The 109,400-nt window shown below is 67.9% G+C and carries 107 protein-coding genes (2 of these 107 cut by a window edge); 57 read left to right on the top strand and 50 right to left on the bottom strand.

All coding sequences use genetic code 11. From position 1 onward, the window contains the following. Window positions 1–573 carry the 3' portion of a Crp/Fnr family transcriptional regulator gene (locus tag NGK62_RS24775; RefSeq protein ID WP_251880768.1) on the top strand. Its footprint begins 138 nt before the window's first position, so the window shows 573 of its 711 coding nt (coding positions 139–711); the start codon falls outside the window, past its left edge; its stop codon occupies window positions 571–573. Window positions 574–583: 10 nt separating this feature from the next. On the opposite strand, the gene NGK62_RS24770 is transcribed toward NGK62_RS24775, so the two are convergent. Together NGK62_RS24770 and NGK62_RS24765 are read right to left on the bottom strand one after the other, a co-directional pair. Further along, entirely contained in the window at window positions 584–1,288 is a 705-nt protein-coding gene (locus tag NGK62_RS24770) for an aspartate/glutamate racemase family protein (RefSeq protein WP_251880767.1), read from the bottom strand. After that, the gene (locus NGK62_RS24765) at window positions 1,285–1,743 is read right to left on the bottom strand and encodes a MarR family winged helix-turn-helix transcriptional regulator (RefSeq protein WP_059380276.1); all 459 of its coding nucleotides are present in this window, start codon (window positions 1,741–1,743) and stop codon (window positions 1,285–1,287) included. The genes NGK62_RS24770 and NGK62_RS24765 overlap by 4 nt, the downstream gene beginning before the upstream one ends. A 239-nt stretch (window positions 1,744–1,982) precedes the next feature. On the opposite strand from NGK62_RS24765, the gene NGK62_RS24760 reads away from it, so the two are divergent. Beyond that, window positions 1,983–4,268, top strand: coding sequence for a nitric-oxide reductase large subunit (locus NGK62_RS24760; protein WP_059380275.1), 2,286 nt, complete (start codon window positions 1,983–1,985; stop codon window positions 4,266–4,268). A gap of 105 nt (window positions 4,269–4,373) precedes the next feature. Next, on the top strand, window positions 4,374–5,249 hold the full coding sequence (locus tag NGK62_RS24755) for a formylglycine-generating enzyme family protein (RefSeq protein WP_251880765.1): 876 nt from the start codon (window positions 4,374–4,376) through the stop codon (window positions 5,247–5,249). 17 nt (window positions 5,250–5,266) lie between these two features. Here the strand turns inward: NGK62_RS24755 and NGK62_RS24750 are convergent, their stop codons facing one another. Then, window positions 5,267–6,091, bottom strand: a complete 825-nt coding sequence (locus NGK62_RS24750; RefSeq protein ID WP_251880763.1) for a Crp/Fnr family transcriptional regulator — start codon at window positions 6,089–6,091, stop codon at window positions 5,267–5,269. Window positions 6,092–6,247: 156 nt separating this feature from the next. Between NGK62_RS24750 and nirK the strand changes: the two genes are divergently transcribed. The 3 genes from nirK (at window position 6,248) to aceE (ending at window position 10,562) form a co-directional block, all read left to right on the top strand. Then, window positions 6,248–7,330, top strand: coding sequence for a copper-containing nitrite reductase (nirK, locus tag NGK62_RS24745; RefSeq protein WP_251880761.1), 1,083 nt, complete (start codon window positions 6,248–6,250; stop codon window positions 7,328–7,330). Window positions 7,331–7,412: 82 nt separating this feature from the next. Beyond that, complete coding sequence (locus NGK62_RS24740; RefSeq protein ID WP_059380264.1) at window positions 7,413–7,739, top strand: c-type cytochrome; 327 nt, start codon at window positions 7,413–7,415, stop codon at window positions 7,737–7,739. 159 nt (window positions 7,740–7,898) lie between these two features. Beyond that, window positions 7,899–10,562 (top strand): pyruvate dehydrogenase (acetyl-transferring), homodimeric type, encoded by a 2,664-nt coding sequence (gene aceE / locus NGK62_RS24735; protein ID WP_251880760.1) that lies wholly within the window; start codon window positions 7,899–7,901, stop codon window positions 10,560–10,562. 7 nt (window positions 10,563–10,569) lie between these two features. Here the strand turns inward: aceE and NGK62_RS24730 are convergent, their stop codons facing one another. Beyond that, a complete protein-coding gene (locus NGK62_RS24730; RefSeq protein ID WP_251880758.1) occupies window positions 10,570–11,193 on the bottom strand; it encodes a LysE family translocator in 624 nt (207 codons plus the stop codon). A 171-nt stretch (window positions 11,194–11,364) separates the two neighbouring features. Between NGK62_RS24730 and gorA the strand changes: the two genes are divergently transcribed. Then, on the top strand, window positions 11,365–12,723 hold the full coding sequence (gene gorA / locus NGK62_RS24725) for a glutathione-disulfide reductase (protein WP_118933756.1): 1,359 nt from the start codon (window positions 11,365–11,367) through the stop codon (window positions 12,721–12,723). 6 nt (window positions 12,724–12,729) lie between these two features. Here gorA and NGK62_RS24720 read toward each other — a convergent pair whose 3' ends face one another. Then, a complete protein-coding gene (locus NGK62_RS24720) occupies window positions 12,730–13,545 on the bottom strand; it encodes a DUF72 domain-containing protein (protein ID WP_059380260.1) in 816 nt (271 codons plus the stop codon). A gap of 151 nt (window positions 13,546–13,696) precedes the next feature. Between NGK62_RS24720 and NGK62_RS24715 the strand changes: the two genes are divergently transcribed. After that, on the top strand, window positions 13,697–14,329 hold the full coding sequence (locus NGK62_RS24715; protein ID WP_059380273.1) for a LysE family translocator: 633 nt from the start codon (window positions 13,697–13,699) through the stop codon (window positions 14,327–14,329). Continuing rightward, a complete protein-coding gene (locus NGK62_RS24710) occupies window positions 14,329–14,625 on the top strand; it encodes a hypothetical protein (RefSeq protein ID WP_059380259.1) in 297 nt (98 codons plus the stop codon). Before NGK62_RS24715 ends, NGK62_RS24710 begins: the two co-directional genes overlap by 1 nt. Here NGK62_RS24710 and NGK62_RS24705 read toward each other — a convergent pair. Further along, window positions 14,596–15,558: a LysR family transcriptional regulator gene (locus NGK62_RS24705; RefSeq protein WP_223124322.1), complete on the bottom strand. Its 963-nt coding sequence runs from the start codon at window positions 15,556–15,558 to the stop codon at window positions 14,596–14,598. The two genes, NGK62_RS24710 and NGK62_RS24705, sit on opposite strands and share 30 nt — an antisense overlap. Before the next feature lie 97 nt (window positions 15,559–15,655). On the opposite strand from NGK62_RS24705, the gene NGK62_RS24700 reads away from it, so the two are divergent. The 5 genes from NGK62_RS24700 to NGK62_RS24680 are packed head-to-tail and all read left to right on the top strand — an operon-like array spanning window position 15,656 to window position 20,492. After that, window positions 15,656–16,633: a Bug family tripartite tricarboxylate transporter substrate binding protein gene (locus NGK62_RS24700; protein ID WP_251880756.1), complete on the top strand. Its 978-nt coding sequence runs from the start codon at window positions 15,656–15,658 to the stop codon at window positions 16,631–16,633. 14 nt (window positions 16,634–16,647) lie between these two features. After that, entirely contained in the window at window positions 16,648–17,904 is a 1,257-nt protein-coding gene (locus NGK62_RS24695; RefSeq protein ID WP_251880755.1) for a CaiB/BaiF CoA transferase family protein, read from the top strand. Between the two features lie 23 nt (window positions 17,905–17,927). After that, window positions 17,928–18,830, top strand: coding sequence for an SDR family NAD(P)-dependent oxidoreductase (locus NGK62_RS24690; protein ID WP_251880753.1), 903 nt, complete (start codon window positions 17,928–17,930; stop codon window positions 18,828–18,830). After that, entirely contained in the window at window positions 18,809–19,993 is a 1,185-nt protein-coding gene (locus NGK62_RS24685; RefSeq protein ID WP_118933761.1) for an acetyl-CoA C-acyltransferase family protein, read from the top strand. Before NGK62_RS24690 ends, NGK62_RS24685 begins: the two co-directional genes overlap by 22 nt. 7 nt (window positions 19,994–20,000) lie before the next feature. Then, the gene (locus NGK62_RS24680) at window positions 20,001–20,492 is read left to right on the top strand and encodes a MaoC family dehydratase (protein ID WP_251880751.1); all 492 of its coding nucleotides are present in this window, start codon (window positions 20,001–20,003) and stop codon (window positions 20,490–20,492) included. Here the strand turns inward: NGK62_RS24680 and pdxR are convergent. Next, the gene (gene pdxR, locus NGK62_RS24675; RefSeq protein ID WP_251880749.1) at window positions 20,467–21,945 is read right to left on the bottom strand and encodes a MocR-like pyridoxine biosynthesis transcription factor PdxR; all 1,479 of its coding nucleotides are present in this window, start codon (window positions 21,943–21,945) and stop codon (window positions 20,467–20,469) included. The two genes, NGK62_RS24680 and pdxR, sit on opposite strands and share 26 nt — an antisense overlap. A 123-nt stretch (window positions 21,946–22,068) precedes the next feature. Here pdxR and NGK62_RS24670 point away from each other — a divergent pair, with 123 nt between their 5' ends. Together NGK62_RS24670 and NGK62_RS24665 are read left to right on the top strand one after the other, a co-directional pair. Beyond that, window positions 22,069–22,797 (top strand): GNAT family N-acetyltransferase, encoded by a 729-nt coding sequence (locus NGK62_RS24670; RefSeq protein ID WP_059380252.1) that lies wholly within the window; start codon window positions 22,069–22,071, stop codon window positions 22,795–22,797. After that, complete coding sequence (locus NGK62_RS24665; RefSeq protein ID WP_059380251.1) at window positions 22,788–23,687, top strand: DMT family transporter; 900 nt, start codon at window positions 22,788–22,790, stop codon at window positions 23,685–23,687. The genes NGK62_RS24670 and NGK62_RS24665 overlap by 10 nt, the downstream gene beginning before the upstream one ends. A gap of 11 nt (window positions 23,688–23,698) precedes the next feature. On the opposite strand, the gene NGK62_RS24660 is transcribed toward NGK62_RS24665, so the two are convergent. From NGK62_RS24660 to NGK62_RS24645, 4 genes are all read right to left on the bottom strand, one after another. Continuing rightward, the gene (locus NGK62_RS24660) at window positions 23,699–24,637 is read right to left on the bottom strand and encodes a DMT family transporter (protein ID WP_118933765.1); all 939 of its coding nucleotides are present in this window, start codon (window positions 24,635–24,637) and stop codon (window positions 23,699–23,701) included. Beyond that, complete coding sequence (locus NGK62_RS24655) at window positions 24,634–24,969, bottom strand: thioredoxin family protein (RefSeq protein ID WP_042793046.1); 336 nt, start codon at window positions 24,967–24,969, stop codon at window positions 24,634–24,636. The genes NGK62_RS24660 and NGK62_RS24655 overlap by 4 nt, the downstream gene beginning before the upstream one ends. A 111-nt stretch (window positions 24,970–25,080) precedes the next feature. Beyond that, window positions 25,081–26,346, bottom strand: coding sequence for an N-carbamyl-l-glutamate amidohydrolase ErtE (gene ertE / locus NGK62_RS24650; protein ID WP_251880747.1), 1,266 nt, complete (start codon window positions 26,344–26,346; stop codon window positions 25,081–25,083). A 26-nt stretch (window positions 26,347–26,372) separates the two neighbouring features. Further along, on the bottom strand, window positions 26,373–27,872 hold the full coding sequence (locus tag NGK62_RS24645; protein WP_251880745.1) for an MFS transporter: 1,500 nt from the start codon (window positions 27,870–27,872) through the stop codon (window positions 26,373–26,375). A gap of 119 nt (window positions 27,873–27,991) precedes the next feature. Here NGK62_RS24645 and NGK62_RS24640 point away from each other — a divergent pair, with 119 nt between their 5' ends. Beyond that, entirely contained in the window at window positions 27,992–28,870 is an 879-nt protein-coding gene (locus tag NGK62_RS24640) for a LysR family transcriptional regulator (protein WP_251880744.1), read from the top strand. On the opposite strand, the gene NGK62_RS24635 is transcribed toward NGK62_RS24640, so the two are convergent. Continuing rightward, window positions 28,867–29,661, bottom strand: coding sequence for an enoyl-CoA hydratase/isomerase family protein (locus NGK62_RS24635; RefSeq protein ID WP_251880743.1), 795 nt, complete (start codon window positions 29,659–29,661; stop codon window positions 28,867–28,869). The two genes, NGK62_RS24640 and NGK62_RS24635, sit on opposite strands and share 4 nt — an antisense overlap. A gap of 137 nt (window positions 29,662–29,798) precedes the next feature. Here NGK62_RS24635 and NGK62_RS24630 point away from each other — a divergent pair, with 137 nt between their 5' ends. Continuing rightward, complete coding sequence (locus NGK62_RS24630; protein WP_251880741.1) at window positions 29,799–30,710, top strand: SDR family oxidoreductase; 912 nt, start codon at window positions 29,799–29,801, stop codon at window positions 30,708–30,710. On the opposite strand, the gene NGK62_RS24625 is transcribed toward NGK62_RS24630, so the two are convergent. Beyond that, on the bottom strand, window positions 30,659–31,399 hold the full coding sequence (locus tag NGK62_RS24625; RefSeq protein ID WP_251880740.1) for a TetR/AcrR family transcriptional regulator: 741 nt from the start codon (window positions 31,397–31,399) through the stop codon (window positions 30,659–30,661). The two genes, NGK62_RS24630 and NGK62_RS24625, sit on opposite strands and share 52 nt — an antisense overlap. Before the next feature lie 124 nt (window positions 31,400–31,523). Between NGK62_RS24625 and NGK62_RS24620 the strand changes: the two genes are divergently transcribed. The 3 genes from NGK62_RS24620 to NGK62_RS24610 all read left to right on the top strand — a co-directional run bounded on the left by NGK62_RS24620 (window position 31,524) and on the right by NGK62_RS24610 (window position 35,944). Continuing rightward, entirely contained in the window at window positions 31,524–33,146 is a 1,623-nt protein-coding gene (locus NGK62_RS24620) for an acyl-CoA synthetase (protein WP_118934954.1), read from the top strand. A 145-nt stretch (window positions 33,147–33,291) separates the two neighbouring features. Then, window positions 33,292–35,148, top strand: coding sequence for a phosphoenolpyruvate carboxykinase (GTP) (locus tag NGK62_RS24615; protein WP_059379349.1), 1,857 nt, complete (start codon window positions 33,292–33,294; stop codon window positions 35,146–35,148). A 166-nt stretch (window positions 35,149–35,314) separates the two neighbouring features. Continuing rightward, window positions 35,315–35,944 carry a class I SAM-dependent DNA methyltransferase gene (locus tag NGK62_RS24610; protein ID WP_059379350.1) on the top strand — a complete coding sequence of 210 codons (630 nt, stop codon included), beginning with the start codon at window positions 35,315–35,317 and terminating at the stop codon, window positions 35,942–35,944. Window position 35,945: 1 nt separating this feature from the next. On the opposite strand, the gene NGK62_RS24605 is transcribed toward NGK62_RS24610, so the two are convergent. From NGK62_RS24605 to NGK62_RS24575, 7 genes are all read right to left on the bottom strand, one after another. After that, on the bottom strand, window positions 35,946–36,443 hold the full coding sequence (locus tag NGK62_RS24605; RefSeq protein WP_059379351.1) for an ureidoglycolate lyase: 498 nt from the start codon (window positions 36,441–36,443) through the stop codon (window positions 35,946–35,948). Then, window positions 36,443–37,177 carry an ABC transporter ATP-binding protein gene (locus tag NGK62_RS24600; RefSeq protein ID WP_059379352.1) on the bottom strand — a complete coding sequence of 245 codons (735 nt, stop codon included), beginning with the start codon at window positions 37,175–37,177 and terminating at the stop codon, window positions 36,443–36,445. The genes NGK62_RS24605 and NGK62_RS24600 overlap by 1 nt, the downstream gene beginning before the upstream one ends. After that, window positions 37,170–37,907, bottom strand: a complete 738-nt coding sequence (locus tag NGK62_RS24595) for an ABC transporter ATP-binding protein (RefSeq protein ID WP_251880738.1) — start codon at window positions 37,905–37,907, stop codon at window positions 37,170–37,172. Before NGK62_RS24595 ends, NGK62_RS24600 begins: the two co-directional genes overlap by 8 nt. Continuing rightward, the gene (locus NGK62_RS24590; RefSeq protein WP_251880737.1) at window positions 37,907–38,887 is read right to left on the bottom strand and encodes a branched-chain amino acid ABC transporter permease; all 981 of its coding nucleotides are present in this window, start codon (window positions 38,885–38,887) and stop codon (window positions 37,907–37,909) included. Before NGK62_RS24590 ends, NGK62_RS24595 begins: the two co-directional genes overlap by 1 nt. 2 nt (window positions 38,888–38,889) lie before the next feature. Next, window positions 38,890–39,780 carry a branched-chain amino acid ABC transporter permease gene (locus NGK62_RS24585; protein WP_059379354.1) on the bottom strand — a complete coding sequence of 297 codons (891 nt, stop codon included), beginning with the start codon at window positions 39,778–39,780 and terminating at the stop codon, window positions 38,890–38,892. Between the two features lie 116 nt (window positions 39,781–39,896). After that, window positions 39,897–41,102, bottom strand: coding sequence for an ABC transporter substrate-binding protein (locus NGK62_RS24580; RefSeq protein WP_059379355.1), 1,206 nt, complete (start codon window positions 41,100–41,102; stop codon window positions 39,897–39,899). A gap of 168 nt (window positions 41,103–41,270) precedes the next feature. After that, complete coding sequence (locus tag NGK62_RS24575; protein WP_251880735.1) at window positions 41,271–42,842, bottom strand: amidase; 1,572 nt, start codon at window positions 42,840–42,842, stop codon at window positions 41,271–41,273. 174 nt (window positions 42,843–43,016) lie between these two features. On the opposite strand from NGK62_RS24575, the gene NGK62_RS24570 reads away from it, so the two are divergent. Beyond that, a complete protein-coding gene (locus NGK62_RS24570; RefSeq protein WP_054459156.1) occupies window positions 43,017–43,706 on the top strand; it encodes a FadR/GntR family transcriptional regulator in 690 nt (229 codons plus the stop codon). Between the two features lie 6 nt (window positions 43,707–43,712). Here NGK62_RS24570 and NGK62_RS24565 read toward each other — a convergent pair whose 3' ends face one another. Genes NGK62_RS24565 through NGK62_RS24555 form a run of 3 tightly spaced genes read right to left on the bottom strand, consistent with a single transcriptional unit; the run spans window position 43,713 to window position 46,247 of the window. Beyond that, the gene (locus NGK62_RS24565) at window positions 43,713–44,294 is read right to left on the bottom strand and encodes an amino acid synthesis family protein (protein ID WP_251880734.1); all 582 of its coding nucleotides are present in this window, start codon (window positions 44,292–44,294) and stop codon (window positions 43,713–43,715) included. Between the two features lie 36 nt (window positions 44,295–44,330). Then, a complete protein-coding gene (locus NGK62_RS24560; RefSeq protein ID WP_251880732.1) occupies window positions 44,331–45,296 on the bottom strand; it encodes a Bug family tripartite tricarboxylate transporter substrate binding protein in 966 nt (321 codons plus the stop codon). A gap of 42 nt (window positions 45,297–45,338) precedes the next feature. Next, window positions 45,339–46,247 (bottom strand): NAD(P)-dependent oxidoreductase, encoded by a 909-nt coding sequence (locus NGK62_RS24555; protein ID WP_251880731.1) that lies wholly within the window; start codon window positions 46,245–46,247, stop codon window positions 45,339–45,341. A gap of 125 nt (window positions 46,248–46,372) precedes the next feature. On the opposite strand from NGK62_RS24555, the gene NGK62_RS24550 reads away from it, so the two are divergent. The 7 genes from NGK62_RS24550 (at window position 46,373) to NGK62_RS24520 (ending at window position 52,986) form a co-directional block, all read left to right on the top strand. Beyond that, window positions 46,373–47,293, top strand: a complete 921-nt coding sequence (locus tag NGK62_RS24550) for a LysR family transcriptional regulator (protein ID WP_251880730.1) — start codon at window positions 46,373–46,375, stop codon at window positions 47,291–47,293. 179 nt (window positions 47,294–47,472) lie between these two features. Next, window positions 47,473–48,261 (top strand): SDR family oxidoreductase, encoded by a 789-nt coding sequence (locus NGK62_RS24545; protein ID WP_251880728.1) that lies wholly within the window; start codon window positions 47,473–47,475, stop codon window positions 48,259–48,261. Window positions 48,262–48,281: 20 nt separating this feature from the next. Beyond that, entirely contained in the window at window positions 48,282–49,523 is a 1,242-nt protein-coding gene (locus tag NGK62_RS24540) for a styrene monooxygenase/indole monooxygenase family protein (protein ID WP_059379362.1), read from the top strand. Continuing rightward, complete coding sequence (locus tag NGK62_RS24535; protein WP_059379363.1) at window positions 49,520–50,047, top strand: flavin reductase family protein; 528 nt, start codon at window positions 49,520–49,522, stop codon at window positions 50,045–50,047. The genes NGK62_RS24540 and NGK62_RS24535 overlap by 4 nt, the downstream gene beginning before the upstream one ends. A gap of 25 nt (window positions 50,048–50,072) precedes the next feature. Continuing rightward, window positions 50,073–51,683, top strand: coding sequence for a phytoene desaturase family protein (locus NGK62_RS24530; RefSeq protein ID WP_251880727.1), 1,611 nt, complete (start codon window positions 50,073–50,075; stop codon window positions 51,681–51,683). Continuing rightward, a complete protein-coding gene (locus NGK62_RS24525) occupies window positions 51,680–52,576 on the top strand; it encodes a SphA family protein (RefSeq protein WP_251880725.1) in 897 nt (298 codons plus the stop codon). Before NGK62_RS24530 ends, NGK62_RS24525 begins: the two co-directional genes overlap by 4 nt. A 92-nt stretch (window positions 52,577–52,668) precedes the next feature. Then, entirely contained in the window at window positions 52,669–52,986 is a 318-nt protein-coding gene (locus NGK62_RS24520) for a hypothetical protein (RefSeq protein ID WP_251880724.1), read from the top strand. Between the two features lie 11 nt (window positions 52,987–52,997). On the opposite strand, the gene NGK62_RS24515 is transcribed toward NGK62_RS24520, so the two are convergent. Beyond that, window positions 52,998–53,624: a hypothetical protein gene (locus NGK62_RS24515; RefSeq protein ID WP_251880722.1), complete on the bottom strand. Its 627-nt coding sequence runs from the start codon at window positions 53,622–53,624 to the stop codon at window positions 52,998–53,000. 229 nt (window positions 53,625–53,853) lie between these two features. Between NGK62_RS24515 and NGK62_RS24510 the strand changes: the two genes are divergently transcribed. Further along, window positions 53,854–54,465, top strand: coding sequence for a hypothetical protein (locus NGK62_RS24510; RefSeq protein ID WP_251880720.1), 612 nt, complete (start codon window positions 53,854–53,856; stop codon window positions 54,463–54,465). Window positions 54,466–54,477: 12 nt separating this feature from the next. Here the strand turns inward: NGK62_RS24510 and NGK62_RS24505 are convergent, their stop codons facing one another. After that, the gene (locus NGK62_RS24505; RefSeq protein ID WP_251880719.1) at window positions 54,478–55,506 is read right to left on the bottom strand and encodes an AraC family transcriptional regulator; all 1,029 of its coding nucleotides are present in this window, start codon (window positions 55,504–55,506) and stop codon (window positions 54,478–54,480) included. Between the two features lie 217 nt (window positions 55,507–55,723). Here NGK62_RS24505 and NGK62_RS24500 point away from each other — a divergent pair, with 217 nt between their 5' ends. Both NGK62_RS24500 and NGK62_RS24495 read left to right on the top strand, forming a co-directional pair. Next, complete coding sequence (locus NGK62_RS24500; RefSeq protein WP_118933967.1) at window positions 55,724–56,191, top strand: MarR family winged helix-turn-helix transcriptional regulator; 468 nt, start codon at window positions 55,724–55,726, stop codon at window positions 56,189–56,191. Further along, on the top strand, window positions 56,181–56,639 hold the full coding sequence (locus NGK62_RS24495; protein WP_251880717.1) for a hypothetical protein: 459 nt from the start codon (window positions 56,181–56,183) through the stop codon (window positions 56,637–56,639). The genes NGK62_RS24500 and NGK62_RS24495 overlap by 11 nt, the downstream gene beginning before the upstream one ends. A 47-nt stretch (window positions 56,640–56,686) precedes the next feature. Here the strand turns inward: NGK62_RS24495 and NGK62_RS24490 are convergent, their stop codons facing one another. Then, window positions 56,687–57,550, bottom strand: coding sequence for a pirin family protein (locus NGK62_RS24490; protein WP_118933965.1), 864 nt, complete (start codon window positions 57,548–57,550; stop codon window positions 56,687–56,689). A 168-nt stretch (window positions 57,551–57,718) separates the two neighbouring features. Here NGK62_RS24490 and NGK62_RS24485 point away from each other — a divergent pair, with 168 nt between their 5' ends. The 4 genes from NGK62_RS24485 (at window position 57,719) to NGK62_RS24470 (ending at window position 63,463) form a co-directional block, all read left to right on the top strand. After that, entirely contained in the window at window positions 57,719–58,249 is a 531-nt protein-coding gene (locus NGK62_RS24485) for a DNA-deoxyinosine glycosylase (RefSeq protein WP_286012471.1), read from the top strand. 127 nt (window positions 58,250–58,376) lie between these two features. Then, window positions 58,377–59,147: a sulfate reduction electron transfer complex DsrMKJOP subunit DsrO gene (gene dsrO, locus NGK62_RS24480; RefSeq protein WP_059379375.1), complete on the top strand. Its 771-nt coding sequence runs from the start codon at window positions 58,377–58,379 to the stop codon at window positions 59,145–59,147. A gap of 19 nt (window positions 59,148–59,166) precedes the next feature. Further along, entirely contained in the window at window positions 59,167–60,201 is a 1,035-nt protein-coding gene (gene nrfD / locus NGK62_RS24475) for an NrfD/PsrC family molybdoenzyme membrane anchor subunit (protein WP_059379390.1), read from the top strand. A gap of 61 nt (window positions 60,202–60,262) precedes the next feature. After that, entirely contained in the window at window positions 60,263–63,463 is a 3,201-nt protein-coding gene (locus NGK62_RS24470) for a tetrathionate reductase subunit A (RefSeq protein ID WP_251880716.1), read from the top strand. 27 nt (window positions 63,464–63,490) lie between these two features. Here the strand turns inward: NGK62_RS24470 and ccmI are convergent, their stop codons facing one another. From ccmI to napE, 14 genes are read right to left on the bottom strand one after another with little or no spacing between them, the layout of a single operon-like run. Beyond that, window positions 63,491–64,783, bottom strand: coding sequence for a c-type cytochrome biogenesis protein CcmI (ccmI, locus tag NGK62_RS24465; protein WP_251880714.1), 1,293 nt, complete (start codon window positions 64,781–64,783; stop codon window positions 63,491–63,493). Beyond that, window positions 64,780–65,274 carry a cytochrome c-type biogenesis protein gene (locus NGK62_RS24460; RefSeq protein ID WP_118933963.1) on the bottom strand — a complete coding sequence of 165 codons (495 nt, stop codon included), beginning with the start codon at window positions 65,272–65,274 and terminating at the stop codon, window positions 64,780–64,782. Before NGK62_RS24460 ends, ccmI begins: the two co-directional genes overlap by 4 nt. Beyond that, window positions 65,271–65,792 carry a DsbE family thiol:disulfide interchange protein gene (locus NGK62_RS24455; protein ID WP_059379378.1) on the bottom strand — a complete coding sequence of 174 codons (522 nt, stop codon included), beginning with the start codon at window positions 65,790–65,792 and terminating at the stop codon, window positions 65,271–65,273. Before NGK62_RS24455 ends, NGK62_RS24460 begins: the two co-directional genes overlap by 4 nt. After that, window positions 65,792–67,798, bottom strand: a complete 2,007-nt coding sequence (locus NGK62_RS24450) for a heme lyase CcmF/NrfE family subunit (RefSeq protein ID WP_251880711.1) — start codon at window positions 67,796–67,798, stop codon at window positions 65,792–65,794. Before NGK62_RS24450 ends, NGK62_RS24455 begins: the two co-directional genes overlap by 1 nt. Beyond that, the gene (gene ccmE / locus NGK62_RS24445; RefSeq protein WP_251880710.1) at window positions 67,795–68,250 is read right to left on the bottom strand and encodes a cytochrome c maturation protein CcmE; all 456 of its coding nucleotides are present in this window, start codon (window positions 68,248–68,250) and stop codon (window positions 67,795–67,797) included. The genes NGK62_RS24450 and ccmE overlap by 4 nt, the downstream gene beginning before the upstream one ends. Then, window positions 68,247–68,414: a heme exporter protein CcmD gene (ccmD, locus tag NGK62_RS24440; protein ID WP_118933961.1), complete on the bottom strand. Its 168-nt coding sequence runs from the start codon at window positions 68,412–68,414 to the stop codon at window positions 68,247–68,249. Before ccmD ends, ccmE begins: the two co-directional genes overlap by 4 nt. Beyond that, window positions 68,411–69,199 (bottom strand): heme ABC transporter permease CcmC, encoded by a 789-nt coding sequence (gene ccmC, locus NGK62_RS24435; protein ID WP_251880708.1) that lies wholly within the window; start codon window positions 69,197–69,199, stop codon window positions 68,411–68,413. Before ccmC ends, ccmD begins: the two co-directional genes overlap by 4 nt. A 7-nt stretch (window positions 69,200–69,206) precedes the next feature. After that, window positions 69,207–69,872 (bottom strand): heme exporter protein CcmB, encoded by a 666-nt coding sequence (gene ccmB, locus NGK62_RS24430; RefSeq protein WP_013393089.1) that lies wholly within the window; start codon window positions 69,870–69,872, stop codon window positions 69,207–69,209. Beyond that, the gene (gene ccmA / locus NGK62_RS24425) at window positions 69,838–70,512 is read right to left on the bottom strand and encodes a heme ABC exporter ATP-binding protein CcmA (protein ID WP_118933959.1); all 675 of its coding nucleotides are present in this window, start codon (window positions 70,510–70,512) and stop codon (window positions 69,838–69,840) included. The genes ccmB and ccmA overlap by 35 nt, the downstream gene beginning before the upstream one ends. Further along, window positions 70,499–71,137, bottom strand: a complete 639-nt coding sequence (locus NGK62_RS24420) for a cytochrome c3 family protein (RefSeq protein WP_059379383.1) — start codon at window positions 71,135–71,137, stop codon at window positions 70,499–70,501. Before NGK62_RS24420 ends, ccmA begins: the two co-directional genes overlap by 14 nt. Before the next feature lie 15 nt (window positions 71,138–71,152). Then, complete coding sequence (locus NGK62_RS24415; RefSeq protein WP_059379384.1) at window positions 71,153–71,629, bottom strand: nitrate reductase cytochrome c-type subunit; 477 nt, start codon at window positions 71,627–71,629, stop codon at window positions 71,153–71,155. A 20-nt stretch (window positions 71,630–71,649) separates the two neighbouring features. Continuing rightward, on the bottom strand, window positions 71,650–74,145 hold the full coding sequence (napA, locus tag NGK62_RS24410) for a periplasmic nitrate reductase subunit alpha (protein ID WP_059379385.1): 2,496 nt from the start codon (window positions 74,143–74,145) through the stop codon (window positions 71,650–71,652). Further along, complete coding sequence (locus NGK62_RS24405; RefSeq protein ID WP_059379386.1) at window positions 74,129–74,446, bottom strand: chaperone NapD; 318 nt, start codon at window positions 74,444–74,446, stop codon at window positions 74,129–74,131. Before NGK62_RS24405 ends, napA begins: the two co-directional genes overlap by 17 nt. 23 nt (window positions 74,447–74,469) lie before the next feature. Next, on the bottom strand, window positions 74,470–74,628 hold the full coding sequence (napE, locus tag NGK62_RS24400; RefSeq protein ID WP_013393095.1) for a periplasmic nitrate reductase, NapE protein: 159 nt from the start codon (window positions 74,626–74,628) through the stop codon (window positions 74,470–74,472). A 70-nt stretch (window positions 74,629–74,698) separates the two neighbouring features. Between napE and NGK62_RS32360 the strand changes: the two genes are divergently transcribed. Beyond that, complete coding sequence (locus NGK62_RS32360) at window positions 74,699–74,824, top strand: hypothetical protein (RefSeq protein WP_280014944.1); 126 nt, start codon at window positions 74,699–74,701, stop codon at window positions 74,822–74,824. 38 nt (window positions 74,825–74,862) lie between these two features. On the opposite strand, the gene NGK62_RS24395 is transcribed toward NGK62_RS32360, so the two are convergent. Continuing rightward, window positions 74,863–75,771, bottom strand: coding sequence for a LysR family transcriptional regulator (locus NGK62_RS24395; RefSeq protein WP_251880707.1), 909 nt, complete (start codon window positions 75,769–75,771; stop codon window positions 74,863–74,865). 868 nt (window positions 75,772–76,639) lie between these two features. Here NGK62_RS24395 and NGK62_RS24390 point away from each other — a divergent pair. Together NGK62_RS24390 and NGK62_RS24385 are read left to right on the top strand one after the other, a co-directional pair. Next, window positions 76,640–82,309: a YadA-like family protein gene (locus NGK62_RS24390; RefSeq protein WP_251880705.1), complete on the top strand. Its 5,670-nt coding sequence runs from the start codon at window positions 76,640–76,642 to the stop codon at window positions 82,307–82,309. Window positions 82,310–82,380: 71 nt separating this feature from the next. Then, a complete protein-coding gene (locus tag NGK62_RS24385) occupies window positions 82,381–82,905 on the top strand; it encodes a SecDF P1 head subdomain-containing protein (protein ID WP_251880704.1) in 525 nt (174 codons plus the stop codon). 16 nt (window positions 82,906–82,921) lie between these two features. On the opposite strand, the gene NGK62_RS24380 is transcribed toward NGK62_RS24385, so the two are convergent. After that, complete coding sequence (locus tag NGK62_RS24380; protein ID WP_251880702.1) at window positions 82,922–83,776, bottom strand: beta-keto acid cleavage family enzyme; 855 nt, start codon at window positions 83,774–83,776, stop codon at window positions 82,922–82,924. Beyond that, window positions 83,773–84,735, bottom strand: a complete 963-nt coding sequence (locus NGK62_RS24375) for a 3-hydroxyacyl-CoA dehydrogenase family protein (RefSeq protein ID WP_118933978.1) — start codon at window positions 84,733–84,735, stop codon at window positions 83,773–83,775. The genes NGK62_RS24380 and NGK62_RS24375 overlap by 4 nt, the downstream gene beginning before the upstream one ends. Before the next feature lie 122 nt (window positions 84,736–84,857). Between NGK62_RS24375 and NGK62_RS24370 the strand changes: the two genes are divergently transcribed. Both NGK62_RS24370 and NGK62_RS24365 read left to right on the top strand, forming a co-directional pair. After that, window positions 84,858–85,766: a LysR family transcriptional regulator gene (locus NGK62_RS24370; protein WP_059378440.1), complete on the top strand. Its 909-nt coding sequence runs from the start codon at window positions 84,858–84,860 to the stop codon at window positions 85,764–85,766. 198 nt (window positions 85,767–85,964) lie between these two features. Continuing rightward, window positions 85,965–86,432, top strand: coding sequence for a MarR family winged helix-turn-helix transcriptional regulator (locus NGK62_RS24365; RefSeq protein ID WP_370127811.1), 468 nt, complete (start codon window positions 85,965–85,967; stop codon window positions 86,430–86,432). Window positions 86,433–86,450: 18 nt separating this feature from the next. On the opposite strand, the gene NGK62_RS24360 is transcribed toward NGK62_RS24365, so the two are convergent. Next, window positions 86,451–87,440 carry an XdhC family protein gene (locus NGK62_RS24360; RefSeq protein WP_251880701.1) on the bottom strand — a complete coding sequence of 330 codons (990 nt, stop codon included), beginning with the start codon at window positions 87,438–87,440 and terminating at the stop codon, window positions 86,451–86,453. Between the two features lie 61 nt (window positions 87,441–87,501). On the opposite strand from NGK62_RS24360, the gene NGK62_RS24355 reads away from it, so the two are divergent. The 5 genes from NGK62_RS24355 to NGK62_RS24335 all read left to right on the top strand — a co-directional run bounded on the left by NGK62_RS24355 (window position 87,502) and on the right by NGK62_RS24335 (window position 91,915). Continuing rightward, complete coding sequence (locus NGK62_RS24355) at window positions 87,502–88,128, top strand: nucleotidyltransferase family protein (RefSeq protein WP_187774054.1); 627 nt, start codon at window positions 87,502–87,504, stop codon at window positions 88,126–88,128. A 248-nt stretch (window positions 88,129–88,376) separates the two neighbouring features. After that, window positions 88,377–89,339, top strand: a complete 963-nt coding sequence (locus NGK62_RS24350; RefSeq protein ID WP_059378445.1) for an amidohydrolase family protein — start codon at window positions 88,377–88,379, stop codon at window positions 89,337–89,339. A gap of 20 nt (window positions 89,340–89,359) precedes the next feature. Next, window positions 89,360–90,184 carry an alpha/beta fold hydrolase gene (locus tag NGK62_RS24345; protein ID WP_118933897.1) on the top strand — a complete coding sequence of 275 codons (825 nt, stop codon included), beginning with the start codon at window positions 89,360–89,362 and terminating at the stop codon, window positions 90,182–90,184. A gap of 30 nt (window positions 90,185–90,214) precedes the next feature. Then, window positions 90,215–91,264 carry a 2,5-dihydroxypyridine 5,6-dioxygenase NicX family protein gene (locus NGK62_RS24340; RefSeq protein ID WP_059378448.1) on the top strand — a complete coding sequence of 350 codons (1,050 nt, stop codon included), beginning with the start codon at window positions 90,215–90,217 and terminating at the stop codon, window positions 91,262–91,264. Window positions 91,265–91,294: 30 nt separating this feature from the next. Next, window positions 91,295–91,915, top strand: a complete 621-nt coding sequence (locus tag NGK62_RS24335) for an N-carbamoylsarcosine amidohydrolase (protein WP_251880699.1) — start codon at window positions 91,295–91,297, stop codon at window positions 91,913–91,915. Between the two features lie 73 nt (window positions 91,916–91,988). Here NGK62_RS24335 and NGK62_RS24330 read toward each other — a convergent pair whose 3' ends face one another. The 4 genes from NGK62_RS24330 to NGK62_RS24315 are packed head-to-tail and all read right to left on the bottom strand — an operon-like array spanning window position 91,989 to window position 95,469. Next, on the bottom strand, window positions 91,989–92,507 hold the full coding sequence (locus NGK62_RS24330; RefSeq protein WP_059378451.1) for an aromatic-ring-hydroxylating dioxygenase subunit beta: 519 nt from the start codon (window positions 92,505–92,507) through the stop codon (window positions 91,989–91,991). A 17-nt stretch (window positions 92,508–92,524) separates the two neighbouring features. After that, entirely contained in the window at window positions 92,525–93,814 is a 1,290-nt protein-coding gene (locus NGK62_RS24325; RefSeq protein ID WP_059378452.1) for an aromatic ring-hydroxylating dioxygenase subunit alpha, read from the bottom strand. Window positions 93,815–93,853: 39 nt separating this feature from the next. Continuing rightward, the gene (locus NGK62_RS24320) at window positions 93,854–95,152 is read right to left on the bottom strand and encodes an NAD(P)/FAD-dependent oxidoreductase (RefSeq protein WP_251880698.1); all 1,299 of its coding nucleotides are present in this window, start codon (window positions 95,150–95,152) and stop codon (window positions 93,854–93,856) included. A 2-nt stretch (window positions 95,153–95,154) separates the two neighbouring features. After that, window positions 95,155–95,469 (bottom strand): non-heme iron oxygenase ferredoxin subunit, encoded by a 315-nt coding sequence (locus tag NGK62_RS24315; RefSeq protein ID WP_054459045.1) that lies wholly within the window; start codon window positions 95,467–95,469, stop codon window positions 95,155–95,157. Between the two features lie 403 nt (window positions 95,470–95,872). Between NGK62_RS24315 and NGK62_RS24310 the strand changes: the two genes are divergently transcribed. The 9 genes from NGK62_RS24310 (at window position 95,873) to NGK62_RS24270 (ending at window position 106,482) form a co-directional block, all read left to right on the top strand. After that, window positions 95,873–96,976, top strand: coding sequence for a TRAP transporter substrate-binding protein (locus NGK62_RS24310; protein ID WP_059378455.1), 1,104 nt, complete (start codon window positions 95,873–95,875; stop codon window positions 96,974–96,976). Window positions 96,977–96,999: 23 nt separating this feature from the next. After that, window positions 97,000–99,402 (top strand): xanthine dehydrogenase family protein molybdopterin-binding subunit, encoded by a 2,403-nt coding sequence (locus NGK62_RS24305; RefSeq protein WP_118933892.1) that lies wholly within the window; start codon window positions 97,000–97,002, stop codon window positions 99,400–99,402. Further along, window positions 99,399–100,226 carry an FAD binding domain-containing protein gene (locus NGK62_RS24300; protein ID WP_251880696.1) on the top strand — a complete coding sequence of 276 codons (828 nt, stop codon included), beginning with the start codon at window positions 99,399–99,401 and terminating at the stop codon, window positions 100,224–100,226. Before NGK62_RS24305 ends, NGK62_RS24300 begins: the two co-directional genes overlap by 4 nt. 5 nt (window positions 100,227–100,231) lie before the next feature. Continuing rightward, entirely contained in the window at window positions 100,232–101,452 is a 1,221-nt protein-coding gene (locus NGK62_RS24295; RefSeq protein WP_251880695.1) for a xanthine dehydrogenase family Fe-S subunit, read from the top strand. 63 nt (window positions 101,453–101,515) lie between these two features. Then, window positions 101,516–102,541, top strand: coding sequence for an ABC transporter substrate-binding protein (locus NGK62_RS24290; RefSeq protein ID WP_059378459.1), 1,026 nt, complete (start codon window positions 101,516–101,518; stop codon window positions 102,539–102,541). Then, entirely contained in the window at window positions 102,538–103,347 is an 810-nt protein-coding gene (locus NGK62_RS24285; protein ID WP_059378461.1) for an ABC transporter ATP-binding protein, read from the top strand. The genes NGK62_RS24290 and NGK62_RS24285 overlap by 4 nt, the downstream gene beginning before the upstream one ends. Continuing rightward, window positions 103,344–104,120: an ABC transporter permease gene (locus tag NGK62_RS24280; protein ID WP_118933889.1), complete on the top strand. Its 777-nt coding sequence runs from the start codon at window positions 103,344–103,346 to the stop codon at window positions 104,118–104,120. The genes NGK62_RS24285 and NGK62_RS24280 overlap by 4 nt, the downstream gene beginning before the upstream one ends. Before the next feature lie 74 nt (window positions 104,121–104,194). Continuing rightward, window positions 104,195–104,821 (top strand): TRAP transporter small permease subunit, encoded by a 627-nt coding sequence (locus tag NGK62_RS24275; protein WP_118933888.1) that lies wholly within the window; start codon window positions 104,195–104,197, stop codon window positions 104,819–104,821. A 2-nt stretch (window positions 104,822–104,823) separates the two neighbouring features. Beyond that, a complete protein-coding gene (locus NGK62_RS24270) occupies window positions 104,824–106,482 on the top strand; it encodes a TRAP transporter large permease (RefSeq protein ID WP_059378465.1) in 1,659 nt (552 codons plus the stop codon). A 35-nt stretch (window positions 106,483–106,517) separates the two neighbouring features. Here the strand turns inward: NGK62_RS24270 and NGK62_RS24265 are convergent, their stop codons facing one another. Continuing rightward, complete coding sequence (locus NGK62_RS24265) at window positions 106,518–107,318, bottom strand: class I SAM-dependent methyltransferase (protein WP_251880693.1); 801 nt, start codon at window positions 107,316–107,318, stop codon at window positions 106,518–106,520. Between the two features lie 308 nt (window positions 107,319–107,626). Continuing rightward, window positions 107,627–108,451, bottom strand: coding sequence for a class I SAM-dependent methyltransferase (locus NGK62_RS24260; protein ID WP_251880691.1), 825 nt, complete (start codon window positions 108,449–108,451; stop codon window positions 107,627–107,629). Between the two features lie 297 nt (window positions 108,452–108,748). Here NGK62_RS24260 and NGK62_RS24255 point away from each other — a divergent pair, with 297 nt between their 5' ends. Both NGK62_RS24255 and NGK62_RS24250 read left to right on the top strand, forming a co-directional pair. Next, entirely contained in the window at window positions 108,749–109,006 is a 258-nt protein-coding gene (locus NGK62_RS24255) for a helix-turn-helix domain-containing protein (protein WP_013393124.1), read from the top strand. A gap of 3 nt (window positions 109,007–109,009) precedes the next feature. Then, window positions 109,010–109,400: the 5' portion of a type II toxin-antitoxin system HipA family toxin gene (locus NGK62_RS24250; protein WP_251880689.1), read on the top strand. 956 nt of this gene lie beyond the right edge of the window; only the first 391 of its 1,347 coding nucleotides appear in the window; it begins with the start codon at window positions 109,010–109,012; its stop codon lies beyond the right edge, outside the window.

Raw genomic sequence — 109,400 nt, 5'->3', positions numbered from 1 at the left:
GCCTGGATCGCGCGGCGCAATGCGCCCTCGGACTTTTGGCTGGGCGTGCATACGGGTCTTTTGAAGCTGGCCATCTACAACGAGTCGGGCCGCAGCTGCACCCTGTCGGGCGTGCCGCCGGGCGGCTGGTTCGGCGAAGGCAGCGTCATCAAGCGCGAACTGCGCAAGTACGACGTGGTGGCGATCCAGCCGTCGCTGGTGTTGCTGGTGCCTACGGCCACCTTCCATGCGCTGCTATCGGCCAGCCTGCCTTTTTCGCATTTCGTCATCGGCCAGTTGAACAACCGCATGGGCGAGTTCATCGCTTCCATCCAGAACCACCGTTTGCTGGATGCGGACGCGCGCGTGGCGCAGTCGCTGGCGCAGCTGTTCAATCCGCACCTGTATCCGTCCACCGATCTGACGCTGGCGATCTCGCAAGAAGAACTAGGCTATCTGACGGGCCTGTCGCGCCAGCGCGTCAATCAGGCGCTGCAGGTGCTGGCGGACCAGGGCATGCTGGCGCTGGCCTACAACCAGATCAAGGTGCTGGATCTGGAGCGTCTGCGCCAATTCGGCCTGGACCAGATCTGAAGACGCCGGATTAGGCGCCGCGCAAGGCGCGGCTGAGCGCGGCGCGCGCCAGGATGCGGGTCGAATCCAGCGTGGGCAGGGCGGCATTGCCGTCGTTCAGCACCAGCGGCAACTCGGTGCAGCCCAGTACCACGGCGTCGCAGCCAGCCTCGCGCAGGCGCTCGATCACGGCTTGCAGCCGGGCCACGGATTCGGGCTTGAACACGCCGTACACCAGCTCGTCCATGATGACGCGGGCCAGCGTGTCGCGGTCTGGTTCCGCCGGCCGCAGCCATTGCAGGCCGCGCGCTTCCAGCTTGTCCGGATAGACGGTGCTGTCCACCAGCCAGCGCGTGCCCAGGATGCCGATGCGGCGCAAACCGCGCGCCTGGGCCTCGGCCGCGACTTCCTCGGCGATGTGCAGCCAGGGCAGGGGCGACTGCGGCAGCACATGGCCCAGCGCCTGGTGGATGGTGTTGTCCGGGCAGATCAGGAAATCCGCGCCCGCGCGCGCCAGCTTGCCCGCCGAGGACTGCATCAACGCGCCCACGCCGGCCAGGTCGGCGCGGTCCAGGCAGGCGACGTAATCCGCCAGCGAATGCGTGTGCAGCGAAATCTCCGGATGCGCGTGCGGGCCCAGGCGCTGGGCGCCTTCCGCGCACAGCGTGCGGTAGCAAAGCGCGGCGCCTTCCGCCGAGCAGGCGACGATGCCGATATGCAGGGGCGTGGCGTTCATTCAGCAGACTCCTTGCTGGAGGCGCGCACGTGGCGCGCAATGTCCAGGAAGCTTGCCGCCATGGCGTCCTGCTGCGCCTGCGGCAGCCGCGACAGGAACAGTTCGTCGACGGCGGGGCCGTAGACCTTCCACATCTCGCGGCGCAGCGCGCGCCCCTTGGGCGTGAGGCGGGCGTAGGTGGCGCGGCGGTCCTCGTCCGAACGGAAGCGTTCGACCAGGCCGTCGGCCTCTATGCGGTCCATCAGGCGCGTCAGGTTGTAGCGCGCGATCACCATGCGCTCGGCGATCTCGAACATCCTGGCCGTGCCGTCAGGCGCGCGCTCCAGCGCCCATAAGGCGTCATACCAGGCCAGCGGCGGCAGGCCGGCGGCTGACAGGCGCTTTTCGATTTCTTCCACCACCAGCGCATGCGCGGTCAGGAAGAGGCTCCACGCATCGGGCTTGCCCCTGGCCATGCGGTCGGTTCCTTTGAAAGAGGTGGGAATGCAGCGGGGATTGTAAGAGGCGGGCGCCTGGCGCGACGCCGGCATTTCGTGGTCCAAACAACCCTTTATCGGTGATTTATACCCTGGCCGGCAATGGTGAAAAAGACCGGGTGAATCGCAATGCCCTGATTTTCATGGGATTTTTCCTGGCACGAAATTCGCATATGGGTACGTACCCCAAAACCGCAACACTGGAGGGCGTTCCCATCATGGGTCCGTATCGGAAATTATGGTTCACCTTGATCGCCGTATTGGCGGTCACGTTCGCATTGCTGGGTTTCTACGGCGGCGAGGTCTATCGCCAGGCGCCGCCGATTCCTGGGCAGGTCGTGACGACCGACGGCAAACCGCTGTTCGGGCGCGACGACATCCTGGACGGCCAGACCGCCTGGCAATCGGTCGGCGGCATGCAGCTGGGATCGGTCTGGGGACACGGCGCCTACCAGGCGCCCGACTGGACGGCCGACTGGCTGCATCGCGAACTGACGGCCTGGCTGGACCTGGCCGCGCGCGAGCAGCACGGCCGGGACTATGCGCAGCTGGACGCGGGCGCCCAGGCCGCGCTGCGCGCGGAACTGAAGGCCGAGTACCGCGCCAACCGCAGCGACGCCGCCACCGACACGCTGGCGGTGAGCCCGCGGCGCGCGCGCGCCATGGCGCAGACGGCGGCCTACTACGACCAGCTGTTCTCCGACGCGCCCGCGTTGCATCGCAGCCGCGAGAATTTCGCGATGAAGGAAAACACGCTGCCCGACGCCGCGCGCCGCACCCAGCTCACGCATTTCTTCTTCTGGACAGCGTGGGCCGCGGCCACCGAGCGCGAAGGCAAGGCGGTCACCTATACCAACAACTGGCCGCATGAGCCGCTGATCGACAACGTGCCCAGCGCCGAGAACGTCATGTGGTCCATCCTCAGCGTGGTGGTGCTGCTGGCCGGCATCGGCTTCCTGGTCTGGGCCTGGGCCTTCCTGCGCGGCAAGGAAGACGACGAGCCGCTGGCGCCGGCCAAGGATCCGCTGACCACCTTCGCCCTGACGCCGTCGCAGCGCGCCCTGGGCAAGTACCTGTTCCTGGTGGTGGCGCTGTTCGGCTTCCAGGTGCTGCTGGGCGCCTTCACCGCGCACTACACCGTCGAAGGGCAGAAGTTCTACGGCATCGACCTGTCGCAATGGTTCCCGTATTCGCTGGTGCGCACCTGGCATATCCAGAGCGCGCTGTTCTGGATCGCCACGGGTTTCCTGGCCGCTGGTCTGTTTCTTGCGCCGTTGATCAATGGTGGGCGCGATCCCAAATTCCAGAAGCTCGGGGTCGACATCCTGTTCTGGGCGCTGGTGCTGGTGGTGGTCGGATCGTTCACCGGCAACTATCTCGCGATCGCGCAGATCATGCCGCCGGACCTGAACTTCTGGCTGGGTCACCAGGGCTATGAATACGTGGACCTGGGCCGCCTGTGGCAGATCGGCAAGTTCGCGGGCATCTGCTTCTGGCTGGTGCTGATGTTGCGCGGCATCGTGCCCGCGCTGCGCACGCCGGGCGGCGACAAGAACCTGCTGGCCTTGCTGACCGCCTCGGTGGGCGCCATCGGCCTGTTCTACGGCGCGGGCTTTTTCTACGGCGAGCGCACGCACCTGACGGTGATGGAGTACTGGCGCTGGTGGATCGTGCACCTGTGGGTGGAGGGCTTCTTCGAAGTCTTCGCAACCACGGCGCTGGCCTTCATCTTTTCGACCCTGGGCCTGGTGTCGCGCCGCATGGCCACCACCGCCAGCCTGGCCTCGGCCTCGCTTTTCATGCTGGGCGGCATACCCGGCACCTTCCATCACCTGTACTTCGCCGGCACCACCACGCCCGTGATGGCCATCGGCGCCAGCTTCTCGGCGCTGGAAGTGGTGCCGCTCATCGTGCTGGGGCATGAGGCCTGGGAAAACTGGCGCCTGAAGACCCGCGCGCCCTGGATGGAAAACCTGAAGTGGCCGCTGATGTGCTTCGTGGCCGTCGCCTTCTGGAACATGCTGGGCGCGGGCGTCTTCGGCTTCATGATCAACCCGCCCGTTTCGCTGTACTACATCCAGGGCCTGAACACGACGCCGGTGCACGCGCACGCGGCCCTGTTCGGCGTGTATGGCTTCCTGGCGCTGGGCTTCACCCTGCTGGTGCTGCGCTACATCCGTCCGCAGTATGCGCTGAGCCCCGGCTTGATGAAGCTGGCGTTCTGGGGCATGAACCTGGGCCTGGCGCTGATGATCTTCACCAGCCTGCTGCCGGTGGGGCTGATCCAGTTCCACGCGAGCGTCAGCGAGGGCATGTGGTACGCCCGCAGCGAAGGCTTCATGCAGCAGGAGCTGCTGCAGAACCTGCGTTGGGGCCGCACCTTCGGCGACGTGGTGTTCCTGCTGGGCGCGCTGGCCATCGTGATGCAGGTGATCCTGGGCCTCTTGAGCGGCAAGCCCGCGCTGGCCGAGCCGCGCCTGCAGGCCAAGGCGGCGCGCGGCTAGCGTCCCGTCCCGCGCAGGCGTGGCGCACGCTTGCGCGGCAGGACGCCAGGCAAGCGCCGGGCTCTTTGCTTCAGCGCAAAGAGCCCGGCCGCCGCAGCCGGTCCAATGGAATCCAGCCCGCGCCCGACCGGCGCGGGCATTCCGGAGCACCGCCGCATGCGCATCCTGCCGACCGTCATTGTTCTATTGCTGTTGACCGCTTGCGGGCCCCAGGACGGGGCCCGCTTGGCTTTGCCGGAAATCACGCGCCTGCCGCCGGGCGAGGTGAGCTACGTGCCGCCGGGCGAGGCGCTGCGCAACGGCTATCCCGCCACGCCCGCGCCCCGCAGCGCGCGCTACCCGGATGGCCTGGCCATCATGACGCGGCAGGTCAGCCAGGCCGACTACGCGGCCTGCGTGCGCGCCGGCGGCTGCAAGCCGCTGGACCCCGCACAGCGCCAGGCGGCTGCGCCCGAGCTGCCGGCGGTGGGCATCAGCTGGACCGACGCGTCCGCCTATGCCGCCTGGCTGTCCGAGCGCACCGGCAGGCGCCTGCGCCTGCCCAGCTATGCGGAATGGGTCTACGCGGCGGGCGAAGCCTATCGCGAGGAAGCCTTGCCGGCCTTGCCTGGCGGCAGCGACCCCGCGCAGCGCTGGCTGGCGGAATACGAGCAGCAGAGCCGCCGCGGCGCGCAGGGCGACGCCACGGTGCGGACCTTTGGGGCCTACGGCCGCAATCGCGCCGGCCTGATGGACATGGCGGGCAGCGTGTGGGACTGGACTGACGATTGCCATGCGCGGCGCGTGCTGGACGGGCTGCGCGATGGCGCAAGCGTCACCGCTGCGCAGGAGCAGGAAAGCCGCAACTGCGGCATACGCGTCGCGGCGGGCAGGCACATCGCCTATCTGCCCGACTTCATCCGCGATCCCAAGGGCGGGGCGTGTTCGGTAGGCGTGCCGCCGGCGAACCTGGGTCTGCGGCTGGTGCTGGAACCCGGCTAGGCCATGTTGCCTGCGCGCTACGCGCCGGCCAGCTCGGCGCTCGCGTCGCAGGCCTCGTCCGCGGCCGGCGATCCCTGGCGACAGGACAGGCAGGCCGAACAGTCCACGGCGGGCGCGGCGTGCTCGCCCAGGCGGGCCAGCGCGGCGGGCGAGCGCAGCACCACGCGCTTGCGTCCGGCCGAGACGATGCCGCGCTGCTTCCAGTCGCTGAGCAGCCGGCTGACCGTGTGCAGGGTGGTGCCGGTCATTTCGGCGATGTCCTGGCGGGTGATGGGAAAGCCGATGCCGATGCCGTCCTGCATGGGCTGGCCGGATTGCTGCACCAGCCTTAGGATGGCGCGCGCCACGCGCTGTTCGACTTCGTCGGTGGACAGTTCCTGGATGCGGACGTGGGCGTCCTGCAGGCGCTGCCCCATGGTCTGCAGCGCGGCCGCGCCCAGCTGGGGATGGCAGGCGATGAAGCGTTCCCAGGCCGCGGCCGGCCACGCCAGGCAGACGCTTTCCTGCACGGCCTGCACGGTGGCGGGATAGCAGGGCTGCCGCATGGCGCAGGCCAGCCCGAACAGGTCGCCGGGATGGACGTAGCGCACCACGACTTGTTCGCCCTCCGGCGTCAGCTGCGCCACCTTTAGACAGCCATGCAGCAGCACGAAAAAGTGCGCGGCCGCGGCGCCCTGGCGATAGGCCAATGCGCCGGCCTCCAGGCGGCAGGGCAGCGCGCCGCGCAGCGCGGCGTCCAGCTGCGCATCGGCCAAGGGCCTGAACAGATCCAGGTTGCGGAGCAGGGCATGGCACAGGGGCGACGAGGCCGCAGGCCGCCCGGAAGCGTGTGGAGGGTCCATGCCCCGATGGTGACATCGCATCCGCGCAGCGGCAATGCGCGCCGGGCCGCGGGTTGGTTCGAAGTTTGCGCTACAGCAAAGAACACGAGCGATGCCCGGCCTTCAATGGAACCGCCGACAGACTCGGCGTTGCAGAAACCCGAACAGGAGTTGCACATGAACGCTTTGCGCCCCACCTTGCTTGCCATGGCATTGATCGCAGCGATGGCGGGCGGCCCAGCCGCCGCCCAGAACGCCGATCAGCTGGAACGCGCCAAGGTTGCGCTGGTCGCCCCGCCCATGGTCCACCCGCATGAGCAGGTGGCCCGTTCGGGCCCCAAGGTGATCGAATTCACGATGACCATCGAAGAAAAGAAGATGGTCATCGATGACAAGGGCACGACCTTGCAGGCAATGACGTTCGACGGGTCCATGCCCGGTCCTACCCTGGTGGTGCACGAAGGCGATTATGTCGAGCTGACCCTGGTCAATCCGGCCACCAACGCCATGCCGCACAACGTGGATTTCCATGCCGCCACCGGCGCGCTGGGCGGGGCCAAGCTCACCAACGTGAACCCGGGCGAGCAGGCCACGCTGCGCTTCAAGGCGGACCGCAGCGGCACCTTCGTCTACCACTGTGCGCCCGAAGGCATGGTGCCCTGGCACGTGGTGGCGGGCATGAGCGGCACGCTGATGGTGCTGCCGCGCGACGGCCTGAAGGATCCGCAGGGCAAGCCGCTGCGCTACGACCGCGTCTACACGATAGGCGAGTTCGACCTGTACATCCCCAAGGACGCGAACGGCAAGTACAAGGACTACGCGACCTTGGCGGAAAGCTATGGCGACACGGTCGAAGTCATGCGCACGCTGACGCCATCGCATATCGTCTTCAATGGCAAGGTCGGGGCCTTGACGGGGGCGAACGCGCTCACGGCCAAGGTCGGCGAGACGGTGCTGCTGATCCATTCGCAGGCCAATCGCGACACGCGCCCGCATCTGATCGGCGGCCATGGCGACTGGGTCTGGGAAACCGGCAAGTTCGCCAATCCGCCGCAGAAGGACCTGGAGACCTGGTTCATTCGCGGCGGCTCGGCGGGCGCCGCGCTCTACACCTTCAAGCAGCCCGGCGTGTACGCCTACCTGAACCACAACCTGATCGAGGCCTTCGAACTGGGCGCGGCCGGGCATATCAAGGTCGAGGGTAAATGGAATGACGACCTGATGAAGCAGATCAAGGCGCCGGGTCCGATCCCGCGCTGAGCGCTGCGGCAGGGCGCGCTCAGCGCGCCTTGCCCGTATCGGTCCGCCACGCCGTCACGCATTTTCCTTCCGGAGCCATTCCATGTCCTCGCTTTATCGAATCGCGTTCGCCGCCGCGCTGGCCAGCCTGCCCGTCCCGCAAGCGGGCGCCGAGTCGCTGGCCGCCATCAACCCTGCCGGAGAAAAACTCTACAAGTCCGCCTGTGTCGTGTGCCACGCCAGCGGGGTCGCCAACGCGCCCAGGCTGGGTGACAAGCAGGCCTGGTCGCCATTCATCGCGCAGGGCGCGGACGCGCTGTTGGCGACCGTGCTCAAAGGCAAGGGCGCGATGCCGCCGCGCGGCGGCTCATCGGCGGACGAGCCCACGCTCAGGGCCGCGGTGGAATTCATGATGGCCGCGTCCCGCTAGCCGCCGCGCGCGGCGGGCGGGCGGATTAATAGTTGCACTTGCAATTATTAAGAATCCTCCATACGATTGCAATTGCACATGATGCAATTGCAATTCACGATGCGAAATGACGGCGGCCGTACACCGGGATGCCGCCTTCGCGCCCACCAGGAGGACGCCATGGACACCCCGATAGAACCGACCGACGCCGATCCGCAGGAAACCCAGGAATGGCTGGAGGCCATGCAGGCCGTGCTGGCCCACGAGGGCCGGCCACGCACCCACTACTTGCTGGACCAATTGATCGGCCAGGACCGCGCCGGCCACGGCGGCTACGCCGCGCCGAACGCCACGCCCTACGTGAACACCATCCGGCCGGCGGACCAGGGGCTGTTCCCGGGCGACATGGGCATCGAGCTGCGGCTGGACGCCTATCTGCGGTGGAACGCCATGGCCATGGTGCTGCGCGCGGGCAAGACCTCGGGCGTGGGCGGACACATCGCGACCTACGCCTCGGCCACGACCTTGTACGAAACCGGCTTTCGCCATTTCTTCCGCGCGGCCACGCCGGATTTTCTGGGTGACATGCTGTACATCCAGGGCCACTCCGCGCCCGGCATCTATGCGCGCGCCTATCTGGAAGGCCGCATTTCCGAGGAAGAACTCGACCGCTTCCGGCGCGAGACGGCCGGCGGCGGACTGGCGTCCTATCCGCATCCGCGCACCATGCCCGGGTTCTGGCAGTTCCCGACCGTGTCGATGGGCCTGGGGCCGCTGATGGCCGCCTACCAGGCGCGCTACATGCGCTACCTGGAAGACCGCGAGCTGATCCCCGCGCAGGGCCGCAAGGTATGGGGCTTTCTGGGCGACGGCGAACAGGACCAGCCGGAGACGCTGGCGGCGGTGGCGATGGCCGGGCGCGAAAAACTGGACAACCTGATCTTCGTGGTGAACTGCAACCTGCAGCGCCTGGACGGCCCGGTGCGCGGCAACGCCAAGATCATCCAGGAACTGGAAAGCGTGTACCGCGGCGCCGGCTGGAACGTCATCAAGGTGATCTGGGGAGCCGGCTGGGATGCGCTCTTGGCCCAGGACCACGACGGCCGCCTGCGCCGGCGCATGATGCAGTGCGTGGACGGCGAGTACCAGGTGTTCAAGGCGCGCGGCGGCGCCTACGTGCGCGAACATTTCTTCGGCGCGGACCCGGTGCTGCTGGAGCGCGTGGCGCACCTGAGCGATGAGGAGATCGGCGCGCTGAACCGTGGCGGCCACGATCCGGCCAAGATCTATGCCGCCTACGCCACGGCGCTGGCCCATCGCGGCCAGCCCACCGTCATCCTGGCCAAGACCGTCAAGGGCTATGGCATGGGCGCGGCGGGCGAGGCGGCCAACACCAACCACCAGCAGAAGAAGATGGCGGACCCGGCGGTGCGCGCCTTTCGCGACCGCTTCTCCATCCCGGTCCCCGACGATCTGCTGGAACAGATTCCCTACATCAAGCCCGCGCCCGGCAGCGCCGAACGTACCTATTTCGACGCCGCGATCGCGCGCGCGGGCGGCCATCTGCCGCGGCGGCCGGCCGGGCCCGGCCCGTTGGCCACGCCGCCGCTGGAGGCTTTCGCCGCGCACCTGAAGGGCAGCGACGGCCGCGAGTTCTCGACCACCATGGCCTTCGTGCGGGTGCTGGCGCAATTGCTCAAGGACCCGGCCATCGGCCAGCGCGTGGTGCCCATCGTGCCCGACGAGTCGCGCACCTTCGGCATGGACGGCATGTTCCGGCAGGTGGGCATTTATTCGCACGTGGGGCAGCTGTACACGCCGCAGGACGCCGACCAGCTGAGCGTCTACCGCGAAGACCGGCGCGGCCAGATCCTGCAGGAAGGCATCAACGAATCGGGCGCGATGGCCTCGTGGATCGCGGCCGCCACCGCACACAGCACGCACGGCGTGGCGACGATTCCGTTCTACATTTTCTATTCCATGTTCGGCTTCCAGCGCGTGGGCGACCTGGCCTGGGCGGCGGGCGACATCCGCGCGCGCGGCTTCCTGCTGGGCGCGACCTCCGGACGCACCACGCTGGAAGGCGAGGGCCTGCAGCATGACGACGGCCACAGCCACGTGCTGGCTTCGGTCATCCCCTCATGCGTGGCCTACGACCCGGCCTACGCCTACGAGATCGCGGTGATCGTGCAGGACGGCATGCGCCGCATGTACCAGGACGAAGAAGACGTCTTCTACTACTTGACGCTGATCAACGAGAAGACCGCGCATCCGCCCATGCCGCAAGGCGCCGAGGAAGGCATCCTGCGCGGCATGTACCGCCTGCGCGACGGTGGCGATGGCGCGTTGCGGGTGCAGTTGCTGGGCAGCGGCGCCATCCTGGGCGAAACGCTGGCGGCGGCCGATCTGCTGCGTCAGGACTTCGGCGTGGCGGCCGACGTCTGGAGCGTGACCAGCTATTCGGAACTGGGCCGCGACGGCCAGGAGGCAGAACGCTGGAGCCGCCTGCATCCGCTGGAGGGCAGGCGCCGCGGCTACGCGGAAACGGTCCTGGCGGACAGCGAGGGGCCGGTGGTGGCGGCCACCGACTACATGAAGACGGTGGCCGAACAGATACGCCCGTTCATGCAGGACCGCCGTTACGTCACGCTGGGCACCGACGGCTTTGGCCGGTCCGACACGCGGACGGCCTTGCGCGCCTACTTCGAGGTGGACCAGCATCACATCGCGTTGGCGGCCCTGAAGGCGCTGGCGGACGACGGGCTGATGCCGCGCGACTGCGCGGCGGACGCCATCGCCCGCTACGGCATCGACCCGGAGGCCGTGTCCGCGGCGCGGCCCTAGGGGCAGGCTAGACGCGCCGCGCCAGCAAGGCCCAGATCCCGGCGGCGGACAGCAGGGCGCCGCCGCCCAGGTTGAAGCCGCGCTGCGCGCGGGGCGAGGCCAGCAGGCGCCGGGCCGACCCGGCGAAGATGGCGTAGGCCGTGGCATTGATGCCGGCGCAGGCGACGAAGGTGGCCGACAGGATCCAGAGCTGGCGCGTCACGTCGCCCGCCGGATCGATGAACTGCGGCAGGAAGGCCACGAAGAAGATGATGCCCTTGGGGTTAAGCGCCGTCACCAGATAGGTGTTGGCGAACAGTTTCCAGCGCGAGCCCGCGGCGCTGGCGGCGGGCAGCGTCGCCGGCGAGACGCCGGCGCGCAGCAGCTTGAAGCCCAGGTACAGCAAGTACAGGCCGCCCACGACCTTGACCGCCGTGAACCAGAACGCCGACGCCGCCAGCAGGGCGCCCAGGCCCAGCAGCGACAGCAACAGGGCGGTGGAGTCGCCCAGCGCCACCGCCAGCACCAGCGGCAGGCGGGCGCGCCGGCCTTGCGCGATGGAGTAGCTGATGACGGTGAGTATCGTGGGGCCGGGCAGCATCAAGAGCAGGGCGGACGCGCCCAGGAAGGCCAGCCAGGTTTCAAGCGACATGGGATCTGCTCCAGGGGTGGGGCTGTGCGCGGCGGCCAGCCTGCGGGCCACTGTATAGCAATCGCGGCCGCCTGCAAACCGGGCGCGGCCGGGCGTCAGCGCCGGGTGGTGTTAAATACAGCTTTCCCGGACAGTGAACGCGGCGCCGCAAGGCGACGCGAAGGAAACACCATGGCATTCGATTTTGATCTGTTTGTGATCGGCGCGGGCTCCGGCGGCGTGCGCGCGGCGCGTTTCGCCGCGGGCTTCGGCGCGCGCGTGGCGGTGGCGGAAAGCCGCTACCTGGGCGGCACCTGCGTGAACGTGGGCTGCGTGCCCAAGAAACTGCTGGTCTATGGCGCGCATTACAGCGAGGACTTCGAGCAGGCCCGCGGTTTCGGCTGGAGCGCCGGCGAGCCCAGTTTCGACTGGCCCACGCTGATCGCGAACAAGAATCGGGAAATCGAGCGTCTTAACGGCATTTACCGCAATTTGCTGGTCAATAGCGGCGTGACCCTGCTGGAAGGCCACGCCCGCATCCTGGATCCGCACACGGTCGAGATCAACGGCAAATCCCATAGCGCCGCTCATATCCTGGTGGCGACCGGCGGCTGGCCCCAGGTGCCGGACATTCCGGGCAAGGAACACGCCACCACCTCGAACGAAGCCTTCTTCCTGAAGGAACTGCCGCGCCGCGTGCTGGTGGTGGGCGGCGGCTACATCGCCGTGGAATTCGCCTCCATTTTCAACGGCATGGGCGCGCAGACCACGCAGGTCTACCGCGGCCCGTTGTTCCTGCGCGGCTTCGACCAGGGCGTGCGCGAGCATCTGCGCGACGAGCTGGTGAAGAAAGGCATCGACCTGCGCTTCAACTCGGAAGTGACGCGCATCGACAAGCAGGCCGACGGCACGCTGGCCGCCACCCTGAAGGACGGTTCCGTGGTCGAGGCCGATTGCGTGTTCTACGCCACCGGCCGCCGGCCCATGCTGGACAACCTGGGCCTGGAGAACACGGCGGTCAAGCTGGGCAAGGGCGGCTTCATCGAGGTGGACGACGAATACCGCACGGCCGAGCCTTCCATCCTGGCCATCGGTGACGTGATCGGCCGGGTGCCGCTGACGCCCGTGGCGCTGGCCGAAGGCATGGCAGTGGCGCGGCGCCTGTTCCGTCCCGAGGAATACCGCAAGGTCGACTACCAGCTGATCCCGACCGCCGTGTTCAGCCTGCCCAACATCGGCACGGTGGGCATGACGACGGAAGAGGCGCGCGCCGCCGGGCACGAGGTCAAGCTGTTCGAAAGCCGCTTCCGGCCCATGAAGCTGACGCTGACCGAGTCGCAGGAAAAGACGCTGATGAAGCTGATCGTGGACGCCAAGACCGACCGCGTGCTGGGCGTGCACATGGTCGGTCCGGACGCCGGCGAGATCGTGCAGGGCATCGCCATCGCGCTGAAGGCCGGCGCGACCAAGCAGGTGTTCGACGAGACCATCGGCATCCATCCCACGGCGGCCGAAGAGTTCGTGACCCTGCGCACCCCGGTCGCCCAATAGGGCGCGCTACAGGCGTTCGATCATGGCGCGCGCCGCCAGCGGCGCGAGTTCCTTGGCGCCATTGATGAAGAACGCGAAGACATTTCCCGGCCGCGCCGTCTTTTCCGGGGCGCCGGCGAGCGGCAGGTCGGCCGGGTGGCTGCCGCGGGCCCAGCCGCGCAGGCGGTCCGCCCAGGCGTCCAGCGCCTTGGGCGCGTAGCCCGCTTTGTAGGCGGTACTGGCGCGCATCAGCCGCGCATAGACGAAATCGGCGGTACGGTCGGCGATGGATGGGTAGTCCTCGCTATCCGTATAGACGGTGGCTGCGCCGTGGCGCCGCGCCAGTTCCAGGTATTCCTCGCAGGCGAAGCTGGCATGGCGCACGTCCAGCACGTGGCGCAGCGGCAAGCCGTCCACCTTGTCTGGCAGCAGCGCGAGGAAGGCGGCGAAGTCGTCCGCATCGAACGCCTTGGTCGGCGCGAACTGCCAGACGATGGGCCCAAGCTTCGGACCCAGTTCGGCGATGCCGCTGTGCACGAAGCGGTGGATCGAGTCCTTGGCGCCCGCCAGTTCGCGGCGGTTGGTCGCGTAGCGCGAGGCCTTCAGCGAAAAGACGAAGCCTTCGGGCGTCTCATCGCGCCATTTGGCGAAGGTGGCCGGCTTCTGGGTGCTGTAGTAGGTGCCGTTGATCTCGATGGCGGTGAGCTGGCTGCTGGCGTATTCCAGTTCGCGCGCGTGCGGCAGGTTTTCGGGGTAGAAGACGCCGCGCCAGGGGGCGTAGGTCCAGCCGCCGATACCGATGCGGATGGCGCCGTCTTTCGGATGAGGATGCGCTTGCGGCATGTCCGGCCCTCCAGGCGTGGGAACCGGACAACTGTATCGCCGGCGCCACTGGTCCGCAAACCGCTGCCGGAAGTTCGCTGTTCCGATACAGTTTTGCGCTAAGGTGTGGATTCACGTTTCCACTTTCCGCGCGGCCTCGCGCCGGCCCATCATGCCCGACCTTACCCATCTGATGACGTTCGCCCTGGTTGCCCTGGGCATGGTGCTCACGCCCGGGCCCAACATGATCTACCTGGTCTCCCGTTCCATCTCGCAGGGCGCGCAGGCGGGTCTGATTTCGCTGGGGGGCGTGGCGGTCGGCTTTGTCTTCTACGTGCTCTGCGCGGCCTTCGGCATCACGGCGCTGCTGATGGCGGTGCCTTACGCCTATGACGCGCTGCGCATCGGCGGCGCGCTGTACCTGCTGTACATGGCCTGGCAGGCCCTGCGCCCGGGCGGGCGTTCGCCGTTCCAGGTACGCGAACTGCCCAAGAGCAGCCCGCGCACGCTGTTCACGATGGGGCTGGTGACCAATCTGCTCAACCCCAAGATCGCGATCATGTATGTGTCGTTGCTGCCGCAGTTCATCCAGCCCGAACGCGGCAGCGTGTTCACGCAGTCGCTGGCGCTGGGCATGACGCAGGTGGCCATCAGCCTGACGGTCAATGCGTTGATCGCCATCATGGCCGGTTCCATCGCCGGGTTCCTGGCGGGCCGCCCCTTGTGGATGGTGGTGCAGCGCTGGCTGATGGGCACGGTGCTGGCCGGGCTGGCGGTGCGCATGCTGATGGACAATCGCCGCTGATGCAGGCCGAAGACGGTTTCTTCGCTTCCCTGGGCGGCATGCTGGGCGAGGCGCTGCGCAGCGTCGTCGCCGGCTTGAAGTGGCTGCTGGGCGGCCTGGGCCATGCCTTCGGCGATTTCTACTCGGGGCTGGCCGGCGCAATGGGCATGAGCCCTTCGATCTTCAATTTCATCCTGCTGGTGCTGGGGCTGATGTGCCTGTGGGCCGCGGTCAAGGCGCTGCTGCGCCGTTCCATCATCGGCTTCCTGTTCTGGCTGGTCGTGGCGCTACTGCTGCTGGGCGGACTGGGCGCCTAGCGCCTCTCCCAGCGCTTCCCGCAAGAGGGCGATGCGGGGGTTGGCCGGTCCCTTCCGGGTTATCAAGGCCACCACGCTGGAAGGCGGTTCCGGAAGCACGCGTATCTGCCTGACCGCGCCTGCAAGCGCGACATCGTGGCGGATGAGGGCCATGTCCGGCACGATGCCGATGCCCAGGCCGCTGGCGACGAACTGCACGCCGGTGGTGGGGCTGGTTGATTCCACCACGGGTAGCGGCGCGGGCAGACCGGCATGGATGAAGCAGTCTTCTATCAGCTTGCGGCCCATGGATCCTTCGGCCGGCATGATCCAGCGTTCCCGCGCCAGGCGAGTCCAGTCCACGCGCCGTGCGCGGACCAGCGGATGGCTGGCCGCCGCGATCACCGCGAACTGCACTTCAAACAATTTGACGTACTGAAACGCGGCCGCCCCGGATTCCAGCATCTGCAGCGGGAAAGTGGAAATCAGCGCGTCGATTTCGCCCAGCTCCAGCGCGTGGAGCAGGGCGGGCACGCGCTCCTCCAGCAATTGCACGCGCATCGGCCTGGCATGGTTCACCAGCTTCTCGACCACGCCGCGCAGGTAGGTCTGCGCGAGGAAGGGAGGCGCGCCGATGCGGATCTTCGCTGCATAGCGATCGGCGGTCTGGGCGTCGGCGCGCAGATGTCCCAGCTCTTCAAGCAACAGCGCGGCGCCGCGCAGCACCACCTCTCCTTGCGCGGTCGGTTTCAGGCCGCGCGCGGTGCGCAGGAACAAGGCAAAGCCGAACGCGCTTTCGACTTCCGTCAGCGCCTTGCTGAGCGCGGGTTGCGTCAGATTGAGCGCCTGGCTCGCGGCCCGCAGGCTGCCCGTTCCCTGCACTACCTGCAGCATGCGCAGATGGCGGAAGCGCAGCTTGGATACCAGATGGTCGGGTTCGATGGCGCCGGTCATGGGTAGGTATAGAACTGAAAGTTATCGCTATATCAAAATATATCAATTTTTCGATTAACTGCGATCGCCTATCCTGCCCGCATAACAAGGAGACAACATGCAACGCCGTACTTTTTGCCTGGGCGCCCTCGGCGCCGGCATGATGTTCCGTGCCATGGCGAACGCCGCAGAGAGCTATCCGTCGCGGGCCGTGCGCGTCGTCGTTCCCTATGCCGCGGGCGGCGGGCCCGACATCATGGTGCGCCAATTCGGCCCGGTGCTCAGCGCCAGCATGGGTCAGCCCATCGTGGTGGAGAACAAGGTGGGCGCGGGCGGCGTGCTGGCCGCCCAATACGTGGCCCAGGCTGCGCCCGACGGCTATACCGTGCTGCTGGGTTCCAACTCGCATCTGATCCAGAAAGCCCTGCAGCCCAGCCTGATGTTCGATCCCGAGCAGGACTTTCTGCCGGTGACGGTAATCGGCGCCTCGCCCAGCGTGCTGGTCGTGTCTGCCAAGTCGCCCTACCGCACGGCGCAAGATCTGATCGCCACCCTGAAGGCGCAACCGGGCAAGATGAACTACGCCTCGGGCGGCATCGGCTCGGCCGCGCATCTGGGCGGCGCGACCTTCGTCACGCTGCTGGGCGCCGAAGCCACGCACGTTCCCTTCAAGGGGTCGGTGGAGATCCCGACCTCTCTGCTGCGCGGCGACACGGATTTCGCCTTCGCTATTGCCGGGACCGCCGTTCCGCAGGTGCAGGGCGGCCGGCTGCGCGCGCTGGCCGTGACCAGCCGCGAACCCATGGCGGAGCTTGCCGGCGTGCCCACGCTGCGGGAGATCCTGGGCAGCGATCTGGCGGTCCAGGAATTCTGGTTCGCCTTCTGGCTGCCGCGCAAATCGAGCGCCGAGGTGGTCGACAAGCTCTATGGCGCGACCACGGCTTCGCTCAAGGATCCGGGCGTGAAGAGCAATTTCGAGGCGGCCGGCGTCAGCGTGATGCATAGCGACAGCCCGCAAGCCGCCGCGTCGTTCGTGCGCGCCGAAGCCCGCAAATGGGCCGAAATCATCAAACTGACCGGCATCACCGCCGGCTGATCCGCAGGAAACTTATGGCCAAGCCTCTCGAAGGCGTACGCGTGCTCGACCTGTCGCACGTGATCGCCGGTCCTCTCGCTTCCTTCTATCTGGCGCAGCTGGGCGCCGAAGTCATCAAGGTCGAACCGCCGCTGGCGGGCGAAGTCCTGCGTTCGATGAAGAACGGCGTCGACACCGACACGCCCACCGGCTTCGCGGCCATCAACGCCGGCAAGCAATCGCTGGCGCTGGACATCCGGACCCGGCAGGGGGCGGACTTGCTGCGCTCGCTGGCCGCCTCGGCCGATGTGTTCATCGAAAACTTCAGGCCCGGCGTGGTGGCGCGTTACGGGCTGGATTACGCCTCGATCAAGGCGGTCAAGCCCGACATCGTGTACTGCTCCATCTCGGGCTTCGGCCAGCAAGGGGCCTGGTCGCAGCGCGGCGCTTACGACCATGTGGTCCAGGCGATGACCGGCATGATGATGATGTCGGGCGAGGGTGACGACGCGCCGCCGCTGAAAGTGGGTTTCCCGGTGATCGACGTGGCGGTGGGCATGCTGGGCGCGCTGTCCATCGTGTCGGCGCTGCACCGCAGGTTGCGCGAAGGCGCTGGCCAGTACATCGACGCGTCCATGGTCCAGGCCTCGCTGGCGCTGATGTACACCAATACCTGCGCCTACCTGAGCGACGGCACGCCGACGCGCAGGGTCGGCAATCGGGGCTACACCGGCAGTCCCGCCGCCGACACCTACCGCTGCGCCGACGGCTGGCTGGCGGTGGCCGCGAACACGCCGGAACAATTCCGCAAGCTCACCGCCGCCATTGGGGTGGAAGCACTATGCGGCGACGCCAGGGCGCTGGATCTGGAAGCCTTCAACCTGCCCAACGGATTCGTGGTGCCGAACGACCGCGAGTACGTGGTGCAACAGTTGAGAGCCGCGTTTTCGACCCGCAGCGCCGCGCAGCTCGAGGACCTGCTCAGCCAGGCCGGCGTGCCCGCGGCCAAGGTGAGAAAGCTCGAGGAGTTCCTCGACGAGGCGGACGTCACCGGCTGCGTGAGCCTGCCTGATCATCGTTTTCACCAGGGTGGACGCGAACTGCGCACGCATGGGCTAGGCTTTGCCTTCGAGCAGGACGGCGGTCCGACCAAGGCAGGTGCTCCCGCGCTGGGCGAGGGTACGCGCGAGGTGCTCAGGCGAGTGGGCCTGGACGACGCCGCGATTGCCGAGCTCGAGCGCGCCGGCGTCCTGCGGACCCAGGCCGACACCGCGCTTCCCCTGATCCCCTGAACAACCATTCATCCGGAGACTCTATGACTCAACTTTTGCAAGGCCGCGTCGCCATCGTGACCGGAGCCGGGCGTGGATTGGGCCGCTCGCATGCGCTGGAGCTTGCGCAGCACGGCGCCCAGGTGCTGGTCAACGACATGGGCGCGGACCAGCCGGACGCGCCGGCCCAGGCCGTGGTGGACGCGATCCGCGCGGCAGGCGGGGATGCCATGGCGCATGGCGCCGACGTGACCCAGCCGCAGCAGGTCGAGGCGATGGTGCAGGCGGCCATCGCAAGATGGGGGCGCGTCGACATCCTGGTCAACAATGCAGGCATCCTGCGCGACAAGACGTTCGCCAAGATGAGCCTGGAGGACTTCCGGCTCGTGATGGAGGTCCATCTGATGGGCGCGGTGCACTGCACCCAGGCGGTGTGGAACGCCATGCGTGAACAGAACTACGGCCGCATCGTCATGACCACGTCGTCCTCCGGGCTTTACGGCAACTTCGGCCAGGCCAATTACGGCGCGGCGAAGATGGCGCTGGTCGGCTTGATGCAGACCCTGGCCCTTGAAGGGGAACGCTACGGCGTGCGCGTGAATTGCCTGGCGCCGACGGCTGCCACGGCCATGACCGAAGGCCTGCTCGACGAGCAGGCGCTGGCCGTGTTGACGCCGGGCTCGGTCAGTCCCGCCCTGGTTGCCCTGGTGACGGAAAACGCGCCGACCCGGACCATCCTGATGGCGGGCGCGGGCAGTTTCGAGCAGGCCCACATCACCATGACCCGCGGTATCCACCTGAACGGCGCGGACTTGTCCGCCCAGGCACTGATCGACCGCCTGGACGAGGTTTCCGACCGCGCGCAAGAAACCGTTCCCGCCACTGGTTTCGACCAGTTGCGCCACGAGATCGCCAAGGCCCAGGCATGCGAAACCGAGAAGTTGTAGTCCTGTCGGGCGTGCGCACGGCCATCGGCAGTTTCGGCAAGAGCTTGAAGGACGTCCCGCCCACGGCGCTGGCCGCCGAGGTGCTGAAGGCCGCCGTGGCGCGCGCAGGCCTTGCGCCTGCGCAGGTCGAGCACGTCTGCTTCGGCCAGGTCATCACCACCGAAGCGCGTGACCTGTACCTGTCCCGGGTGGCGGCGATCGAGGCCGGTTGCGCCGACGGCACGCCGGCATTCAACGTCAACCGCTTGTGCGGTTCGGGATTGCAGGCGGTCGTTTCCGCGGCGCAATCCATCCTGCTTGGTGACTGCAAGGTCGCGGTGGCGGGCGGCGCCGAGAGCATGTCGCGCGCGCCGTACGCCACATCGGCGCTGCGTTTTGGCGCGCGCATGGGCGATGCGCCGATGACCGATATGCTGCTGGGCGCCTTGCATGATCCGTTCCACCGCATCCACATGGGCGTCACGGCGGAAAACGTCGCCAGGCGCTACGGCATTACGCGGGACGCGCAGGATGCGCTGGCGCTGGAGAGCCACCGCCGCGCCGCGCGCGCCACGGCCGAAGGCCGCTTCGACGCGCAGCTCGTGGCCATCACGACACCCGGCCGCAAGCCCGTCGTGTTCGCGCGGGACGAGCACGTCCGCGCCGATATCGCGCCGTCGGAGCTTGCCGCCCTCAGACCCGTATTTTCTTCCGACGATGGCACGGTCACGGCGGGCAACTCGTCCGGCATCAATGACGGCGCGGCCGCGCTGGTGCTGATGGAACGTTCTGAGGCGCTGGCCCGTGGCGCGCGTCCCATGGCCCGCCTGCTTGCCTATGCCCATGCCGGCGTGGACCCGCGCTACATGGGCATGGGCCCGGTTCCCGCCGTGCGCTGCGCCCTGGCCAAAGCGGGCTTGTCCGCCGCCGATATGGATGTGATCGAGTCCAACGAGGCCTTCGCGGCGCAGGCCTGCGCGGTGGCGCGCGAACTGGATCTGGATCCGGCCAAGGTCAATCCCAACGGGTCGGGCATCGCGTTGGGGCATCCGGTGGGCGCCACGGGCGCGATTATCGCGGTCAAGGCCTTGCACGAACTCGAGCGCATTGGCGGACGGTATGCGCTGGTCACCATGTGCATAGGCGGCGGGCAGGGCATCGCCGCAATTTTCGAACGCATCTGAAGTCGCCATGACACACAATCCTGTTGCCTCTCCGCTGCCGTTCGGCTCGGTCCAGTCTTTGCTGGACGCCGTGGGGCAGCCTCCCATTGTTTCCGATGCGCTGCTGATCGATCAGGGCATGATCGACCGGTTCGCGCAGGTCACGCTCGATACGCAGTGGATCCATGTGGACCGGTTGCGCGCGCAGGCGGAATCCCCTTACGGCGACACCATCGCGCATGGCTTTCTGGCGCTGTCGCTGCTGACGCACTGGCAGAACAGCTGCATCGCCTTTCCGGGCGCGGCGATGTTGCTGAACTACGGATTCGACAAGGTCCGCTTCACCGCGCCGGTGGTTTCCGGCACGCGCGTGGCCGCCAGCTTTTCCTTGGCCGAGGTCGTGGAGAACGGCACAGGCGTGGCTCGCTGCGCCTGGAAGGTCGCGATCCAGGCCGAGGGGACGCCCAGGCCGTCGGTGCACGCCGACTGGCTGATCATGGTCCGCTACGGGAGCCCTTGAGGCCCAGCGCCACGTCGCGGAGCCTGCGCACCAGGCCCGCGAACCGCTCGGCCCCGGTGTTGCCGTATCCGATCACCAGGCCGTTATCTTCCGCCCGCGGCGCCACCGCAAACGACGACAACGCGCCCGGATTCATGCCGATCTTGCGTGCCTGCTCCACGATCTCCCGGTCGGAATACGCGGCAGGCAGGCGCACCGTCAGATGCAGCCCGGAATGTCCGCCCAGGACCTCGTGTTCGATCCCCAGATGCGCCGCCAGCGCCTCGCGCAGCGCTCCCTGGCGTTCGCGGTACAGGCGCCGCATGCGGCCCAGGTGGCGCGAGAACTGGCCGTTTTCCATGAAGGCCGCCATGGTCAGCTGTTCCAGCCGGTGGCCGCCGCGCAGCATCTCGATGATGGACGGCATTGCCTGCGCGGCGATGGCTTCGGGCAGCACCAGGAAGCCCAGGCGCAGCGCCGGGAACATGGTCTTGCTGAAGGTGCCCACGTAGAGCACCGGCGCGTCTTCGACCAGGCCTTGCATCGCGGCGATGGGTTCGCCTTGATGGCGGAATTCGCTGTCGTAATCGTCTTCGATGATCCAGGCGCCGGCCTGGCGGGCGCGTTCGATCAGGCCCAGGCGGCGCGGCAAGGACAGCACCGCGCCCGTGGGGTACTGGTGCGACGGCGTGGTCTGGATGAGGCGGGGCGGACGTTCCTGCCAGGCGCTTTCGGGGATCACGATGCCATCCGCGTCGACGCGCATGGCCACCACGTCCAGGTCGCCGCCATGGAAGGCGGACTTGGCGCCGCGGTAGCCGGGGTCTTCCAGCCAGGCGGTGTCGCCGGGGTTGGTCAGCAGCTGCACGCACAGCGCCAGCGCGCCCTGGGCGCCTTCGGTGATGACGATGCGCGAGGCGTCGCAGCGCACGCCGCGCGACACGCGCAGGTATTGGGCGATGGCTTCGCGCAGGGCGGGTTCGCCTACCGGATGGCCGTAGCCCAGGGCGGTGGCGGGCGCCGCTTGCAGCGCGTGGTCCTGCGCGCGGCGCCAGGCGCTTATTGGGAATTGCGTCAGCGCCGGGGTGCCGGGCGTCATGGGCAGCGACCCGTCATGGGCGTAGCGCGTGGAGACGATGCGCGTCAGCCGCTTGGCCGTCAGCGAGGGCTGGTCCGTGGGCGGTGTCGCGCGCTTGGCGGCGATGGCCGCGGCGGCCGACAGGGGCGCGACCCGCGTGCCCTGGCGGTCGGCGATCACGTAGCCTTCGGCCGTCAGTTGCTCGTAGGCGATCAGCACCGTGTTGCGCGAGATGGCCAGTTCCTCGGACAGGGCGCGCGACGAAGGCAGCTTGCCGCCCGCCGGCAGTTGGCCGGCCAGGATGGCCTGCTTGAGGCGCTGGATCAGCTGGCGCTGGCGCGGCAGCGCGCCTGGGCCGCGCGTGAGCGGGCTGGACAGCAGGGCGGGGGTGTTCATCTTGGCCCTATTAAAATTCGGGATCGTGGTGCTTTTTATGATGCCACGATTCCGATATCGTGAGGGCATGCGTACTGCGTCCGTCCCTTTGGGCGGCGCGCCAACCTGAAGAGGCCCCGTAGCATGCAACCCCGCGTCAACGCCTACCAGCAACCCATCGGCCCGGACATGACGGGCTGGACCACGCGCCCGCGTCCGCCCCTGACGCCCATCGTCGGCCGCTATTGCCGGCTGGAGCCGCTGTCGGCCGAGCGCCACGCCGAGGATCTGTATCACGCGTTCAGCCAGGCGCCGGATGACAGCGACTGGACCTATATGTCGGTGGGGCCGTTCGCAGACCTGGCGGCCTACCGCCAATTTGCCGAGAAGGCGCAGGCCGGCAACGATCCCTTGCACCACGCCATCATCGACCTGGAAACGGGCCGCGCCATCGGCACGCTGGCGCTGATGCGCATCGACCCGGCCAACGGCGCGATCGAAGTCGGCTTCGTGTCGTTCTCGCGCCAGCTCAAGCGCACCCGCATCGCCACCGAGGCCCAGTTCCTGCTGATGCGCCGCGCCTTCGATGAGCTGGGCTATCGCCGCTACGAATGGAAGTGCGACAGCCTGAACGCGCCGTCGCGCGCGGCCGCCGCCCGCCTCGGATTCCAGTTCGAGGGCATCTTCCGCCAGGCCACGGTGTACAAGGGCCGCAGCCGCGACACGGCCTGGTTCGCGATGGTCGACGGCGACTGGCCCGCGCTGCGCGCCGCTTATGAACGCTGGCTGAGCCCGGACAACTTCGACGCGCAAGGGCGCCAGCGCCAGGGCCTGTCCGAGCTGACGGCCGAGGCGCGCGCCGCGTGCGCCTGATCCCGATTGCGCTGGCCCTGTTCTGGGGTCTGAACTGGCCGGCGGTGAAGATCATCCTGTCGATCTTCCCGCCGTTCACGCTGCGCCTGCTCGGCCTGGGCAGCGGCGCGGTATTGCTGTTGCTGCTGGCGCGCGCCAAGCGGGTCAGCTTGCTGCCGCCGCGCGAGTCGTGGCGCGGCATCATCGTGGGCGGCTTGCTTGCCGTCGCGGCCTTCAACCTGCTGGTGGCTTGGGCGCAGCTCAGCACCAGCACCTCGCGCGCGGCGGTGCTGACCTTCACCATGCCCATGATGTCGGCCCTGCTGGCCTGGGCGGTACTGGGCGAACGCCTGGATCGGCGCCGGGCGCTGGCGCTGCTGCTGGGCGCGGCGGGAGTGTCCATCCTGGCCTGGCCGGTGCTGCGCGCGGTCTTCGGCGAACACGACGCGGCCGCGGCCAAGGGTCTGGTATTTCCGCTGGTGGCGGCTTTCGGCTGGGCTGCCGGCACGGTCTACCTGAAGGGCTGGCCGGTGGCCGGCGACCGCATCGTCGTCACGGCCTGGCAGTTGGCGGTGGGTGCGGCCTGCGCGCTGGGCGGCATGCTGATCGCGGGCGAATCGTTTCCCACGCAGGGCTGGAACGGCCGCGTGGTGGCGGCGTTGTCGTTCCACATCATCCTGGGCACCGCCGTCGCGTACTGGCTCTGGTTCGTGCTGAGCGAGCGCGTCAGCGCCACGGTGGCCGCGCTGACCACATTGATGGTGCCGGTGGTGGGAGTGCTGGGCGCGATGGCGCTGGTGGGCGACCGGCCCGCGGCTTTGGACTGGTGGGGGTTCGCCCTGGTGCTGGGCGGCGCCGCGCTGATCGTGCTGAACCTGGGCGCGGCGCCCGCGCCGCGATCCAGGCCATAGGCGCGGGCGGTTCAGCGTGCGCGCCGCAGCTTCTCGCGCAGCAGTTCGGCGCCACTCACCAGGGTGATGCCGGCCAGCACCAGCAGGGCGCCCAGCACAAAGCCGGCGTCCAGCGGTTCGTCCAGGATGAGCACGCCGAAGCTCACGCCGAACAGCGGCGTCATGAACGACAGGACGGACAGGCGCGAAGCCAGGTAGCGGCGCAGCAGCCAGAACCAGGCCAGATAGCTGGACAGTGCCACCACCACGGACTGGAAGGCGACGCTGAGCACCGCCGCCTGCGTATAACGAAAACCGGCGTTGCCGGTGGCCGCGGCGTACGCCAGCAGGGTGATGGCCGCGACCGCCATCTGGTAGAACAGCGTCTTGGCGGGCGCGGCTTCGGACAGCGAGGTCTTGCGGATCGCCACGGTGGTGGCGCCCCAGAACAGGCCGGCCAGCAGTCCCATCGCATCGCCCAGCAGCATGTTGGGAGCGGCGTCGGAGCCCGCGGGCTGGCCCTTGCCCAGGAAGGCCACGGCGATGCCGCAGAAGGCGATGGCCACGCCGACCCATTGCAGCGGCTTCAGGCGTTCTTCGGGCAGCAGCCAGTGCAGCCCCAGCGCGGCGAAGATGGGCGCGGTGTAGAGGAACACAGACATGTGCGAGGCGGTGGTGTAGACCAGGCCCTGCGCCACGAACAGGAATTCCCCGGCGAACAGCAGGCCCACGATCAGGCCGGGCAGCGCCGTGCCGTCCATGACGGCGCGCAGGCCTTCGCGCCGCCACACTGCCACGGCCAGGACCAGCGCCGCGAACGTCGAGCGCAGTCCGATCTGCATGATGGGCGACACGTCCGCGGCCACCAGCTTGATGGCGATCTGCTGGAAGCCCCAGCAGACGCACAAGAGCAGCATGGCGCCGGTCGCCAGTCCGTCCAGCGGCTGGCGCAGGGGCTTGGCGGCGCTCACGGCAGTTCGGCGGGGTAGCTGTCCAGGGCCAGCCCGATCTGCTGGCGCAGGTCCCATTCCGCCAGCGTCGATTGCACCGGGCCGAAGAAGGCGCCGTCGCGGGTCACGAACATGGCGGGCAGGTGGAAGACTTCGTAGCGTTCGACCAGGCCGCGGTTGTCGCCGGCATCGACCCAGCACACGCGTTCCACGGGCAGCTCCAGCTGCGGCAGTTGTTCGCGGGCGATGCGGCAGGTGCCGCAGGTGCGGCTGTGGAAGACCAGCAGGGACAGCCCGGGCGCGTCCAGCAGGTAGCGGTCGGCGGTGCTGTCGTTGAGTTCTATCTGTTCCATGGGGCGGGCAAGGCGGGAGAGGGGCGCCGGTCGCGGCGCGAGGCGCCCATTATGGCAGCGCCCCGCCCGTGGGCGGGAGATACCCGCGGACCTGGCAGGGACGCCCCGGCCTCAGCCGGCGCGCAGCTTGCGGTCCAGTTCCAGCACCGACTGGTACAGCACGCGGGTGCCGTCCAGCAGCTGCGCGGGTTCGATCCACTCTTCCGGGCAATGGCTGCGGCCGTTCAGGCAAGGAATGAAGATCATGCCGATGGGGCCGGTGGGCGCCATGTAGACCGCGTCGTGGCCCGCGCCGCTGGGCAGGCGCATGGAGGCGTAGCCCAGCTGGTCGGCGGCGGCCTGCACCGCGTCCATCACCAGCGGCGTGCAGTCGGTGGGCCGCGCGCGGCTCAGCTGGGTGAAGCTTGCGGACAGGCGCAGCGCGGTCAGGTCCGTGGCCACGCCGGCCATCAGGGTCTCGGGGAAGGCGTCCAGCACGGCGTCGCTGTCGCTGCGCATTTCCAGCGTCAGTTCGACGCGGCCCGGCACCGCGTTGGCGGCGTTGGGCGTCATGGACAGGCGGCCCACGGTGGCGACCACGTAATGCGGATTGCCGCTGGCGGCGCTGGCCTGGCGGTGGGCGGCATCGATGATGCGGGCCGCGCCCACCAGGGCGTCGCGGCGGATGTCCATGGGCGTGGTGCCGGCATGGTCGGGCTGGCCTTCCACCGTGATCAGCACGCGGCGGATGCCGACGATGTTGGTGACCACGCCGATGGGCAGGCCGCGGCTTTCCAGCACCGGACCTTGTTCGATATGCAGTTCCACGAACGCCGCGGTGCCATCGGCAGCGCGCAGCGGCGCGCCCAGCGCCGACGGGTCGCCGCCGATGCGGGCGATGCCGGCCGCCAGCGTTTCGCCCTCGGGGTTGCGGGCGGTCAGCATGTCGGGCGTGAGCTGGCCGCAGAGGGCGCGACTGCCGACACAGGAAATGCCGTAGTCGCTGGGCTCCTCGGACAGGAAGTCGATGACCTCGAAGGGGTGTTCCAGCTGCACGCCCTGTTCGCGCAAGGTGTGGGCGACTTCGATGCCGGCCAGCACGCCGATGATGCCGTCGAAACGGCCCCCGGCCATGACCGTGTCGCAGTGCGAGCCGGTGGCGATGGGCTTGCGCGCCGGGTCGCGCCCGGCCAGCGTGCCTATCAGGTTGCCGCCGGCGTCCAGGCGGGTGGTGAGGCCCGCGGCCTCGAATTCGCTGCGCAGCCAGGCGCGGGCTTCGTCGAACAGCGGCGAGAACGCGCGGCGGGTCCAGGGGACCTCGGGCAGGGTGTAGCGGGAAAGGGTTTCGACGCGGGCCCAGAGGCGCTCGGCGTTCAGGGGAGGAAAAGCGTGTGGCATGAGACTTCCTGAAATTGCGCCAGGAATTATGGCATGCGTGCCTGCAGCGTCTGGCTGCGCGGCGCATCCAGGAACAGCGCCACCACGGCGGCGCAGGCCAGGGTGATCGCGATCAGCGCGTGCAGCAGTTGGCGGAAGGCCTCGTCATAAGCCTGGCGCAGCAGCGCCGGACCCGCGTCGGGCAGGTGGGCCAGGGCCTGCGCCATGTCGCCGGCCGCGAGGTATTGCGCGGCGGCGCCTGGATCCGCGCCGAGCCGGTGGGCGACCAACAAGGTCAGCAAGGCGTTGACGCTGGCCAGCGCGATGCCTTCTCCGGCCACGCGGGTGGTGCTGAAGATGCCGGCGGCCATGCCCGCGCGCTCGGGCGGCGCGACGCTCATCGAGAGGCCGTCCATCAGGCCCCAGGGCAGGCCGGTGCCCGCGCCGATCAGCAGCATCGGCCAGAGCGCGGCCTGGGCCGGCTGTGCGACGCCGATGCGGCTGAGCCAATACAGGCCCAGGGCGGCGGCAAGCAGGCCCAGCGCGCAGCTACGGCCCGCGCTCATCCAGCGCGTGGTCCAGACGGCGACCGCCGGCATGAAGAGCAGCGGCGCGGACAGGGCCGCCATCGCCAGTCCCGCGCCGGCTTCGCCGCGCCCCTCGATGCCGATGAAGCGGATCGGCAGCAGCACCAGCAGCACCACATAGCAATAGCAGGTGGCCACGGGCAGCATCTGCACGCCGACAAAGCGCGGATAGCGCAACAGCGCCAGGTCCAGCATCGGCCGGCGCACGCGCCGCTCGATTGCCACGAAGGCCAGCAGGCACAGCGCCGCCGCCGCCAGCAGCTTCCAGGCGAGCGCCGACGCGTCGCGCGCGGCGGGCGTTTCCAGGATGCCCCAGGTCAAGAGCGCCAACGCGCAGGTGAAGGTCAGGCTGCCGGCCCAGTCCAGCGGGCCCGCTTGCGGGTCCCGCGATTCCTGCATCCGGGGCAGGGCGACGGCCAGCGCCAGCGCGCCGACCGCGGCGCTCGACAGAAAGACCGAGCGCCACCCCAGGCTGTCGATCAGCAGGCCGGCCAGCATCGGCCCCAGCGCCAGGCCCGCGCCGAAACTGGCGCCGAGCAGGCCGAATGCACGGGTGCGCGCCGGGCCCGGGCAGGCGTGGGCCAGGGACGCCGAGCCGCCGGCCAGGGCCGCGGCGGCGCCCGCGCCTTGCAGCGCGCGCAGGCCGTCCAGCCAGGCCACCGTGGGAGCGAGCGCCAGCGCAACCGATACCAGCGCGAACAAGGCCACGCCGGACACGAACAGGCGCTTGCGGCCATAGGCATCGGCCAGCGTGCCCGCCGCCATCAGCAGGCTGCCGAAGCTCAGCATGAAGGCGTTGGTGATCCAGCCGAGCGCCTGGGCGCCGCCGCCCAGGTCGCGGCCGATGGCGGGCGTGGCGACGGCGCCGCCGGAAAAGCTCAAGGGCAGGATGAGGGCGGCCGTGCAGACGGCAAGCACGGTCCAGCCCGGGGAGACAGGAACTGAGGAAGAAGAAGGCATCGACGAATCAGGTTGGAATAGCCGGGATAGGCGTCGATGAAGGATAAAATTGCGTCAATGAAACAAAAACACCGCCGATATCCTGTCTGAGCGGATAAATAATCCTTAATGGGGCGGAAATGGACAGCCTGAACGGAATACACGCCTTCGTCCACGCCGCACAGCGCGGCAGCTATGTCGCGGCCGCGGAGCATCTGGGCCTGTCGGCCTCGGCCGTGGGCAAGAGCGTGGCACGGCTGGAGGACAGGCTGGGCGTGCGCCTGCTTAACCGCAGCACGCGGCGCATCAGCCTGACCGAAGAGGGCGCGCTCTACCTGGAGCGCTGCCTGCGCATCGTGAACGAACTGGAGGAAGCGGAAGCCGAGGTGACGCGGGGCCGCGAGGCGCCGCGCGGCCGGCTGCGGGTCAGCGTGCCGGCCATCGGCTACCGCCTGCTGCTGCCATTGCTGCCCGAGTTCACCCGCCGCTATCCCGAGATCGAGCTGGAACTGGATTTCAACGACCGCATCGTCGATGTCATCGGCGAGGGGCTGGACGCGGTGATACGCAGCGGCGACTTTGCGGATTCGCGCTTGAGGGCGCGGCCGCTGCGGCCTTACCGCTTCGTGGTGGCGGGCGCGCCCGCCTATCTGGCCGCCCGTGGCACGCCGCGAGCGCCGGGCGACTTGGACGGACATGCCAGGCTGGCCTATCGCTATCCGGGCACGGGCCAGGTGCAGCCATGGCAGTTCCGCGACGGCCCTGTCGCACCCGCGCCGGCGGCGCTGAGCTTCAACAGCGTGGAGGCGTTGATCGGCGCGGCCCAAGCTGGGCTGGGCCTGGCCTATCTGCCCGATTTTGCGCTGCGGGCGGCCTTGGACGAAGGCCGTCTTGCCACCGTGCTGGACGACTGTCTCGATGCCGGTGGCCGCTTTTCCGTGCTGTGGCCGGACAGCAGGCACCCGCTGCCCAAGCTGCGGGCCTTCGTGGATTTCCTGGCCGAGCGGCTGGGCGCCTAGCGCTTTGCGCGCCAGGCGGGCTCGCGCTTTTCCAGGAAGGCGCTGACCCCTTCGCGCGCTTCGTCCGTGCTGCGCACGGCGGCGATGCGCTCCACCGTGTCGGCGATGAGGGCGGCGTCGATCTCCTGGCCGGCGAAATCGCGCACCAGCCGCTTGCTGGCCTGCACCGCGCCGGGGCCGTTGTCGCACAGGGCGTGGCACAGCGCCTCGGCGCGCTGCGCCAGCTCGGCCAGGGGCGCGATATCGTGCACCAATCCCAGCCGGAACGCGGTCGCGGCGTCGAAGCGCTCGGCGGTCAGGAAGTACCGGTTGGCCGCGCGCTCGCCCATGGCGCGCAGCACGTAGGGGCTGATGGTGGCGGGCAGCAGCCCCAGCCGGGTTTCCGACAAGCAGAAATGCGCGCTGTCCGCGGCGATGGCGATGTCGCAGGCCGACACCAGGCCCATGCCGCCGGCATAGGCGTCGCCGTTGACGCAGGCCACCACGGGCTTGGGGCAGGACCAGATCGCGTGCAGCATGCGGGCCAGCTTGGCCGCATCGGCGCGGTTCTCGGCGTCGGTCAGCGTGGCCATTTTGCGCATCCAGTTCAGGTCGCCGCCGGCGCAGAAGGCCTTGCCGGCGCCGGTCAGCAGCAGCACGCGCACGGCGGGATCGTCCACCGCAGCCTGCACGGCGCCGGTCAGGGCGGCGATCAGCGTGTCGTCGAACGCGTTGCGCATGTCGGGGCGGTTCAACGTCAGGCGGGCGATGGGGCCGTCGTGGGCGACGTCCAGCGGGGCGGGCGTGGTCATTCCTGGTCTCCAGTTTTCTTGATTCAAGCTCAACAAAGCAACGGGACTAACGATCGATTCTAGGTTGAAATTTCTGTTCCGGCCATCGAATCGGAACAAATATTGAGTTATCCTCAAAAAAAATAATGGAGCGAGACATGAGCCAGAACGCAGGCGGCGCGGCCGCCGGCCAGCGCTACGCGTCGGTATTCCGGCCGGGCCTGTATCAAGGCAAGACCATCGTCGTGACCGGGGGCGGCAGCGGCCTGGGCCGCTGCACCGCGCACGAGCTGGCGTCGCTGGGCGCAGGCCTGGCGCTGGTGGGGCGCAAGCTGGACAAGCTGCAGGCGGCGCAGGACGAAATCTCCCGCATCTATCCGGAGGCCGCCAGCCGCATCAGCGTGCACGCCTGCGACATTCGCCACGAGGCCGGCGTGCGCGGCGCGGTTTCCGATGCGCTGGCGCGGCATGGCGCCATCGACGGCTTGTTCAATTGCGCGGGCGGCCAGTTCCCCGCGCCGCTGGACCGCATCAGCTACAACGGCTGGAACGCGGTGGTGCAGAACAATCTGCACGGCACCTTCCTGATGTCGCGCGAGGTCTATACCCAGCACATGCGCCAGCATGGCGGCGCCATCGTCAACATGCTGGCCGACATCTGGGGCGGCATGCCGGGCATGGGGCATTCGGGTGCGGCCCGCGCCGGCGTCTGGAACCTGACCGAAACCGCGGCCTGCGAATGGGGCCATGCGGGCGTGCGCGTCAACGCGGTGGCGCCGGGCTGGATCGCTTCCAGCGGCATGGACAGCTACGACGAGGACTACCGCGCCGTGCTGCGCGAATTGCGCACCAAGGTGCCGCTGCAGCGCTTCGGCACCGAGGCCGAGCTGGCGGCGGCGGTGGTGTTCCTGCTGTCGCCGGCCGCCGCCTTCATCAACGGCAGCGTCATCCGGGTGGATGGCGGCGTGCCCAACGCCCGCCATTCCTGGACCCTGGCGCCCGCCGAGCGGGGCGAGGCCTACAACGGCTTTCCTCTGTACGAGCCGCCGTCCTTGTTTTCCGACGATTGAAGCCGATGCAGGGCGTCCCGTACTTCGCCGCGGAATTGCGCGAGCGCCAGCGCGTCCTGCGCGGGCGGTTGCAGCGCCTGCCACAGAAAGCCGACCAGCTGGTCGGCGGTGGCGGCCACGTTCACCCGCGCGCCGCGCAGGATGGCGTCCCACAGCACGTGCTCCATCGGCCCGTAGACGGCCGAGCGCAAGAGCCGCAGCGGCATGTCGCGGCGGATATCGCCGTCGGCCTGGCCCTGGGCCAGGATGCCCATCAGCGGCGCGGTGTAGCGGCGTTGCAGTTCCGCGTAGACCTCGCCGAAATCGTCGTTGCGCGCGCGCCCTTCGGACAGGATGAAGGCGCACAGCCCGGTGCCTTCGGCCAACAGGTGGCGCAGGTGCGCATGCACCAGGTAATGCAGCCGGGCCCGCGCGCCGTGCACGTGGGGCAGGCTGTCCTCGACCTTGGCGATGATCTCGTCGTACCAGTCGCTGATCACCCGCACGCACAGTTCGCGCTTGCCGCCGAAGTAAGTGAACACGGTGGCTTCGGACACGCCCAGGCGCTGCGCGATTTCGGTGGTGGTGGCCGCCTGGAAGCCGGCTTCGGAAAAGACCTGGCGGGCGACGCGCAGGATGTCGCGGATGCGCTGTTCGGATTTGGCGCTGGCCGGCGGGCGGCGCATCGGGACGGTGGCGGCTTTTTCCATGCGGCGGGGAGTGGGCTGGGGAGGGGCGGGGGCTTATTATTGAGCCAGGGTCAAGTTTGAGGCAAGACGTTACATCGCTGGCGCCGGGCGCCGGCGCGTTCGACAACAACATCAGAGACAAACCATGCTGTCCAGAGCCGATTCCTACGCGCAGCTCGCGTCCCAGTTCCAATGGCAGGTGCCGGCGGCCTACAACATCGGCGTCGACGCCTGCGACAAGTGGGCCGACGGCAGCGGCCGGCTGGCGCTGATCTACGAGCAGAGCGACGGCGCGCAATCGCGCTACACCTTCGATCAGATCAGGGCCCAGTCCAACCGCCTGGCGCACAGCCTGGAGCGCCACGGCGTCAAGCGCGGCGACCGCGTCGCCGTCTACCTGCCGCAGGCGCCCGAAACGGCGGTGACCCATATCGCGGTCTACAAGATGGGCGCGGTGGCGGTGCCGTTGTTCACGCTGTTCGGCGTGGACGCGATCCAGTACCGCCTGGCCAACAGCGGCGCGGCCGCATTGGTGACCGACGCGGAAGGCTGCCGCAAGCTGCGCGAGATCCGCGCCGGGCTGCCCGACCTGAAGGTGGTCTATTGCATCGACCCGGACTGCCCGGACGACGCCGTGCCTTTCCACGCTGCGCTGGCCACCGAATCCGACGACTACACGCCGGTGGCGACGGCGGCCGACGACCCGGCCGTCATCATCTATACGTCGGGCACCACCGGCAAGCCCAAGGGCGCGCTGCACGCGCACCGGGTGCTGCTGGGCCATCTGCCGGGCGTGGAGATGTCGCACGAATTTTTCCCGGAGAATGCCGCGCTGATGTGGACGCCGGCCGACTGGGCCTGGATCGGCGGCCTGCTGGACGTGCTGTTGCCGTCCTGGCACCACGGCGTGCCGGTGCTGGCGCGCCGCTTCGAGAAGTTCGACGGCGCCAGCGCCTTCGAGCTGATGGCGCGCCATGGCGTGACTCACACCTTCCTGCCGCCCACCGCACTCAAGATGATGCGCGGCGCCGAGCTGCCGGCCGGCGCCGGCGCGCTGGCGCTGCGCTCGGTGGCCAGCGGCGGCGAGTCGCTGGGGGCCGAACTCATAGACTGGGGCCGGCGCGTGCTGGGCGTGACCATCAACGAGTTCTACGGCCAGACCGAATGCAACATGCTGGTGTCGTCCTGCTCGTCCCTGTTCGCCCCCTGCATTGGCGCCATCGGCCGCGCGGCGCCGGGCCACCGGGTTGCTATTGTGGATGACCGTGGTGTCGAAGTGGCGGATGGACAGGAGGGGAATATCGGCGTATTGCGGCCGGACCCCGTCATGTTCCTGGGCTATTGGAACAACCCCGAGGCCACCGCCGAAAAATTCGCGGGCGACTACCTGCTGACCGGCGACCAGGGCGTGCGCGATGCGCAGGGTTTCATCCGCTTCGTCGGCCGCAACGACGACGTCATTACCAGCGCCGGCTACCGCATCGGCCCGGGACCCATCGAGGACTGCCTGATCGGCCATCCCGCCGTGCGCATGGCCGCGGTGGTGGGTGTGCCGGACGCCCAGCGCACCGAGATCGTGATGGCCTATGTGGTGCTGAACGCCGGCTACGAAGGCAGCGACGCGCTGGTGCAGGAGCTGCAGGCCCACGTGCGCAAGCGCCTGGCGGCCCACGAGTATCCGCGCGCGATCCGCTTTGTAACCAGTTTGCCGACGACCGCCACCGGCAAGATCATCCGCCGCGAGCTGCGCGACGGCCGCTACGCCTGACCCGTCTCAACCGGTGACAATGTCGTCCAAGAGGATGGGTTGACGGGCAACCAGCCGCTGCAAGTATGATGGCGCAAATTGATACGGCCCCATGCCAATTGGGGCCGTATCACCATTAGCCTTACTAGTATGGAGATAAACCCCGATGAATAAGCCTTTGGATGGGGGATTGGCAGCCTTGAACGTGCCTGCCTATGTGAAGCACCGCGGCCTGATCGACTGGGTCGCCAGCTTTGTGGCGCTGGCCAAGCCGGACCAGGTCGTCTGGTGCGACGGTTCCCAGGAAGAATATGACCGGCTGTGCGAACAGATGGTCCAGGCGGGCACGATGCGCAGGCTGAACCCCGCCAAGCGGCCTAATTCCTTCCTGGCGTGCTCGGATCCTTCCGACGTCGCCCGCGTGGAGGACCGCACCTTCATTTGCTCCGATCGCGCCGAGGACGCCGGCCCGACCAACAACTGGGCCGAGCCCGCCGCCATGCGCGAGACGCTCAACGGCCTGTTCGACGGCGCCATGCGCGGCCGCACGCTGTATGTCGTGCCGTTCTCGATGGGTCCGCTGGGTTCGGACATCGCCCACATCGGCGTGGAATTGTCCGACAGCCCCTACGTGGCCGTGAACATGCGCATCATGACGCGCATGGGCAAGCAGGTCTATGACGTGCTGGGCGCCGACGGCGACTTCGTGCCCTGTGTCCATTCGGTGGGCAAACCGCTGGCCGCAGGCGAGGCCGACGTGGCCTGGCCGTGCAACCCGACCAAGTACATCGTCCATTTCCCCAAGACCCGCGAAATCTGGAGCTTCGGCTCGGGCTACGGCGGCAACGCGCTGCTGGGTAAGAAGTGCTTCGCGCTGCGCATCGCCTCCACCATGGGCCGCGACCAGGGCTGGCTGGCCGAACACATGCTGATCCTGGGCGTGACCTCGCCCAAGGGCCGCAAGTATCACGTGGCAGCCGCGTTCCCGTCGGCCTGCGGCAAGACCAACTTCGCCATGCTGATCCCGCCGCAAGGCATGGACGGCTGGAAGGTCACCACCATCGGCGACGACATCGCCTGGATCAAGCCCGGCAAGGACGGCCGCCTGCACGCCATCAACCCGGAAGCCGGCTACTTCGGCGTGGCCCCGGGCACCAGCGAGCAGACCAACTTCAACGCCATGGCCACGCTCAAGGCCAACGTCATCTTTACCAACGTGGCGCTCACCGATGACGGCGACGTCTGGTGGGAAGGCATGACGGACGAACCGCCGGCGCACCTGATCGACTGGCAGGGCCAGGACTGGACGCCCGCCATCGCGCGCGAAACCGGCCGCAAGGCCGCGCACCCGAACGCGCGCTTCACCGCGCCGGCCGCGCAATGCCCGTCCATCGACCCCGAATGGGAAAACCCCGAAGGCGTGGTCATCGACGCCTTCATCTTCGGCGGTCGCCGCTCCACCACCGTGCCGCTGGTCACCGAAGCCCGCAACTGGGTCGAAGGCGTCTACATGGCCGCCACCATGGGCTCGGAAACCACCGCCGCCGCTGCCGGCCAGCAGGGCGTGGTGCGTCGCGATCCCTTCGCCATGCTGCCGTTCTGCGGCTACAACATGAGCGACTACTTCAGCCACTGGCTGAAGCTGGGCAAGCAGCTGGAAGCCGCCGGCGCCACCTTGCCGCGCATCTACTGCGTCAACTGGTTCCGCAAGGGTCCGGACGGCAAGTTCGTCTGGCCGGGGTTCGGCGACAACATGCGCGTGCTGCGCTGGATGCTGGGCCGCATCGACGGCCAGTCCAAGGGCGTGGACCAGGTGTTCGGCATTTCGCCGAGCTACCAGGACATCGACTGGACCGGCCTGGAGTTCAGCCCGGACAAGTTCGAACAGGTCATGTCGGTCGACGCCGCCGCCTGGCGCGACGAACTGGCATTGCACCAGGAGCTCTTCGCCCAGCTCAAGCAGGGCCTGCCCGCAGACCTGCCGGCCACCAAGGCCAGCATCGAAGGCCGCCTGGCGGCCTGAGGCCGGCAGGGCGTCGAGAGGGTGTCCGACGCTGGCGCACTGCCGGCGTCTGACACTCCATGGGAAGCTTGCGCAGGTTGAGACGGATCCGCCCGGTTGCCAGACAGCCGGACGGAGCCGGCTTCCGGCGACGGCCGCATGCGGTTTTTTGCTGCACAATCACCCCATGAAACTCGACGCCGAAGACCTCGCCAAGATCAGCTCCCTGACCGTCGCGCACTACCAAGAGAACGCGGAATCGTTCGAGGCCGGCACGCGCGACCATGACGTCAGCCAGAACATTGCGGCGCTTCTGCGCCACATCGAAGGCGATCCTCCCTACGACATCCTGGATTTCGGCTGCGGGCCGGGCCGCGACCTGAAAACGTTCGCGGCCCTGGGCCACCGGCCGGTCGGCCTGGACGGGACGCCGCGCTTTGTCGAGATGGCGCGGCAGGCCACTGGCTGCGAGGTCTGGCAGCAGGACTTCCTGCGCCTGGCGTTGCCGCCAGAGCGCTTCGACGGCATCTTTGCCAACGCCGCCTTGTTCCACGTGCCTGGCCAGGAACTGCCGCAGGTGCTGCGCGCCTTGCATGGCGCGCTCAAGCCGCGCGGCGTGCTGTTCAGCTCCAACCCGCGCGGCGGCAACCAGGAAGGCTGGAACCGCGGGCGCTACGGCGCCTACCATGACCTGGAAGGCTGGAGCGCGCTGCTGACGGCGGCCGGCTTCGAGGCGCTGGAACACTACTACCGGCCGCAGGGCCTGCCGCGCGAGCAACAGCCCTGGCTGGCCAGCGTCTGGCGGCGTACGGTGTAGTTCAGGCGGCCTGGATGGTCCAGGGCGCATCCGGCAGATCGATCACTTCGCAATCCACCGTGGGGCCTGCGCGCTCCAGCACGGCGAATTCGCCGTCCGCCAGCGCCATCAGCGGGTGGTGCCAGACATCCCTGCGCAGCGTGATGCCCACGCCCGCGCCCGCCATGAAGGCGCGCAGCGTGGCCAGGTCCGGCGCCTCCGCGCCCAGTGCCACCAGCACCACATAAGGCGTGCCTGCCAGCGGCAGGAAGGTCTGGCTGCCCAGCCTGTGGCGTTCCAGCATGCGCGCGGCAAAGGGCAGGGCGATCGCCTGCGCGCGGAAAACCGATAGCGAAGGCCGGCCTTCCGCGTCCAGCAGATCGGGTTCGCCCATTTCCACCCGCAGCGAGGTGCCGGCGTTGATGGAACGGCCGGCGCGGCCGGCGCTGCTGACGACTTCGCCATAGGGAGCGAAGGTCTCGGGTGTCAGGGGCTGGGCGATCAGGGTGCGGGCGGCCATCAGAAATTGATCCCCAGCCATTCGCGCACCTGCTCGTGCAGGTCGCCGGCGAAGTCCTCCGGCGAACCCGAGGCGGTGATCTCGCCCAGGCTCAGCACGTAGATGTGGTTGGACATGGCCACCACCCGGCGCACGTTGTGGTCCACCAGCAGGATGCCCATGCCGGCGTCGGCGAAGGCGCGGATCCATTGGAAGACTTCGGCCGCGACGCGCGGCGCCAGGCCGATGCTGGGCTCGTCGATCAGGCAGACCTGCGGCTGCACCATGTAGGCCTTGGCGAATTCCAGCGATTTCTGCTGGCCGCCGGACAGGTTGCCGGCCTGGTCCTTGAGCTTTTCCTTCAGCACCGGAAAGCGCTCCAGCGTTTCCTTGAAGCGCGGCTCCAGCACGTCGCCGTAGCGCTTGCGCCGGCCTTCCAGCGGCAGGCGCAGGTTCTCTTCCACCGTCAGGTAGGGGAACAGGCTGGACTCCTGCGGGATGTACCAGAGGCCGTCGTCGATCATGCGGTGCGGCGGCTGGCCCGAGATGTCGCGCCCGGCGCGCGTGACGCGGCCGGACTTGGGCCGCAGGAAGCCGCAGATGGCTTTCATCAGCGTGGACTTGCCCGCGCCGTTCAGGCCGATCAGGCCGCTGATGCGGCCGGCCTGCACCGTGAGCGAGACGTTGCGCAGCACGTCGATGTCGCCCATGTAGCCCGCGGTCACGCCTTCCATGGCGAGCAGCGTGTCAGGCATGGTCCTGCTCCTCTTGTCCCGGTTCGCCCAGATAGGCTTCGATCACCGCGGGTTCGCGCAGCACCTGCTGCGTGGGGCCGTCGGCCAGCACGCGGCCGGCGTTCATGCACACCGAGCGCGGGCACAAGTCCACCACCACCGGCATGTCGTGGCTGACCAGGATGAAGGTCTGGCCGCTCTGGTTGCGGCGGCGGATGAATTCCGACATGGTTTCCTTCATGACCGGATGCACCGCGGCGAAGGGCTCGTCCAGCAGCGCGATGCGCGGCTGCGCCATGAAGCAGGCGCCGAACTCCAACAGCTTCTTCTGTCCGCCCGATAGCTGTCCGGCGTCCAGGTGCATGACGTGGGCCAGCTTGAGCTCGTCCAGCAGATCCAGCGCGCGGCGGCTGGCGGCCGTTTCGTCCAGGCCCATGGCCAGCCCGCATACGATCAGGTTGTCATAGGCGCTGACCCGGTTGAAGACGCGGGTCATCTGGAACATGCGCAGCACGCCCAGCCGCGTCAGCCGCGTGGGATTCAGGCCCATCACGCTGCGGCCGTCCAGCAGCACCTGTCCCGCGTCCGCCGCCAGGTGGCCGGACAGCACATTGAGCAGGGTGGTCTTGCCGGAGCCGTTGGGGCCGATCAGTCCCAGCAGCTCGCCGTCGGCGACGTTCATGCCCGCGCCGTTCACGGCCAGCAGGCCGCCGAAGCGTTTTTGTATTCCGGATATCTGCAGCAGTGGCATCAGGCCCCCCTGGCGCTGGCGCGGGCGTCGCTGGATCGGCGCAGGAAGGCGCGGCGCGCCAGGCCCCACAGCCCTTCGCGGAAGAAGCGCGCGAAGATGATGACCAGCAGCGCGAATACGATCATCTGGATGTTGCCCGCGTCGCGCAGCAGTTCCGACGCGACGTACACCAGCACCGCACCCAGGAGCGGCCCGACCAGCGTGCCCATGCCGCCGATCACCACCATGGCAATCACCATGCCGGTCTGCGTCACGATGCCGAGTTCCGGACTGACCAGCTGCGCGAAGGTGCCGTACAGGCCGCCGGCGAAGCCGCAGATGGCGCAGCTGACCAGGAAGGCCAGCGTCTTGTAGCGCACCACGTCGATGCCGCGGCTGGCCGCGCCGATCTCGTCGTCGCGGATGGCCTGCAGGAAGCGCCCCGGGCGCGCCCGCAGCAGCAGGAAGATCAGCAGCGTCACCGCCGCCAGCGCGGCCAGGAACAGGTAATAGTTGCCCACGCGGCTCTCCAGCAGCGCCGGCACGTGCAGACCCTGGTCGCCCCGCGTGAAGTCGATGGAGTTGTAGATCACCAGGCGCACGATCTCGGCGAAGGACAGCGTGGTCAGCGCCAGGTAGGGCCCGGACAGACGCAGCACGATGCGGCCCAGCACCAAGCCGACCAGTCCGGGCACCACCGCGGACAGCGGCAGGCCCAGCCACAGCGGCACCTGCCAGTGATAGGCCAGGAGACCAGTGGTGTAGCCGCCCAGCATGGCGAAGGCGGCCGGCGCCAGCGAGAACTGGCCGGCATAGCCCGCCAGCAGGTTCCAGCCGCAGGCCAGCATGGCGAAGTACATGCTGACGATCAGCACGCCCAGCCAGTACGGCGAGGACACGCCCAGCGGCAGCAGCGCCAGCACGGCCAGGAACGCCAGCGACAGCCGCATTTCCTGGGTCAGCTTGTTGCGCAGCAGATTGGGATGGGTCAGTGGATCCATGTTCAGACCTCCCGCGCGCGTTCGCCGAACAGGCCCTTGGGCCGGAACAGCAGGATCAGGATCAGCAAGGCCAGGCCGAAGGTGTCGCGGTAGTCATAGGACAGGTAGACCGCGCCGAAGCTCTCCAGCACCCCCAGCGCCAGCGCCGCGACGATGCTGCCGGGAATCGAGCCCATGCCGCCTATGACCACGATCACATAGGACTTGATCGCCGGAAACGCGCCCACGTCCGGCGCCGGGTTGATGACCGGCGCCAGCAGCGCGCCGGCCAGCGCCGCCAGCACGCCGGAGGCCATGAAGATGATGCTGCTGGCGCGCGCCGTGTCGATGCCGGCGATAGAGGCGCCCAGCCGGTTCTGCGCCACCGCCTGCACCTGCCGGCCCCACAGCGAGCGCTTGATGAAGAGCGCCAGTCCGATCAGCAGCACGATGGACAGGCCCGCGGTGATCAGCTTCTGGCCGCTCATCATGAAGGGGCCGATCGCCATGCGCGTCACGTCGGACAGCGCCGGGCCGCGCATGGGGTAGGGGCCCACGACCTTGTCCACCAGGTTGATCAGCAGCAGCGACAGGCCGAAGGTAACGACCACCGCGTACTCGTCCTTCATCAGCCCCCAGGAGCCGTAGCCCGCATACAGCGGACGCATCAGCCAGCGTTCCGTGGCCCAGCCCAGCAGCGCGCCAGCGGCGGCCGCCACCGGCAGCGCCAGCCAGGGTGGTACGCCCAGGGCCAGCGACACCAGGGTGTAGGTGTAGGCGCCTATCATGTAGAACTCGCCATGGGCGAAGTTCACGACCTTCAGGATGCCGAAGATCATGGTCAGGCCGACCGCCATCAGCGCGTAGTACAGGCCGATGATCAGGCCGTTGACGAACAGGTCCAATGCCAGCACTCGATTCTCCCTGGCGCCGGGGCGCGGCCCCGGCGCGTGTTGCGGTCACGGCGTGGAGGCGATCCAGCCTTCTTGCTGTCGGGGCAGCAAGCCGAAGACGCAGCGTGGGGGCGCCACTATTTCGGTTTGACCAGCTTGTCGACCTGCAGCGGCTGGCCGGTGGCCTGGATCAGCGTGGTCTTGCTCAGTGGCTGGTCCACCTCGGTCAGCTGATAGGTGACGTAGGGAATGTCGACCCACTGCTGGTAGGTGTAGCCGGGCTGCTGCGAGAACCCGAACTTGCCGCGCACGCCTTCGAACTGCATGCCTTGCAGCGCCTTGATGATGGCGGCGCTGTCGGTGGACTTGGCCTCTTCGATGGCGCGGGCGATCAGGAGCACCGAGTCCGCGGCCTGGAAGATCAGGCGGTTGGGTTCGGTCTTGGCCTGCTTCTGGTAAGTGGCGGCCACGTCCAGGCCCATCTGCGGCATGGGCATCTGCGGGTGGTAAAGGCCGAAGGCCAGCATGTACTTGCCGGCTTCCTTCACGTTCTTCCAGAAGTCCGGATAGTCGGCGATGCCGGCGCCGTCGTAGAACCAGGTCTTGGCGCTGGGCGCCACGCCTTGTTCGTAGAGCTGGTTCATCAGGATGTAGGCGGCCGGCGGCAGCATGATGTTGACCACCAGGTCCGGCGGGCTTGCGCGCAACGGCAGCACGGCCGGCGTGAAGTCCTTGCCGGCGCGGTCCAGCGCCACGTACTTGTACTGGGTCTGCGGCGCGGCCTTCTTGAGGAACTCGCCCAGCAGCTTGGCCTGGCCGATACCGTAGTCGGTGTTCTCGGCGAAGGCGATCACGTTCTTGACCTTCAGCGCCGCGATGGTGTCGGCCATGGCGCTGGAGACGCGGGTGTTGTAGTTGGCCGGATTGAAGACTTCCGGATAGCCCTTGGCGCGCACGTCGTCGGACCAGCAATTGGTGTTGACGTAGGGCACCTTGTAGCGGTGCGCGACTTCGATTTCGGCCAGGCAGACCGAGCTTTGGTGGCCGCCCGTCACGGCCACGACCTTGTCGCGCGAGATCAGTTTCTCGGCCGCCGCGCGGCCTTTTTCCGGAATGCCCTGGTTGTCTTCGTAGACGATCTTCAGCGGCCGGCCCAGCACGCCGCCCTTGTCGTTGATCATCTTGGCGATGATTTCCACGCCGTCCTTCACCTGGGTGCCTTGCACCACCGAGCCGGGCGGGGACTGCGCGATGCTCACGCCGATGACGACAGGATCGGCGCCGTGGGCGGCAGAGGCAAGTACGACCGCGGATACGGCTGCGGCTAAGCGGAGCAGTTTCATCGTGGTTTCCTTTTGGAAAGGATCAACGGCGATGCCGTCGCTCGCGCGGGCGAGGCGTCGGCGGGCGGGAACTCTGCTTGTTTGTAATCTTGTAGTACCGGTCTGACCAGTTAGGGCTTACCAGCATGGAGACTGGGGCCGGCGATGGCGCCGGCCCCGGCGGCGGCGTCAGGCCGCCAGCAGGCTTTCCACGCGGGCGGCGGTGTTCAGCACGCGCCAATCGGCGCCGCGCGCACCGGCGATCTGCAAGCCCAGCGGCAAGCCGTTGCGGCCGCTGCCGCAGGGCAGCGTCAACGCCGGCATGCCGGTCAGGTTGAAGGGCATGGTGAGGCCCGTGACGGCGGTGTGCAGCGGCACTTCGCGGCCCCCGATGGTGACCGCGCCGGCGCCGGAGCGCGGCGGCTCGATGCGCAGCGTGGGGGTGACCAGCACGTCCACCGACTGCATCGCCTGGTCGAACATGCGCGCCAGCGCGGCGCGGCCGCGCTGCGCCCGCGTGTACCAGGTGGCAGGGAAGAACTGGCCGATCTCCAGGCGCACGCGCACGTCGTCGCCCAGCGTCTCGGGCTGGTCGACCAGCCGGCGCCAGTGGATGTCGGTGGCTTCGCTGCACAGGGTGGCGAATTGCAGCGCCGCGCTGTGCTCGACGCCGGGCAGGTCCAGCGGCACCAGCGTGGCGCCATCGGCCTGCATCTGCGCCAGCGCATGGTCGACTGCCTGCGCCACGTCCTCGGCCAGCGGGTCGTAGAAGTAATTGCGCGGCACGCCCACGCGCAGGCCCGTCAGCGCGCCGGCGCTGACGGTGCGTTCGGCCTGGCCCGACATGATCGAATAGGCCAGGGCGGCATCCGCCACGCTGGCGGCTATGGGACCCAGGTGGTCCAGGCTGGCGCCCAGCGCCTGCGCGCCCTCGCGCGAAATGGCGTCGAAGGTGGGTTTGAAGCCGACCACGCCGCAGCAGGCGGCGGGGATGCGGATGGACCCTGCGGTGTCGGTGCCGATGGCCAGGCGGACGATGCCGGCGGCCACCGCCGCGGCCGAGCCGCCGCTGGAGCCGCCCGCGGTATAGCCCGCCCCGCGCGGATTGCCGACCCAGCCGTAATGCGGGTTTTCGCTGGTGATGCCGTAGGCCAGCTCGTGCAGGTTGGTCGTGCCCACCACCAGCGCGCCGGCTTCGCGCAGCCGCGCCACGGCCAGCGCATCGTGCAACGCGGGCGGCGGCTTCAGGCCGCCGCTGCCGTTGGTCTGGGGAAAGCCTGCGACCTGCATCAGGTCCTTGACGGCGATCGGCACGCCCATCAGCGGCATGGCCGCGCCTTCGCGCAGCCTGCGCGCGGCCGCGGCCGCGGCGCCGTCCAGCGCCGGGGTGTCGGACAGGCTGATGAAGGCATTCAGACCGGCCTGCTGCCGGGCTGCGGCCAGCGCGGCGCGGGCGGCGTCGGCGGCGCGCGCCGGGTCCTCGCGGCATTCGCGGGCAATCGCGGCGATGCCGCGCGCATGGCGCGACACCGCGACGCCGCGGCCGGCCTGCGCAGCGGGCAGCCGTTCAGCGGGCGCGGCGGGCGGCGGCGCCAGGTAGCCCAGCTCGGCTTCCGGCGCCAGCGAGTCCAGCACGGTGAGTTCGGGCAGATTGACGCGCAGCCGGTCCAGCCAGGCCTGGCGGCGTTCGGAATAGGGGTAGTCAGCCAGTCGGGCCATGGCGTCGACGGCGCGGGCAAATCGATCGTAGAGGTCGGTCATGAGCGGCGCTATGTACGAGAGAGTGCGTGGGGCCCGCGGCCGTGCCGGGGCGCTTTGCAGTACGGCTTTATCCTAACCGGTCAGACCAGTTGAATGTCATAATGCCCAGGCAGTATATGGCTGTCAACGCCAAACCGGGCGGTAGCCGCGCACCCCTGCCTTGAGAATTCCGCGATGAACACCGTCGAACACATAGCCCAGCAGTTGCAGGCCCGCATCCGCCAGCGCGATTGGGCCGAGGCCGGCAAGCTGCCGGGGCAGCGCCAGTTGGCCGAGGAACTGGGCGTGAGCCGCGCCTCGCTGCGCGAGGCAATCACCATGCTGGAAGGCTTGGGACTGCTGCGCAGCGAAGCTGGCCGCGGCGTGTTCATCGCCCGGCCCGGCGAAAAAGGCCTGGGCAGCGCCTACGGCCGCTGGCGCTTCCAGGGCCGCTATGCCTTGCGCGACGTCTATCTGGTGCGCAACCAGCTGGAGGAGCTGGCCGCCGGCCTGGCCGCGGGCGTCGTCACCCAGGCGGGGCTGGCCCGCCTGCGCGCCACCATCACGCACATGGAGCAGGCCGCCGACGCTGGCGACCTGGTGGCCATGTCGGAAGGCGACCGCGCCTTCCACGCCTGCCTGTACGAGATCGCCGGCAGCCCCATGCTGCTGGACCTGGCCGAGAACATCGCCGAAGTGGTGGACGGCAGCCGGCAGGTCGCGTTCGCCGATCCGGCGCGCGTGCGCGAGCCGATCTACGAGCACGCGGCCATCATCGACGCGTTGGCCACCGGTTCCGCCGACGCCGCGCGCCGCGCCATGCGCGCCCACATCTGCAACGTGGCCGACCGCGCGGGCCTGTCGCTGACGATCCCGGGCGCCTGAGTCTCCCTAGCGCTGTCCGTCGTGCACGGACACGGCTTGCTTGGTCAGTCCGCCCAGCCGCGAATGCACTCGGCCGCCCGTGCCCATGACCAGGGCGAACAGGATCTCGTTGGCACGCGGCGCATCCTGGATGCCGATCTCGATGCTGTTGAAGTGGCTGCGCACATACGAAGCGTGGATGTAGTGCACCGGCACCATCATGCGGTAGCCGGCCACGGCCACGGCCTTGACGGCGGGCACCATGGCTTTGGGTTCGCCCAGCACGCTGCGCATGGCCCAGCCGCCGGCCTCGTGCCAGACCGCGCCATGCTCCATTTCGCCATCCAGGCCGACGATGGCGGCCTTGCTGTAGACCTCGATCTGGTCCTTGCCGCCCAGCGTCTCGACCAACTCGGTCGCCAGCAGCGTACCCAGGCTGCGCAGTTCCGCCATGAAGGGCATCAGGTCCGGTTCGTAGCGGCCGGCGTAGGGATTGCGGATGACGGCGCAGGAAGCCGCCAGCTTGAGCGGGCGTTCGGGCGCCGGGCCGTTCTCGTGGTAAGTGGTCTCGACGATGAGGCAGCGTTTGCGGATATCGATCAGCGACATGCGGGGAATTCCTGGTAGCGGTTGAAAGAGGGTGTTCTATTGCGGCGGAATGCCGGTTTCCTTGACGATGGCGGCCCATTTGTCGATCTCGGCGCGCACGAAGCCGCCGAATTCGGCCGGCGTCTGCTGCTTGACGGTCAGGCCCTGGCGTTCATAGGTCTGCCTGAGTTCGCCGTTGGCCAGGGCCTTGCCCAGCGATTGCGACAGGCGTTCGACCACGGGCGCGGGCAGGCCGGCCGGACCCATCAGGCCGAACCACACGGTCAGGTCGAAGCCGGCGGCGCCGGTTTCGTTGAGCGTGGGAATGTCCGGGGCCAACGGAAAGCGTTCGGGGGTGCTGACGCCGTAGGTCTTGACCTTGCCGGCGCGCGCCTGCTGCAGGCCGTTGGCCATATCGGTGAAGGTAAGGTCGACGGTGCCGCCGATGACGTCGGTGAGCGCCTGCGGACCGCCGCGATAAGGCACTGGCGTGACGTTGATCTTGCCCATGGCCGCGAGCTTGGCGCCGAACACCTGCGCGCTGCCCGAGCCATAGGCATAGGTCAGCTTGCCCGGATGCTGGGCGCCGTAGGCAAACAGATCGGATACCTGGGTGCCCGGCATGCGTGGCGAACCCACCAGCAGATAGGGCGTTTCGGCGACGGCGCCGATGGGCGTGAGGTCGGTGGCGGGGTTGTAGGGCAGGTCCTTGAACAGGCTCACGCCGCTGGCCGCCGTGGACACGCCCACCACCACCAGGGTGTAGCCGTCGGGCTTGGTGCGGGCCACGTCGTGGGTGCCGATGATGCCGTTGGCGCCGGGCTTGTTCTCCACCACAACCGGCTGGCCCAAATCGTCGGCCATGGCCTTACCCAGGCTGCGGGCCACCACGTCGGTGATGCTGCCTGGCGGAAAGGGCACGACCATGCGGATGGGGTGGTCGGGATAGCCCGCGGCGCCGGCGGGCGCGAGCGGCGCGCCCAGAACCAGCGCCAGCGCAAGCGCGGCGGCGGATCGTTTCATGCTTGTCTCCTGTGGATCTCGTTATCGTTGGCGTCCGGCGCTTCAGGCCGGCGCCGGGGCTTCCAGGCCTTGCAGGTAGCGGTGGATTTCGGTGTTGTCGACGCCGGCGGGCATGTCGGCAAGCGCGCGCTGCCACAGCGCCGTGCACAGCGACAGCTGCGAGGCCGGAACGCCGGCCAGGGTCTGCAGCGCATCGGCGGTGCGCAGGTCCTTGGCCATCAGCGCCAGGGCAAAGCCGCCGTTGTAGCTGCCGGGCACGATGAACTGGCGCAGCTTGGTTTCGGTGGCGACGTTGCGGCCGCTGGAGGCGTTGAGCACGTCGGTGAACACTTCCAGGTCCAGGTCCATGCGCTGCGCGATCAGGAGCGCTTCGCTGGCCGCCAGCAGGCCGGCCGCGTAGACGTAGTTGTTCAGCGCCTTCATGGCATGGGCGGAACCTACGGCGCCGGTGTGGATGAGCGAAGCCCCCATGCGCGAGAGCAGCGGGCGCACGCGCGCCAGGCCCTCGGCATCGGCGCCCACCATGATGGCCAGGGTGCCGGCGGCCGCCTTGGCCACTGCGCCCGACACCGGGGCATCGATGAGCGTCACGCCCGCCGCGCGCAACAGCGGCGCCAGCCGCAGCGTTTCGGCCGGGTTGGACGAACCCATGTCCAGCAGCACGGAGCCGGGGCGCATCACGCCCGCCAGTCCGTGTTCGCCTTCGATCACCGCGTTGGTGATGGCGCTGTCGGGCAGCATGGTGATGACCACGTCGCAGGCGGCCAGCGCCTGCAGGCCGGCGGCCGGTTTGAGCGTCTGGTTCCAGGCGGGGTGGTCCGCCAGGCGCTCCAGGCGCGCGGGGTCGCGGTCATACGCCAGGATGTTGTAGCGCTCCTCGCCGCGGGCGAGGTTTTCCAGCATGGGCAGGCCCATCATGCCCAAGCCCACGAAACCTACTGTGAGTGTCATGCATTCCCTTTATCGAATCGTCCTGGAAAGCGCGCCAGGAGCCATCTGGGATGCTAATGAATGCGTGATTTCAGCGCTTATGCTAAGTTGGCCAGGGGTTATAACAAACGATTATCGGATCAGCCATGCGATTCAAGCTCAGGCAGATGGAAGCGTTCCGGGCGGTGATGCTGACCGGTTCCATGAACGGTGCGGCCAAGCTGCTGTTCGTGTCGCAGCCCGCGGTCAGCCGCCTCATCGCCCATACCGAGCAAAGCCTGGGCCTGCAACTGTTCGAACGCGACAAGGGCAAGCTCACGCCCACCCCTGAAGCGCAGCGCCTGTTCCAGGAGGTGGGGCCGTTGTTCGACGAAGCCCTGCGCATCGACGAACTGGCGCGCGACCTGGCCGAGCGGCCGGAGGGCGCGTTGACCCTGTGTTCCAGCCCCAGCCTGGCGCTGAACTTCGTGCCGCCCGTGATCGCGCAGTACATGGAGCTCTATCCCAACGTCAGGCTCAAGTTCCACACCACGCTGCTGTCCGACATGACGCATGAGCTATTGGGACGCAAGGCGGAACTGGCCGTGTCGGTGCTGCCGATAGACCATCCCAACCTGGTGGTCGAGCCGCTGGCCACCGGCGAGATGGTCTGCATCCTGCCGCAAGGCCATGCCCTGGCCGCAAAACGGGCGGTCAGCCTGGCCGAGCTGGCCGAGTGCCGGCTGATCCTCTACAACCGCAACATCCCGTTCGGACAGTTGGTGGCCGCGGCCTTCCAGCGTGCCGGGGTAAGCTGGAATCCGGCCGTGGAAATCGTGCGCGCCGAACTGGCCTGCGCCCTGGTGCGGGTGGGCGCGGGCGTGGCCATCGTCGACGAGTTCTCGGTCGGGCAGCAGGGCTGGCCCGGCGTGGTGACGCGGCCGCTGCGCGAGTCCATCCCGCTGTCGCTGAGCCTGGTGCGTTCGCGCTTCGAGCGCCCCGGCCGCCAGGTGCAGCGCTTCGTGCGCCTGATCAAAGAGCACGCGCGGACCTCGCGCAAGCCGGGCCGCGCCCGGCCGGCTGCGTAGCCGGCATCCGCAGGGAACGGACAGCCGGCGCATTTTTCGGACACGCCTGTTGGACCTGGCGCAAGCTTGCCTCGAATAAACGCAGTTTGCGGATAGCGTCGGCCGGATCCGGCTAACGCGGCCGCGGCGCGCGGCGCCAGTATTCGCCTCACTCAATCAGCCAACGGTGAGGTGATGCGATGAAGGGTCTGGACAATAAAGTGGCCATCGTGACCGGCGGCGCCACGCTGATCGGCGCGGGCGTGGTCGCCGCGCTGCGCGCCTACGGCGTGCGCGTGGCGCTGTTCGATATCGACGCGGCCGGCGGCGAACGCGTGGCCGCCGCCGATCCGGCCGGCACGCGCTTCTGGCCGGTGGACATCGCGGAGGACGCGCAACTGGAACGCGGCGTGGCCGATGCCGCGGCGCATTTCGGCCGCATCGATTTTCTCGTCAACCTGGCCGCGACCTACCTGGACGACGGCGCCGCATCGGGCCGCGCCGACTGGCTGCGCGCGCTCGACGTGAACGTGGTCAGCGCCGTGATGGCCGCGCGCGCGGTCCATCCGCATCTGCTTGCCGCCGGCGGCGGGGCCATCGTCAATTTCACCAGCATCTCCTCGCGCGTCGCGCAGACCGGACGCTGGCTCTATCCGGTGTCCAAGGCGGCGCTGCTGCAGGTCACCCGCAACATGGCGATGGACTATGCCGCCGACGGCATACGCGTCAACTCCGTGTCGCCAGGCTGGACCTGGTCGCGCGTGATGGACGAGCTGACGCAGGGCGACCGCGCCAAGACCGACCGGGTGGCCGCGGACTACCACCTGCTGGGCCGCGCCGGCGATCCGGCCGAAGTGGCAGAGGTGGTTGCCTTCCTGCTTTCAGACCATGCCAGCTTCGTCACCGGCGCCGACTACGCGGTGGACGGCGGCTATTCCGTCATGGGCCCCGAACAGGCCAAGCCCGCGATTCCGCGCCTGGCCGCCTAGCCATACAAAGGAGAACAGACATGCGTCGAATCGCGATCGTGGGTGGAGGGCAGGCCGGCCTGCCCCTGGCGTTGGGACTGCTGGACAAAGGATATGAAGTGACTGTCGTCACCAACCGCGAGCCGGACGATATCCGGCGCGGCAAAGTGATGTCCAGCCAGTGCATGTTCGATGCCTCGCTGCAGGTCGAGCGTGACCTGGGTTTGAACCAGTGGGAGGCCGACTGTCCGACCGTCGACGGCATCGGCCTGGCGATACCGCATCCTGAGCGGCCCGGCCACAAGCTGATCGATTGGGTCGCGCGCCTGGACCGTCCCGCGCAGGCGGTGGACCAGCGCATCAAGATGCCGGCCTGGATGGAGCTGTTCGCCGCGCGCGGCGGCCGGCTGCTGATCCAGGACGGCGGCGTGGCCGAACTCGAATTGCTGGCGGCCTCGCACGACCTGGTGTTGCTGGCCGCGGGCAAGGGCGAGGTGGTCAAACTGTTCGAGCGCGATGCGCTGCGCTCGCGCTTTGACCGGCCGCAGCGCGCGCTGGCGCTGACCTATGTGCACGGCATGCGCCCGGCGCCGGAGCATTCGCGCGTCGCCTTCAACCTGATTCCGGGCGTGGGCGAGTACTTCGTGTTTCCGGCGCTGACCGTCAGCGGTCCCTGCGAGATCATGGTGTTCGAAGGCGTACCCGGTGGTCCGATGGATTGCTGGCGCGACATCAAGTCGCCGCAGGAGCATCTGGCGCAAAGCCTGCATATCCTGCACGCCTATCTGCCCTGGGAGGCCGAGCGCTGCAGCGCGGTGGAGCTGACCGACGCCAACGGCATCCTGGCCGGCAGCTTCGCGCCCACGGTGCGCAAGCCGGTGCTGACCTTGCCGTCGGGCCGGCTGGTGTTCGGCCTGGGCGATGCGGTGGTGACCAACGACCCGATCACGGGGCAGGGCTCTAACAACGCCACCAAGGCCTGCGCCGTGTACCTGGACGCGATCCTGTCGCATGGCGACGCCACCTTCACGGCGGAATGGATGCAGCGCACCTTCGAGCGTTTCTGGGACTACGCGGGCGCGGTGGTGGAATGGACCAATTCGATGTTGTTGCCGCCGCCGCCTCACCTGCTCAAGCTGCTGCAGGCCGCGGACCACACGCCGGCGATCGCCAGTACCATCGCCAACGGCTTCAACCATCCGCCGTCGCTGTACCCCTGGTGGGGCGACGCCACGGCCTGCGAAGCCTTCATCGCGGCGCAGCCGGCGCGGGCGGCGGCATGAAGCCCGATTGCGCGGCGGGCCTGCCCCTGGACTGGGGCTGCACCGATCTGCACCCCAAGGTCCTGCGCGGCGTGCTCGGCAGCTATCCGACCGGCGTGGCCATCGTCGCCACGCGTTGTCCGGACGGCCGCCGGGTCGGGCTCACCATCAACTCCTTCGCCTCGCTGTCGCTAGACCCGCCGCTGGTGTTGTGGAGCCTGGTGAACCATTCGCCCAACCTGGCGGCGTTCCGCGATTGCAGTCATTTCACCATCAGCGTTCTGGCCTGCGGCCAGGAAGAGTTGGCAATGCGCTTTGCCAGTTCCGCGGTGCCGGACAAGTTCGCGGGGGCACCCGTGCACGATGTGCCGGAAGGCGTGCCCGCCATCGAAGGGGCGGTGGCCACCCTGGTCTGCGCCAACGACCAGCAAAGCCCCGCGGGCGACCATCTGCTGTTGTTCGGCCGGGTGCTGCGCGTGGCCAGCGTGGCGGCCACGCCCCTGGTGTTCCATGCCGGGCGCTTTACCGCGCTGACCGCCGCATAGCGGCCCACTTTCATCGGAGCGCATCATGCCCCTGGAGTCAGAGGCGCAGGTCATCATCGTCGGCAGCGGCATGAATTCGCTGGTCTGCGCCGCCTTGCTGGCGCAGCGCGGCAAGTCCGTGCTGGTGCTGGAACGCAACGACAGGCTGGGCGGCTGCATCCGCACCGAGGAGCTGTTCCCCGGCTACCGCCACGACGTGCTGTCCTGCTGGTATCCGCTGTTCATGGGCAGCCCGGCCTACGCGGCGCTCAAGCCCGCGCTGCACGAGGCCGGGCTGGAATTCATGCAGGGCGAGTACGCCACCGGGTTGGTGCTGCCCGACGGCTCGGGCCTGGCCTTGAAGCAGGACGTGGCGGACAGCGCGCGGCGGCTGGATGCCTGGGCGCCCGGCGACGGCGCGGCCTTCGGTGCGATGGCGCAGCGCCTGTTCGGCGAGGACGCGGCGCTGACCTTCGGCCTGCTGGGGCAGAACCCCTACGGCGCGGGCATGCTCAAACTGCTGTTCGGCGAATGGCGCAAGCGCGGCATGGACGGCCTGGCGGCCTTTGCCGCCGACTCGATGGAGAGCTTTCGCCGCTGGTCCGAACGCGCGCTGCAGTCGGATGCCGCGCGCGCGCTGATCGCGCCCTGGGTGCTGCACACCGGCCTGGGTCCGGACGACGCCTGTTCCGCGCTGATCGGCAAGCTGACTTTCGCCGCGGTGGTGGCCGGCGGCATGCCGGTGGTCAAGGGCGGCGGCAGCGGCGTGGTGGACGCGCTGGCCGCCGTCATCGAACGGCACGGCGGCTGCTTGCAGACTGGCGTCGAGGTCGAACGCGTCATCACTAGCGGCCAGGGCAAGAGGCGCCGCGCGGTGGGCGTGCTGGCGGGGGGACGCGAGTATCGCGCGACAGAAGCCGTGGTCTGCAACGTGACGCCCGGCCAGTTGTACGGGCGGTTGCTGCCCGATGCGCCACCCGCCGTGCGCGAACGCGCCGCCGGCTATCGCTACGGCCGCGGCGGCATGCAGATCCATTTTGCGCTGAACGCGCCGCCGGACTGGCTGACGCCGGAGTTGCGCCACGTGCCGCTGGTGCACCTGACCGAGAGCATGGAGCAGGTCTGCGCCTCGGTGACCGAGGCCAACAACGGCCTGCTGCCCGCGCGTCCCACGCTGGCCATCGGCCAGCCCGTCGCGGTCGACCCCACGCGCGCGCCGCCCGGCGGCTGGATCCTATGGGTGCAGATGCAGGAACTGCCGGCGCGGATCAAGGGCGATGCCGCGGGCGAGCTGGCCGCGCCCGCCGACGGCCGCTGGAACGAGGCCTTGCGCGAGGCGATGGCCGACCGGGTGCAGGCGCGCATGGAGCGCGTGATGCCAGGCCTGGCGCGGCGCATCGTCGGCCGGCGCGCGTACTCGCCGGCGGACCTGGAAGGGCTGAACTGCAATCTGGTGGGCGGCGATCCCTACTCGGGCGTGTGTTCGCCCGACCAGTTCTTCTGGCTGCGGCCCTTTGCCGGCGGCCAGGGCGCGCGCGGCCACCGCACGCCGCTGCGCAATCTCTTTCACATTGGCGCCGCCACCCACCCGGGCCCCGGCCTGGGCGGCGGCTCCGGCTATCTCGTCGCACAACAAATAGGCAGGAGGGGAACATGAACGGACACCTGAAACTCCGGCGGCTGGCCAGCGCCTTGGCATTGGCGCTGGCCAGCGCGGGGGCCCAGGCCACCGAGGGCGGCGGCCTGGGCATCTACCCGGACGGCCTGGAAAACTTCATGTCGGGCGCGCTGCCGCCGCCGGGCGTGCACATGCTGGTCTATGCCGGCGGGGCGCGCTACGACACGCTGCGCGGCAATGACGGCCAGCGCGTGCCGGTGCCCGGCTTCAAGGTGGACGTCAACGTGCTGGCCCCGCGCCTGATCTGGGTCACGCAGCAGCAGGTCATGGGCGGACAGCTGGCCTTCCACGCCATCGCGCCGCTGCTGGACGTGACCGCCAAGGCGGCCGGACAGCGCAACCGCAGCACCGGCCTGGGCGACATGACGCTGGGCGTGGCGCTGGGTTATCACCCGTCCGAAAGCCTGCATTACGTAGTGGGGCTGGACATGTACGCACCCACCGGCGAGTACGACCGCAAGGACCCGTCCAGCCTGGGCAAGAACTACTGGACCGCGCAGCCGGTGTTCGCATTGAGCCGCATCAGTCCGGACGGTTTCAACGCCGACCTGAAAGTCATGTACGACTTCAACTTCACCAATTCCGCCACTGACACGCGCTCGGGCCAGGCCCTGCACGCCGACTACGCGCTGGGCTGGGGCGTGGGCAAGGGCTGGGTGCTGGGGGTGGGCGGCTACGCCTTCCAGCAGGTCACGGACGACAGCGGCCCCAACAGCGCCGCCGGCCGCGCCCGGGCTTTCGGCTTCGGCCCTTCGGTGCGGTACATGAATGAAAAGGGCTGGCTGTTTACTGCGAAGTGGCAGCAGGATTTCAAGGTCAAGAACCGGCCCGAGGGCGCGCAGCTGTATGTGAAGCTGGGGATACCGTTCTAGGCCTGGCGGCTGCACTGGAAGGCCCTGGCTGTCGGTCTCTGCAGGGCTGTTCTGCTGGTATCGTTGCGCTGTCGACGGGACGGGGCAGGGACATGAATCTGTACGAAGCGATACGCTGGGGCAACGAATCCGAGGACCCGTACACAGGTGGTCCGGATGGCGCGGATACCTGCTTCCTGGTGCGGGCGGAATCTGTCGAAGAGGCCGGACGGCTTGCGGATGCGGCATTGCGCGGCGCCCGGGGCGGGCTGGCGGACTGGGCCCAGGTTCTGCACTTGCTTGGCACGGAACAGGCCACGGACAGTGAGCCTCGCATCCTGCGCGGACCCTATTTGCAGCACGCTTACCGGTACGGCTGGCGTCACTGGAGCCGGGACGAGGCGATGGCGCCGTGGATTGAACAGCCGTAGGCCCGGGGCGTTCAGCGTGCAGACCTGTTCCGCCGTTCGATCTCCGCTACGGCCAACAGGATGACTTCGGCCTTGACCAGCGAGTCGTCGCTGTCGGCTTTTTCCAGCAGGTCATCGATCTGCGCGCGTAGATAGCGGCAGTCGCTGGGTTCGCCTTTGGGATTGATCTTCTTTACCTCGACCCGTATCCGGGAGACCCAGTCACGCTCGGCCTGAGCCAATTTTCCCAGACGTACTTGACGCTTGTTTGCCGCCGCGACCGCTTCTTCAGTGCCCACGGCATCCATCGTCAGGAGCGCAAGCTTTCTTCCATCCAGGGGCGCCTGAGAGAGTGGCTTGTCCAGGATCGCTTCCGCCGTTGCCAGCGACGACAGTTTATCGAGGTCCGCGCTTGGAACCTCGATGGCGCAGGCGCCAGCAGCTGCGATGTGCGAGGCGGCCCGCTGGCCTTGCGAGAGTTTCTGCAGGCGGGGTGACAAGCCATCCACGGCCGCGCGCCTGGCCTTGGCGTTTGCCTCGCCCGAGCGCAAGGCGTCACTCGAAGCCTCGAACGCCTTCATTTCGGCATCCTCCCCGGCAGATGCAGGGCTCATGACCAGCGACACGCAAAGAAGAAGACTGCTTTTCAGTGTTTTCATCGCGTTTCCTTGCAGGGGCTGCGCCGGACCGGCGGACTTTCTTCTGCGCGAGTTTCGTGGAAACACGGGCTCCGCGCCATAGAGGCCGGCAAACCAGCCAAGCACGCGTTGTTGGGATGCAACTGCAAGTCCGCTCCCGCATGGGGGCTTCGGGCTTCACTCATCAATCCGCCCGATGTTGGAATAGCATGCGGCTTGGGGATTCGCGCAGCAGATGCGCACGGGGAACATGATGAAAAGAACAATTTCGGCGCTGGCGTTTTGCTTGTGCGGCGGATTTGCCGCGGCACAGAACACGGGCAGCAGTTTTGAAGTGCGGGAGCCGATGCGCGACTCGTTGGGCTTTCCGATGGGGAGCGATGGCGGTCAGGAGTGGCTGGGCGACAAGGCGGTCGCGCACATGGGTTTCATTGCCGCTTGCAAGCTGTATCCGGCAGACGGGCCGGAGGTCCAGGGGATGGTGGCCATGGCCCTGGCGCAAGCGAGCCTGGGCATGGACCTGGCCCGCGCGCCGACGGACCCGGCCGCGCTGCGCGCCAGGCTCTCCCAGCGCTTGAATTCCCAGGAAGGGCGCAAGGACGCGGCGGAAAAAATCCAGGCCATGCGCAAGCGGGTCCTTGCCGAGCAGGCGCATGCGGGCAAGTTGATAGACGCCTCCGTGGGTTTCACGGGCAAGAATCCGAATCCTTGCGAGCTTGAACGGCACTACGCGCGTCAGTTCCTGACAAAGCACAAGGACGGCGCCATGAAGGCCGCTCCCAAGATCAATCAGCTCGCGCGTGAGGTCATGGCGCAGGATGCCTCTGCCAAGGCCAAGCCGGCCGGGCCAGCCCGACCCTGAAGCGGCGCCGCTTCACCCGCGCCGCCGCAGGCTCTGACTTGGACTCACGCCGTAGCGTTCCTTATATCCGGCGCTGAAGCGTCCCATGTGAGCAAAGCCCCAACGCAGCGCCACGCCGGCGATGTTGCGGCTTTCGCCCGAGACCAGCTCGGCGTGCGCGCGCTCCATGCGCAGGTCGCGCAGGTAATGCATGGGACTCACGCCCAGGAATTCCTTAAATCCCGTGTACAGGCTGCGCACGCTGACGCCGGCGATGCGTGCCAGCTGTTCGGCGCTGACGGGTTCGTGCGCGTGCGCCTGCAGGTAATCCTGGACGCTGCGCACGTGGCGCGGCAGCACCGCGCCGCGGCGGCCGGGCAGGGCGCCGGTGTAGTTGTGGGGCTGGGCCGACAGCAGGGTGGCGGCGACTAGCTGTTCCATCTGGTGCACGATGAGCTTGTGCTCGGCCAGGTTGGCATGCTGCGTCGAGCAGTCCAGCAGATAGCTCATCAGGCAGCGCCAGGCGGGACATTCGCGCCAGCGGAATCCCAGTTGGAAACGCAGCGGCCGGTCCAGCGCACAGCCCAGATGGCCCACCAGCGTGCGTTCCAGCAGCGAACGGCCCACGCGCAGCATGAACTGGTCGTTGTCGTCGGCCCAGCGCATGGCCAGGTCGTCGTCCGGGCTGACGACCGAGGCGACCTCGGGCGTCGAATCCAGCTGCTGGGGGCCGCTGCTGATGCGGGCGCAGCCCGACAGTGGCATCTGCACCAGGAAGAAGTCCTCCAGCGGACCGGGACGGATCTCGACGTTGGCGCCGTAGCGCAGGCGGTTCAGCGAGACCTCGCCCAGCGGCTGGTGGTGCATGCGGGCGTCCAGGCGCTGCAGCGCGCCGACCACGCCCAGGTGGTGCGGACGCATGACGCGGCCGACCATGGAACGGGCTTCGTCCAGATCGCCGGAGGCGAACAATTGCTGCGCCGGCAGGCCCAGGACCGACTCGATCCGCGGCGCGGCCGGCGGCCAAGTCGTGCTGGTGGCGGACTGCATCGTGTCGAGCATGGGGAAACTCCACTGCCGGGGCCTTGAAGGCTTTGATAGTAAAGCTGCGCCGGACAGGGCGGACTGGTGGAAAACCCGTCCAGAGGCAGGGGGCGCTATCCGTTTTTTGCGGCGGCTGTCCGGTGTACGCAGAAAAACAGTCGAGATTTATATTGACAACCAGTTTCCATAGTTGGAAACTGGTTGTCAATTAAACCGAAAGACCGGGAGGCCAGCAATGAATCCAACCAAGGAAGAACGGCTCACCGGGGTGATCCTGACCTTGTTCCAGTTGAACGGCGCGCTGCTCGATTGGGGCGATGCCTTCGTCGCGCCGCAGGCGCTGACCAGCGCGCGCTGGCAGATGCTGGGCGCCCTGGCGTTGGCGGGACAGCCTCTGAGCGCGCCGCAGGTCGCCGCCGCCATGGGCGTGACGCGCCAGGGCGCGCAGAAGCAGCTCAACCTGCTGTCCGAGGCGCAACTGGTGGAGGTCCGCCCCAATCCGCAACACAAGCGCTCGCCGCTGTACCGGCTGACCGATGAGGGGCGGCGCGTCTATGGCGCCATCGACGCGCGCTGGAAGGAGCGCGCGCGCCAACTGGCCGGCGGCTTCAGCGCCGCTGAACTGGAAACGGCGGGGAGGGTGCTGGCGGGCCTGCTGGCCGCGCACGTTCCCGCGCACGGGGAGCAAGGTCATGAAACATAGAATCCATGCTGTTGCCGCCATGTCGACGCTGCTGTTTTTGGCGGCGTTCTGGATTTCGACGGTGGTGTCCGAACTGTTCCTGACCGCGTCCGCGGTGGCCCAGGTCAAGCTTGCCATCGCGTATGCGCTGTTGGGTTTCGTGCCCGTCATGATGCTGACCGCCGCCAGCGGTTTCCTGATGGGCGGCAAGGGCAGGCATCCGCTGCTGCTGGCCAAGCGCAAACGCATGCCTTTCATCGCGGCCAATGGTTTGCTGATTCTGGTTCCCGCGGCGGTGTTCCTGGCGCTGCGCGCGCAGGCGGGCTTGCTGGATGGGGTGTTCTACGGGGTGCAGGCGGTGGAGCTGGCGGCAGGCGCGGCCAACCTGACGCTGATCGGATTGAACATCCGTGACGGCCTCAGGCTGGGCCGCTTGCGGCGGGGCGCGCGAGAACAGGGCCGGTCCTAGCCTCCCGTCCCGTTGCGCGGGACGAGAGGCCAGCCGGCCCTGTTGCCTCAGTGCATCTTGCCGTAGCGTCCGGCGTTGAAGTCCTGGATCGCTTCAACAATTTCCGCCTGCGTGTTCATCACGAAGGGGCCGTAGCCGACCACCGGCTCGTCGATGGGCTCGCCGCTCAACACCAGGAACACCGCGTCGTTGTTGGCTTCGACGGTGATGTCCTCGCCCTCCAGGGAGAACAGCGCCAGCTGCGCATCGCGCGCCACGGTTTCGCCGTTGACCAGCACCGTGCCGCGCAGCACCACCAGCATGCTGTTGCGGCCCTCGGCGACGGGGAAGGTCGCCGACTTGCCGGCGGCCAGCCTCACGTCCCACACGTCCATCGGCGTGAAGGTGCGCGCCGGTCCCGCGTGGCCCGCGTAATTGCCCGCGATCACGCGCAGCGTGCCCGCGCCGTCAGGCAGTTCCACCGCCGGGATGTCCGCGTCGAGGATGCCCTGGTAGCCGGCCGGCGCCATCTTGTCCTTGGCGGGCAGGTTGACCCAGAGCTGCACCATTTCCAGCTCGCCGCCCTTGCGGGTGAAGGCGTGGGAATGGAATTCCTCATGCAGGATGCCGGAGGCCGCCGTCATCCATTGCACGTCGCCGGGACCGATGACGCCGCCGTTGCCGGTGGAATCGCGGTGCTCGACTTCGCCGCTATAGACGATGGTCACGGTTTCAAAGCCGCGGTGCGGATGCTGCCCGACGCCGCGCGGATGCTCGGCCGGCTCGAACTGCGCCGGTCCGGCGTAGTCCAGCAGCAGGAACGGGCTGGTGTTCTTGCCTTTGTCGTTGTAGGAGAACATGGAGCGCACCGGGAAGCCGTCGCCCACCCAGTGGGGACGGGGGCTGGCATGCAATCCAAGGATCTTCTTCATGGTCGTATTTCCTGTTGCGCGGCCCCATCGGGGCCGTTCGTCATGATTAATAAGATAAGGGCGCCACCTCTTCGGCGGTAGTCCCCGGCATTGATAAGCACTGTTCCATGAATCGGACAGTGGGGCCGGAACTCGCGGCTGGCGTATCCTTCGGGCATGGAAGACGGCATGAATACGGCCCTGGCGGGCGGCAACAACGATCAGGTCCAGGGCTTTGCCCCGGTGGCGGGGGCTGGCGCGCGCGTGCTGGTGCTGGGTTCGATGCCTGGCGTGGCATCGCTGCGGCAGGGCCGCTATTACGCGCATCCGCGCAACGCCTTCTGGCCCATCGCGGCCAGCGTCTTCGGCTTTGATCCCGGCCTGGACTATGCGCTGCGCTTGCAGGCCCTGCAAGCCGCCGGCGTCGCCTTGTGGGACGTGCTGCAAGCCTGCGAGCGTCCCGGCAGCCTGGACGCCGATATCCGCGGCGACACCCTGGTCGCCAACGATTTCGCAACCTTCCTGGAACGCCACCCTGGCATCGTCCGGGTCTGCTTCAACGGCGCCAAGGCCGCGGCGATGTACCGGCGCCACGTGCTGCCCGGGCTGGCCGTCCCGTTGGAATACATGGACCTGCCGTCGACCAGCCCGGCGCATGCGGCGGCGTCGTTCGAGCACAAGTTGGCTGCCTGGGGCCGGGCGCTCAAGATCGAGGATTGACGGGTTGGGCCGCAGACCGGCTCCGGGTTTACACTTATCCGTCCCCGGTTTGATACTTATCAAGCCTCTATATAACTCCAAGTGATAAGTTAATTCTTGTAACAGAATTAACGCTTGGAGAAGCACTATGAGTACCCCCGCCAGCCCCCCGGAACCGCCACTCCCGGGTAAACGTGGCTTCCTGAAGGGCTTATTGGGGTTGGGGGCCGCGGCCACCGTCATACCCATCCGCGCCGAGGCCGCCGGCATCAACGGCCAGCCGCCGCGCCGTCCTGGCATGGCGGGCAAGCGCTACGGCATGGTCGTGGACATGCGCAAGTGCATCGGCTGCCAGTCCTGTACGGTCAGCTGTTCCATGGAGAACCTGCCTCCCATCGGGCAGTTCCGCACCACCGTCCTGCAATACGAAGTCCTGCCCGACGCCGGCGGCCCCGCCTCCATGGTGATGCTGCCGCGCCTGTGCAACCACTGCGACAACCCGCCTTGCGTGCCGGTCTGTCCGGTGCAGGCCACCTTCCAGCGCGAAGACGGCATCGTGCTGGTCGACAACGAGCGCTGCGTGGGCTGCGCCTATTGCGTGCAGGCCTGTCCCTACGACGCCCGCTTCATCAACCACGAAACGCAGACCGCCGACAAATGCACCTTCTGCGAGCACCGCCTGGAAGCGGGGCTGCTGCCGGCCTGCGTGGAAAGCTGCGTGGGCGGCGCGCGCGTCATCGGCGACATGAACGATCCCGACAGCGCGATTTCCAGGCTGCTGGTCGAGCACAAGCAAGACATCAAGGTGCTCAAGCCCGAAATGAAGACCGATCCCCACGTCTATTACATCGGCCTGCCCGATGCGTTCGTCCATCAGGTCGACGGCCAGGCCGGCGTGCGGCTGGCTGGCGGCCATTGAGCCATCGAAGGGGATGAGCATGCAGATCTCTGAATTGTTGACGCCGGTCTACGACGCCGCCTGGCTGCCGTGGGCCGTGCAGTACTTCTTCCTCATCGGCATCAGCGCCACCACCGCGCTGACCGCCGCGTTTGCGGCCTTTGGCAGCGCGGGCTCGCCTGCCCGCCGCCTGCTGCCCGCGGCCGTGACGGTGCTGCTGGTCAGCGCCATCGCCGCGCCCGTGTCGCTGTTGGCGGACTTGCACCAGCCGGGCCGCTTCTGGCACTTCTACGCGCATGTCACGCCCTGGTCCTGGATGTGGCTGGGCGCCTTGCTGCTGCCGGTGTTCGTGACCCTGGCGCTGCTGTTCTGCGCCGCCTGGTGGTGGGGCCGCATCGGCTGGGTGCGCGTGCTGGGCATGGCGCTGGCGGTGTCGGCGCTGTCCATCCTGGTCTATACCGGCGCGGAAGTGATGGTGCTGCGTTCGCGGCCGTTGTGGCACACGGTGTTCCTGCCGGTGAACTTCGCGTTGACAGCCTGGCTGGGCGCGTTGGGGGCCATGTTTTTGGTGGGCCGCTGGCTGCGCGGCGGTACGCAGGCCATGCCGGTGGAACTGTTGCGCAGCCTGAGCGTGACCGCGGTGGTGATGATGGCGCTGGGCGCCGGCGCCTGGGCGCTGCTGGGCCTCTTGGGCATGGATCCTTCGTTCGACGCCGCGCTGCGGCTGTTCGCGGAGTTTCCGATCTGGCGCGTCAGCCTGGCGGGTGCGGTGGCGACCGGCTTCTGCATGATCGCGCTGTTGCAGCGTCCGGCGCGCACGCTGGCCGCGCCGCTGCCTTCAGCCGCGCTGGCGCTGACCATGCTGGCGGCCGCGTGGATCTTCCGCTGGGTGGTCTTCATGAGCGTGCAGGGCGTGCCGAAGTACGGCGCCGGCCTCTATCTGTACGACATGCCCTGGGGCAGCGATGGACTGCTGGGCATGGTGGGCGTGCTGGGCCTGTGCGTGGCGCTGATCGCCGCCGTGACCTACGCCTTGGAGCTGTTTCCGGCGCGCACGCGCGGCCTGGCGGCCTGAGCGCCGCCGCCTGGGCCTGTGTGTGCACAGGTCCTAGACGAAAGAACATGGAATGAAAGCAATGGACAAGCAACACGAAGACGACAAGCGCGGCGCCCCGCCGGACGAGGCCGCCGATCAACCGCGCGACGAGGCGCGGCGCAAGATGATGGTGCGCGGCGGCGTGGTCGCCGGCGGCATGGCGGCGTTCGCGGCGGGCTACGGCGAGACCGTGGTCCGGGCCGTGAAGGGCCTGGCGCAAGGCACGGCGGGCGTGCCCACGGCGCATGCCGTGCGCGGCAATTCGCTGACGCCGGAATTCCGCATCGATCCCTTGACCGGCGTGCTCAGCGCGCAGCCGGGCCAGACGGTCAGCCCCTCCAGCTGCCTGGGCTGCTGGACCCAGTGCGGCGTGCGCCTGCGCGTGGATACGCAGGAAAACCGCATCCTGCGCGTGGCCGGCAACCCCTACCATCCGCTGGCCACGACCCGGCCGGCCGCGATGGAAGCGCCGGTGCGCGAGGTCTACGCGCAACTGGGCGGCGACAACGGCCTGGAAGGGCGCGCCACGTCCTGCGCGCGCGGTTCGGCCATGCTGGAGCAGATGAACAGCCCGTTCCGCGTGCTGCAGCCGCTCAAGCGCGTGGGCAAGCGCGGCGAGGGCAAGTGGCAGACGATCTCGTTCGAACAGCTGGTGCAGGAAGTCTGTGAAGGCGGCGACCTGTTCGGCGAAGGCCAGGTGGACGGCCTGCGCGCCATCTTCGACCGCGAAACGCCGCTGGACCCGCAGAATCCCGAGTACGGCGCCAAGGTCAACCAGTTCCTGTTCACCGATGCATCCAACGAAGGCCGCACCCCGCTGATCCAGCGCTTTGCCGGGCAATCGTTCGGCACGGTCAACTTCAGCAACCACGGTTCCTATTGCGGCCAGAGCTTCCGCGTGGGCGCGGGCGCCGCATTGGGCGACCTGAAGGGGATGCCTCACGGCAAGCCAGATTGGGACAACGCGCGCTTCGGCCTGTTCATCGGCGCGGCGCCGGCGCAGGCCGGCAACCCGTTCCAGCGCCAGGCCCGCCAATTGGCCGAGGCCCGCGTGCGGCCGGAAGAGACTGGTTTCACCTACGTGGTCGTGTCGCCGATGCTGCCGGCCTCGTCCAGCCTGTCGGCCGGATCGGGCAATGAGTGGGTGCCGGTCAATCCGGCCGGCGACCTGGGCCTGGCCATGGGCCTGATCCGCTGGATCCTGGATAACGAGCGCTACGATGCCCGCGCGCTGGCGCAGCCCGGCCCAGCGGCCATGAAGGCCGCGGGCGAGGCGGCCTGGACCAACGCCACCCATCTGGTGGTGGCGGAACCCGGCCATCCGCGTCTGGGCAGTTTCCTGCGCGGCGCCGACCTGGGCTGGCCGCGCCCGGCCGATGCCGGCGAGAAGTGGGAAGACGTGTACGTCGTGCGCCTCGAAGACGGCACGCTGGCGCCGCATACCGCGGCCGCGCCCGCCACGCTGTTCGTGGACGACACGGTCGCCGCGCCCGGCATGGACGGCGCGCCGCAAGCGCTGCGCGTGCGCAGTTCGCTGTCGCTGCTGCGCGAGGAAGCGCGCCGCAAGACGCTGGACGAATACGCGGAACTGAGCGGCGTGCCGGCCGCCAAGATCGCGTCGCTGGCCGAGCGTTTCACCAGCTACGGCAAGCGCGCCGTAGCCGACGCGCACGGCGGCACCATGAGTGGCTCGGGTTTCTATACGGCCTATGCCATCGCCATGCTGAACACGCTGGTGGGCAACCTCAACGTCGAAGGCGGCCTGGTGCTGGATGCCGGCCCGTTCCCGCCCTACGGGCAGGGGCCGCGCTACAACATCGCCGGCTTCGCCAACCGCGCCACGCCCAAGGGCGTGGGCCTGTCGCGCAACCGTTTTCCGTACGAGAAGTCCAGCGAGTTCAAGCGCAAGAAGGCCGCCGGCCAGCCGGCCTATCCGGCCGCAGCGCCCTGGTATCCGGCCACCGGCGGGCTCAGCTCGGAAATGCTGGCGTCCGCGCTGGCGGGCTATCCGTACCATGCCAAGGTCTGGTTCAACCACATGAGCAACCCGATCTACGGCATCGCCGGCTTGAAGAGCGTCATCATCGACAAGATGAAGGATCCGCGCCTCTTGCCGCTGTCGGTATCGATCAACCCCTTCATCAACGAGACCAACGCGTTGGCCGACTACATCGTGCCGGACACGGTGACCTACGAAAGCTGGGGCGTCTCGGCGCCCTGGGCGGACGTGGTGGCCAAGGCGTCCACCGTGCGCTGGCCTGCCGTGCAGCCGCGCGTGGCCCGCACGGCCACGGGCGAGCCGGTCTGCCTGGAAACCTTCCTGATCGCCTGCGCCAAGCGGCTGGGCATGCCGGGCTTCGGCGCGGGCGCCATCTCCGACAAGGACGGCGTCAAGTACGCGCTGGACACGCCGGAGGACTTCTTCCTGCGCGGCATCGCCAACATCGCCTTCGCGGCCGGCAAGCCGGTGCCGGAGGCCAGCGATGACGACATGGCGCTCACCGGCGTGGACCGCTACGGTCCGTTGTTGCAGCAGAAGCTCAAGCCGGGCGAATGGCGCCAGGTGGCCATGGTGATGAGCCGCGGCGGGCGCTTCGACAAGATGCAGGACGCCTGGGTGGAAGAGGGCGGGACGCGTCAGACGCGCGCCGCCTACGCCAAGCCGCTGCAGGTCTGGAGCGAGGAACTGGCGGGCTTTCGCCATTCCATGACGGGCGAGCGCTATAGCGGCTGTCCGACCTGGTACCCGACGCGGCTGGCCGACGGCAGTGATATGCGCGCGCAATACACGCGGCAGGACTGGCCCTTCCTGCTCAGCTCGTTCAAATCCAACCTGATGAGCTCCATGTCCATCGGCGTGAACCGCCTGCGCCAGGTGCATCCGCACAACCCGGTGTCGATCAACCGGCAGGACGGCGAACGCCTGGGCATCCGCAACGGCGATGCGGTGCGCATCGTGACGCCGGGCGGCGCGGTGACCGGGCTGGCGCTGCTGCGCGACGGCATCCAGCCGGGCGCGGTGGGCATCGAGCACGGCTACGGCCACACCGAGCTGGGCGCGCGCGCCCACGTGGTGGATGGCAAGCCCATGGCGCACGACCCGGCGCTGGCCGCGGGCGTGAACCTGAACGACCTGGGATTCGGCGACGCCACGCGCGGCGAGCATGCCAACGTCTGGATCGATTGGGTGTCCGGCGCGGCGGTGCGCCAGGGGCTGCCGGCGCGGATCGAGCGGGTCTGAGGGCGCAGGCGGCCGGTATCGTGAGCCTCAGGGTACGACGGTATCGGCCACCAGCGTCAGTCCTTCCGCATGGACGCCGACGCCGGATAGCGCGCCGCCCAGGTCGCCCGCCCGCGCGGCCGCCGTGCCGGACTTGCTGACGCGGATCTCCACGCGCACCTTGCTGGCACGCGACAAGGTCGCGTCCGGCGACATGGCGCTGCTATCGTCCAGCACGAAATCCCGCGGCAGGTCCGAGACCTGCATGCGCAGGATGGCCAGCGGCATGCGCGATCCCTCCTCGGGACGCGCCAGGATGAACACGGTATCGGAGGGCTGGACCCGGCCGCGCAGCGCGTCGGCGATGCTGGCGCGTCCGCTGATGCGGGCGGCGGTGACTGCGGGCGTAGTCGCTGCGCCAGCGGCAGGAGCCGACGCCGAGACGGGGGCGGATCCGGGGGCCGAGGCCGTGGCAGTTGCACTGGCAGGCGCGCCCGCCATGGCGCGCGCCTGCGCGATGTTGGACTGGATCTGGCGCGCGGCCTCCGAGTCCGGCGGCAATTGCGCCTGCAGCCGTTCCCAATGCGCCAGCGCCTCGGCCGCGTCGCCGCGGCGCAACGCCATCATGCCGGCCAAGGCCAGGGCCTTGGGCTGGTCCGGCTGCGCGGCCAGGGCTTGCGCCACCGCCGCGATGGAGGCGTCGTCGGGGTTGCCCTGGTTGGCCGATAGCAGCGCGTCGGCCAGGTCGGCCAGTACCGCGGGCTGGCCAGGAACCAATCGCAGCACCTGTTGGTAAGCCGCTACCGCATCGGTATAGCGTCCCAGGGTTTCATACGAACGCGCCAGCATGTACCAGCCGTCGGCGTCATCGGGCGCGGTCCGCAGCCGCTGGGCCAGGGCATTGATGGCCAGCGTCATGTCGTTGCCGGCGTCCGCCGCATGCGGTTCGGCGGGTTGGCCCGCGCTGGCGCTGGCCGCCGCGCGCGGGTTGCCCAATTGGCCGTACAGCAGCACGGCCGCCACCGGAATCAGCACGGTCAGCAGGCAGGCGGCGGTGATCCCGGCGCGTTGTCCAGCCCAGGGCGCGCCGCGGTTGCGCCGCAAGTCCAGGTCCTGCAACAGGTCGCGCTGCAGCTCTTCCTCCGCGCGCATGCCGGCGGCGGCAGTGAGGCTGCCGTTGTCCATGTCCCGCCGCAATTGCTCGCGCTGCGCCAGATAGAACGCGCGCACATTGGCCTCGGACGCGGGTTGTGCGGCGGGCGCGCGCCGCAGCAAGGGCGGAATCAGGCAGAGCAGGGTCGCCAGCAGCAGGAGCACCACGATGATCCAGGGTGCGGTCATGAGCCGGTATCCAGGAAGCGCGCCGCGCGCGCGCGTTCGTCGGCGGTCAGGGGCGCGCGCGCGCCGGCGCGGCGCTTCAAGGTGCGCACCAGCACCACGAAGCCCAGCGCCAGCAGCGCGAACGGCCCCAGCCACAGCAGCCAGGTGATGGGTTTGAAGGGCGGGTCGTAGCGCACGAAGTCGCCATAGCGGTCTTCGAAGAAGCGCATGATCTGCGCGTCGCTGCGGCCTTCGGCCAATTGATCGCGGATCAGCTTGCGCATGTCCTGGGCCAACGGCGCGTTCGACTCGGCCAGCGTCTGGTTCTGGCATACCAGGCAGCGCAGTCCGTGGGCCAGCTTGTCGGCGCGTTGTTCCAGGACAGGGGGCAAGGGCTGCGCGGCGCCGGCGTGGACCTGGGCGCGCGCGGCAGCGGTCAAGGCCAGCGCCAGCAGCAAGGCGCGCAGGGCGGTCCGCAACAAGCGGCAAGGCAGGGCGGCGGGCCGTTTCATTGCAGCGCCTCGATGGCGGGCTGGATGCGGTCGCGCCAGATCTCCGGCGTGATCAGGCCCAACTGCTTGTAGCGGATACGGCCGTCGCGGTCGATCACGAAGGTCTCGGGCACGCCGTAGACGCCATATTCGATGCCGACGCGGCCATCGATGTCGCTGGCGGACGCGATGTAGGGGTTGCCGTTGCGCGCCAACCAGGCTTCGGCTTCTTCCGGCTTGTCCTTGTAGTTCAAGCCATACAGCGGAATGCCGTGGCGCCGGGCGGCTTCGCGCAGCACCGGCAGTTCGTCCTTGCACGGCCCGCACCAGGACGCCCACACATTCAGCAGCCAGACCTGGCCGCGCAGCGATTGCACTTCCAGTTTCCTGCCGGGGTCCAGCAGCACGGGCAGGCCGATGGCGGGGGCGGGCTTGTCTATCATGGCCGATGGCACCGCGCGCGGATCGCGCGACAGGCCCATCGCCAGGAACACGGCCATCGCCAGGAAAGCGGCCAGCGGCACCAGGTAGCGCAGCATCAGGCGCCCTCCCGCGTGGGCCGCGCGGCCCCGGGCATGGTGGCCTGCGGCGCGCGCGCCGGCTCCTGCGCGCGGCGGTAGCGCTTGTCGCCGGCCGCAAGCAGGCCGCCCAGCGCCATCAGGATGCAGCCCGTCCAGATCCAGGTCATGAAGGGCTTGACCTGCAGGCGCACCGTCCAGGCCTTGTCGCCCACCGGTTCGCCCAGCGCCACGAACAGGTCGCGGGTGAAGCCGCTGTCGATGTCGGCCTGGCTCAGCGCCATGTCCTGCACCGTGTAGAGGCGCTTTTCCGGATACAGGGTGAGCACCGGCTTGCCGTCGCGGGTCACCGGGAACACGGCGCGCTGCGCGCTGTAGTTCGGCCCGGCAGCCGGGGCGATGCTGGCGAAGGTGAAGGCGTAGCCGCCGGCTTCCTGGGTGGCGCCCAGCTCCATCCGCAGCTCCTGCTTGACCTCATAGCCATTGGCCAGCGTGACCCCGGCGATGAAGACACCCATGCCCGCGTGTGCCAGCAGCATGCCGTACCAGGAGCGCGGCTGGCGCCCCAAGCGGCGCAGCCAGTTGCCGTCGCCGTCCGTCAGACGCTGCCAGGCGTGCGCGGCGGCGCTGGCGACCGACCACGCGGCCAACCACAGGCCCAGCATCACCATGGGCGAGCCCAGCCGCGCCGGGCCCGGCATGGCCAGTGGCAGCAGCACGGCCGTGGCCACGCTGACCGCGAAGGCGATGCGCAGGCGGCGGCCCAGGTCGGGCAGCTCGGCCTGTTTCCAGCGCGCCACCGGACCGACGCCCATCAGGAAGATGGCAGGCGTCATCAGCGGCACGAATACGGCTTCGAAATAGGGCGGACCGATGGAGATCTTGCCCCACTCCAGCACGTCCAGCACCACCGGGTAGAGCGTGCCCAGCAGCACCGATCCCGCCGCCACGGTCAGCACCACATTGTTGGATAGCAGCAGGGATTCGCGCGACAGCAGCGAGAATCCTCCGCCCAGGCCCACCGTGGGCGCGCGCCAGGCATAGAGCGCCAGCGATCCGCCCACGATCACCAGCATGAATCCCAGTATGTACAGTCCGCGGCCCGGGTCCACCGCGAAGGCATGGACGGACGTCAGCACGCCCGAGCGCACCAGGAAAGTGCCCAGGATGCTGAGCGAAAACGTGCAGATCGCCAGCAGCACGGTCCAGCTGCGGAAGGCGCCGCGCCTCTCCGTGACGATGAGGGAATGGATCAGCGCGGTGCCCGCCAGCCAGGGCATGAAGGAGGCGTTTTCCACCGGATCCCAAAACCACCAGCCGCCCCAGCCCAGCACGTAATAGGCCCAGGCACTGCCCAGGAGGATGCCTATGGTCAGGAAGGTCCAGGCCGCCAGCGTCCAGGGGCGTACCCAGCGCGCCCACATGGCGTCCAGCTCGCCCGACAGCAACGCCGCGATGGCGAAGGCGAAGGCCACCGAAAAGCCCACGTAGCCCATGTACAGCATGGGCGGATGCACGATCATGCCGGGATCCTGCAACAGCGGATTCAGGTCGCGGCCGGCCATGGCGGGCGGCATCAGGCGTTCGAAGGGGTTGGACAGGAACAGCAGGAACAGCAGGAAGCCCACGCTGATCCAGCCCATCACCGCCAGCACGCGGCCGACGAAGGGCAGGGGCAGGCGGCGGCTGCACAGCGCCACGGCCAGGGTCCAGGCGGTCAAGAGGTAAAGCCACAACAGCAGCGATCCTTCATGTCCGCCCCAGACGGCCGCGAAGCGGTAGGCGGCCGGCAGGTCCGCGTGGGAGTTGGCGGCCACGTACAGCACGGAAAAATCGTTGTCCAGGAACGCCCAGGCCAGGCAGCCTATGGCCACGGTGGTCAAGCCGAACTGGCCGATGGCGGCGGGCCGCGCCACCCGCAACCCCGCTTGCCAGCCGGTGGCGGCGCCCACCAGCGGCAGCACGCCCTGCGCCAGCGCCACCAGCAGCGCCAGGATCAGGCTGAACAGGCCGATCTCGGGAATCATTGCGCCTCCGCGCGCATGGCGTCAGGCCCGGCGCCCGCGCGCTTGATCGCATCGGCGGCCTCGGGCGGCATGTAGTTTTCGTCGTGTTTGGCCAGCACCTCGGTCGCGCGGAACACGCCTTCTGGTCCCAGCTTGCCGGCCACCACCACGCCCTTGCCCTCGCGGAACAGGTCGGGCAGCAGGCCCTGATACGTGACCGGCACGGTGTGCGCGGTGTCCGTCACCACGAAGCGCAGCGTCAGGCCGTCGGCCTCGCGGCGCAGCGAGCCTTGCTCCACCAGGCCGCCGACGCGGAAGCTGCCGTTGGCGGGCGCTTCCCGCGCCACCACCTGGGTAGGGCTGAAGAAGAACACCAGGTTGGATTGCAGGGCGTTGAGCACCAGCGCGGCGGCCGCGGCCAGCAGGCCCAGGCCGCCCACGATGGCGAGCGCGCGGCGCTTGCGCGGGCTCATGGCGCCGTCCCGTCCACGCGGGCGGCAGCCTGCGCCGCGCGCCGGACGCGGCTGCGCCGCCACAGCACCAACGCTTCCAGGCCGATCAGCGCCAGCGTCACGCCATACGCGCCCAGCAGATAGGGGCTGTGGCCTTGCAGCGAGAACAGCGCGTCCCAGCTCATGCCGCCTCCCGCCGCGTCCTGTCCGCCCGGACCGCGCCCGGCTCGCGTTCGGCAATGATGCCGCGCACACGCGCCAGCGCCGCCGCCGCGCTGTAGAGCCAGAACGCCGCCACCATCAGCAGCATTGCGGTCACCATGATGTGGGCCATGCTGGGCGCGGTGGTGAGATTGATCGACGCGCCCTGGTGCAGCGTGCTCCACCAGCGCACCGAGAAATAGATGATGGGCACGTTGATCACGCCCGCCAGCACCAGGATGGCGCCGCCGCGGTCGGCCCGCTGCGCGTCGTCGGCAGCGGCCGCCTGCAAGGCCATGAAGCCCAGGTACAGGAACAGCAGTATCAGTTCGGAGGTGAGCCGGGCGTCCCACACCCACCAGGCGCCCCAGGTCGGCTTGCCCCACAGCGCGCCGGTCCACAGGGTCAGGAAGGTGAACAACGCGCCGGTGGGGGCCAGCGCCCGCATCATCATGAACGACAGGCGGGTGTTGAAGATCAGTCCCAGGGCGGCGTACAGCGCCATGATCAGGTACAGGAACATCGACATCCATGCCGCCCCGACGTGGATGAAGAGGATGCGGTAGACCTCGCCCTGCTGGCTGTCGGTGGGCGCGACCGCCAGCCCCACGTACAGGCCCGCGGCCGCGAACAGCGCGGCGCCCAGCGCCAGCCATGGAATCATGCGGCCGGCCAGCGGATAGAACGCGGCGGGCGAGGCGTACCGCAGCCAGCCCGCGCCGGCTGCCGCGGCGGGCGGATATGCGTTCAGGGCAGGGTGCTTGTGCATGGCGTCCTCAGTCCAGCGCCACGCGCAGCGCCGCCGAGGCGCTCCAGGGGCACAACAGGATGGCCAGGCACAGGCATGCGCCCAGCAATGACAATTGCGGTCCGGCGCCCATGCCCGCGTGCGAGGCCGACACCGCGCCCGCGCCGAAGATCAGCACCGGCACGTACAGCGGCAGCACCAGCAGCGGCAGCAGGGCGCCGCCGCGCAGGCCCAGCGTCAGCGCCGCGCCCAGCCCGCCCACCAGCGCCAGCGTCGGCGTGCCCAGCAGCAGCGACAGGACCAGGATGCCGATGGCCTGCGGCGACAGGCCGAACTGCAGCGCCAGCACCGGGCTGGCCAGGATCAGGGGCAGGCAGCTGCTGAACCAGTGCGCCGCCAGCTTGGCGCCCACCAGCAGCGGCAGCGGGTGCGGCGACACCAGCAGCTGTTCCAGCGCGCCGTTGTCGTAGTCCTGGGCGAAAGGCCGGTTCAGCGTCAGCAGGATGCCGAGCAGGGCGCAGACCCACAGCACGCCCGGTCCGATGGCCAGCAGCAGCGCGGGGTCGGGGCCGACCGCCAGGGGGAACAGCGTGCCGGCCACGATGAAGAACAGGGTGGCGCCCAGCGTGTCCGCGGGCCGTCTCCAGGCCAAACGGATTTCACGCAATGCCAACTGCGACAGCGTAGCCAGCATCCGCGTAGTCATCCATGTTCAGGGTTTGGGTATGCGTGGCGGCGGTGCCGGGTTCGCGGTGCGAAGCGAGCACGGCGGCGCCGCCGGCCGCGAGGTGGGCTTCCAGCGCCAGGCGCAGCTGCTCCAGGCTGGCCGCGTCCAGGCCGGCGTCGGGTTCATCCAGCAGCCACAGGGGCTTGGCGCCGAGCACGACCGCCGCCAGCGCCAGCCGCCGGCCCTGTCCCTGGGACAGGCGCAGGGCGGGCATGTCGGCACAGGATTCCAGGCGCCATGCGCGCAGGGTGCCCGATAACCGAGCTTCGGCCTGCGGCGTGCCGGCGACGTGCAGGGCGTAGCGCAGGTTCTCGGCGGCGCTCAGTTCGCCGCACAGGCCGTTGCCGTGTCCCAGGTAGGCCATGCAGGCGCGGTAGCCGGCGGCATCGCGGCGCGCATCGTCGCCGCGCCACAGCACGCTGCCCGCCAGCGGCCGCAGCAGGCCGGCCAACATGCGCAGCAGGCTGGTTTTGCCGCTGCCGTTGGCGCCGCGCACGTGCAGCAACTGGCCGCCATGCAGCTCGAAATCCACGGGCGCGGAACATCCGCGGCGGCTGGCCAGGCCGCGCGCGCAAAGCATGGGCGGCGGCGCGTCAGCGGGCCGCATGCGCCACTTCCTTCGCCGGGCCTGCCGGCGCCGGCGCCATGGAGGTCGGGCCCGGCCCCATGTTGGGCAGCTTGTGGGCGATGCCCTTGTGGCAGTCGATGCAGGTCTTGCTCTTGTCCGCCAGATAGGTCGAATGCATGTTCTGCGCGCGCGGACTCTGGCGCGTGAAGTCCATGTATTCGTAGTTGTGGCAGTTGCGGCATTCCAGCGAGTCATTGGCCTTGAAGCGCGCCCATTCGTGCTGGGCCAGCTCCAGGCGCTTTTCCACGAATTTTTCGCGCGTGTCGATGGTGCCGAAGATCTTGCCCCAGACCTCCTTGGACGCCTGCATCTTGCGCGCGATCTTGTCGGTCCAGTTGTGCGGCACGTGGCAGTCCGAGCACAGCGCCCGCACGCCGGAGCGGTTGGTGAAGTGGATGGTGCCCTTCAACTCGGCGTACACGTTGTCGCGCATCTCGTGGCAGCCGGTGCAGAACTTCTCGGTGTTGGTGAGTTCCATGGCGGTGTTGAAGGCGCCCCAGAACAGGATGCCGCCGATGAATCCGCCGACCGTCAGGAAGCCCAGGCTGAAATGCACGCTGGGCCGTCGGATGATGTTCCAGTAGCGCTTGATGAGTCCGAGCATGGCTGCCTCCGTCGCTTACTTCTTGGCGGGCGCCGGGGCGGTCAGGCGCTTGAGGATCACATCGATGTCCTGGTAGGTATTGGACACCAGCGGCTTGGCCTCGGTCTGCGGCACGTGGCACTGCACACAGAAGTAGCGGCGCGGCGAGACTTCCGCCAGCACGTTGCTGTCGCGGTCCATGTAGTGGGTCACGCTCAGGGGCGGGGCCTGGGTCTCCTCGGTGTTCACGCGCGCGTGACAGGCCAGGCAGCGGTTGAAGTCCTTGTCGACCTGGTAGCCGTCGATCTTGTGCGGAATGGTGGGCGGCTGCATCGAATACGTGCGCATGCGCCGGATGTCCTTGTTTTCGACCGGGCTGATGAGCGGCGGGTCGGTTTCCTGCGCGACGGGGGTGGGGCCGCGCATGGGGTCTTCGACCTCCAGCGGCGGCGCCGCCCAGGCGGCCGAACCAAGGATGACGCATGTCGCGAGAGTAAGGGCGCGTAGGTTCATGGCTGTCTCCGGTTCGCCTTTCAGACCTTGACGATCTTGACCGCGCACTTCTTGAAGTCGGTCTGGAACGAGATCGGATCGGTGGCGTCCAGCGTGACCTTATTGATCAGCTGGCCGGCGTCGAACCAAGGCACGAACACCAGGCCGCGCGGCGGCTTGTCGCGGCCGCGGGTCTCCAGGCGCGTGCGCATCTTGCCGCGCCGCGACACGACCTCCACCTCGACGCCGCGCCGCAGGCCCATTTCCTGGGCGTCGTCGGGGTGCATGAAACAGACCGCGTTGGGAAAGGCGCGGTATAGCTCCGGCACCCGCCGCGTCATCGAGCCGGAATGCCAGTGCTCCAGGACGCGTCCGGTGGACAGCCAGAACGGGTATTCCTTGTCCGGCGATTCGGCGGGCGGTTCATAGGGCAGGGCGTAGATCACCGCGCGGCCGTCGGCGTTGCCGTAGAACTCGAAGCCGGCGCCCGGCTTCACGTAGGGGTCGCTGCCTTCGCGGTAGCGCCACAGCGTTTCCTTGCCCTTGACCACGGGCCAGCGCAGGCCGCGCACTTCATGGTAAGTATCGAACGGCGCCAGGTCATGCCCATGGCCGCGCCCGAATTCGGCGTATTCCTCGAACAACCCCTTTTGCGCATAGAAGCCGAAAGCCTCGGCTTCCTGGTTGGCGTAGTCCTTGTCGCGCTCGGTGTTGGGGTAACGATTGACCTTGCCGTTGGCGAACAGCACGTCGAACAGTGTCTTGCCCCGGTACTCGGGCTTCTTGGCCAGCAGATCCGCGGGCCAGACCTCCTCGACCTTGAAGCGCTTGGAGAACTCCATCAACTGCCACAGGTCCGAGCGGGCCTCGCCCGGCGCGTTGACCAGCTGGTGCCAGAACTGGGTGCGGCGTTCCGCGTTGCCGTAGGCGCCTTCCTTTTCGACCCACATGGCGGTGGGCAGGATCAGGTCGGCCGATATCGTCGTGACCGTGGGGTAGGCGTCCGAGACCACGATGAAGTTCTCGGGGTTGCGGTAGCCGGGCAGGCCTTCGTTCATCAGGTTGGCCGCGGCCTGCATATTGTTGTTGACCATCACCCAGTAGGCGTTGATCTGGCCATCCTTGAGCATGCGGTTCTGCAGGACGGCATGCGCGCCCACCTTGCTGGGGATGGTGCCGTCGGGCAGTTGCCAGATTTCCTCGGCGTGCGCGCGGTGCTTGGGATTGGTCACCACCAGGTCGGCCGGCAGACGGTGCGAGAACGTGCCCACTTCCCGGGCGGTGCCACAGGCAGAGGGCTGGCCGGTCAGCGAGAATGGGCTGTTGCCCGGGGTGGAGATCTTGCCGGTCAGCAGATGGATGTTGTAGGCCATGTTGTTGGCCCACACGCCGCGCGTATGCTGGTTGAAGCCCATGGTCCAGAAAGAGGTCACGCGTACTTTCGGGTCGGCATAGAGTTCGGCCAGTTCCTCCAGTTGCTTCTTGGGCACGCCGCTCAGCTTGGCGGTGTAGTCCAGATCGTACTTGGAGACGAATTTGGCGAATTCGTCGAAAGTCATCGGCTTGGAGCCGCCGGCATCGCCGGCGTTCTTGGCGGCTTTTTGCAGCGGATGGTCGGGGCGCAGCCCATAGCCGATGTCGGTATTGCCTTCGCGGAACGTCGTGTGTTTGTCGACGAAGTCGCGGTTCACGCGCTTGGTCTGGATGATATGGTTGGCGATGTAGTTCAGGATCGCCAGGTCCGTCTGCGGCGTGAACGTCAACGCCATGTCGGCCAGCTCGTAGGAGCGGTGCTCGAAGGTGGACAGCACCACCACCCGGGTCTTGGGGGCGGACAGCCGGCGGTCGGTCACGCGGGTCCACAGGATGGGGTGCATCTCCGCCATGTTGGAGCCCCACAGCACGAAGGCATCGGCGTTCTCGATGTCGTCGTAACAGCCCATGGGTTCGTCGGCGCCGAAGGTGCGCATGAAGCCCACCGCCGCCGAGGCCATGCAGTGGCGCGCGTTCGGGTCCAGGTTGTTGGTCCGGAAGCCCGCCTTCATCAGCTTGAGCGCGGCGTAGCCTTCCCAGATGGTCCATTGCCCCGAGCCGAACATGCCCACGGCCTCGGGGCCCTTGTCCTTCAGCACTCGCTTGAATTGCTCGGCCATGACGTCGAAGGCCTGGTCCCAGGACACCGGCGCAAATTCCCCGTCCTTGGCGTACTTGCCGTCCTTCATGCGCAGGAGCGGCGTGGTCAGCCGGTCGTTGCCGTACATGATCTTGGACAGGAAATAGCCCTTGACGCAGTTCAGGCCCTTGTTCACCTCGGCGTTGAAGTCGCCGTGCGTGGCCACGACCTGGTTGTCCTTCACGGCGACGTTCACGCCGCAGCCGGTCCCGCAGAACCTACAGGGCGCCTTGGACCACTTGAGCTTGGCGGCCTCGGATTCGGTGACGATGTTCTGCGTGTAGCCGACGATGGGTATGCCGGCCACGGTGGCGGCTGCTGCGGCGGCGGATTGCTTGATGAAGTCTCTACGAGCCATTGCCATCGTCAATCTCCTCGTTCATCGCGTCCAGCGAGTCGGCGTGCTGGTAGACCAGCGCCGAAGCCAGCACGCCATCCAGGCGCTGGATCTCGGAGATCCGGGCCATCATGTCGTCGGTGGAGGGGGCTTCCAGGGTGACCACCAGTTTTCCGGTGTCGGAAGCGCCATGGATTTCCGCTCCGGAGATCGCAAGAATCGCCAGGCGGACGTCGGGCAAGCGGCGCGGCGCGGCGTGCACCACCATGCTGGCGATATGCAGCTCTGGCGGCGCCGCAGGCGGCGCGGAATGGGGGAGCGCGGACATGGGAGGGGTTCCGTCGCGTCGCATCAGCTACCGGGGGGGCCGGCGATCAGCTGATAGAACCAGACGAGGAAACCGTAACCTGCCACGATGATGACCGACAGGACGGGGGCCATGACGGCCGTCAGGAACAGGAAACTTCGAAGTTCCTGAGGCTTGGTGTAGCCATCGGACTCGTTTTGCACACAGCACCTCACTACGACAGTTGGGGCATTGCGTTTAACGTGCGGATATCGAAGCTTTTAGCAGATGGCTTTGAAAGGCGTCAATGTTGCACCACGGCGTAACAATGTGCGCGCGGCGCTGTATAGCAAGATGCAAAACGGTCAGGCTGGCGATGAAAAAAATCCGTCATTGAAAGATCTGGCTGCAGATGGATGACCCGAAGGCGCGCCAAGGCGCAGAGACCGACGCGCGGTTCAAACCGCGGGCTGGAGCAGCGCCGGAATGTCCCGCTTCAGCAGTTCCAGGACCGCCCGCACGCGTTGCGGCATCGGACGCAGGGGCGGAAGCAGCGCGTTGAGCGGAAGCGGCGGCACGCGATAGCCGTCCAGCAGTTCGACGAGGCGTCCTTGCGCCAATGCCCTGGCGCACGCGGGATGCTGCAGGATGCCGATGCCGCCGCCAGCGAGGATCAGATCGTACATGGGGCGCCAGTGGCTGACGGTCATGGCGGTCTTGATGCGCGTCTGGGTCACCGGGCCGTTCTCGCGCGCCAGCGGCACTTGATCGTTCGCGAAAATAGCCTTCAAACGGATGAACGGATGGGACGCCAGGTCCGCCGGCGCTTCTATGGGGCCGTGAGCAGCAAGATAAGAAGGCGCCGCTACCAGCTTGCGAGCCACCCAGCCAAGCGGAAAGGCAATGTAGCCCCCGTTTTCGTTGAGACGGCCCAGGCGCAGCGAAATGTCGAGGCCTTCGGTGACCGGGTCGGCGATGGTGTCGTTCAGCATGAGATCGATGTGCAGATCGGGGTGGGCCGTGCGCACGTTCATCAGGGCTTTGGGAACCACGATCTCGCCCAGGCACTGCGGCACGGCGAGTCTCAAACTTCCTTGTATCTGAAGGTTGCTCAATGATACGGAATTTATCGTCATTTCCGCCGCTTCCAACAACTGCTTGCCCTGTTCGTAGAACGTCCGGCCTTCAGCGGTGCAGCTCAGTTTGCGCGAACTGCGCACCAAGAGGCGGGCACTGAGGAAACGCTCCAGCTTGTCGATGCGTTCGCTCACTGACGGTTGGCTCAGATCGAGATCTCGTGCCGCGCCCGAGATGGTTCCGCGTTCCACCACGCGGAGAAAGATGCGTATCGCTGCCAGCAAATCCACGGAACCGCTCCTCAAGAAACCCATGCCCCGATCCACAGACGGATGAGCGGTCCATTTGTTTAGTGGGCGCAGCGGCGGGCATGTCAGTTCCCGCTGTTACCCGCTAGCGGCCTGCCGGTATAGGCAGGCTAAGCCGATACGTCCCATAGGCCCAAGTGCAATGTGCGATTGCAATTGCGCGCCGTAGTCTTGGTCTCAATGCATCACCCGATGCAGTCGCTGCGGGACTCCTCCGCCGGCAAGCGAGGCGTCCCGCGATAGTTCCGACGCATTTCCTTTTCCATCTCCATCAATAGATCGACCGCTTGCGTGGCGCAGTTGGCGAGAGCCCGGCTTCGGCCAGAGCGCTTGCGTAGCCGGGTGGCGTGAGTCGCCGCAGCGTGTTCACGGTGCCGTCAGCGCCGCAGGGAATGGCTGCGAAGACGAGAAGTTCCCTAGAGTTTTTGAACTGGAGCACCCATTCATGAACAAGATACTCAGGAACGTTTGGATCAGTGCGGACGAAGACAGGGGGGCAGGCGGGCAATCCGTTCGGAAGCGCCCGAAGCTGAACATGAGGCTCGATATTGCAGCGGGACTTGCGGTACTGGCGAGCCTGATGGGAACGAGTCCGCAAGGTCATGCAGCAACGTACAACCCGAATGGTTGCGCTTCTCCCAAAGGGACGGGACCTGACGGCATAGCCTATCCTGCGGGTAAGGGTCCGCGCGATGGATCCGGCCTGTGGTCCAACGTGATTGGATGCGATGCCGATGGCGGCAATTTCGTAGGCGTGCAGGTCCTGGGTTTTCAAGCGACGGCGACGGGCAATGCGGCGACCGCCCTGGGGTTTGCGGCTACGGCGGCAATCCGCAGCACAGCCGTAGGCATGCAGGCGGGAGCCCTCGCCCTGGGCTCGACCGCTCTTGGCCAATGGGCGCGCGCCACGGCGGTCGGCAGCGTCGCCATCGGCGGCAATAACTCCTCCAATACCGCGGCGGCGGGGGCGCAGGCTTCGGGTCTCAATGCCGTCGCGATCGCAGGGGAGTCGCGTGCCATGGGGGCGGATTCCGTTGCGATAGGCACGCGTGCGCAGGCTCGGCGCGATGGCGATGTGGCCGTCGGCATCGACAGCGTGGCGGATGGCGCCACAGGGAATTTCTCGGCCGTGGCCATCGGCCGCGGTAGTTCGGCGATCGGTGAAAACTCGGTGGTGTTGGGCAACGCCAATCGGGCCACCGGAGCCGGGGCCGTCGCGCTGGGCAATAGCTCGGCGGCTGCGGGCGCCGCGGCATTGGCTGTTGGCAACGATGCCAACGCGCTGGCCGCGCGCAGCATGGCGTTGGGGTTCGATTCGGTCGCAACCAACTCGGACGACGTCGCGCTGGGGGCGGGATCCGCCACCTCGGCAGCCGTCGGCACGTCCGGCGCCGCAATCGCGGGGCGATCCTACTCGTTCGCCGGGGCGACGCCCGCCAGCACGGTCAGTGTGGGCAGCACGGGTGTGGAGCGCTCCATCACGAACGTTGCGGCAGGGCGGCTCGGCGCTCTCAGCACGGATGCCGTCAACGGCTCGCAGCTTCATGCCACGAATCAGGCGGTGAATGCCTTGGGCGACCGGGCGGTGACCTATGACGGCAACGAGGGCGATCCCAAGAGCCTGATCACATTGGCGGGTTCCGCGTCCACGGACGGCGGCGCGACCGGCGGCACCAGGCTGACCAATCTCGCACGGGGGGCGTTATCGGCCACCAGCACCGATGCCGTGAACGGCGCGCAGTTGCATGAGACGAACCAGGACGTGCAGCGCGTGGGCGACCGGGTGACGACCATGGGCGACACGGTGACCAGCATGGGTAACACCGTGACGACGATGGGTAACACGATGACGACCCTGGGTGACACCGTGACGAACCTCGGCGACACGGTCACGACCATCGGGGGGACCGTCACGACCCTGGGCGATACGCTCACCAGCCTTGGCGGCTCGTTGGCAAACCTGACCGGCGACACGAGCGGGACGTATACCGACGCCAATGGCCTGGGCATCCGCTATGCGCGGACCAACGAGCGCGGGCTTACGCCCAGCGATGCCCATGCTCAGAACCCCGGTAGTACGGCGCTGGGCTACAACGCGCGGGCCACGGCCGACAACGCGTTGGCAGTTGGGCGCGAAGCCCAGGCAAGCCATGCCGGCAGCGTGGCGTTGGGCGCGAACGCGGTCGCCAACGGCGCGACGCTGGGCGCGGCGGCGTACCGGTCGGGTACGGCGGCGGTGGCGGGCGCTGCGCCCGTGGGCGAGGTGAGCATAGGCTCGACGGGCGCGGAGCGCCGCCTCACTCACTTGGCCGCGGGCGCTTCCGACACGGATGCGGTGAACGTAAGCCAGCTCAAGTCCGTGGCCGAGAATGTCGGCAGCCTGGGCGACCGGGCGGTGACCTATGACGGCAACACGGGTGATCCCAAGAGCCTCATCACCTTGGCGGGATCGGCATCCACGGACGGCGGCATGACGGGCGGCACCAAGCTCACCAACCTGGCGCGGGGGACGCTGTCGGCCACCAGCACCGACGCGGTGAACGGTTCGCAACTGCACGAGACGAACCAGGACGTGCAGCGCGTGGGAGACCGGGTGACGACCATGGGCGATACGGTGACCAGTATGGGTAACACGGTGACGACGATGGGTAACACGGTGACGACCCTGGGTGACACCGTGACGAACCTCGGCGACACGGTCACGACCATCGGAGGCACCGTCACGACCTTGGGGGATACGCTCACCAGCCTTGGCGGCACGCTGGCGAACCTGACCGGCGATACGAGTGCGACGTACACGGACGCCAACGGTCTGGGCATCCGCTATGCGCGGACTAACGAACGGGGGCTGACGCCCAGCGACGCCTACGCGCAGAACCCCGGTAGTACGGCGCTGGGCTACAACGCGCGAGCCACGGCCGACAATGCGCTGGCAATTGGGCGCGAAGCCCAGGCAAGCCATGCCGGCAGCGTGGCGTTGGGCGCGAACGCGGTCGCCAACGGCGCAACGCTGGGCGCGGCGGCGTATCGGTCAGGTACGGCGGCGGTGGCGGGTGCTGCGCCGGTGGGCGAAGTGAGCATAGGCTCGACGGGCGCAGAGCGCCGCATCACTCACCTGGCTGCAGGCGCGTCCGATACGGACGCGGTGAACGTAAGCCAGCTCAAGTCCGTGGCCGAGAATGTCGGCAGCCTGGGCGACCGGGCGGTGACCTATGACGGCATCGCGGGTGATCCCAAGAGCCTCATCACCTTGGCGGGATCGGCATCCACGGACGGCGGCATGACGGGCGGTACCAAGCTCACCAACGTGGCGCGGGGGACGCTGTCGGCCACCAGCACCGACGCGGTGAACGGTTCGCAGCTGCATGAGACAAACCAGGAAGTGCAGCGCGTGGGAGACAGGGTGACGACCATGGGCGATACGGTGACCAGCATAGGTAATACCGTGACGAACCTCGGCGACACGGTCACGACCATCGGGGGGACCGTGACGACCCTGGGCGATACGCTCACCAGCCTTGGCGGCTCGTTGGCGAACCTGACCGGCGATACGAGCGGGACGTATACCGATGCCAATGGCCTGGGCATCCGCTATGCGCGGACCAACGAACGCGGACTCACGCCCAGCGACGCCTACGCGCAGAACCCCGGTGGTACGGCGCTGGGCTACAACGCGCGGGCCACGGCCGACAATGCGCTGGCAATTGGGCGCGAAGCCCAGGCAAGCCATGCCGGTAGCGTGGCGTTGGGCGCGAACGCGGTCGCCAACGGCGCGACGCTGGGCGCGGCGGCGTACCGGTCGGGTACGGCGGCGGTGGCGGGCGCGGCACCGGTGGGCGAGGTGAGCATAGGCTCGACGGGCGCGGAGCGCCGCCTCACTCACTTGGCCGCGGGCGCGTCCGACACGGATGCGGTGAACGTAAGCCAGCTCAAGTCCGTGGCCGAGAATGTCGGCAGCCTGGGCGACCGGGCGGTGACCTATGACGGCATTGCAGGTGATCCCAAGAGCCTTGTCACCCTGGCGGGATCCGCGTCCCTGGACGGCGGCATGACAGGGGGCACCAAACTCACCAACGTGGCGCGGGGAACGTTGTCGGCCACCAGCACCGATGCGGTGAATGGTTCGCAACTGCACGAGACGAACCTGGACGTGCAGCGCATGGGCGACAGGCTGACCGACCATGGCGATACCTTGACGACCATGGGCGACACGTACACACACTTGACGGGGAACCCCAACCTGACCAACAAGGCCGACAACGGGCTGGGCTTACGCTATGCGCGGACCAACGAATCGGGGCTGGCGGAAGACGACGCCTACGCGCAGGGCGTGGGCAGCACGGCGCTGGGCTACAACGCGCGGGCCTCTGCCGGCAACGCGCTGGTGCTGGGCCGTGAGGCCCAGGCGAGCCAGGACGGGAGCGTGGCGCTGGGTTCCGGTTCCGTGTCCGCCCGGGCGTTGACGCCGACCACGGGCAGTCTTGCGGTCGGCAGCGGCGGCGCCCTGGTGCCGTTCAACACGGCGGATCTCACCTTGCTGGGTGCGGTATCCGTGGGCCACGATGGCGCGTACCGCCAGATTACCAACGTGGCGGACGGTACAGACGAGCATGATGCGGTGACCTTGCGGCAACTGACCGGCGCGATCGGCTCCTTGACGACCACGGGGACTCAGTACTTCCATGTCAACTCGGCGGCTTCCGATTCCCTGGCGGTGGGGATTGAGTCGATCGCGGTCGGACCGCAGGCGGTGGTCAATGGCGACCGCGGTCTGGGGATCGGGGATCGGGCTGTGGTGGATCAGGGCGCGCCCGGCGGCATCGCCCTGGGACAGCAGGCGCGCACGACGTCGGCGGATGGCATCGCGATGGGAACGCAAGCCTTGGCTGACGCGGCCCAGGGAGTCGCCTTGGGCGCGGGCAGCCAGGTCGTCGCGGGCGGTGGCGTAGCGCTGGGCGCGAGATCGGTCGCCAAGGCGGTGGCCGGGGCAGCAGGGTATGTGCCCCTGGGCGCCAATGGCGCGGCCGTGAACGCCACGCGCAGCACCTTGGCCGCGTTGTCCGTGGGTGACGCCGATACCGGTATGTATCGGCAGATCAACGGGGTGGCTGCGGGTACTGTGGATTCCGACGCTGTGAACGTCAGCCAGTTGAAGGCGCTGGCCTCGAATGTGAGCGGGCTCGAAGCGGGAGGGGTGAAATATGACCTCAATGCGGACGGCACCACCAACTACGCCATGGTGACCTTGAACCCCGGCGGCGCAGCCTCGGTGCTGAGGAACGTGGCGCGGGGCGCGCTGTCGGCGGACAGCACGGAGGCGGTCAATGGCTCGCAGCTGTTCGAGACCAATCAGTACGTCAAGTCGATCGGCGATACGGTCGATAACTTCACCAAGGGAGGCGCTGGGATCAAATACTTCCATGCCAATGGCGGGGCGTCGGCGATGCTGCCGGACTCGCAGGCCAACGGCGTCGGGAGTATTGCAATGGGACCGGGCGCGGCGGCCAATGGCGCCAACTCGGTTGCCTTGGGCAATGGCGCGGCAGCGGGCAAGGATGGCGATGTCGCACTGGGCGCAGGCGCCGTGGCGGACAGGGGCGCGGAGAACTACGCCGGCAAGTATTCGGACACGCAAAACAAGTCGGTCGGCACGGTATCCGTGGGCTCGTCGGGGGCGGAGCGCACGCTCAGCAATCTGGCCGATGGCCGCGAGGCCACGGACGGCGTGAATCTGCGGCAGCTGGACGGCGCGCTCAAGCAGGCCAACGACTATACCGACAAGCGCTTGCAGGATGTGGCAGGCAATGTGCTGCAGGTCGGCGACCAGCTCACCGCGCTGGATGAGCGCGTGGCCAATGTCGAAGACGATGTGACGAGCATCAGCAATGGCGCCGCCGGCATGTTCCAGACCAGCCAGGAGGAAAAGGCGGCCAAGCCGCCCAAGGCCAGCGGCAGCAATTCGGCGGCGGGCGGTGCAGGCGCGGTGGCCTCGGGCAAGAACAGCACCGCGATCGGCAATGGCGCGCAGGCAACCGGCGCGGGAACCACCGCGTTGGGCAACGGCAGCAAGGCGTCGGGCAGCAATGCCGTGGCGCTGGGCGCGGGGTCTGTCGCCGACCGCGACAACACGGTTTCGGTGGGCTCGGCCGGGGCCGAACGCCAGATCACGCACGTGGCCCGCGGCACCGCCGGAACCGATGCGGTGAACGTGAACCAGTTGCGGGAAGTCGCGAGCGGCTTGAGCAACCAGGTGGCGGGCTTGCGCAAGGACGTGCAAGGGCTGGACAACCGGTTGAGCGCCGGCGTCGCTTCCGCCATGGCCATGTCGGCGCTGCCTCAGGCCTATCTGCCCGGCAGGAGCATGCTCAGCATGGGCGGCGGCACGTGGCGCGGGGAAAGCGGCTTCGCCATGGGGCTGTCCACGGTGTCCGACAGCGGCAGATGGGTGGTGAAGGGCCTGGCCAGCAGCAGTTCGCGCGGCGACTACGGCGCGAGCGTGGGAGTGGGATATCAATGGTGAATACATGCCGCACGAACGCAGGCTCGCGGCCTGCCGCCCCGGCCTCAATGATTCATGAGAGGTATACAGCCATGACACGTCGCATCATTCTTCCGGCTTTGATTGCATCGAGCGCATTGCTGGCGGCTTGCCAGCCCATGGCGCCTCAGAAGGGCGCGAATGCCGCGACCCCTGCCATCCAGCCTGCGCCGCAAGACACCGCGGCGCAGGCGCGGACTGCCACGCCGGCGGTCGAGTTCCGCCTGGCCCAGGACCGGCCGGGCGCCGATCTGCGCGAGCTGCGGATGTCCGACAAGACCTACTACTTCCTGCTGGCGCCCGCGCTTACCCGGGCGGATCTGAATGCCGCCACGCCCATGAAGACCCGCGATGGACAGCCTTTCGTCAGCCTGCGGTTCACGCCGCCCGGTGCGCAGAAGCTGGCGCAGATCGGCCGCCAGTACCCGGGAAAGTGGCTGGTCTTCACCATAGACGGCAGGCTGGTGGGCGTGCCGCGCATCGCAGGCCCCATGGAGGAGGGCATCCTGAACCTGACGATGAACTCGGAGGAACAGGCAATCAACGTTGCGCAGGCGATAGAAGGGGCGGCGCAGTAGCGCCGCCCAGGCCGCGTCAGCCGACCGCGCCATAGATGCGGCGAGCGTCGGCCGCCGTGGCCAGCGGGCGGCCCAGCGCCTGCGCGCCTTGCGCGGCCTGCAGCACCAGCGCCGAATTGCCCGGCGCGGTGCTGCCGTCGCGCAGCTTCAAGTTGTTTTCGAAGCCCACGCGCATGTGGCCGCCGAACGCGGCGGCGGTGGTGACGCAGGCGTTCTCCTCGGGGCCGAAGGCGCATACTGCCCAGGGCAGGGACTGGTCGTACGCGGCCAGGAAGGGCAGCAGGTCATAGGCCGAAGAGGTCTGGCCCGCGCTGTAGCGGCCCAGCACGAACAGCACCGACCACGCTCCCGGCGGCACCAGGCCGCGCGCGCGCAGCGACAGCCAGCGGCGCACGTCGCCTTCGTCGTACAAGATGATCTGCGTCATGATGCGGCGTTCGGCGATCCAGGCCAGGAAAGCCGCAAGCTCGCTTTCCGGGATATCCGGCACGGCGATCTCGCGCAGTCCGATGGACACGGCCTCGGGTTGCAGCTCGCGCACCAGGGCGATCTGCTCTGCCGCCTTGTAGACGCCGGCGGCCTCGCTGGTCACCTGCACCAGCAGTTCGTCGCCCACGGCGCCGTGCACCGCGGCCAGGGCGTCGCGGTAGGCCTGGGCGTCCAGCAGGTGGCTGCCGTCGGGTTTGCGCACGTGCATGTGCATCATGGCGGCGCCGGCGTCCAGGCAGGCGCGCGCTTCGCGCGCCAGGGCTTCGGCGGTAAGGGGCACGGCTGGATGGTCGGCGGCCTTCTTGTAGGCGCCATTGGGCGCCACGGTGATGATGACGGGCGAGTCGGCCAGCGCGGCGCGGGGCAGGGGGGTGTTGCTCACGGCTTGATCTCCGGCAGTTCGGGGGCAATCAGGTCCAGGCCCGCGCGCAACAGGCGGTCGTAGCGCGCGCGTTCGGCACTGATGGTTTCGGGCGTCCAGGCGTAGAAGCCCTCGCCCGTCTTCATGCCGTGGCGGCCGTCCTGGGCGCGTTCGGTCAGGCAGCGCGCCGGTTCGCTGGCGTTGCAGAACGTGGGGTACATGGTGGCGCCGGCCGCGGCATGCACGTCGATGCCGGCATGGTCGCGCTGCATCACGGGGCCGGCCGCCAGGAAGCGGAAACCGAAGCCGAAACGCACCGCCGCGTCCACGTCTTCCGGCGAGGCGATGCCGCGGTCGATCAGGTCGAAGGCTTCGCGCGACAGCGCGTGCTGCAGGCGGTTGGCCAGGAAACCCGGCAGGTCCTGGCGCACCTTCACCGGCACGCTGCCGCAGCGCCGCATGAATTCGATCAGCGTGTCGGCGCAGGCGTTGTCGCTGGCTTCGCCCAGCACCACTTCCACCAGCGGCACCAGATGCGCGGGCATGAAGAAGTGCAGGCCCAGCATGCGGCCACGGGTATCCAGGCCCTGGCTGATGGCGCTGATCGGGAAGCTGGAACTGTTGCTGGCCAGGATGGCGTCGGGCCGGGCGCGTTGCGCCAGGTCCGCGAACAGCGCCTGCTTGATGTCCAGGCGTTCGGGGATGCACTCGATGACCAGGTCCACGCCGGACCAGTCCACCTCGTCCAGGCTGGCGGCGGTGGACAGCAGGGCGGCGTTCGCCTCCCGGCCTATGGTCTTGAGGTTTTCCGCGACGCGGGCGGGCACGCCCGCCGCGCGCCCGGCATTCGATTCGATCACCGTCGTGCGGCAGGCCGCGCGGGTCAATACCACGGCCACGTCGGCTCCCATGGTGCCGCCGCCCACCACCACCGCATGCGCCGCGCCCGGATTGGGCAGCGCGATCGCGTCCGTCTGCATGGTTTGCTCCTTCATCTGAAACTACGCTGCAGGCGAGTGTAGAGAACCCGCTTTGATTGATGAATCAGATTTTTTGGATAGAATGATCTTGTATTTAGATCAATAGAGAGGCCGCGCCCGGCATGCAGATCAATCTTTCGATGCGCGATATCGATACCACGCTGGTGCTGGGCCGCACGCTCAACTTCCGCCAGGCGGCGGCGCAGCTGCACCTGTCGCAGTCGGCCCTGTCCACGCAGATCCAGCGTATCGAAGACGCGCTGGGCGTGCGCCTGTTCGACCGCACCACGCGCACCGTCCGCCTCACCGCCGCGGGCGAGGTCTTCATGCAGCAGGCTGCCGCCCTGCAAGCGGCCTTCCGCGACGCCATTGCCGCGGTCAGCGGCATCGTCAATGCGGAACAGGGCCAGGTATCGGTGGCGGCCTTGCCCTCGATTGCCGCCCGCCTGCTGCCGCGGGTGCTCATGGCCTATCGCCAGGCCCATCCGCTGGTCGCCCTGAAGGTGCGGGACACCTTGTCGGGTCCGGCTTTCGACCTGGTGCGCGCGGGCGAGGTCGACTTCGCCCTGACCGCGGCCGACCCGCAGCACGGGGATCTGCACTACGTGCCGCTGATGTCCGACAGTTTCCTGCTTTTGATCCCCGAAGCCCATCCGCTGGCGCGTGCCCGCGGGCCGCTGCGCTGGGCCGATACGGCGGATGCGGCGCACGTGTCCATGGTGCAGCCCAGCAGTGTGCGGCAGTACACGGAATGGGCTTTCCTGCAGAACCGGATACGCTTTACGCCTGCCTTCGAGGCCGAGCATCTGACCACCATCGTCGCCATGGTCGAATGCGGATTCGGCGTCGCCGCGCTGCCCGAAATCGCTGCCGCGGCGGTGGCGCAAAATGGCATCGTGCAGCGTCCCCTGATCGGACCGGTGGCCGAGCGTTCGATCGGGCTGGTCACGGCGCGCAACCGCAGCCTGTCGCCCGCCGCGGCGGCGCTGGTGCAGACGTTGAAGGAATATCTGGCGCAGCAGGCGCGATAGGCCGGGTGGCTGGTTCCGCGGCTGCGTGCTGTGCGGTTTTGATTTCACGCAAGCGTCGGCAGTGTGCCGCTCGACAGGCGGGAGGCGGTGGTATTATCCTCAGTACACTAACTAAACTGGAGCTGCCTCAACGTGCCGGATGTACAGAAAAAGACGACGTCCCAGAAGCGCGTCGCAACTCATAAGGCAGACACCAAGATCTTCGATCCGGCCAAGCAGGTGCTTTGGTCGCGTCCTGGATATCTGGTGCGGCGCCTGAACCAGATCCACTACGCCATGTTCTACGAGGAGTGCAAGACGCAGAACGTGACGCCGGTGCAGTATGGCGTGCTGACCGCGCTGTCGCTCAGCCCCTGGCTGGACCAGACCGCCATCGGCATGGAGCTGGGCCTGGATCGCACCACCACGGCGGATGTGGTCAAGCGCCTGCAGGAGCGCGGCCTGGTGGAGCGGCGCATCAATCCCAACGACAAGCGCTCGCGCCAGGCCGTCATCACCCAGGAAGGCCTGCGCATCATGGGCATCTTGCAGGAGGGCATGGCCCGCGCCCAGCAGCGCCTGCTGGAGCCGCTGTCCACGCGCAACCAGGAAATCTTCATGAAGCTGCTTTCCACCCTGGTGGAAGCCAATAACCAGTACAGCCGCACCACGCTCAAGCCCATGTAGGACAGGGGCCTGTCTGCTTCAGCCTGGCAGCGCGCTGGTTTGGGGCGCGCTGCGGGCGGCCTCGCCGTCGCCCAGCGTATTACGGACCCAGATCAGTTCGGCGGCGATCGCCACCGCAATCTCGGCCGGCGTCTTGCTGGCGATGCGCAGGCCCACCGGGCCGTGCAGGCGCGCGATCTGGCTGTCGTCCAGGTCGAACAAGCGCAGCCGTTCGCGGCGCTTCTGCTGGTTGGCGCGCGAACCCAGCGCGCCCACATAGAAGGCCCGCGATTTCAGCGCTTCCAGCAAGGCCATGTCGTCGAGCTTGGGATCGTGGGTGACCGCCACGATGGCGGTGCGTTCGTCGGTGCCGATTTCCAGCACGGCGTCGTCGGGCATGCTGGTGAGCAGGGTTGCCTGGGACAGATTCCAGTCGCCGTAGAACTCCTCGCGCGGGTCGCAGACCGTGACGTGGAAATCCAGCGTGGCGGCGATGTTGGCCAGCACCTGCGCGGTCTGGTTGGCGCCGATGATGAGCAGCCGCCAGCGCGGACCGTAGACGCTGCGGAAGATGCGGCCGTCGAAATCCGGGCCGTCGGCCGGGCCGGCGGGAGACACCGAGCTGCTGCCGTCCTGCAGGTCCACCGTGCGCTGGATCAGGCCATGGCCGCGTATGGCTTGCAGCACCAGGTCCAGCCATTGGGTGTTGCGCAGCGGTTCGCTGATCAGGCGCAGCGTGCCGCCGCAAGGCAGGCCGAAGCGTGCGGCCTCGTCGCGGGTGACGCCGTAGGTCAGGCGCGCCGGGGCGTCCTCGAGCGTGCCTTCGCGAGCGCGCAGCATCAGGTCGTCTTCGATGCAGCCGCCGGAAACCGAACCGACCATGCGGCCATCCTCGCGCACGGCCAGCATGGCGCCCGCCTGGCGCGGGGCCGAGCCCCAGGTCTGCACCACGGTCACCAGGTGCACGCGGCTGCCCGCGGCTACCCAGTCCCGCGCATGTTGCAATACGTCCAGATCCAGAGCGTTCATCGGCTTCTCACAGTGAAAGGCCGCGGTGCTGCCACGGCTTATATTCACTATACTGATCATTATGGCGACTGTCTCTAGTGTCTATCCCTACCCGGGCCCCGCGCGCGCCGGCATCCTGCTGGCGGCGGGGCAGGGCTCGCGCTACGCCGCGCAGCGGCCGGGCGCCGACAAGCTGCTGGCGCCGCTGCCGCAGGGCGTGTGCGTGGCGGCAGCCAGCGCCCGGACGCTGCGCGCGGCGGTGGACATGGTCGTCGCCGTGGTGCGGCCCGGCCGCGCCGCGCTGGCCGGATTGTTGCGGGCGGAAGACTGCGTGGTGTTGGAGACGGACCGGGCGGAGGAGGGCATGGGGGCCAGCCTGGCCGTGGCAGCGCAGTATCTGCAGGGCCTGCCCGGCACGCCTGCCGCGGTGCTGGTCGCGCTGGCCGACATGCCCTGGATCCGCCGCGCAAGCCTGGAGAGCGTGCTGGATGCGCTGCGCGATGCGCCGATGGCCGCGCCCGCGTACCAGGGGCAGCGCGGCCATCCGGTGGGATTTCGCGCGGAATTGCTGCCGCAGCTGGCGGCGCTGAGCGGGGACGAAGGCGCGCGGCGGCTGCTCAAACAACCCGGACTGCAATGGGTCCCCACCGAAGATCCCGGGGTGTTGCGTGATGTCGACACGCCTGCCGACCTGGACGAAGGCGGCTGAACACCGCCTGTAGGCCAGGCCGCCGTGGCGGCCTTTTTTTGCGCTCCGGGATTTCCCTAATTTGTCAGTACGCTGACTATAAAGTCAGTATACTGACGTAAATTTGGAAGCCCTCGCAGGACTTTTCCCAATGGGAAAGCGGCTGCGCGCGATTCCGATTGTTCCGATGTAATAGTCAGTGTACTGATAAACAATGCTGACGCGCCGTGGCAGGACAGGGTCCGCGCCATCAAACTGGGAGTAGGGGAATGAGCAAAGTACGCAAGATCGCGTTTGAGGAGCACTACACCGCGGTCGGATTCAAGGACTATTCGAAGAGCTTCGCGCAGCACATCGATCCCGCCGTGCTGGCCGACCTGGCCGCGCGCCTGGTGGATTTCGACGAAGTCCGGCTGGGCGAAATGGACCGCGGCGGCATCGACTACGTCATCCTGTCGCAGACCGGGCCGGGCGTGCAGGCCGAAGCCGACGCCGCCGTCGCGCTGCGCCGCGCCAAGGAAAACAACGACTTTCTGGTCGAGCAGGTGGCCCGCCACCCGACGCGCTACGGCGCCTTCGCCACCGTGCCCATGCATGATCCGCTGGTCGCCGCCGCCGAACTGGAGCGCTGCGTCAAGCAGCTGGGCTTCAAGGGCGCGCTGATCAACGGCCACACCAATGGCGTGTACTACGACGGCCGCGCCTACGACCCGTTCTGGGAAAAGGTGCAGGAGTTGGACGTGCCCGTCTACCTGCACCCGTCCGATCCCTACGTCATTCCGCAGGCCTACTCGGGCCACCCCGAGCTGGTGGGCGCGTGCTGGGGCTGGGGCGTCGAAACCGCCACCCATGCGTTGCGCCTGCTGTTCGGCGGCGTGTTCGACCGGTTTCCCGCGGTCAAGCTGATCCTTGGCCACATGGGCGAAGGCCTGCCGTTCCTGCGCTGGCGCTTCGACAGCCGCTTCGCGGTCTATTCGCACGGCATCAAGCTGGCGCGCGCGCCTTCCGAATACCTGGGCAGCAACATCCTCATCACCACGTCCGGGGTCTGTTCGCCTCCCACGCTGATGGCCGCCATCGCCGAAATGGGCCGCGAGGCCGTGATGTTCTCGGTGGACTATCCCTACGAATCGACCGCGCTGGCCGTGGAATTCATCGAGCAGACGCCGATGGACGACGCGACCCGCGAACTGATCTGCAACGGCAACGCGCGACGCCTGTTCAAACTCTGAGCCCAGCCCGGGAGACTGACATGAGCAACTTCCTGTATGGCGGCAACGTCCATGCCAATGGGATCCGCCAGCATTACCTGCGCTACGGCGGCGAACGCGGCGCTGGGCGCGATCCAGTCATCATCGTGCCGGGCATCACCAGCCCGGCGGTCACCTGGGGTTTCGTCGGCGAGCGCTTCGGCGCGGCTTTCGACACCTATGTGCTGGACGTGCGCGGCCGCGGCCTGTCCGCAGCCGGCGCCACGCTGGACTACAGCCTGGACGCGCAGGCCGCCGACGTGCTGGCCTTCGCAGAGGCGCTGGGCCTGGCGCGCTACAGCGTGGTCGGCCATTCGATGGGCGGACGCATCGGCGTGCGCGCCGGGCGCGGCCAGCCGGCAGGACTGAGCCGCCTGGTCCTGGTGGACCCGCCGGTGTCCGGTCCCGGCCGCCGGCCGTATCCCGCCAAACTGCCCTGGTATGTCGATTCCATGGCGCAGGCGCGCCACGGCATGGACGCCGAGGCCATGCGCGCGTTCTGCCCGACCTGGACCGAGGAGCAGCGCCAGCTGCGCGCCGAATGGCTGCACACCTGCGACGAGCGCGCCATCATCCAGAGCTTCGAGGCCTTCCAGAGCGACGACATCCACGCCGACCTGCCGCTCCTGGACGTGCCGGTCCTGCTGATCACGGCGGAGCGGGGCGACGTGGTGCTGGACGCCGACGTGGCCGAGATCCAACGCCTGGCTCCCGGCACGCAACATCACCGCGTGCCCGCCGCCGGCCACATGATTCCGTGGGACAACGAGGAAGGCTTCTATGCCGCCTTCGGCGATTTCCTGGGCGCGCCGCTGGCGCGCGGCTGAAGCGCGCGACCGTCAAGCAAGGAGGGCATCATGCCTATAAGCGACTACGAAATGGTGAAGGCCTGGCAGCAGGTATTGACCCTGTCCAAGCTGCAAGCGGGGCAGACCGTCACGGTGCTGACCAGCGCGGCTACCCATCCGCAAACCCTGGCGACGGCGCTGATCGCGACGCAAGCCATGGGCGCCATCGTGAACCGTCTGGACCTGCCGCCCGTCAATGGCGAGCGGGCGCTGAGCCGGGACTCGCTGGCCTACCTGGGCACCACGCCGTTGACCGGCAACAAGGCCGCCATTGCGGCCCTGAAGGAAAGCGACCTGGTGCTGGACCTGATGACGCTGCTGTTCTCCCCGGAACAGCACGAGATCCTGGCCACCGGCACCAAGATCCTGCTGGCGGTGGAGCCGCCGGAAGTGCTGGCGCGGCTGGTGCCGACCGAGGCCGACCGCGCGCGGGTCAAGGCGGCGGCCGCGCGCATCGGCGCGGCGCGCGAGATGAGCGTGGTATCGGAGGCGGGCACGGACTTGCGCTGCCCGCTGGGCGAGTTCCCGGCCATCAGCGAGTATGGCTTCGTCGACGAACCCGGGCGCTGGGACCATTGGCCCAGCGGCTTCGTGCTGACCTGGCCGAACGAAGGCGGCGCCAACGGCAAGATCGTGATCGACGTCGGCGACATCCTGCTGCCGCAGAAGCTCTACGTGCGCTCGGCCATCGAGCTGACCGTAGAGAACGGCTACGCCACGCGCATCGACGGCGGCGTGGATGCGGAACTGCTGCGCGAGTACGTGGCCTCGTTCAAGGACCCGGAAGCCTACGCGATTTCGCACATAGGCTGGGGCCTGCAGCCGCGCGCGCACTGGACCACGCTGGGCCTGTACGACCGCGAAGCCACCATAGGCATGGACGCGCGGGCCTATGAGGGCAACTTCCTGTTCTCGCTGGGCCCCAACAACGAAGCGGGCGGCAACCGGACCACCACCTGCCACATCGACATCCCCCTGCGCGCCTGCACGGTGCGGCTGGACGGGGAAGACGTAGTGCGCCAGGGCAAGGTGCTGGACGGCGCCGGCCCCCAGGCTTAGCACGCAATCACCGTACTAGGAGTTCCCTACATGAATGACGATATCTCGGCCTACGCGCGCCAGGGCTTCGGCACGGCGATGGCGCCCAAGGCGCCCTACGGCCTGCTGATCGTGGACCTGGTCAACGGCTTTGCCGATCCGGCGGTGTTTGGCGGCGGCAATATCCCCCAGGCCATCGAACAGACCGTGGGCCTGTTGGCGCATGCGCGCAAGCAGGGCTGGCCGGTGGCGCACAGCCGCATCGTGTTCGCCGATGACGACGCGGACCACAACATCTTCACCTTGAAGGTGCCGGGCATGCTGACGCTGAAGGAAGCGGACCACAACAGCGCCATCGTGCCGCTGCTTGCGCCCGCGGCAGGCGAGCTGGTGGTGCGCAAGACGGTGCCCTCGGCGTTCTTCGGCACCAGCCTGGCGGCCTGGCTGTCGCAGCGCGGGGTGCAGACGCTGCTGGTGGCGGGCGCGGTCACCAGCGGCTGCGTGCGGGCCAGCGTGGTGGATGCCATGCAGTACGGCTTCCGGCCGCTGGTGGTGTCGGATTGCGTGGGCGACCGCGCCATCGGCCCGCATGACGCCAACCTTTTCGACATGCAGCAGAAGTACGCCACCGTGCTGACGCGGGACGAAGCCGTGCGCGCCACGCAGGCCTGAACCGGCGCGGCGTGCGGGAAAAAAAAGGGTTGCGCCTCGCCGGCGCAACCCTTTTGTGTTGGTCTCCCGCGTTCTAGACGGGATAGACCAGGTCGTTGGCCAGGATGGTGGTGTCATACACCACCTGCCGTTCCTTCAGCTTGAGCACGCCGTCCTGCCGCGTGTAGCGGTCGTAGTAGGTGCCGGCCAGGTGCAGCGTGGTGGGGCCTTCCACCAGCGTCTGCATCAGCATGAACGCGGCCTGGGACTCGATCTCGCCGTTGGCGGATTCGCTGATGACGCGGGTGTTGCTGACCAGATGCAGCATGTAGCGCGGGGCGAACATCTGGGTGCGTGAAATGGCCACGGCGCGGTCATGCATCATGGCGCGGCCTTCGGAGTACACCAGGCCGACGGGCAGACCCAGTTCGGCGTTCTCGCGCGCGGTGACGCGGTACAGGCCGTCCTCGGTGAAGAAGTCCGGCCAGGCCTCGACCTGGCCCGCATCCAGGGCGGCGCAGTAGTCGGCGTGGAATTCCTCGATCTCCAGTCGCAGCGCGATGGCGCGCGCGGGATCGATCTTGCGGGGGGAGTATTCGAATCGGGTTCTCATGTTTCCTGGTTCCTGCCTCAGAAGCCCATCACGCTGCGGTAATAGCTGTACATGGAGCGGATCGCGGCTTCCGAGATCAGCGTGTTGGAGGTGCCTTGCTTGCCGGACTCCAGCTTCAGCACGTTGACGTCGGTGCTGGCGCGGCGCACGCCTTCCTGCACGAACTTCATGGCTTCGTTGTCCTCCAGGCCGAGGAAGCCCGCCGGCCCCATCAGGTTGCCCTGGCGCAGACGGTGGCGCTCCATCTCGGGCGTGTCGTCCTCGTAGCCGAACATGGTCCATTGCATGATCATGCTGTCGGGTCCGTTGGGCACGATCTGGCGCACGCCCAGCGTATTCATTTCACGTTGCACGATCAGGTTGGGCCAGACGGTCTGCATGGTGACCGACCAGGGCGAATCGAATTCCTTGACGAACTCCAGGAAGCGGTCGTCCTGCAGGTGCAGGCCATCGTGGAAGGAGCGCATTTCCTTCTTGTTTTCTTCGCTGACGTTGGCGTATTTGTCCTCGCTCTTGGCCGAGGCCATGGTGCCGTGGCGGCCATGCACCGGGTCGACCAGCATGGCGGACTTGTTGCCCGCCACCAGCAGCCCGAACACCACCAGGAACGAATGCAGCAGCGTCGCGTGGTACGGATCCTTCAGGTTCTCGTGGTACATCTTCCAGTTGCACGGCAGCTCGTTGCGGTAGTAGCCGTGGATCTTGAGCTTCTTGCCCGGGAAGACGGTATCGAAATCGGCCAGGATCTCCGGCGTCAGGTATTCCTCGATGGGTTCGACCTCATCGCTGTAGGACGCGAAGATGACGCCGTTGCGCGTGGTGACGCGCAGCTTGCGCAGGCCGTGGTCTTCGTTCTTGAAGTCCTTGGGCATGCCGCCTTCGCGGTTCACGCCGCGCTTGAAGGGGATGCCCTGTAGATTGCCCTTGAGGTCGTAGGACCACTGGTGGTAGGGGCAGACGAATTCCTTGGCGTTGCCCTGGCTGTGGCGGCAGAACTCCGCGCCGCGGTGGGCGCAGCGGTTCTCGAACACATTGACCGAGCCATCTTCGGCGCGCGACACCACCACCGGGGTCGGCCCGACGTAGGACCGCTTGTAGTCGCCCGCGTTCGGCAGCTCGGCTTCCAGGGCCACGTAGTTCCAGGTCTTGCCGTGAAAGATCTTCTCCACTTCCTGGTCGTAGACGGCGCGGCTGGTGTAGACCCAGTCCGGGATGTAGTGCAGCGCGTCTTCCGGCCAGACACAGTCGGCCAGGGCAGTGTCCTTGGACGCCATCGTAAGGCCGATGACGGTTTGCGATTGATACATGAAAAGCTCCTGTCGATGCGGGGGCGGTATTGGTGGGGTTCAGGACGCGGCGGCGTTCTGCTGGCAGGCTTTCACCAGCGGCTTGAGCGCCACGGTTTCGTCGGCGTAGCGCTCGGGATCGATGGCGATGCCTTGTTCGAACAGCACGCGTAGCTGGCGCAGGTCGCCGCCGGCGTTGATGGCGATGGCATGCACCGGCACGCCGTCGCGGTGGCCAAGCCAGATGAACTTGGGCGCCTCGGCCTGCGCTTGGGGCACGCCGCGGCAGGCATAGACAAGGTCCGGCTGGGGCAGGCCCAGCATCTGCACGTTGCAGCCGTATTGGTCGGTCCAGAACCACGGATAGGGCTCGGCCGGCGCGGGCTGGTCCAGCATGCCGGCCGCGGCCGCGCGCGCCTGTTCGTTGGCGTTCTGCCAGGATTCCAGCCGCAGCGCCATGTTCAGGTGGCGCCGGTGCTGGCTGGCGCAATCGCCGGCCGCATATAGATAAGGGTCGCTGCTGCGGCAGGCGGCGTCCACCGCGATGCCGCCATTGGCGGGGTCCAGCGCCAGGCCGGCCTGCGCGGCCAGCGACACGTCGGGCACCAGGCCGATGGCCACGACCACGACGTCGGCCTCGATGGCGGAGGCGCCCTGCAATTCAATGTTGAAGCGCGCCTGATGCCGCACAGCGGTATCCGCATGGGGCTGCCAGTCGGTGCGGACGATGCGCGCATCCAGGCGCAGGTCCACGCCGGCGTGGCGGACGCGTTCGGCCAGCCAATCCGACAGGGCCGCGGGCAGCACGCGTTCCAGCAGGCGGGGCGCGCTTTCCAGCACGGTGACTGCGGCGCCCAGGGCGCGTGCGGTGGACGCCACCTCCAGGCCCAGGAAGCCGCCGCCGATGACGGCCACGCGCGCCTGCGGCGTAAGGCCGGCGCGCAGCGCCGCGGCATCGTCCAGCGTCCTGATGTAATGCACGCCCGGCGTGCCGCGCGGCAGGCTGGGCAGTTCGCGCGCGCGCCCGCCGGTGGCGAGCAGGCAGCGGCTATAGGGGAGGCTGCGGCCGTCGGCCAGTTCGACCAGGCGCTTGGCAGCGTCGATCCGCAAGGCCTCGATGCCGGTCAGCAGCGTGACGCCTTGCTGTTCATAGAAGTCTTGGGGGTGGACTGCGGTCTGGCCGTGCGCGCCGGGGTTCTGCAGCACGTCCTTGGACAGGGGCGGACGCTCGTAGGGCGCGTGCGCTTCCTGGCCGATCAGCGTGATGGGGCCAGCGTGGCCCAGGCCGCGCAGCGTGGCCGCCGCCACCGCGCCGGTCTGGCCGGCGCCGATGATGAGGATCGGATCTGCGTCAGCCATGGTCAGCCTTGCAGGTTGGCATAGATGTCCTGGCCTTCGACCTTGACCGGATAGATGCGGATGCCGGTGGTGGCGGGCGCGCACATGGCCTGGCCGGTGCGGATGTCGAATTTGGCCTGGTGCAGCGGACATTCGATGCAGCCGTCTTCCAGATAGCCGTCGGACAGCAGCGCGTAGGCGTGGGTACAGACATTGTCGGAGGCGTGGAACTCGCCTTCGATGCGATACAGCGCAAGCTGTTTTTCGCCGGCGGCGACGGGGATCACCTCGTCGTCTTCGGTCAGTTGGTCGGTAGAGGCAATGCGGATCCAGTTCATATCAACTCGCTCGTCAGTATGCTGAGTAATTGTCGTCAGTGTACTGCCTAAAAAAACAAGTCAGGAGCTAGGGATTTCCCCGACAGGCGGCGGGTCGAAGGGCGGCGGCGGGGGCCTATTATGCACGGCGTTCGCAGCCCGCAATCGCGGCCGTCCGCTATATGTAAGGAGTACCCGCAAATAGCCCTCGGAGCCGTGAAAAAAATTCGCTGAAATGAGTGCAAACCCAGGCGTTTCGCGGGCGTCGGCAGTGGGGATTTACCTTGTTGACACTCAAAATTACTGTCAGTATGCTGATCAACAATTCAGTGTGCTAACGTTTTTTTCGGGTGTACGCGAGTGGCGTTGGCATGAGTTGAGGCGGGTCCAAGGGGACTCAATCGAACCAGATCGGGAGCAATGAATGCAACGACGCCGTTTCCTCGCACAAGCCGCCGGCGCAGCCGGCGCGGGCCTCGCCACTGTGGGCATGCCTGCCGTGGCGCAATCCGCGCCGTCGGTGCGCTGGCGCATGTCCACCAGCTGGCCCAAGAGCCTGGACACCATCTACGGCTCGGCCGAAGAACTCTGCAAGCGCGTGGCGCAGCTGACCGACGGCAAGTTCGAGATCCGCGCCTTTCCCGGCGGCGAACTGGTGCCCGCGGCGCAGAACATGGACGCGGTCAGCAATGGCACGGTGGAATGCAACCACGTGCTGAGCACGGCCTACATCGGCAAGAACACCGCCCTGACGTTCGACACCGGCCTGTCCTTCGGCCTGAGCGCGCGCCAGCACAACGCCTGGATCGCCTACGGCGGCGGCTTGAAGATGCTGCGCGCGCTCTACAAGAAGTACAACATCGTCAACCACGTCTGTGGCAACGTCGGCGTGCAGATGGGCGGCTGGTACCGCAAGGAAATCAAGTCCGTCGCCGACCTGAAGGGCCTGAACATGCGCATCGGCGGCATCGGCGGCATGGTGCTGTCCAAGCTGGGCGCGGTGCCGCAGCAGATCCCGCCGGGCGACATCTATCCCGCGCTGGAAAAGGGCACCATCGACGCGGCCGAATGGATCGGCCCCTACGACGACGAGAAGCTGGGCTTCAACAAGGTGGCGCCGTACTACTATTCGCCGGGCTGGTTCGAAGGCAGCGCCTCGATCACCAGCATGGTGCACGACAAGGCATGGGAAGCCCTGCCGCCGGCCTACCAGGCCGCGTTCGAGGCGGCGGCCGGCGAGCAGACCATGCGGATGCTGGCCAACTACGATGCGCGCAATCCGCTGGCGCTGCGCAAGCTGATCGCCGGCGGCGCCAAGGTCAGCTTCTTCCCCAAGGAAGTGATGGACGCGGCGTACAACGCCTCGCAGGAACTGTGGGTCGAGCTCTCGGCCAAGAACCCGGACTTTGCCGCCATCTTCCCCGATTGGAAGAAATTCCAGGCCGAGCAGGCGGCCTGGTTCCGCGTGGCTGAAAGCCCGCTGGACAACTACACCTTCGCCGCCGTGGCGAAGGCCCAGGCCAAATAACAAGCAGGAGATAAAGGGTAGTCATGACGACAGCAAACGCCGATACGCACGGCCGGCCAGGCAAGCCGCAGGGAGTAGGCGCGCGGGTGCCGCGCAAGGAGGACGCGCGCCATCTGCACGGCAAGGGCAATTTCGTGGCCGACATGGCCATGCCCGGTCTCTGCGAGGTGGCTTTCCTGCGCAGTCCGCTGGCGCATGCGCGCATCGCCTCGGTGCGCGTGGCCGAGCAGATCGCGGACAAGGCGTTTGTGCGTCAGGCCATGGCCGACGCGCGCGACATCGTGGCGGATTCCACCTTGCCCAGCTACCAGGTCTCGGCCCAGCCGCCGCTGGCCTCGGGCAAGGTGCGATTCGTGGGCGAGCCCGTAGCCATGGTGTTCGCGCCGACCCGCGCCGAAGCCGAGGACTACGCCGAGATGATCGAGGTCGACTACGACGATCTGCCGGTGTATGCGGACGTCGTCAGCGCCCAGGCCGCCCAGGGCGATTTCGTGCACGAGCAGTGGCGCGACAATGTCTTCGTCACGCTCAACGTCGACAAGCAGTTCGACGAGCTGGCGGCACAGGCCGACGTGGTCGTGCGCCGCAAGATCGACCTGTCGCGGCAATGCATGGTGCCGATGGAAGGAAAGGCCGTGCTGGCCTACTGGGACCATCAGGCCGACCAGCTGGTGGTGGTCAGCGCGACCCAGGTGCCGCATATGATCCGCAGCGTGCTGGCCCAGTGCCTGGACCTGGAGCAGGGCCGGGTGCGGGTGGTGTCGCCGGACGTGGGCGGCGCCTTCGGCTACAAGTGCGTGCTGCAGCAGGAAGAGCTGTGCGTGGCCTGGCTGGCCAAGACCTTCAAGAAGCCGTTCCGCTTCATCGAAGACCGCCGCGAACACCTGACCGCGGGCGCCAATTCGCGCGAGCACCATTATGAAATGGTGGCCTACGCCGACCGCCGCGGCAAGCTGCTGGCGCTGGACGCCAAGATCACCATCGACGGCGGGGCCTATTCGGTCTGGCCGTTCACCATCGGCCTGGAACCGGGCCAGGCCATCGGCAACCTGCCGGGACCTTATGCATTCAAGGGCTATCGCTGCGTGACGCGGGCAGTGGCCACCAACAAGCCGGGCTTCGTGCCGTATCGCGGCGTGGCGCGCACCGGCGTGTGTTTCGCCATGGAACTGACGATGGACGCGATCGCCCGCGAGGTCGGGCGCGAGCCTTGGGAAATCCGCCAGGAGAACCTGGTGCAGGGCGAGCAGATGCCCTATGTCAACGTCACCGGCAAGCACCTGGACAGCGGCGATTATCCGGCCAGCCTGCAGCAGGCCATGGACATGATAGGGGTGGACGCCGTCCGCGAGCGTCAGCGCCAGGGTGAGGCGGACGGCCGCCTCATCGGCGTGGGCCTGGCGACGTACACCGAGCAGGCCGCGCATGGCACTTCGGTGTTCGCCGCCTGGGGCACGCCCGTGATACCGGGCTTCGACCAGGCGACCGCGCGGGTCACGCCGGACGGCGGGCTGGAACTGCGGGTCGGCGTGCATTCGCACGGGCAGGGCATGGAAACCACCTTCGCCCAGATCGCCAATGAGATCCTGGGCGTGGACGTCGCCAGCATCAAGCTGCTGCACGGCGATACGGGGCAGACGCCGTTTTCCACCGGGACCTACGCCTCGCGTTCGCTGGTGATGTCCGGCGGCGCCGTGTCGCAGGCCTGCAAGCGCCTGCTGCCGCGGCTCACGCATATCGGCGCGCATCTGCTGCAGGCCGACCCCGCCAGCGTGGCCTGGAACGGCGACCGGCTGGAAGCCGGCGGCAAATCGGTGTCGGTCAAGGACGTGGCCGACGCATGGTACCTGCGGCCGCAATTGCTGCCGCCCGACGTGGACCCCGCTGGCCTGGAAGTCACCGTGGGCTACAAGCCCAAGGTCGACACTGGCTGTTTCACCTATGCCACCCATGCGGCGGTGGTGGCGGTGGACCCGGGCACGGGCGGCGTGGAAATTCTGGATTATGTGGTGGTGGAGGACTGCGGGACCATGATCAACCCCATGGTGGTCGAAGGCCAGACCATAGGCGGCGTGGCCCAGGGCATAGGCACCGCGTTCTACGAGGAAACGCCTTACGACGACAACGGCCAGCCGCTGGCTTCGACCCTGGCGGACTACATGCTGCCTGGGGCCACCGAGGTTCCGAACATGCGCCTGCACCACTTCGAGACGCCGTCGCCGCATACCGAATTCGGCGCCAAGGGCATGGGCGAGGGCGGCGCCATCGCGCCGCCGGCGGTGCTGTTCAATGCGGTCAACGACGCGCTGCGGCCGTTGGGCGCGGCCGAACTGCTGCGCACGCCCTTGTCTCCGACGCGGGTGCTGGCCGCCATCGCTCAGGGCAGCCGCAAAACCGCAACCGTCGCCGCGGAGGTGACGGCATGAAGGCCGCCGCATTCGAATATTCCCGCCCGGACACGCTGCAGGACGCCTTGCGGGCGCTGCGCGGGCACGAGGGCCGCGCCAAGCTCATGGCCGGCGGCCAATCGCTGGGTCCCATGTTGAACCTGCGCCTGGCGCGTCCGCCCGTCGTCATCGATATCTCCGGCTTGTCCGAACTGCGCACGGTCTCGCGGCAGGATGGCAGGCTGCGCGTCGGCGCGGCCGTGACCCATGCCGAGATCGAGGACGGCGTGCACGAACTGTTGCGCGGGACGCCCATGCAGCAGGTGGCGCCGGGCATCGCGTATCGCGCCGTCCGCAACCGCGGCACGCTGGGCGGCAGCCTGGCGCATGCCGATCCGGCGGCCGACTGGGTGCTGACCGTGGTCGGCCTGGGCGCGACGCTGGAGATCGCCGGGCCGGACGGCGTGCGCATGCTGCCGGCGGAAGACTACATGCAGGGCGCCTACACCACCGGGCTGCGCGAAGACGAGCTGATCGCCGCGGTGCACATCCCGGAAGCCGGGCCGCAGGCGCGCTGGGGCTACTACAAGTTCTGCCGCAAGACCGGCGAATTCGCCGAGGCCAGTTGCGCCGCGTGGTTCGATCCGTCCTCGAAGACGGCGCGCATCGCGGTGGGGGCCCTGGACGGTGCGCCCAGATTGCTGCCCCAACTGGCCGCGCGCATCGCGCAGCACGGACTGGCGGGCCTGGATGACGCGCTGCTGGCCAGCGAGCTGGCCGGCGTCATGCAGGACAAGGATGAACACCATCGCAAGCTGCACGGGACCGCGGTGACGCGCTGCCTGGCGCAGGCCTTGGGTTGACAGGAATGAGCATGGTTCAGGTGACATTGGAAGTAAACGGCAAGCGCGTGTCGCACGAGGCGCCAGCGCGCATGCATCTGGGGGATTTCCTGCGGGATCAGGCGCGCCTGACCGGCACCCATCTTGGCTGCGAGCACGGCGTCTGCGGCGCCTGCACGGTGCTGGTGGACGGCGCGCCGGTGCGCTCCTGTATCTCCTTCGCAGTGGCCTGCGAGGGCCGGCAGGTGACCACCATCGAAGGCTATGACGCCGATCCGGTGATGCAGCGGCTGCGCGCCGCCTTTACCAGGCACCACGCCTTGCAATGCGGTTACTGCACCCCGGGCATGCTGGCGACCTCGCGCGATATCGTGCTGCGCTTGCCGGATGCGGATGAAGGCCGGGTGCGTGTCGAGCTGTCCGGCAATCTGTGCCGCTGCACCGGCTACATGGGCATCGTCGCCGCCGTCATGTCGGTGCTGGCCGAGCTGCGGGAACAGCCCGACCCCGCGGTAGAGGCGCTGCGCGCCGCCCAGGCGCAGGGCCGCGGCGCCGCGCCTGCGGCGGAAAAGCCGGTGGCGTTCGCGGGGTTCACGCCGGCCGTGGCCAGCCATCCGGCTGCAAGCGCCGCTGCGGCGCCGGCTCCGGCAGCCGCTCCGGCCGGTAGAAAGGAAGGCAAGAAGGAAGGCCGTGGCAGCCAGATCGACGGCGGCTTCAAGGTGCCTTTCCCGGCTGCGGAGGTCTGGGCCTTCATGGTGGATCTGCCGGCCCTGGCCAGCTGCCTGCCGGGCGCCTCGATCGAGGAACACGAGGGCGACCGGGTCAAGGGCAAGATCGCGATCAAGTTCGGCCCCATGTCCGCCGCCTTCAATGGCGCGGCCCGCCTGGAACGCGACGACGCGGCCATGCAGGCGGTGTTCCGCGGGGCAGGGCAGGACTCGCTCAGCCAGTCGCGCGCCAACGGCGACATCACGTATCGCGTGGAGGCGCTGTCGCCTACGGAAACGCAGGTCCACGTGAACCTGCTGTATTCGCTGCAGGGACCGTTGGCGCAGTTCTCGCGTTCCGGCCTGGTGCAGGACTTCGTGCGCCGCATGATCGCGGATTTCGGCAACAACGTTACCGCCCGGCTGCGCCGGCCCGCCGCCGCGGGCGAAGCGCCGGTCCAGGCCAGTTTCAATCCCACGGCCATGTTCTTCAGCGTGCTGTGGGCGCGCATCAAGCGGTGGTTCGGCCGCGGCGGCTGAACACGCGTGGTACCGGCGGCCGCGGGCGCGGCCGCACAGTGTCGACACATAACGGGGAAAATCATGCTCGCGGTATTCGCAAGAAACTGGCGCAACGCATTGTTGGGCCTGGCCGCTGTCGCGCTCAGCGCGCCCGCCTGGTCCCAGGCTTTGGAGCCTTTGAAGGTGCGGCTGGACTGGACGCCCTGGGGCGTGCACGGCGCGTTCCACCTGGCGCAGCAGAAGGGCTGGTACAAGCAGGCCGGCCTGGACGTGACGCTGGAAGACGGCAACGGATCCGTCACGACGGTGCAGATCGTCGGCGCCGGCGACAGCTTCGACCTGGGGCATGCCGCCCTGGCTTCGGCCATGATCGCCCGCGAGAAAGGCATGCCGGTCAAGGCCGTGGCCGTGTTCGCCCGGCAGAGCGATATCGGGCTGCTGGTCCCGGCCGACGCCGGCATCACCGGCCCGGCGCAGCTCAAGGGCAAGAAGGTGGCCTATACGGCGGGCTCGCTGGAAGCGCCGTTCATCGACGCCTTCCTGGCCGCGGGCAAGCTCAAGAAGAGCGACCTGGAACTCATCAACGTGGATGCCGCCAGCAAGGCGTCGACCTATGCCGTGGGGCGGGCCGACGCTGCATTCTCCACCATTCCGTTCTTCCTGCCCGTGGTGTCGCAGAACCGCCCGTCCAGCGCGGTGCGCTTCGCCGATTACGGCCTGAACATGCCCAGCTTCGGCCTGTTCGCCAATGAGTCCAAGCTGGCACAGCGGCGCGATGCCATCGCGCGCTTTGCCAGCGTCAGCGCGCGGGCCTGGGAGTACATCTACGCGGGACACCAGGACGAGGCGGTCGCCGCCATCCTGGCGCAGCGGCCGCAGGCGCGGCTGGACAAGAAGGTGCTGCGCGGGCAGATCGACGCCTTGCAGCCGTACTTCGGCCAGCCGGCGGCGGGCGCGCGGCTGGGCGCCATCGTGCCGCAGGACTGGACGCAGGCCGTAACGACCTTGTCGACGGTCGGGTTGATCAGCGCCAGCGCGCAGCCCGCCACGTTCTATGCGCCCGACCTGGTGCATCCGGAACGCTACGACAGCCTGGTGCAGCCATGACGCAATGGGCCGTGTCCGCCAAGGACGTGCGCAAGCGCTACCCGGGCGCGGCAGGCGTCGAAGCGCTGGCGTCGGTGTCGGTAGACGTGCCGCGCGGCCGCTTCGTCAGCATCCTGGGACCCAGCGGCTGCGGCAAGAGCACGTTCCTGCGTTGCGTGGCCGGGCTGGAGACCGTCTCCAGCGGCGAGCTGCGGGTGGAGGGCGTGCCGGTGCAGGGGCCGCCGGACGGCATGGGCATGGTGTTCCAGCGCGACGCGCTGCTGGAATGGCGCAGCGTGCGCCGCAACATCCTGCTGCCGGTGGAATTCGCACACAAGCCGGTGGCCGCCTATGCCGACAAGGTGCGCGCGCTGCTGGCCCTGACCGGGCTGGAGAAGTTCGCCGAGAGCTACCCGCGCGAGTTGTCCGGCGGCATGCGCCAGCGCGCCGCCATCTGCCGGGCGCTGGTGGACGATCCGAAGCTGCTGCTCATGGACGAACCCTTCGGCGCGCTGGATGCGCTGACGCGCGACCAGATGAACGTCGAGCTGCAGCGGATCTGGATGGAAACCCGCAACACGGTGCTGTTCGTGACGCACGGCATCGCCGAGGCCGTGTTCCTGGGCGACGTGGTGATGGTGTTCTCGCCGCGCCCGGGCCGCATCCTCGAAACCATAGAAATCGACCTGCCGCGGCCCCGGCCGCTGGCGCTGCGCGAGACGCCGCAATTCGGCGAATACGTGCGGCACATCCGCGGCATGTTCCAGAGCATGGGCCTGATAGACGAGGGCGCGCGCGCCGCGTCCGGCGTGGAGTCCGTCCAATGAGCGCGCTCTTGAAAGGCGCGGGCCGGCGCATGGCCGGGCTGGTGTCGGTGTTGGTCTTCCTGCTGCTGTGGGAAGCCGCGGCGCGGATTTTCCATGTGCGCGCCATCATGCTGCCGCTGCCTGGCCAGGTGGCGCTGGAGCTGGCCGCGGAATGGAGCTGGTACGCCGGCCATGCCGCCTATACGCTGATGACCACGCTGGCCGGCTTTGCGCTGGCGGTGGTGGGCGGCGTCGCGATCGCCGTCATGCTGGTGGGATCGCGTTGGTTCGAACGCTTCATCTATCCCTTGATCGTGGCCCTGAACAGCGTGCCCAAGGTCGCCATCGCGCCCTTGTTCGTGATCTGGATGGGCACGGGCGCCGAACCCAAGATCGCCATTGCCTTCCTGATCGCCGTGTTCGCGATGATCGTGGACACCGTCCACGGCCTGCGCTCGGTGCCGCAGGACGTGCTGGACCTGGGCCGCGTGCTGAAAGGTTCGCGCCGCGATTTCTTCTTCAAGGTGCGGCTGCCGAGCGCGCTGCCTTCGATCCTGGCGGGCATGAAGGTCTCGATTTCGCTGGCGCTGGTGGGCGCCATCGTCGGCGAGTTCGTCTCCTCGCAGCGCGGTTTGGGCTACGTGATCATGAGCGCCCAGGGCACCTTCGACACGGTGCGGGTGTTCGCCGCGATCTTCGTGCTGGCCCTGATGGGCATGCTGCTGTTCGCCTTGCTGGGGTGGCTGGAAAGGCGCGTGACGCCCTGGCTGCGCCACCACCGCGAAGACGACTGACAGGTTCAAGCCCGGGGCACCACGGGCTGAATGTGGGGCAGGTGCGTGATTAGAAACGATTCTGGGGAAAACAGATGCAAGCACTACTCGCCTTGTCGCGTGGCATAGACGCGATCAATCTGCGCATGGGCCGGGCTGTGTCCTGGGTCACGCTGCTGGTTGTGCTGGTGAGCGCCGGCAACGCCATCATGCGCAAGATATTCCATGACAGCTCGAACGCCTGGCTGGAGCTGCAGTGGTACATGTTCGGCGCCATGTTCCTGCTGACCGCAGGCTACACGCTGCTGAAGAACGACCACGTCAGGGTGGACATCATTGCGTCGCGGCTGTCGCGCCGCGCGCAGATCGGGATCGAGATCTTCGGCGTGCTGTTCTTCCTGCTGCCCGCCTGCCTGCTGATCATGTACCTGTCCTGGCCGGTGTTCATGGATTCGTACCTCAGCAACGAGCATTCCTCCAATTCCGGCGGACTGATCCGCTGGCCGGTCAAGCTGCTGATTCCGGTGGGCTTCGCGCTGCTGGTGCTGGCCGGCGTGTCGCACCTGATCAAGTGCGTGGGCTTCCTGATGGGACGCTGCCGCGATCCGCGCGAACGCGAAGGCGCCAAGAGCGCGGAAGAAGAACTGGCCGAGGAAATCGCCCGCGAAGCGCAGGCGCGCGAAGCGGCCGCGCAGAACGAACTGGATAAGAAGGGCCGCTGATCATGGAGTTTCTCATTGCCAATCTGGCGCCGATCATGTTCGCGACGCTGATTATCTTTCTTCTGTTGGGCTTTCCGGTGGCGTTCGCGCTGGCGGCCAACGGCATTCTGTTCGGCCTGGTCGGCATGGAGCTGGGTCTGCTCAACTCCTCGCTGTTCCAGGCGCTGCCGCAGCGCGTGTTCGGCATCATTTCCAACGACACGCTGCTGGCGGTGCCGTTCTTCACGCTGATGGGCCTGGTGCTGGAACGATCCGGCATGGCCGAGGACCTGTTGGAGACCATAGGCCAGCTGTTCGGCTCGATCCGTGGCGGCCTGGCCATCGCGGTGGTCTTCGTGGGCGCGATGTTGGCGGCGACCACGGGCGTGGTGTCGGCCTCGGTCATTTCCATGGGCTTGATCTCGCTGCCCATCATGTTGCGCAACGGCTACGACCGCAAATTGGCCAGCGGCGTGATCGCGGCGTCCGGCACGCTGTCGCAGATCATTCCGCCTTCGCTGGTGCTCATCATCCTGGCGGACCAGCTTGGACGTTCCATCGGCGACATCTACCGCGCCGCCATGGTGCCGGGCTTCATCCTGGCGGGCCTGTACATCGTCTACGTCGTCATCATGAGCCTGCTGAAGCCGGATTCGGCGCCCGCGCTGCCGGAAGAGGCGCGCCGCTTCCAGGAGCCGAACGGCGGCCGCGGCGGACGTTCGCTGCTGGTGCTGATGACGATTTCCGCCGTGTCGGCCTACTTCCTGGGACTCTGGGTCGAGAACAACACCGCGCCGATGGACGAGCGCATCGTGGTGGCGCTGCTGTTCTGGGGCGCGACGGCCTTCGTCATCGCGCTGGTCAACAAGGCGCTGGGCCTGGGCCTGCTGTCGGCCCTGGCCGAGCGCGTAACCTTCGTGATGATCCCGCCGCTGGCGCTGATCTTCCTGGTGCTGGGCACCATCTTCATCGGCGTGGCCACGCCCACGGAAGGCGGCGCCATGGGCGCGGTGGGCGCCATCCTGATGGCGGTGGCGCGCCGCCGCCTGTCGCTGGACCTGCTCAAGCAGGCCATGGACACGACCACCAAGCTGTCCTGCTTCGTGGTGTTCATCCTGGTGGGTTCCACCGTGTTCGGCCTGACTTTCCGCGCCGTCAACGGCGACCTGTGGGTCGAGCATCTGCTGACCGGCCTGCCGGGCGGACAGTGGGGCTTCCTGATCGTGGTCAGCATCCTGACCTTCGTGCTGGCCTTCTTCCTGGACTTCTTCGAACTGGCGTTCATCATCGTGCCGCTGCTGGGGCCGGTGGCCGACAAGCTGGGCATCGACCTGATCTGGTTCGGCGTGATCCTGGCCGTCAATATGCAGACCTCGTTCATGCACCCGCCGTTCGGCTTCGCGCTGTTCTACCTGCGATCCGTGGCGCCGCGCGACCGCTACAAGGACCGGGTCACGGGCAAGATGATCGAGCCGGTCACCACGGGACAGATCTATTGGGGTTCGGTGCCGTTCATCGTGATCCAGCTGTTGATGGTGGCCGCGGTGATGGCGTTCCCGGGCATGGTGATGCACTACAAGGGCACGGCTGCGGTCGTCGATCCCAGTTCGGTTTCGCTGGAGGTCGGGGGCAGCGGCTACGGGGGCAGCGCCTACGGCGCGGATGCCAATCCGTTCAAGTGATGCGGCAGGGGCGCCCAGGGGGCGCCCCTTGACTTTCAGGGCTTGACCGCGTGTGTGGCCAGGAACGTCGGCAGGAAACGGTCGATCAGGAAGCGCGGCTGAGGCTGCTCATCCTCATAGAATCCCTTCAACAGGAATCCGGCTTCCAGCTGGCCGCCGATCTGTTCGCCCAGACTGTGCCCGAACACCAGCGCGTCGCCCCGGCCCTGCTTTTCCGCCAGTTCCGATGCGCTCAGGTCGCGCAGGTCGGAGTAGGGCAGCCGGAAGCGCGGCCGGATCAGACCCTGTTCGGCCAGTTCCGGCGCGCGGTCTCCGACGAACACGACCGGGTTGTAGAAGCTGCTGAGCAGCCTGCCGCCATGCTTCAGCACCCTGAAGCACTCCCGCCATACGGGCCGCACGTCAGGCACGTACAGGTTGGAGATCGGATGCACGATGCAGTCGAAGGACGTGTCGGCGAACGCCGAAAGATCCCGCATGTCTCCCTGCGCGGTTACGAGCGCCAGGCCGTCGCGGCGCGCGACCATCTCGTCCTGGGCCAGCTGCAGCGGCGAAGCGTCGAACACGGTCACGTCCGCGCCGGCCGCGGCCAGCACGGGCGCCTGTTGGCCGCCGGCGGAGGCCAGGCACAGGATGCGCGGAGCCGGATTCATCGCCGGCAGCCAATCCGCGGGCAGGGCGCGCGGCGTGATGTGCACCCGCCAGTCGCCGCGGCGCGCGGCCTCGATCGTTTCGGGGCCGACCGGTTGCGACCAGGCGCATTGCTGCGCGGCCTGGCGGTCCCAGGCGGCGCGGTTGTGTTGATAGATATCGATGGTGGTGTCAGTCGCAGGCATTGCGTTTTCCTTGTGTGAAGGGGAAAACTGCCGATGCGCGGAATCCGCGAGCCTGAGCCTTGCGGGGGCAGTCCGCGGCGCGCCGATGGGCGCCGGGTCCTGCAAGACATCAGAATGGAACAAGCAATGCGGCTCGCGCGCCAGGCAGCGCGGGGAGTCAAGATGCGCGTGGGCATCCCGGCATTTACTTGTTCACTCTGAGTGCTCCGGTGGAAGGGGAGAGGGTTGCAAGCTTAACCCGGGCGGCGCGGCGGGGACAAATGACAGTCTGGAACCGGCGCAGGCTCGACGCGGCGCCGGACCCGCCACTACGCGCCGCGCGGCGCCGTGATGACATGCGCCTGGATTCTTCCTGTGATGGGACCCGCGCCGTAGCGCGCACGCAGCGCGTCGGCCGCCGCATTGACGGCCTGATCCAGCATGTCCGCGCCGCGGGCCTCGATCTCGTTGCGCAACGGCGTACCCTGGCAATAGGCCATGGCAGCCGTTTGGGGCGTGTCCGCACGGCTTTCGAAGGCAACGGTTTCCAGCGTCTGCCGGTCGGTGAATCCGGCGCGGGCCAAGTCGGCTCTGATGACGGCCGCGTCGTAATAGCCATGGGGAATCCGGCTCATGAAACGGGGCGGGTCGCCGGGGAACAGCCGAGCCAGGGCCTGCTCCACCGTATCGGCAAACGCGTTGTCCTCGATGCGGTCCCAGACGTTGAACAGGAAGGCGCCGCCGGGCCGCAAGACCCGGCGCGCTTCGGCGTAGGCTGCGGCCTTGTCCGGCAGGAACATGTAGCCGAACTGGCAGACCACGGCATCGAAGGCCTGGTCCTCAAACGGCAGCTTCAGGGCGTCGGCCTGGCGCCAGGTGACGGCGCGGCTTGTGCCCAGGGCCTGGGCCTGTTCCAGCATGGCCGGATTCAGGTCGGTCGCGACGATGGCCGCGCCAGCGGGCAATTGGTCCGCGAGCTGGCGCGTCACCGCGCCGGTGCCTGCGGCGACCTCCAGCACGGCGGAAGGGCGCAGCGCTGCGGTTCGCGCGGCGATGTCCGCCGCATAGGGTTGGAAGACGAGAGGAACCATGTACCGCTGGTAGAACTGCGGAATGGATCCGGAGAAAACACGATCGCCAGGGGTGGTGTTCATGATGTTCGACTCCAAAGCGGCCGCGCGGAGCGGTCTTCAGATTGAACTTGCCCTCGTCCGGTGCCGGACGGGAATTCTATTTTAGGCAATGCGAGTAGGTGTGGCGAAGAGAGGAACGATGCGAGAGGCTTACATCCTTGTAGCCCCTGGGCCTCATATTCCGCGAGTCAGCCTGATTTTGTAGCCCCTGGGGAGCGGAATGGTTGGCTGGCGCATATAGTTTAGTTCGATCCATTTTGTGCCTTTTGGGCTACAAAATGGATAGAATGTCCTTGTTTTGATGCCCAGGGGCTACAAATGACGACTTTAGGTGATGTGGCGGAAATGCTGAAGAACGTCCGTAAGCAGAATCGCCTTTCCCAAGACGAACTGGCCTCTCGCGCTGGCGTTGCTCGTACGACGGTTACGCGCATGGAAACGGTGGCGCGTGGGGACATGAGTGTGTCCGCGCTGGTTCGTTTACTGGATGCTGCGGGTTATGACCTCAAATTCGTAAAGCGCGGCCATGGCCGGACCGTTGAAGACATACTTGCTGAACAGCGACGCGGAGAGTGAGCTATGCGGCTGGACGTGTACGTTCTCGGGCAGCAGGTCGCCAAGCTCTATCGCGAGGCTGACGAGTATGTTCTTCAATATGAGCCGGACACGCCGGACAGCAGTTTCGTCAGTCTGGCGATGCCGGTACGCCAAGAGGCGTGGCGTTGGCCACGCGATCTGCATCCATTCTTTCGCCAGAACCTGCCCGAAGGCTACCTGCTCGGCGTGATCCGCGAACTGTTCGGACCTCTTCTGGATGGGACTGATCTTTCACTGTTGGCCGTGGTCGGGGCGGCCGGTATCGGCCGGGTGGCCGTGACTGTGGAAGGTGCCGCGCCGGGTGTCGACCTCAGTCCGTTGAACATTGACGAGCTGCTTACCGCCGAGAAATCAGCTGCCCTTTTTGAAGAGC

Source organism: Achromobacter sp. Marseille-Q4954 (assembly GCF_943737025.1).
Classification (GTDB): Bacteria; Pseudomonadota; Gammaproteobacteria; order Burkholderiales; family Burkholderiaceae_B; genus Achromobacter; species Achromobacter bronchisepticus_A.
Note: the sequence above shows the minus strand (reverse complement) of the source record. Positions and strands in the feature narration are given on the sequence as shown.

Excerpts from the sequence above, each read along its gene's own strand:
- NGK62_RS24770 (WP_251880767.1), bottom strand. The coding sequence starts at position 1,288 with ATGAACGCCACGCCCCTGCATATCGGCATCGTCGCCTGCTCGGCGGAA.
- NGK62_RS24765 (WP_059380276.1), bottom strand. The coding sequence starts at position 1,743 with ATGGCCAGGGGCAAGCCCGATGCGTGGAGCCTCTTCCTGACCGCGCAT.
- NGK62_RS24760 (WP_059380275.1), top strand. The coding sequence starts at position 1,983 with ATGGGTCCGTATCGGAAATTATGGTTCACCTTGATCGCCGTATTGGCG.
- NGK62_RS24755 (WP_251880765.1), top strand. The coding sequence starts at position 4,374 with ATGGAATCCAGCCCGCGCCCGACCGGCGCGGGCATTCCGGAGCACCGC.
- NGK62_RS24750 (WP_251880763.1), bottom strand. The coding sequence starts at position 6,091 with ATGGACCCTCCACACGCTTCCGGGCGGCCTGCGGCCTCGTCGCCCCTG.
- nirK (WP_251880761.1), top strand. The coding sequence starts at position 6,248 with ATGAACGCTTTGCGCCCCACCTTGCTTGCCATGGCATTGATCGCAGCG.
- NGK62_RS24740 (WP_059380264.1), top strand. The coding sequence starts at position 7,413 with ATGTCCTCGCTTTATCGAATCGCGTTCGCCGCCGCGCTGGCCAGCCTG.
- aceE (WP_251880760.1), top strand. The coding sequence starts at position 7,899 with ATGGACACCCCGATAGAACCGACCGACGCCGATCCGCAGGAAACCCAG.
- NGK62_RS24730 (WP_251880758.1), bottom strand. The coding sequence starts at position 11,193 with ATGTCGCTTGAAACCTGGCTGGCCTTCCTGGGCGCGTCCGCCCTGCTC.
- gorA (WP_118933756.1), top strand. The coding sequence starts at position 11,365 with ATGGCATTCGATTTTGATCTGTTTGTGATCGGCGCGGGCTCCGGCGGC.
- NGK62_RS24720 (WP_059380260.1), bottom strand. The coding sequence starts at position 13,545 with ATGCCGCAAGCGCATCCTCATCCGAAAGACGGCGCCATCCGCATCGGT.
- NGK62_RS24715 (WP_059380273.1), top strand. The coding sequence starts at position 13,697 with ATGCCCGACCTTACCCATCTGATGACGTTCGCCCTGGTTGCCCTGGGC.
- NGK62_RS24710 (WP_059380259.1), top strand. The coding sequence starts at position 14,329 with ATGCAGGCCGAAGACGGTTTCTTCGCTTCCCTGGGCGGCATGCTGGGC.
- NGK62_RS24705 (WP_223124322.1), bottom strand. The coding sequence starts at position 15,558 with ATGACCGGCGCCATCGAACCCGACCATCTGGTATCCAAGCTGCGCTTC.
- NGK62_RS24700 (WP_251880756.1), top strand. The coding sequence starts at position 15,656 with ATGCAACGCCGTACTTTTTGCCTGGGCGCCCTCGGCGCCGGCATGATG.
- NGK62_RS24695 (WP_251880755.1), top strand. The coding sequence starts at position 16,648 with ATGGCCAAGCCTCTCGAAGGCGTACGCGTGCTCGACCTGTCGCACGTG.
- NGK62_RS24690 (WP_251880753.1), top strand. The coding sequence starts at position 17,928 with ATGACTCAACTTTTGCAAGGCCGCGTCGCCATCGTGACCGGAGCCGGG.
- NGK62_RS24685 (WP_118933761.1), top strand. The coding sequence starts at position 18,809 with ATGCGAAACCGAGAAGTTGTAGTCCTGTCGGGCGTGCGCACGGCCATC.
- NGK62_RS24680 (WP_251880751.1), top strand. The coding sequence starts at position 20,001 with ATGACACACAATCCTGTTGCCTCTCCGCTGCCGTTCGGCTCGGTCCAG.
- pdxR (WP_251880749.1), bottom strand. The coding sequence starts at position 21,945 with ATGAACACCCCCGCCCTGCTGTCCAGCCCGCTCACGCGCGGCCCAGGC.
- NGK62_RS24670 (WP_059380252.1), top strand. The coding sequence starts at position 22,069 with ATGCAACCCCGCGTCAACGCCTACCAGCAACCCATCGGCCCGGACATG.
- NGK62_RS24655 (WP_042793046.1), bottom strand. The coding sequence starts at position 24,969 with ATGGAACAGATAGAACTCAACGACAGCACCGCCGACCGCTACCTGCTG.
- ertE (WP_251880747.1), bottom strand. The coding sequence starts at position 26,346 with ATGCCACACGCTTTTCCTCCCCTGAACGCCGAGCGCCTCTGGGCCCGC.
- NGK62_RS24645 (WP_251880745.1), bottom strand. The coding sequence starts at position 27,872 with ATGCCTTCTTCTTCCTCAGTTCCTGTCTCCCCGGGCTGGACCGTGCTT.
- NGK62_RS24640 (WP_251880744.1), top strand. The coding sequence starts at position 27,992 with ATGGACAGCCTGAACGGAATACACGCCTTCGTCCACGCCGCACAGCGC.
- NGK62_RS24635 (WP_251880743.1), bottom strand. The coding sequence starts at position 29,661 with ATGACCACGCCCGCCCCGCTGGACGTCGCCCACGACGGCCCCATCGCC.
- NGK62_RS24630 (WP_251880741.1), top strand. The coding sequence starts at position 29,799 with ATGAGCCAGAACGCAGGCGGCGCGGCCGCCGGCCAGCGCTACGCGTCG.
- NGK62_RS24625 (WP_251880740.1), bottom strand. The coding sequence starts at position 31,399 with ATGGAAAAAGCCGCCACCGTCCCGATGCGCCGCCCGCCGGCCAGCGCC.
- NGK62_RS24620 (WP_118934954.1), top strand. The coding sequence starts at position 31,524 with ATGCTGTCCAGAGCCGATTCCTACGCGCAGCTCGCGTCCCAGTTCCAA.
- NGK62_RS24615 (WP_059379349.1), top strand. The coding sequence starts at position 33,292 with ATGAATAAGCCTTTGGATGGGGGATTGGCAGCCTTGAACGTGCCTGCC.
- NGK62_RS24610 (WP_059379350.1), top strand. The coding sequence starts at position 35,315 with ATGAAACTCGACGCCGAAGACCTCGCCAAGATCAGCTCCCTGACCGTC.
- NGK62_RS24605 (WP_059379351.1), bottom strand. The coding sequence starts at position 36,443 with ATGGCCGCCCGCACCCTGATCGCCCAGCCCCTGACACCCGAGACCTTC.
- NGK62_RS24600 (WP_059379352.1), bottom strand. The coding sequence starts at position 37,177 with ATGCCTGACACGCTGCTCGCCATGGAAGGCGTGACCGCGGGCTACATG.
- NGK62_RS24595 (WP_251880738.1), bottom strand. The coding sequence starts at position 37,907 with ATGCCACTGCTGCAGATATCCGGAATACAAAAACGCTTCGGCGGCCTG.
- NGK62_RS24590 (WP_251880737.1), bottom strand. The coding sequence starts at position 38,887 with ATGGATCCACTGACCCATCCCAATCTGCTGCGCAACAAGCTGACCCAG.
- NGK62_RS24580 (WP_059379355.1), bottom strand. The coding sequence starts at position 41,102 with ATGAAACTGCTCCGCTTAGCCGCAGCCGTATCCGCGGTCGTACTTGCC.
- NGK62_RS24575 (WP_251880735.1), bottom strand. The coding sequence starts at position 42,842 with ATGACCGACCTCTACGATCGATTTGCCCGCGCCGTCGACGCCATGGCC.
- NGK62_RS24570 (WP_054459156.1), top strand. The coding sequence starts at position 43,017 with ATGAACACCGTCGAACACATAGCCCAGCAGTTGCAGGCCCGCATCCGC.
- NGK62_RS24565 (WP_251880734.1), bottom strand. The coding sequence starts at position 44,294 with ATGTCGCTGATCGATATCCGCAAACGCTGCCTCATCGTCGAGACCACT.
- NGK62_RS24560 (WP_251880732.1), bottom strand. The coding sequence starts at position 45,296 with ATGAAACGATCCGCCGCCGCGCTTGCGCTGGCGCTGGTTCTGGGCGCG.
- NGK62_RS24555 (WP_251880731.1), bottom strand. The coding sequence starts at position 46,247 with ATGACACTCACAGTAGGTTTCGTGGGCTTGGGCATGATGGGCCTGCCC.
- NGK62_RS24550 (WP_251880730.1), top strand. The coding sequence starts at position 46,373 with ATGCGATTCAAGCTCAGGCAGATGGAAGCGTTCCGGGCGGTGATGCTG.
- NGK62_RS24545 (WP_251880728.1), top strand. The coding sequence starts at position 47,473 with ATGAAGGGTCTGGACAATAAAGTGGCCATCGTGACCGGCGGCGCCACG.
- NGK62_RS24540 (WP_059379362.1), top strand. The coding sequence starts at position 48,282 with ATGCGTCGAATCGCGATCGTGGGTGGAGGGCAGGCCGGCCTGCCCCTG.
- NGK62_RS24535 (WP_059379363.1), top strand. The coding sequence starts at position 49,520 with ATGAAGCCCGATTGCGCGGCGGGCCTGCCCCTGGACTGGGGCTGCACC.
- NGK62_RS24530 (WP_251880727.1), top strand. The coding sequence starts at position 50,073 with ATGCCCCTGGAGTCAGAGGCGCAGGTCATCATCGTCGGCAGCGGCATG.
- NGK62_RS24525 (WP_251880725.1), top strand. The coding sequence starts at position 51,680 with ATGAACGGACACCTGAAACTCCGGCGGCTGGCCAGCGCCTTGGCATTG.
- NGK62_RS24520 (WP_251880724.1), top strand. The coding sequence starts at position 52,669 with ATGAATCTGTACGAAGCGATACGCTGGGGCAACGAATCCGAGGACCCG.
- NGK62_RS24515 (WP_251880722.1), bottom strand. The coding sequence starts at position 53,624 with ATGAAAACACTGAAAAGCAGTCTTCTTCTTTGCGTGTCGCTGGTCATG.
- NGK62_RS24510 (WP_251880720.1), top strand. The coding sequence starts at position 53,854 with ATGATGAAAAGAACAATTTCGGCGCTGGCGTTTTGCTTGTGCGGCGGA.
- NGK62_RS24505 (WP_251880719.1), bottom strand. The coding sequence starts at position 55,506 with ATGCTCGACACGATGCAGTCCGCCACCAGCACGACTTGGCCGCCGGCC.
- NGK62_RS24500 (WP_118933967.1), top strand. The coding sequence starts at position 55,724 with ATGAATCCAACCAAGGAAGAACGGCTCACCGGGGTGATCCTGACCTTG.
- NGK62_RS24495 (WP_251880717.1), top strand. The coding sequence starts at position 56,181 with ATGAAACATAGAATCCATGCTGTTGCCGCCATGTCGACGCTGCTGTTT.
- NGK62_RS24490 (WP_118933965.1), bottom strand. The coding sequence starts at position 57,550 with ATGAAGAAGATCCTTGGATTGCATGCCAGCCCCCGTCCCCACTGGGTG.
- NGK62_RS24485 (WP_286012471.1), top strand. The coding sequence starts at position 57,719 with ATGAATACGGCCCTGGCGGGCGGCAACAACGATCAGGTCCAGGGCTTT.
- dsrO (WP_059379375.1), top strand. The coding sequence starts at position 58,377 with ATGAGTACCCCCGCCAGCCCCCCGGAACCGCCACTCCCGGGTAAACGT.
- nrfD (WP_059379390.1), top strand. The coding sequence starts at position 59,167 with ATGCAGATCTCTGAATTGTTGACGCCGGTCTACGACGCCGCCTGGCTG.
- NGK62_RS24470 (WP_251880716.1), top strand. The coding sequence starts at position 60,263 with ATGGACAAGCAACACGAAGACGACAAGCGCGGCGCCCCGCCGGACGAG.
- ccmI (WP_251880714.1), bottom strand. The coding sequence starts at position 64,783 with ATGACCGCACCCTGGATCATCGTGGTGCTCCTGCTGCTGGCGACCCTG.
- NGK62_RS24460 (WP_118933963.1), bottom strand. The coding sequence starts at position 65,274 with ATGAAACGGCCCGCCGCCCTGCCTTGCCGCTTGTTGCGGACCGCCCTG.
- NGK62_RS24455 (WP_059379378.1), bottom strand. The coding sequence starts at position 65,792 with ATGCTGCGCTACCTGGTGCCGCTGGCCGCTTTCCTGGCGATGGCCGTG.
- NGK62_RS24450 (WP_251880711.1), bottom strand. The coding sequence starts at position 67,798 with ATGATTCCCGAGATCGGCCTGTTCAGCCTGATCCTGGCGCTGCTGGTG.
- ccmE (WP_251880710.1), bottom strand. The coding sequence starts at position 68,250 with ATGAGCCCGCGCAAGCGCCGCGCGCTCGCCATCGTGGGCGGCCTGGGC.
- ccmD (WP_118933961.1), bottom strand. The coding sequence starts at position 68,414 with ATGAGCTGGGACGCGCTGTTCTCGCTGCAAGGCCACAGCCCCTATCTG.
- ccmC (WP_251880708.1), bottom strand. The coding sequence starts at position 69,199 with ATGCACAAGCACCCTGCCCTGAACGCATATCCGCCCGCCGCGGCAGCC.
- ccmB (WP_013393089.1), bottom strand. The coding sequence starts at position 69,872 with ATGCTGGCTACGCTGTCGCAGTTGGCATTGCGTGAAATCCGTTTGGCC.
- ccmA (WP_118933959.1), bottom strand. The coding sequence starts at position 70,512 with ATGCGGCCCGCTGACGCGCCGCCGCCCATGCTTTGCGCGCGCGGCCTG.
- NGK62_RS24420 (WP_059379383.1), bottom strand. The coding sequence starts at position 71,137 with ATGCTCGGACTCATCAAGCGCTACTGGAACATCATCCGACGGCCCAGC.
- NGK62_RS24415 (WP_059379384.1), bottom strand. The coding sequence starts at position 71,629 with ATGAACCTACGCGCCCTTACTCTCGCGACATGCGTCATCCTTGGTTCG.
- napA (WP_059379385.1), bottom strand. The coding sequence starts at position 74,145 with ATGGCAATGGCTCGTAGAGACTTCATCAAGCAATCCGCCGCCGCAGCA.
- NGK62_RS24405 (WP_059379386.1), bottom strand. The coding sequence starts at position 74,446 with ATGTCCGCGCTCCCCCATTCCGCGCCGCCTGCGGCGCCGCCAGAGCTG.
- NGK62_RS24390 (WP_251880705.1), top strand. The coding sequence starts at position 76,640 with ATGCAGGCGGGAGCCCTCGCCCTGGGCTCGACCGCTCTTGGCCAATGG.
- NGK62_RS24385 (WP_251880704.1), top strand. The coding sequence starts at position 82,381 with ATGACACGTCGCATCATTCTTCCGGCTTTGATTGCATCGAGCGCATTG.
- NGK62_RS24375 (WP_118933978.1), bottom strand. The coding sequence starts at position 84,735 with ATGCAGACGGACGCGATCGCGCTGCCCAATCCGGGCGCGGCGCATGCG.
- NGK62_RS24370 (WP_059378440.1), top strand. The coding sequence starts at position 84,858 with ATGCAGATCAATCTTTCGATGCGCGATATCGATACCACGCTGGTGCTG.
- NGK62_RS24360 (WP_251880701.1), bottom strand. The coding sequence starts at position 87,440 with ATGAACGCTCTGGATCTGGACGTATTGCAACATGCGCGGGACTGGGTA.
- NGK62_RS24355 (WP_187774054.1), top strand. The coding sequence starts at position 87,502 with ATGGCGACTGTCTCTAGTGTCTATCCCTACCCGGGCCCCGCGCGCGCC.
- NGK62_RS24350 (WP_059378445.1), top strand. The coding sequence starts at position 88,377 with ATGAGCAAAGTACGCAAGATCGCGTTTGAGGAGCACTACACCGCGGTC.
- NGK62_RS24345 (WP_118933897.1), top strand. The coding sequence starts at position 89,360 with ATGAGCAACTTCCTGTATGGCGGCAACGTCCATGCCAATGGGATCCGC.
- NGK62_RS24340 (WP_059378448.1), top strand. The coding sequence starts at position 90,215 with ATGCCTATAAGCGACTACGAAATGGTGAAGGCCTGGCAGCAGGTATTG.
- NGK62_RS24335 (WP_251880699.1), top strand. The coding sequence starts at position 91,295 with ATGAATGACGATATCTCGGCCTACGCGCGCCAGGGCTTCGGCACGGCG.
- NGK62_RS24330 (WP_059378451.1), bottom strand. The coding sequence starts at position 92,507 with ATGAGAACCCGATTCGAATACTCCCCCCGCAAGATCGATCCCGCGCGC.
- NGK62_RS24325 (WP_059378452.1), bottom strand. The coding sequence starts at position 93,814 with ATGTATCAATCGCAAACCGTCATCGGCCTTACGATGGCGTCCAAGGAC.
- NGK62_RS24320 (WP_251880698.1), bottom strand. The coding sequence starts at position 95,152 with ATGGCTGACGCAGATCCGATCCTCATCATCGGCGCCGGCCAGACCGGC.
- NGK62_RS24315 (WP_054459045.1), bottom strand. The coding sequence starts at position 95,469 with ATGAACTGGATCCGCATTGCCTCTACCGACCAACTGACCGAAGACGAC.
- NGK62_RS24310 (WP_059378455.1), top strand. The coding sequence starts at position 95,873 with ATGCAACGACGCCGTTTCCTCGCACAAGCCGCCGGCGCAGCCGGCGCG.
- NGK62_RS24305 (WP_118933892.1), top strand. The coding sequence starts at position 97,000 with ATGACGACAGCAAACGCCGATACGCACGGCCGGCCAGGCAAGCCGCAG.
- NGK62_RS24300 (WP_251880696.1), top strand. The coding sequence starts at position 99,399 with ATGAAGGCCGCCGCATTCGAATATTCCCGCCCGGACACGCTGCAGGAC.
- NGK62_RS24295 (WP_251880695.1), top strand. The coding sequence starts at position 100,232 with ATGAGCATGGTTCAGGTGACATTGGAAGTAAACGGCAAGCGCGTGTCG.
- NGK62_RS24290 (WP_059378459.1), top strand. The coding sequence starts at position 101,516 with ATGCTCGCGGTATTCGCAAGAAACTGGCGCAACGCATTGTTGGGCCTG.
- NGK62_RS24285 (WP_059378461.1), top strand. The coding sequence starts at position 102,538 with ATGACGCAATGGGCCGTGTCCGCCAAGGACGTGCGCAAGCGCTACCCG.
- NGK62_RS24280 (WP_118933889.1), top strand. The coding sequence starts at position 103,344 with ATGAGCGCGCTCTTGAAAGGCGCGGGCCGGCGCATGGCCGGGCTGGTG.
- NGK62_RS24275 (WP_118933888.1), top strand. The coding sequence starts at position 104,195 with ATGCAAGCACTACTCGCCTTGTCGCGTGGCATAGACGCGATCAATCTG.
- NGK62_RS24270 (WP_059378465.1), top strand. The coding sequence starts at position 104,824 with ATGGAGTTTCTCATTGCCAATCTGGCGCCGATCATGTTCGCGACGCTG.
- NGK62_RS24265 (WP_251880693.1), bottom strand. The coding sequence starts at position 107,318 with ATGCCTGCGACTGACACCACCATCGATATCTATCAACACAACCGCGCC.
- NGK62_RS24260 (WP_251880691.1), bottom strand. The coding sequence starts at position 108,451 with ATGAACACCACCCCTGGCGATCGTGTTTTCTCCGGATCCATTCCGCAG.
- NGK62_RS24255 (WP_013393124.1), top strand. The coding sequence starts at position 108,749 with ATGACGACTTTAGGTGATGTGGCGGAAATGCTGAAGAACGTCCGTAAG.